We start from the raw sequence: 113,426 nt of genomic DNA, 5'->3' as shown, positions 1-113,426 counted from the left end.
GCTGCGCGGCGGCTGCCGGCGCCGGGGCGGCTTCGGCCGGGGCCGGGGCTGCCGCGACCACCGGTTCGACGGCGGCGGCTTCCTCGGGCGCGGCGGGCGCCGCGGGCGCGGACACCACGCTGGCGGGCTGCACCGTCACCGGTTGCGTGGTCTGGACCGGTTCCTCGGCTTGCGGGGCGGTCTCGGCGGGCGCGGGGGCGGCGACTTCGGCGGCGACTTCCGTGGTCGCTTCGGCGGTCACTTCCGTGGTCGCTTCAGCGGTCACCTCGGTGCTTACCTCGGCAGCGGCTTCGGCGGCCGGGGCTTGCGCCTGAACCTGCGCCGGAGCCGGCTGGGCGGCCGGTTCGGACTCGGCGGCGGATTCGACGGCGGCGGCTTGCGGCTGTTCGCCGGCTTCCTCGTCGGCGCCTTCTTCGAGCTGCTCGTCGCCGGCGCTCACGCCTGCTTCTTCCTGGCTGCGGCGGCCGCGGCGGCTGCGGCGGCGGCGGCGCTTGCGCTCCGGATCGGCCGCGCCTTCGGCGCCTTCGGCGGCCGGCGCCGCGTCAGCGGCCTGCTCGGCCGTGGCGTCGGCGGCGGCTTCCTCGGCGGCCTGGACGGCCTGGGCCGCGGGCTGGCGGGTGTCGGGCAGGGCAGTGGCGACCGTCTGGGCCAGCGCGGCGACCATGCTTTCCTGTTCGCTCATCGGGGCGTCGGACTGGCCTTCCTCGCGGCGGTTGCGGCCGCGGCCGCGACGGCGGTTGCGGCCGGCGCCGGCGTCTTCACCGGCGGCCTGGTCGGCCTGCTCGGGGCGGCTGGAGGCCAGGGCCGCCTGCGTGGCCTGGGTGTCGCGCTCGGCGCGGGCTTCGTTGCGCTGGTGGCGCTCGCCGCGTTCCTGGCGCTCGCCTTCGGCGCGGCGGCCGCCGCGCACGTGGTGACGGCCGCCTTCGCCGCCCTCGGCGCCTTCGCCGCGCGCTTCATTGCGGCGGTTGCGGTTGCGGTCCGAACCGTGGCGCTCGCCGCGGCGTTCCTGGCCGTCATGGGCCGAGCGGCCCTTGCCGCGGCCGGAGGCGGCGCGCTTGGCGCTGTCTTCCTGGACGGCGGGGGCGGGCTTGGCGGTTTCGGCGTTGCCGGTCAGCCAGCCGACCAGGCGCTTGAACAGGCCGCCCAGGCCGCCGCCGGCGGGAGCGGGCGCGGCAGCGGCGGGCGCCGGAGCCGGGGTCGAAACGGGAGCGGGCTGCGAGGGCGTGATGCCCTTGACCAGCGCTTCCGGACGCGACTTGACTTCGTGCTCGCGCGGCTGCCAGGGGGCGTCCGTGGCCGGGGCCTCGACCAGCTCGAAGCTGGTCTTGAGCTCTTCCAGGCGCGGATCGTCGTGGCGCAGGCGCTCGATGTGGTGGTGCGGGGTCTCCAGGTGCTTGTTGGGGATCAGCAACAGGTTGACCTTGAGGCGGGCTTCCATCTTGGTGATGTCGGCGCGCTTTTCGTTCAGCAGGTAGGTGGCCACGTCCACCGGCACTTGCGCGTGCACGGCGGCGGTGTTTTCCTTCATGGCCTCTTCCTGCAGCAGGCGCAGCACGTGCAGGGCGCTGGATTCCGCGTCGCGGATCACGCCGGTGCCGTTGCAGCGCGGGCAGGTGATGTGCGAGCCTTCGTTCAGGGCCGGGCGCAGGCGCTGGCGCGACAGTTCCATCAGGCCGAAGCGCGAAATCTTGCCCATCTGGACGCGGGCGCGGTCGAAATGGAGCGCGTCGCGCAGGCGCTGTTCGACGGCGCGCTGGTTCTTGCTGTCCTCCATGTCGATGAAGTCGATGACGATCAGGCCGCCCAGGTCGCGCAGGCGCAGCTGGCGGGCCACTTCGTCGGCCGCTTCCGAGTTGGTGCGCAGCGCGGTTTCCTCGATGTCGGCGCCGCGGGTGGAGCGGGCCGAGTTGACGTCCACCGACACCAGCGCCTCGGTGTGGTCGATGACGATGGCGCCGCCCGAGGGCAGCTGCACCGTGCGCGAGTACGCCGTCTCGATCTGGTGTTCGATCTGGAAGCGGGAGAACAGCGGGATGTCGTCGCGGTAGCGTTTGACGCGCTGGACGTTGTCAGGCATCACCACGCTCATGAAGGCGGTGGCCTGGTCGGCGATCTCGTCGGTATCGATGAGGATTTCGCCGATTTCGGGGGAGAAGTAGTCGCGGATGGCCCGGATGACCAGGCTGGACTCGAGGTAGATCAGGATGGGCGCGGAGTTGTCGCGCGCGGCGCCGTCGATGGCGGTCCAGAGCTGCAATAGGTAGGACAAGTCCCACTGGAGTTCTTCGACGCTGCGGCCGATGCCGGCGGTGCGGGCGATGATGCTCATGCCCTGGGGCAGTTCGAGCTGCTCCATGGTGTCGCGCAGTTCCTGGCGGTCCTCGCCCTCGACGCGGCGCGAAACGCCGCCGCCGCGGGGGTTGTTGGGCATCAGGACCAGGTAGCGGCCGGCCAGCGAGATGAACGTGGTCAGGGCCGCGCCCTTGTTGCCGCGCTCTTCCTTCTCGACCTGGACGATCAGTTCCTGGCCTTCGCGCAGGGCGTCCTGGATGCGGGCGCTGCGCACGTCCACGCCTTCCTTGAAGTAGCTGCGGGCCACTTCCTTGAAGGGCAGGAAACCGTGACGGTCTTCACCGTAGTTGACGAAGCAGGCTTCGAGGCCGGGTTCGATCCGGGTAATGACACCTTTGTAGATATTGCCTTTGCGTTGTTCGCGGCCGGCAGTCTCGATGTCGAGGTCGATGAGTTTCTGCCCATCGACGATAGCGACGCGTAATTCTTCCTGGTGCGTCGCATTGAACAGCATGCGCTTCATGAGAGGGGTTCTCCGTTGTCATGACGCGCCGATATCGGCGCGTGACCTCGGGTCACTCGGGCTGCGGACTGAAGCGGGCAAGAAAGAATGCGGACCGTACCTGGGCGGCGCCCAGGCGTATCCGCCGCGGGTCAGGCGGGCACGTCGTGCCGTGGGGCACGGGGTTCTGTCAGCAGGAGGGTCAGCTTCACTGAATGTGGTTTGACGGAAAGATTGCTGTGAACGGCAGTTGCGGCAGGAGTGGTTGCCGGCACGCAACTGGTGCTTTAAATATGCGACGATTCTTGCAGTGCTTCAGAGCCGCTTGCGGCATGCAACGGACCTGCTGGGACAGCGGGCAAAATGAATGCCACACCACTGTTCCGCAGGGCGCGGTTGCGCCGGCGACCAAGAGACCCAGAGGCTGAAATGAGCAGGCAGTACAATGGCGGCCCACGCGCTCGACGGAGTTGCGCACTTTGCATCTCTACGTCAGGCGGCTAGTTCAGCCCCTTCAGGCTGTCCCGATTATATGTCGCTTTCCGCAATGCGCAAAGAAACTTCCTCCCCTGTCTCCCCCTCTAAAGCCGCTCCCGCCGTCCGCATGGTCGAGGTGGGCGCCGAGCATGCCGGCCAGCGCCTGGACAACTACCTGGTGCGGCTGTGCAAGGGCGTGCCCAAGACGCATATCTATAAAGCCATCCGGGGCGGCGAGGTGCGGGTAAACAAGGGACGTATCTCGGCCGATTACCGCGTGGCCGAAGGCGACATGGTCCGCATCCCGCCGCTGCGCCTGCCCGACCCGGGCGCGCCGCGTCCGGTGCCCGGCGCCGAGTTCCCGGTGGTGTTCGAGGACGACTCCCTGCTGGTGGTGGACAAGCCCGCCGGCGTGGCGGTCCACGGCGGCAGTGGCGTGTCCTTCGGCGTGATCGAGCAGCTGCGCGCCGCGCGGCCCGACGCCAAGTTCCTGGAACTGGTGCACCGGCTGGACCGCGAGACCTCCGGGCTGCTCATGGTGGCCAAGAAGCGCGGCGCGCTGCTGGCGCTGCACGCCATGCTGCGCGAAGGAAAAGGGGACAAGCACTACCTGGCCCTGGTCGAGGGCGATTGGGTCAACGACCGCCAGCACATCAAGCTGGGCCTGTCCAAGTGGACCACGCAGTCGGGCGAACGCCGCGTCAAGGTGGACCCGGACGGCCAGTCGGCCCACACCATCGTCACCCTCAAGCGCCGTTTCGGCGATTACAGCCTGGTCGACGCCGAATTGCGCACCGGGCGCACCCACCAGATCCGGGTGCACCTGGCGGCCAGCGGCTTTCCCATCGTGGGCGACGACAAATACGGCCACGACGAAGTGCGGGCGCACTTCGCGCGCCTGGGCTTCGGCCGGATGTTCCTGCATGCCCACCAGCTGACCCTGAACCACCCCGTCACGGGCGAGCCGCTGACGCTGACGGCCGAACTGCCCCCGGCCTGCCTGAAAATACTGAAACAACTGGAGTCTGCCTGATATGTCGTATTCGCTGGTCGTGTTTGACTGGGATGGCACCCTGATGGATTCCACGCACAGCATCGTGGCCGCCATCCAGGGCGCCTGCCGCGACCTGGAACTGGCGGTGCCGTCGGCTTCCGACGCCAGCTGGGTGATCGGCCTGTCCCTGGAAAGCGCGCTGCGGCGGGCGGTGCCCGAACTGACCCAGGCCATGCTGCCGCGCTTCCTGGAGCGCTACCGCACCCATTACCTGCTGCGCGACCCGGAGCTGCGCCTGTTCGACGGCGTGCGCGAGCTGCTGACCGAACTGGCCGGGCACAACGTGCGCCTGGCGGTGGCCACCGGCAAGAGCCGCGTCGGCCTGACCCGCGCCCTGGCCGCCACCGGCCTGGGCCCGCTGTTCGACGCCACCCGCACCGCCGACGAAACCTTCAGCAAGCCGCACCCGGCGATGCTGCACGAATTGATGCAGGAGCTGGACGTGGCGCCCGAGCGCGTGGTGATGATCGGCGACACCTCGCACGACCTGCAGATGGCGGCCAACGCCGGCGTGCATGGGCTGGGCGTCACTTATGGCGCGCACACCCTGAAGGAGCTTGAGGGTTGCGGCCCCCAGGCGGTGCTCGACAGCGTGCCCGGCGTGCGCGAGTGGCTGCTGGCCCGTACGGCGGCCGCGCAGTAACGCAGCAATACCGGACGCGGAACGTCCGGGCGGCGCGCGGGTCTATAACCAAATACCGCCAGCGCCGCGGAATATCATGGGGTCCTGTGCCGTCCATGGGTTATGCGAGGCGCCGCCATACGGAGACCATGATGCTGATACGCAAGCCCGACGATATTCTTTCCTCCGAGATCACCCCCGAGGCCGTCTGGCGCTCGCGCCGCGAGCTGATGCTGCGGGCCGGGCTGGTGGCCGCCGCGGCAGGGCTGCCGGGCTGGGCGGCGCGCAGCGCGTTCGCGCAGGATGCCGGCGCGTTGCCGGGCAAGCCCAACCCGGCCTTCAGCGTGATGGACAAGCAGACCCCCTTGTCCGACATCACGTCCTACAACAACTTCTACGAATTCGGCCTGGACAAGAGCGATCCCGCCGCCAACGCCGGCAAACTCCAGACGCGCCCCTGGACCGTCAGCGTCGAGGGCGAGGCCGGCAAGCCGCGCACCTTCTCCATCGAGGAACTGCTCAAGCTGGCGCCCATGGAAGAGCGGGTCTACCGGTTGCGCTGCGTCGAGGGCTGGTCCATGGTCATCCCGTGGATGGGCTATTCGCTGGCCGAGCTGCTCAAGCAGGTCGAGCCCACCGGCAACGCCAAGTACGTGGAGTTCGTGACCGTGGTCCAGCGCGAGAACATGCGCGGCGTGCGCAGCGGGGTGCTGGACTGGCCCTATGTCGAGGGGCTGCGCATCGACGAGGCGATGAATCCGCTGTCCATGCTGGTCTTCGGCGTCTACGGCAAGCTGCTGCCGGGCCAGAACGGCGCGCCGGTCAGGCTGGCGGTGCCGTGGAAATACGGCTTCAAGTCGGCCAAGTCCCTGGTCAAGATCCGCCTGGTCGAAAAACCGCCCGTCTCCTCGTGGATGAAGGCCGCGCCGCAGGAATACGGCTTCTACGCCAACGTGAATCCCAACGTCCCGCACCCGCGCTGGAGCCAGGCGACCGAGCGCCGCATCGGCGAGGACGGCCTGTTCTCGCCCAAGCGCAAGACCCTGATGTTCAACGGCTACGGCGAGCAGGTCGCCTCGCTCTACCAGGGCATGGACCTGAAGGCCAATTACTGAGGCGCGCATGGAAGCAGGCATTTCGCAGGCGCCGCCGCGCAGGACGCAGCTTTCCGCCAAGACCGTCGGGCGCTTCAAGCCCGTGCTGTTCCTGCTGGGGCTGGCGCCGTTCCTGCGCTGGTTCTGGCTGGGCGCCAACGACGGCCTGACCGCCAATCCGGTCGAATTCCTGACCCGCTCTTCCGGCACCTGGACGCTGGTGTGCCTGCTGGTCACGCTGGCCATCACGCCGCTGCGCCGGCTGACCGGCCAGCCGGCCCTGGTGCGGCTGCGGCGCATGTGCGGGCTGTTCGCGTTCTTCTATGGCGCCATGCATTTCATGGCCTGGGTCTGGTGGGACCGCGGCTTCGACCCCGCGGCCATGCTGCGCGACATCGGCGAACGGCCCTTCATCACGGTGGGATTCGCGGCCTTCGTGCTGATGACCGCGCTGGCGGCCACGTCCACCCAATGGGCCATGCGCCGGCTGGGCAAGCGCTGGCAAAGCCTGCATCGCGCCGTCTATGCCATCGGGCTGCTGGCCATCCTGCACTACTGGTGGCACAAGGCGGGCAAGAACGACTTCGAAGCGCCGCTGATCTATGCGGCCGTGCTGGCGCTGCTGCTGGGATGGCGGGTGGTGGAGCGGTGGCGGCGGAATGCCTGATGGGTTTCGCGCGTTCGATGCTCGTGTTCTTGCCTGGAGAATCTCGCGCTGCACCCATCCTACGACGGTCGGAAACCGTACGGCGAGGAATCGTACGGCAATCCGGAATCGTAGGATGGGTGCAGCGCGAGACCCCCTGAACAAAAACTCAAATATCGAACGCGCGAAACCCATCGGGCGGCGAAAGCCGCCTCACAACATCGCCAGCATGATGGCCGCCGTCTCGGCGTCCGGCTGCCCGTCGTAAAGCGCCGGCCGGTAATGCATCTGGAACGCCGCCAGCGTGTTGATGGTGGCCTTGTCCAGCACGCCGTCCTGCGGGCAGGCGTAGCCCAGGCGCTGCAGCTGCTGCTGGAACCACGCCACGTCGGGAACGCCCTGCGCCTGCAGCCGGGCCAGGTGCGCCGCCGCCCCGGCCTCGTCGTACCAGCGCCCGATGCCGGCCCCGGCCAGCGCCTTCCATGGAAAGAGCGGTCCCGGATCGACCTTGCGCTGCGGCGCGATGTCGCTATGGCCCACCACGTTCTCGGGCGCGATGCCGTGGCGCTGGATGACGTCGCGCAGCAGCACGGTCAGCGCGCGCAGCTGGCGTTCGCCGTAGGGATGCCATAGCGGCTTGCCGTCCGGGCCGTCGGTCCAGCCGGGATTCACGATCTCGATGCCGATCGAGGTGCTGTTCATGGCGATGTTGCCGTACCAGGCGCTGGCGCCGGCGTGCCAGGCCGCCCGGTTTTCATCGACCAGGCGGTAGGTGCGGCCGGACTCGGTCACGAGGTAGTGGGCGCTGACCTTGCCGCGCGACAGCAGCTGCAGCGAGCGGGCGTCGTCGACCGAGGTGTAGTGCAGCACCACGGCGCGCACCCGGCTGGCCTGGCCGACCGCCGTGACGGAGGTGTCCAGTTCCAGGCCGGCGGGGCCGCGCGCGGCGCATCCGGCCAGGGCCGCGGCGGCCAGCAGCGCAAGAGCGGGGCGCAGCATGGCTCAGCGGGCCAGGTAGAGGAACAGGGTGGGCAGCTTGTCCAGCTGCGGCGCCGGCTGCTGTTTCCAGTCGGCCACGCTGCGGGTCTGGATCCATTCGTCGGCGGTGGTGACCGAGCGGGCCACGCACAGCCGGGTATCGCCCTTTAGGCTGGCCAGCAGCGTGGCGAACATGGCGGCGTTGCGGTAGGGCGTCTCGATCAGCAGCTGGGTCTGGTTGTGCCGGGCCGAATGCTGCTCCCAGGCGCGCAGCTGCCTGGCGCGCTCGGCGGGGTCGACCGGCGCGTAGCCGTGGAACGCGAAGCGCTGGCCGTCCAGTCCGCTGGCCATCAGGGCCAGCAGGATGGAGGACGGACCGACCCAGGGCCTGACGGTCAGGCCCTGCCGGTGGGCGGCCTCCACCACCTTGGCGCCCGGGTCCGCCACGGCGGGGCAGCCGGCCTCGGAGACCAGGCCGATCTCGGCGCCGCCGGCGATGGGCGCCAGCCAGGCCTTGATCTGGGCGGCGTCCACCCGGTCGTTCAGCGTGTGGACGGTGATTTCCTGCAGCGGCCGGACCGTGCCGATCAGCTTGAGGAAGGCGCGCGCGGTCTTGGCGTTCTCGGCGATGTAGGTGTCGAGCCGCCCGGCCAGGGCGCGCACTTCGGCGGGCAGCCAGCGCTCGGGCGGGGCCTCGCCCAGGCCCACGGGAATCAGGTGCAGCGCGCCGCTCATACGGGCGCTCCGGGCACTCCGGGCGCGTCCAGCGGATTTAGCCCGAAGCGCATCAGCATGCTAGTCAGCGCGATCAGCGGCAGGCCGATGATGGCGGTGGGGTCGTCGCTCTGGATGCTTTCCATCAGTGCGATACCCAGGCTTTCCGCCTTGGCGCTGCCTGCGGTATCGTAGGGTTCTTCGACGAGCAGATAGGCCACGATCGCCACGTCGCTCAGCTGGCGGAAGCGGCAGCGCGTGACGACGTCGGCCTTTTCCACCCGGCGGCCGTCGGTGACGGCCAGCGCGCTGTGGAATTCCACCTCCCGGCCCGACAGCGCCTGCAATTGCGCCATCGCGCGCGGGAGGTCGCCCGGCTTGCCGATGGGCTGCCCGTCCACGGTGGCCACCTGGTCGGAACCGATGACGATGCAGCCGGGGTGCTTCGCCGCCACCGCCATGGCCTTGGCCACGGACAGGCGCAGGGCCAGCGCTTCGGGCGTTTCGCCGGCGTGTGGCGTTTCGTCCACATCGGGCGAAATGGTGGTGAACGGCATGCACAGGCGGGACAACAATTCTTTGCGGTAGCGCGAGCTGGAGGCGAGGATGAGGTCAGGCTTCAAGGGCATACGATATTTGACGCTGATACGTAAGTCACAGTATTATCTAACGTTTTGCGGCATTTTTGCAGGAACACCGAAGTGACTGGTACTGGCGTGAATGCAAAGAGCATCGACGCGTTTGCTTTTGCCCGTCTGGGCAAGGAAACGCAAGGCAGCGTGCCGCTGGCGAGGCTTACGCGATTGGTCGACGGGCTGCCCGAGCAGCCCGCGGGCGAGGCGGGCCTGGCGCACTGGTCCGTGCGCGGAGAAGTGAGCAAGTCCGGCCTTCTTGCCGGGCAGCCGCTCTTGCATCTTCATGTGCGGGCGAATCCGCTGGTCGTGTGCCAGCGGTGCAACGCGCCGTTCGCCTACCCGGTCGACAGCGAAGTCGTGCTGCAGCTGGTCAAGTCCGAAGACGAACTCGATGACGGTTTTGGCTCTGGAGAACACTCCGGAGGCTACGCCGGCGAGGACGAGGACGACGAGGACGAAGAAGGAAAAGGTTTTGTGTCCAACCTGCCTGAAAGGGTGGTGGGTTCACATCATTTCGATCTGCTGGCCCAGATCGAAGATGAGCTCATTCTGAGCGTTCCGTATGTGCCCAAGCATGATGTATGCCCGGGCGCGCAGGCCAATGCCGGCGAGGCTGCTCCCGAGGAGCCCGCCGTCAAGCGTCCGTCGCCGTTTGCGGTGCTGGAACAACTGAAGCACAAAGATTGAGATCAACATCGGGCCGCATCGCGTACAATGCGCCCCGTTTCTAGGAGTCATCATGGCCGTTCAACAAAACAAGAAGTCCCCGTCCAAGCGCGGTATGCACCGCTCGCACGATTTTCTGGTGAACCCGCCGACCGCGATCGAGCCCACCACGGGCGAAGCGCATCTGCGTCACCACATCAGCCCCAACGGCTTCTACCGCGGCCGCAAGGTCCTGAAGACCAAGGCCGACGAATAAGGCCCCCGGGCCGAACTCGTACTCGGACCATTTCGGCTGAGCGCTGATACCTGGCACCCGTGATACGCATCGCCATAGACTGTATGGGCGGAGACTTCGGTCTGCCCGTCACGATTCCGGCTGCGATCGAGTTCGCCCGGCAATTTCCGGATACCCGGCTGTTGCTGGTCGGGCTTCCCGACGCTATCGAAGCGGCGCTCTCCGAGCACCGCGGCGTGGCGCGCGATCGTCTTGAGATCGTGGCGGCTTCCGAAGTCGTCACCATGGACGACCCGGTCGAGGTCGCCCTGCGCCGCAAAAAAGACTCCTCCATGCGCCTGGCCGCCCAGTCCGTCAAGGACGGGCGCGCCGACGCCTGCGTCTCCGCAGGCAATACCGGCGCGTGGATGGCCATTTCACGCTACGTGCTCAAAACGCTGGACGGCATAGACCGCCCGGCCATCGCCACGTCCATTCCGAACCAGACGGGCCGCGCCACCACGGTGCTGGACCTGGGCGCGAACGTGGACTGTACGGCCGAGCACCTTCTGCAATTCGCCATCATGGGCGCCGCGCTGTCGCAGGCGGTCGACCATCGCGAGCGGCCTTCGGTGGGCCTGCTCAACATCGGCGAAGAAGTCATCAAGGGCAACGAAGTCGTCAAGGAAGCCGCCGAACTGCTGCGCGGCAGCCCGCTGAACTTCTACGGCAACGTGGAAGGCAACGACATCTTCAAGGGCACGGTCGACGTGGTCGTCTGCGACGGCTTCGTCGGCAACGTCGTGCTCAAGTCCGTCGAAGGCCTGGCCAAGATGCTCTCCAGCGTCATACGCGAAGAGTTCAAACGCAACCTGATCACGCTGCTGGCCGGCGCGGTGGCCAAGCCGGTGCTCAACCGCCTGCGCACCCGCGTCGACAACCGGCGCTACAACGGCGCCGCGCTGCTGGGCCTGCGCGGCGTGGTCATCAAGAGCCACGGCTCCGCCGACGTCTACGCCTACGGATTCGCCTTGCAGCGAGCCCGCGAAGCCGTAGTGAGTAAACTGCTGGAGCGCACCGCCGAGACGGTCGCTCAGATTACCAAGCGCGTTCAATCCGGCGATGCCGCTACGGCGCCGCCGCAAGACGTGGCTGGGGACACCGCTTGATGGATACCGCAATGAAATATTCCGTGATCGCGGGCACCGGCAGCTTCCTGCCGGAACGCGTGGTTTCGAATGACGAGCTGGCTGCGGAACTGGCGACGCGCAACATCGCCACCTCCGACGAATGGATCGTCGAGCGCACTGGCATTCGGCAGCGCCATCTGGCCGAGCGCGGCGTCACCACCAGCCAGCTGGCGACCGAGGCCTCGCGCCGCGCGCTGGCCGACGCGGGCGTGGACGCCTCCGACATCGACCTCATCATCCTGGCCACTTCGACGCCCGACTTCGTGTTCCCGAGCACCGCCTGCATCGTGCAGGCCAACCTCGGCTCCAAAGGCTCGGCGGCGTTCGACGTGCAGGCCGTGTGCAGCGGCTTCGTCTACGCGCTGACCACCGCCGACAGCTTCATCCGCGCCGGCCGCGCGCGCTGCGCGCTGGTCATCGGCGCCGAAGTGTTCTCGCGCATCCTGGACTGGAACGACCGCAGCACCTGTGTGCTTTTCGGCGACGGCGCCGGCGCCGTGGTGCTGAAGGCTTCCGACAAGCCCGGCATCATGGCCGCGCAGCTGCATGCCGACGGCAGCCAGAGCAAGATCCTGAACGCGGCGGGCAACGTGGCCTATGGCGACGTGACCGGCGATCCGTTCCTGCGCATGGACGGCCAGGCCGTGTTCAAGCAGGCCGTCACCGTGCTGGACCGCTCCGCGCGCGACACCTGCGCCGAAGCCGGCGTGGACGTCGCCGACGTGGACTGGATGATCCCGCACCAGGCCAACGTGCGCATCCTGAATTTCCTGGCGCGCAAGCTGTCCGTGCCGGTCGAGAAGGTCGTCATCACCGTCGACAGCCACGCCAACACTTCCGCAGCCAGCGTGCCGCTGGCCCTGGACGCCGCGCGCCGCGACGGCCGCGTCAAGCCGGGCCAGCTGGTCCTGATGCAGGGCGTGGGCGGCGGGTTCACCTGGGGCTCGGTACTGGCCCGCATGTAGGGGCGGGCCGGGCGGCAGGCGGCGCGCGCCGCGGCCGCCGGGCAGGCGCACCCGACATTCCTCACAGACACTGAATCTCATCCTAACGGTCAACCATGAAAATCGCTTTTGTCTTTCCTGGTCAGGGTTCTCAAGCTGTCGGCATGCTGGACGCCTGGTCGGGCGTTTCCGCGGTCGCCGATACGGTGGCGCGCGCGTCGCAGGCCCTGGGCCAGGACCTGGGCGCGCTGATCGCGCAAGGCCCGGCCGAGCAGCTCAACCTCACCACCAACACCCAGCCCGCGATGCTGACCGCCGGCGCCGCGCTGTACGCGGCCTGGTGCGCCGCGGGCGGCCGCAAGCCGGACGTGGTCGCCGGCCATAGCCTGGGCGAGTACGCCGCGCTGACCGCGGCCGGTTCGCTCGCGCTCGAAGACGCCGTGCGCCTGGTGCGCGTGCGCGCCGACGCCATGCAGGCCGCCGTGCCGGTCGGCACCGGCGCCATGGCCGCCATCCTGGGCCTGGACGACGACGCCGTGCGCGCCGCCTGCGCCGCCGCCGCGCAGGGCGAAGTGGTCGAGGCCGTGAACTTCAACGCGCCCGCCCAGGTCGTGATCGCCGGCCACAAGGCCGCCGTCGAACGCGCCTGCGAGCAGGCCAAGGCCGCGGGCGCCAAGCGCGCGCTGCTGCTGCCGGTGTCCGCGCCGTTCCACTCCAGCCTGCTCAAGCCCGCCGCCGAGGTGCTGGCCGGCGCGCTGGCCGGCGTGACGGTGTCGGCCCCGCAGATTCAGGTCATCAACAACGTCGACGTGGCTTCCCCGGCCGATCCTGGGGCTATCCGCGATGCGCTGGTGCGCCAGGCATGGCATCCTGTGCGCTGGGTCGAAACCCTGCGCGCGATGAAGGCGCAAGGCGTCACGCACGTGATCGAATGCGGCCCCGGCAAGGTGCTCGCCGGCCTGACCAAGCGCATCGATCCCGAACTCACGGGCATGGCCATCACCGATCCGGCTTCCCTCGAAGCCGCGCTGGCCGCCGTCAACGGAAACCAATGAACATGGACAACCCCTCGATCGAACTGCAAGGCAAGATCGCGCTGGTGACCGGTGCCACGCGCGGCATCGGCCGCGCCATCGCGCTGGAACTGGCCGCGCGCGGCGCCACCGTCGTCGGCACCGCCACCTCCGAATCGGGCGCGGCCGCCATCACCGAAGCGCTGGCCCCCTCGGGCGGACGCGGCGTGGTGCTGGACGTGACCGACGCGGCGGCCTGCGACGCGCTCATCGACGCGCTGGGCAAGGAAGGCGGCGGCCCACACATCCTCGTCAATAACGCCGGCATCACGCGTGATACGCTGGCGATGCGCATGAAGGACGAAGACTGGTCGGCCGTCATCGACACCAACCTGGCGTCGGTGTTCCGCCTGTCGCGCGCGGTGCTGCGCAGCATGATGAAGGCCCGCTGGGGACGCATCATCAACGTGACCTCGGTGGTCGGCTCCAGCGGCAACCCCGGCCAGGCCAACTACGCGGCCGCCAAGGCCGGGGTGGCCGGCATGTCGCGCGCCCTGGCGCGCGAGCTGGGCAGCCGCAACATCACGGTCAACTGCGTGGCCCCCGGCTTCATCGATACCGACATGACGCGCGCCCTCGGCGAAAATCAGACTGCGGCTTTGCTGCAGCAGATTCCGCTGGGCCGCCTGGGAGCGCCCGAGGACATCGCGCACGCGGTGGCATTTTTGTCCGGGCCGCAGGCGGGTTACATTACCGGCACCACCCTGCACGTCAACGGCGGGATGTACATGCAATAAATCACGAACCGCGCGCAGGCCGCTCCGCACGGGGCGATGCGCGGTTCAACCGGAAACGCCGCACACGGGTTTCCTGCGCCATTCCCGGCGACAGATCAAGTGCGCGGTGTTATTTTTGTCACGGCCAGGCGTCGCAAAACTCCGCGCTTGGCTATAATTCGCGGGATTTTTCCCAATTGGAGATCTGCATGGAAAGCATCGAACAGCGCGTCAAGAAGATCGTCGCTGAACAACTTGGCGTCAACGAAGCCGAGATCAAGAACGAATCCTCCTTCCTTGACGACCTCGGTGCCGATTCGCTCGACATGGTCGAACTGGTCATGGCGCTCGAAGACGAATTCGAGACCGAGATCCCCGACGAAGAGGCCGAAAAGATCACGACCGTGCAACAAGCGATTGACTACATCAATTCGCACGGCAAGCAGTAAGCTGGGCTTACTCCCTTCCGGCGGTCCGAGGACGGACTTCGGGGCCAGCCGGAAAATCGGGGCGGTTTCAGGAGTTGCCTTTGCGGTGCGCATGCGGGAAGGGCGTGAAAACGCCCGACCCGCTTTTGTGTGTACCGCAAGCGCAGCGCATCCCGAAAACCGCCTTTCTTTTGTCTGTTTGAGGAGTCATCCGTGAAGCGACGTGTCGTCATCACCGGCCTGGGTATCGTTTCCCCCGTGGGGAACGACGTGACCACGGCTTGGGACAATATCGTCAACGGACGTTCTGGCATCAGCCGCATCACCCGTTTCGATCCCTCGGCCATCACCACCCATATCGCCGGCGAAGTCAAAGACTTCGACATCAGCGCCTATATCTCGGCCAAGGAAGCCCGCCAGATGGATACCTTCATCCATTACGGCCTGGCTGCCGGGATGCAGGCCTGGCGCGACAGCGGCCTGGAAGTCACCGAAGCCAACGCCGAACGCATCGGCGTGATCGTCGGCTCGGGTATCGGCGGCCTGCCGCGCATCGAAGAAACCCAGGTCGAATACCTGTCCAAGGGCCCGCGCCGCATTTCGCCGTTCTTCGTGCCGGGTTCGCTGATCAACCTGATCTCCGGCCACCTGTCCATCGCCTACGGCATGAAGGGCCCGAGCTACGCCGTCGTGTCGGCCTGCACCACCGGCCTGCACTGCATCGGCGATGCCGCCCGCCTGATCGAGTACGGCGATGCCGACGTCATGCTGGCCGGCGGCGCCGAGTCGACCGTGTCGCCGCTGGGCATCGGCGGTTTCGCCGCCATGCGCGCCCTGTCGACCCGCAACGACGATCCTCAGACGGCTTCGCGTCCCTGGGATCGCGACCGCGACGGATTCGTGCTGGGCGAGGGCGCCGGCGTGCTGGTGCTGGAAGAATACGAACACGCCAAGAAGCGCGGCGCGCGCATCTACGGCGAATTCGTGGGCTACGGCATGAGCTCCGACGCGCACCACATCACGGCGCCGGACAAGGACGGCCCGCGCCGCGGCATCGTCAACGCGCTGCGCAACGGCGGCGTCAACCTCGAAGACGTCCAGTACGTCAACGCGCACGGCACCTCCACGCCGCTGGGCGACAAGAACGAGACCGACGCGCTGAAGCTGGCCTTCGGCGACCACGCCAAGAAGCTGGTGGTCAACTCGACCAAGTCCATGACCGGGCACCTGCTCGGCGCGGCCGGCGGCATCGAGGCGGTGTTCACCACGCTGGCCGTCTACAACCAGGTCTCGCCCCCGACGATCAACATCTTCAATCAGGATCCGGAATGCGATCTGGATTACTGCGCCAACGAAGCGCGGCAGATGAAGATCGACGTGGGCCTGTCCAACTCGTTCGGCTTCGGCGGCACCAACGGCTCGATGGCCGTTCGCCGGGTCTGATTTGGCAGGCCCGGTCGGGGAGCGCTGGTCGTTTCGCGTGCCCGTCGTGCGTCCGGGCAGCGTCCAGGCGGTTTACGGCCTGGCGCTGGCCCTGGCCGCGGGCAGCGCGCTGACGGCCGCCTCCTGGCATGGCCCGGCCGCGCTCGCGGGGGCGGCGCTTGCGCTGCTGCTCGGGCTCGGCGGGCTGTTACACTCGGCACGGAGCGGCCCGTCCCCGGTATCCGCGTTACGTACGGCGGCCGGGGCAGGGCATTGGCAGCTGCGGCTGCCGCAGGGCTGGCGCGACGCAAGTCTGCTGGACCGGCGGCGCGGCCCGCGCTGGCTCACGCTCACCTTGCAGCCTTTGCCCACCGGGAGTACCGCCTTTACCCCTAGCACCATCACCCTCACCGTCTGGCAGCGGACGCTGCGACCCGAGTCCTGGCGGCGCCTGTGCCTGCTGACGGGCACGGCGCGGCGCACGCCGCCGGCGGCCGGCCCCCAGGAGGCGTCATGAGCGAGCGCGAAGTCGACGCCGAGCTTGTCGCGCGCGTCCAGCGGGGTGACAAGAAAGCCTTCGACCTGCTGGTGCTCAAGTACCAGCGCAAGATCCTCCGCCTGCTGGCCCGGATGATCCGCGACCCCGCGGAAATCGAAGACGTGGCCCAGGAAGCCTTCATCAAGGCCTACCGCGCCCTGCCCCAGTTCCGGGGGGAGAGCGCCTTCTACACCTGGCTGTATCGCATCGCGATCAACACCGCGCGCAACTGGCTGGCCTCCCAGGGCCGGCGTCCGAGCGCGCCCAATGCGATAGAAACGGAAGACGGTGAAACTTTTAACGAAACCGACAACCTAACCGATATAAGCACGCCGGAATCCATGGTCGCCAGCCGCGAAATCGCCGAAACGGTGAACGCGGCCATCGAGGAATTGCCTGAAGAGTTGCGCACCGCAATCGTCCTGCGTGAAATCGAAGGTATGAGTTACGAAGACATCGCCCAGAGCATGGACTGCCCGATCGGTACGGTGCGCTCCCGCATTTTTCGTGCGCGTGAAGCCATCGCCACCAAGTTGCGCCCATTGCTAGGCACCGATGACGAGCGTCGCTGGTAAGGAGTGGCAGTCATGCAAACAGCAGCCAAATCCGTCGAGATATCCGAGTCCTCCTGGGAGGAGTCGCTCTCCGCCTGGATGGACGGAGAGGAATCCGACGATATTTTTCCCGGCTTGTTGTCCCGCGAGGGACGCCAGACCTGGGACACCTATCACTTGATCGGTGATTCCCTGCGCAACGCCGACCTGGCGCTGACCCCCAGTTCGGCCTTCCAGGCCCGGCTGGCGCGCGCCCTGGACGCGGAATTGCCCATTGTCGCGGCGCCTCGGCGCCGCTCGCCTTTGCGCGTGGGCCTGTCCGGCCTGGCGGTGGTGGCGGCCGTGGCGACCGTCGCCTGGGTGGCCCAGCCCTACCTGACCGGCGAATCCGGCGGGGAAGTGCGGGTGCTGGCCGACGCCAGCGCGCCGTCGTCGGCCTCGGCCGCGGACGATTCCGGCCTGCGCGACTACCTCGAGGCGCATCGCCAGATGGCCGGCCCCAGCGCCGTGCGGCAGGTGTCGTTCGAGATGGGAGCGGGGCGCTGATGGCGTTGGTGATTCCATCGCGCTGGCCGGTGCTGGGTCTGGGACGAACCGCTACCTTGCAGGCCCATCGCGCCGCCTGGCTTGCCGTAACGCTGTTCACCGTTTTCCTGGCGGCGCAGGAGCCGGCCCGCGCCGCCGACGCCGCGCCGCCCGCCGAGGACGTGGTGCAGCTGCTCACCAGCATCCAGCAGGCGGCCCGCAAGCAGGACTACGCCGGCGTGTTCATGTATCAGCAGGGCGAGACCATGCAGTCCTCGCGCCTGGTGCACGTCCTGGACGGCACCGGCGAGCGCGAGCGCCTCGAGATCCTCGACGGCCAGCCGCGCGAATACCTGCGCCACAACGACGACGTGCAGTGCCTGATCCCCGAGCGCAAGACGGTGCTGCTGGAGCGCCGCCGCGGCGACCGCTTCCCCGGCCTGCTGCTGGGCGAGGCCGCCGGCCTGTCCGAGAACTACACGATCCGCACCGAGCCCAAGCTCTATCGCGTCGCCGGCCGCGAGTGCCGCCTGATCACCATAGAGCCGCTGGACAAGCTGCGCTACGGCTACCGGCTGTGCGCCGACGTCGAGACCAATCTGCTGCTCAAGGCCCAGACCCTGAACGCCGCGCGCGGCGTGGTCGAACAGGTGGCCTTCACCTCGCTGCGCCTGGGCGCCGAGGTCGATCCCCAGCTGCTGACTTCCCGCTGGAGCACGCGCGACTGGAAGGTGATGGAAGCCGCCATGAAGCCGGTGGACCTGGCCGCCCAGGGCTGGCGCATTCCGGCCCCCAAGGGCTTCAAAACCGTCATGCAGGTGACCCGGGCCATGGGCCGCGGCGCCACGGTCAGCCAGATGGTATTGTCTGACGGGTTGGCGGCCATTTCCGTGTTCATCGAGCCCTACGACAGCCAGCGCGGACACCGTCCGCCCCATGGCGCGGCGCAGCGCGGTTCGATTACCGTATATGGCACGCGCATCGCCGATTTCTGGCTGACGGCCGTGGGCGAGGTGCCCGTGGCCACGCTGGAACAGCTGGCCGAGTCCACAGAATACGTGCCCGCCGCCGGGTCCCGCTGATCCGGGGCGGCAAGCAGCAATTTCGGAGAAGTCTATGAATGCAATGACAGTGTCGAACGGGTATTTCCGACGCTTTCTGGCGGCCGCCGCGCTGGGCGTGGTGATGTCCGTCGGCCAGGCGCCGGCGGCGCTGGCCCAGGCGCCGACGGTCGCTTTGCCTGATTTCACCAGCATCGTCGAAAAGGCCGACCCCGCGGTCGTGAACATCCGCACCACGGCCACCGTGCCGGTGCGCGGCATGGGACCGGGCGGCGGCAACGACCCCTACGAGCTGTTCCGCTGGTTCTTCGGCCCCGAATTCCAGCCGCCGGGCGCGCCGCCGTCGCCGCGCCAGCGTCCCCAGCCCCAGCCCGAAGAGCGCACCGTGCCGCGCGGCGTGGGCTCGGGCTTCTTCATTTCCGAAGACGGCTACATCCTGACCAACAACCACGTGGTCGTGGACGCCACCGACATCTACGTCACCCTGACCGACGGCCGCGAATTCAAGGCCAAGGTCATCGGCACCGACGAGCGCACCGACGTGGCCCTGATCAAGATCGAGGCCAAGGACATGACGCCGCTGGTCATCGGCGATCCCAAGAAGCTCAAGAAGGGCCAGTGGGTGCTGGCGATCGGCTCGCCGTTCGGCCTGGATTCCACCGTGACCTCGGGCATCGTCAGCGCCATCGGCCGCGACACCGGCGAATACCTGCCCTTCATCCAGACGGACGTGGCGGTCAACCCCGGCAACTCGGGCGGCCCGCTGATCAACCTGGAAGGCGAGGTGGTGGGCATCAATTCCCAGATCATTTCGCGCAGCGGCGGCTTCATGGGCATTTCGCTGGCCATCCCCATCGACGAGGCCATGCGCGTCGTCGACCAGCTGCGCACCACCGGCAAGGTCACGCGCGGACGCGTCGGCGTGCAGATCGGCGAAGTCGGCAAGGACGTGGCCGAGGCCATCGGCCTGCCCAAGGCCGAAGGCGCGCTGGTCAGCAGCGTCGAGCCCGAAGGCCCGGCCGAGCAGGCCGGCGTGCAGCCGGGCGACGTGATCCTGAAGTTCAACAACGAACCCATCAAGCGCTGGTCCGACCTGCCGCGCATCGTCGGCGAAACCAAGCCGGGCACCCGTGCCGACATGCAGGTGTGGCGCAAGGGCAAGACCGTGACGCTGACCGTCAAGGTGGGCGAGATCCCGACCGAGAAGAGCCCGGCCGCCGGCAAGCAGGGCGCGGCGCCCGTGCCCGAGGCCACCAACGCGCTGGGCCTGGGCGTGGCCGACGTGCCGGCCGACGTGCAGAAGAAGCTGCGCATCAAGGGCGGCGTCCAGGTCAAGATCGCCGAGGGCGCGGCCGCCAAGGCCGGCCTGCAGGAAGGCGACATCGTGCTGGCCCTGAACGACACCGACGTCACCAGCGCCAAGCAGTTCGGCGAACTGGTCGCCAAGCTCGACAAGGGCAGGGCAGCCGGCCTGCTGGTGCGCCGCGGCGACCAGACCCAATGGGTGGCGGTTCCCGCCAGCAAGTGATGCTTTACGGCGACGCCCCTGAAAAGGGGCGTTTTTTGCCGTCGCGGGCCTGGCGGCAAAAAAATGGTTCAAGACCGGCTAAAATGGCTGGTTGCCGCAAGAGGGGGCGCATGGCGCCCCCTCGTTTTGCCCGGGCTATGCCCACAGGCACCCCTCTCGTCAGCCGTGCGTACTCCGGCGGCGGTGTCTTCCGGCCTTGTGCCGAGTGTTCCGTCCCCTTATAACTTCAAGCATGCAGCATATCCGCAACTTCTCCATCATTGCCCACATCGATCATGGCAAATCGACCCTGGCCGATCGCCTGATCCAGCGCTGCGGCGGATTGGCGGACCGCGAAATGTCGGCGCAGGTGCTCGACTCGATGGAAATCGAGCGCGAGCGCGGCATCACCATCAAGGCGCAGACGGCCGCCCTGCACTACAAGGCGCAGGACGGCAAGGTCTACAACCTGAACCTGATCGATACCCCGGGGCACGTGGACTTCTCCTACGAAGTCAGCCGCTCGCTGTCGGCCTGCGAAGGCGCGCTGCTGGTGGTCGACGCCTCGCAGGGCGTCGAGGCCCAGACCGTGGCCAACTGCTACACCGCCATCGAGCTGGGCGTGGAAGTCGTGCCGGTGCTCAACAAGATGGACCTGCCCCAGGCCGATCCCGAAGGCGCGCGCCAGGAAGTCGAAGACGTGATCGGCATCGACGCCTCGCAGGCCGTGCTGGCCAGCGCCAAGACCGGCATGGGCATCGACGAAATCCTCGAGGCCATCGTCGCCCGTGTGCCGGCGCCCCAGGGCGATCCCGACGCGCCGCTGCAGGCGCTCATCATCGACTCGTGGTTCGACAACTACGTGGGCGTGGTGATGCTGGTGCGCATCATCAACGGCGTGCTCAAGCCCAAGGACAAGATCCTGCTGATGGCCTCCGGCGCCACCCACCTGTGCGAGCAGACCGGCGTGTTCACGCCCAAGTCGCAGCAGCGCCCGCACCTGTCGGCCGGCGAAGTGGGTTTCGTCATCGCCGGCATCAAGCAGCTTGCCGACGCCAAGGTCGGCGACACCATCACGCTGGCCGGCAAGCCGGCCGCCGCGCCGCTGCCGGGCTTCAAGGAAGTCAAGCCGCAGGTGTTCGCCGGCCTGTACCCGGTGGAAAGCTCCGAGTACGACCAGCTGCGCGACTCGCTGGAAAAGCTCAAGCTCAACGACGCGGCGCTCATGTTCGAGCCGGAAGTCTCGCAGGCGCTGGGCTTCGGTTTCCGCTGCGGCTTCCTGGGCCTGCTGCACATGGAAATCGTGCAGGAGCGCCTGGAGCGCGAGTTCGACATGGACATCATCACCACGGCGCCGTCCGTGGTGTACGAGGTCGAGCAGCGCGACGGCTCCATCATCACGGTCGAAAGCCCGTCGCGCATGCCGGAGATCGGCAAGATCGCCGACATCCGCGAGCCCATCGTCAAGGTCACGCTGTTCATGCCGCAGGACTACGTCGGTCCGGTCATGACGCTGTGCAATAACAAGCGCGGCGTGCAGATCAACATGAGCTACCACGGCCGCCAGGTGCACCTGGTCTACGAGATCCCGCTGGCCGAGATCGTGCTGGACTTCTTCGACAAGCTGAAGTCGGTCTCGCGCGGCTACGCCTCGATGGACTACGAGTTCCAGGAATACCGCTCGGCCGACGTGGTGCGCGTGGACCTGCTGATCAACAACGACCGCGTCGACGCGCTGGCCATGATCGTCCACCGCAGCAACGCGCGCCACCGCGGCCGCGACGTGGTGACCCGGATGCGCGGGCTGATCCCGCGCCAGATGTTCGACATCGTGATCCAGGCCGCCATCGGCGCCGAAATCATCGCGCGCGAAAACGTGAAGGCCCTGCGCAAGAACGTGCTGGCCAAGTGCTACGGCGGCGACATTTCGCGCAAGAAGAAACTGCTGGAAAAGCAGAAGGCCGGCAAGAAGCGCATGAAGCAGGTGGGTAGCGTGGAAATCCCGCAGGAGGCGTTCCTCGCCATCCTGCAGGTGGAAGACAAATAGAACCAAAAGAAGGCGGTTAGCTGATGAGTTGGAACTTTGCCCTGATCCTGTTTGTATTGCTGGTGGTGACCGGCATTATCTGGGTGCTCGATCTGGCGGTGCTGCGGCGGGGCCGGGAACGCCGGGCCCAGGCGGCGATGGCGCAATACGACGCGGCCCTGGTCGGAGACGCCCAGGAAGCCGAGCGCCTGCGCCGCGAGGCCGGCGACGCGGCGCGCCGCGTGCCGTGGTGGGTGGAGTACGCGGTCAGCTTCTTCCCCGTGATTCTGTTCGTGTTCCTGCTGCGCTCGTTCGTGGTCGAGCCGTTTCGCATCCCGTCGGGCTCCATGCTGCCCACGCTGCAATCGGGCGACCTGATCCTGGTGAACAAGTTCAGCTATGGCCTGCGGCTGCCGGTCATCGACAAGAAGGTGATCGAGGTGGGCGAGCCCAAGCGCGGCGACGTGTTCGTGTTCCGCTATCCTGTGGACCCGGACGTCGATTACATCAAGCGCGTGGTCGGCCTGCCGGGCGACGAGATCGCCTACCTGGACAAAAAACTGTATATCAACGGCGAACTGGTGCCGCACGTGCGCGACGGGGATTATTTCGAACCCGACCGTGTCTCGTATATTGCGCAATATAAAGAGAAGTTGGGCGAAGTTGAGCACCAGATCCTGCTGGATGAGGGCAAACCCCAGGAATACGGGCCGATGTGGCAATTTCCCAACCGTCAGAACTGCCAATACAGCCGCAATGGGGTACGCTGCAAAGTACCCGAAGGCCAATTTTTCGCTATGGGCGATAATCGGGACAACAGCGCGGACAGCCGGTACTGGGGCTTCGTACCCGAATCCAATATCGTCGGACGCGCGTTCTTCATCTGGATGAATTTCAGCGACCTCAGCCGCATCGGCCGGTTCAACTGATTATGTCGCTAGCCACGCTAGAAAACCGCCTGGAGCACCACTTCGGTGATCCGGCATTGCTCGAACAGGCGCTGACGCATCGCAGTCACGGTTCGCGCCATAACGAGCGCCTGGAATTCCTCGGGGATTCCGTGCTGAACTTCGTCGTCGCCGCGATGCTGTTCGAGCGCTATTCCAAGATCGACGAGGGCGACCTCTCGCGCCTGCGGGCCAACCTGGTCAAGCAGGCCTCGCTGGCCGACATCGCCCAGCGGCTGGAGCTGTCGCAATACCTGCGCCTGGGCGAGGGCGAACTCAAGAGCGGCGGTTTCCGCCGCCCCTCGATCCTGGCCGACACGGTCGAGGCGCTGTTCGGCGCCGTGTTCCTGGACGCCGGCTTCGACGCCGCGCGCCGCGTGATCGTGCGCCAGTACCAGCCGGTGCTGGCCTCGGTCGATCCCAAGACCCTGGGCAAGGACGCCAAGACGCTGCTGCAGGAATTCCTGCAGGGCCGCAAGCTGGCGCTGCCGCAGTACACGGTGGTGGCCACGCACGGCGCGGCCCACAGCCAGCAGTTCGAGGTCGAATGCGCCATCCCGGCGCTGGAGATCAAGGTCATGGCCGCGGGCGCCAGCCGCCGCGCGGCCGAGCAGTCGGCGGCCAAAGTGGCGCTGGAGGCCGCGTTGGCCGTCAGCCCGGCTTCCAAGGCTGCCCGCAAGTCGGGCAAGGCGCGCAAGACCGCGCAATTGTCGCTGCCGGTGGCAGTGGCTCAAGAGACTAAATGAGCGATACCCCTTTCCGTACCGGCTTCGTTGCCATCGTCGGCCGTCCCAACGTCGGCAAATCCACGCTGACCAACGCCCTGATCGGCTCGAAGATTTCGATCGTCTCGCGCAAGGCGCAGACCACGCGCCACCGCATCCACGGGGTGCTGACGCGCGAGCACGAACAGTTCGTGTTCGTCGACACGCCGGGCTTCCAGACGCGCCACGGCGGCGCCATGAACCGCATGATGAACCGCGTGGTCACGCAGGCGCTGGCCGACGTGGACGTGGTGGTGCACGTGGTCGAGGCGGGCAAGTGGTCCGAGGGCGACGCCAAGCTGCTGCCGCTCTTGCCCGCGCCGGAGCGCACCATCCTGGCCATCTCCAAGATCGACGCGCTCAAGAACCGCGACGATCTGTTCGCCTTCGTCTCCAAGATCATGGCGCTGCATCCGTTCGGCGCGGTCGTGCCGGTCAGCGCCACCAGGAACCAGCAGCTCGACCAGCTGCTGCAGGAAATCGCCGCGCGCCTGCCCGAAGGCGAGCCGATGTTCGAAGAGGACACGCTGACCGACCGGCCCATGCGCTTCATCGCCGCCGAGCTGGTGCGCGAGAAGATCTTCCGCCTGGTGGGCGACGAACTGCCCTACGGCTGTACGGTCGTGATCGAGCAATGGGAAGAGAACGACAAGGGCGCGCGCATCGCCGCCTGTGTGGTGGTCGAGCGCGACAGCCACAAGCCTATCCTGCTGGGCGCGGGCGGCATGCACATGAAGCGCATCGCTACGGAGGCGCGGCAGGACATCGCCAAGCTGCTGGACAAGCCGGTGCACCTGGAGGTCTACATCAAGGTGCGCAAGGGCTGGTCCGACCGCGAGGGTGCGCTGCGCGACCTGGGCTATGAGTAGAAGGGCGCCTCGCGTCCAGGACCGACCCGGCTATATGCTGCACGCCACCGCGTGGCGTGAGACGTCCCTCATCGTTCAGACTTTCTCGCGCGACCACGGCTGTGTGGCCATGGTCGCCAAGGGCGCCAAGCGCCCGTATTCCGTGCTGCGGCCCGTGCTGTCCGCGTTCCAGCCGCTGCTGCTGTCCTGGACCGGCAACGGCGAGGTCAAGACGCTCACGCGCGCCGAGATCGCCGGCATCTGGCCGCTGACCGGCACCGCGCTGATGTCGGCCTGGTACATGAACGAGCTGCTGCTGCGGCTGCTGCCGCGCGAAGACGCCCACCCCCTGCTGTTCGACGCCTACGATTTCGCCCTGCAGCAGCTTTCGGGCGGCACGCGCGCGGCCGGCGCGCTGCGCCGCTTCGAATGGACGCTGCTGCGCGAGACCGGCTATGGCGTGGACGAGGCGCCGCCCGATTTCGACGATCCGGCGATCGAGCCGGCCCTGCGCCGCGACCTGCGCGAGCGCCTGGCCGAAATCCTCGCCGGCCGGCCTTTGTCCACGCGCCGCGTGCTGCTGGACCTGCAGCGCATCTGAGCGCCATGACCTTCACGCTCAAACAGGTCGAGACCTTCCGCACCGTCTACGAGACGGAAAGCGTGACCGCCGCCGCCCGGCGGCTGGACGTGTCGCCGGCCACCGTCAGCGCGACCCTGGCCGCGCTGGAAGCCAGCATCGAGCTGCGCCTGTTCGAGCGCGTGCGCCAGCGCATGCAGCGCACCCCCGAGGCGACGCTGCTGTACGAGGAAATCCGGCGCCTGAACGTCGGCCTGGAGAGCCTGGGCCGCAAGATCCGCGCGATCCGCGGCGCCGCGCAGCCGCGGCTGCGCGTGGGCTGCATCCACGCTTACAGCGGCGCCATCATCAGCGACACCATCGCGCGCTTTCGCGCCCGCTATCCCGACACCGCGCTGTACCTGCAGATCCGGGATTCCAACACCTTGCGCGACATGGTGGTGTCGGGCGAGCTGGACCTGGCCGCCGTGGCCGACGAGTCCGAACTGGAAGGCCTGCGCGGCCACCGGCTCGCCAGCCTGCGGGCCGTGGCGGTCTTTCCGCGCAACCATCCGCTGGCGCGCCTGGAGTGCGTGGAGTTCTCGCACCTGGCCGGCGCCGACGTGATCGCGCTCAACGCCGAGGACGGTTCGCGCAAGCGCCTGGACGCCTTGCTGGCGCAGGCCGGGCAGCATCTGAAGGTGGCGATCGAAACGCCGTATTCCAGCACCGTGTGCCAGCTGGCGCTGGCCGGCCACGGCGTGGGCATCGCCAATCCGGCGACCGCGCTCGGCATGGAAGCGGCCGGCCTGGGGCACCGGCCGCTGGCCGCGTCCGTGCATTTCGAATGCCACATGATCCTGCACGGCAGCCGCCCCTTGTCCGAGGCGGGAAAGTTCTGGGCGACCTGTTTGCGCGCGGCCTTGGCGCCGCTGGTGGAGCGGTATGGGGTTTAGGTTTCGGGCGGGGTGATGGGTTTCGCGCTGCACCCATCCTACATTCCAAACGTAGGATGGGTGCAGCGCGAAGAACCCCTGAGCAAGAACACGAACATCAAACGCGCGAAACCCATCACCCCCGCCGCCCATCCGAAGTCAACACCAGCACGACCGACGATTCCGCGTCCAGCAGCCCCGACCGCCGCAGCCGCGACACCGCCGCCAGCGCCGCGGCCGACGACAGTTCGGTGGCCAGCCCGGCGCGCTCCAGGCGCTGCTGCGCCTGCGCCGCGGCGGCGTCGGACACTTCCACGGGCGAGCCGCCCGAGCGCGCCAGCGCTTCCAGCGACTGCAGCGTGCTGGTGCTGCCGGCGATCGAGTACTGGTCCGTCACGCCCTCCCAGTTGCCGCGCGCATCGCCCGTGGCGCGCGCCCGCGACAGCCGGGCATAGGGCTCGACCGCGTGCATGCGGGGCAGGCGGTCGATGCGGCCGCTTTCCCGCAGATGCTGCCAGCCCAGGTAAATGCCCCACAGCAGGTCGCCGCGCGCGGTGGGAACCACGATATCGGTGGGCACGCCGCAGGCTTCGAAGATCTCCAGCGCGATGGGCTTGTAGCCTTCCACGCCATAGGCATGGGTGCCCACCGGCGGATTCAGATAGTTGGTGCCGGCGAACGCGCCGTGGTCGCGGCACAGGTCCGCGACATAGGGCCAGCGGCTCAGGCTGTCGTCGAAGGCGCGCAGGCGCGCGCCGAAGCGCTGCATGGCGTCGCGCTGCAGCGGCGGGCAGTCGCGCGTGATGGCGATGTCGGCCTCCAGGCGCGCCGCGGCGCAATAGGCGGCCAGCGATACGCCGGCGTTGCCGCTGGAGGCCGCCGCGACGCGGGTGGCGCCGGCCAGGCGCGCGCGCGAGACCAGCTGGGCCGCCATGCGGTCCTTGTGGCTGCCGGTGGGATTGGCGCTTTCGCACTTGAGCCACATCCGGCCAACGCCCTCGGCCTGCGCCAGCGCCGGCGCGGCCAGGCAGGGCGTGGCGCCTTCGCCCAGCGTCACCGGGTCCAGCACCGGCAGCGGCATGGCCGCATCCCCGCCGGGCTCGTAGCGGCATTCCAGCGAGGCGGGGTGGCCGGCCTCCAGGCAGCCGGGGCAGCCTTCGGGATAGTCGGCGACGGGCCACAGGCGTTCGCAGCGGATGCAACGCAGGCCGGACAATCTGGGGTTCATCTGCATGGTTCTTCAGTACCTCGAAGGAAGCGTATCCAGGGGAAGGGCGGGCGCGATCTGGAACAGGCAGTCGCCCTCGCCGCTGCGGGCGATGGCGCGCAGGCACACCACGGTGCCGCTTTGCGGGCTGACCAGCGCGCGCGGCGCAAGCTCGGGGCGGGCGGGTTCTATCAGCTGGCCGATGCGCTGGCGCGCCGTGACCGCCTGCCCCAGCTCCACGCCGGGGACGAACACGCCCGCTTCGCGCGCGCGCAGCGTGGCGGCCGGCGCGTCCAGGTCGTAGAGCCGGACCTCGGGGTTGCGCGGCAGCGGGCGGCCGGGCAGCAGGCCCAGCTCGGTCAGGCAGCCCAGCAGCCCGTCGCGGCAGCGTTCGACCAGGGCGGCGCTGGTTTCGCGGCCGCCGCCGATCTCCGCGCTCAGGCGCAGCACGCCGTGGCGGCTGGCGGCGGCCGGCATGGACCCGGCTTCGACGCCGCGGAAGAACACGCATTGCGGCAGCCCGAAGGCGCGCGCCAGGTCCGCCAGGCGCGGATCGTAGGCGTCCTCGCCGTACCGGGTGATCACCGACGAAGGCAGGTAGCGCAGCGAGGCGCCGCCGCTGTGCACGTCCACCAGCGCCTGGATGCGCGGCAGCAGCCGGGCCTCCAGCGCGGCGGCCACGCTTTCGGTGTAGCCGCGCGCCGGCGCGCCCAGGAAAGCACGGTTCAGGTTGCCGCCGTCGGAAGGCGAGAGCCGGGTGCCGGCCAGCGAGGCCTCGACATTGGCCGCCGGCAGCAGGTAGACCGTGCCGCGCTGGAGCATGCCGGGCAGGCTGTGCCACAGGTCCAGGATGGCCGCCTGGCCTTCCCATTCGTCGCCGTGCACGCCGGCCATCAGCGCGACGGCCGGCCCGGGGCCGGCGTCGATCCTGAGCACCGGCACCGTGACCCGGCGGTAGGCCGATTCGTTGGTGGCGGCGGCGCAGGAAAAATCCTCGCGGCTTACCGTGGCCATGCGCGCGCTCCTGCCTGGCTCAATCCAGCGTGGTGCCGGCGGCCTTGATGATGCCTTCCCATTTGGGCAGCTCCTTGCGAATCTGGGTCTGTACGTCCTGCGGCGTGCCGCCCAGCGGTTCCTGGGAGCGGCTGCGCAATTCCTTGCTGACATTGTCCGAGCGCAGCGCCTGGTTCATGGCCTCGTTGAGCCGGGCGATGACGGCGGGCGGCGTGCCGGCCGGCGCGACCAGCGCGCTCCAGGCCGACTGCTCGTAGTCGGGGTAGCCCTGCTCGGCCACGGTGGGCACGTCGGGGTTGGAGGCGGCGCGTCCGCGCGTGGTGACGGCCAGCGCGCGCAGGCGGCCGTCCTTCAGGTTGCCGATCAGCGGCGGCAGGTTTTCCATCATCGAATCCACGTGGCCGCCCAGCAGGTCGGACAGCTGCGCGGCCGTGGCCTTGTACGGAATCTGGCGCACCTCGGCGCCGGTCTGGGCGATGAACAGCTTGACGCCGACCTCGCTGGTGGTGCCGGGGTCGGCCGAGGTCATGGTCAGGCGCTGCGGCTGGGCGCGGCTGGCTTCGATGAAACCCTTCAGGTCGCGATAGGGCGAGGCCGCGTTCACCACGATGACGTTGGGCGTTTCGGCCACCAGGCCGATGGGCGCGATGTCGCGGTCCAGGTCGTACAGCTGCTGCTTGAACAGGTAGCGGTGCAGCACCAGCGTGCCCACGTGGGCGTAGCCGATGGTGTAGCCGTCGGGCGCGGCGCGCACCACGGCCTGGGTGCCGATGCGCCCGCCCGCGCCGACGCGGTTTTCCACCACCACCGGCTGGCCCAGCTGGCGGCTCATTTCCTGCCCGATGAGGCGGGCGGTGATGTCAGCGTTGCCGCCGGCGGCGGCCGGCACGATCAGCGTGATCGCGCGCTCCGGGTAGTCGGCCAGCGCGGCAGGCGCGGCCAGGCAAAGCGACAGGGCGGCAAGACAGGCGATGGCGTTGCGGTTCATGGCGGTTCCCGAGGCATTGAAAGCGCTGCCATTGTGCGGCGGCGGCCCCCGGAATCCGTTTGGGCCAATGATATGCATGTTCAGTAAAACCTAATCGCCGTCGGCGCGCCTCCCCAGCGCGTAACCCACGGCCGCCGCGCCCAGCGCGAAGGCGGCGCCCAGCAGCGCGACCAGGGCCGCGCCGTGGCCCAGCATGTCCACGCCCGCCTTGACCCAGCCGCTGGCCGCGTCGCCGGCGCGGTAGACCACCGTGTCGATCACGTTCTTGGTCTTGTACTTGTCCTCGGGCGGGACCGTGGTGAACAGCATTTCGCGCCCGGGCCGGATGAGCGCGTATTCGCCCACGCGGCGCGCGATCATGACCGCCGCCAGCACGCCGAAGACCGGATACGCCGCCAGGACCAGGAACCCGGCCGCCATCGCCAGCGGCACCGCGGCCAGCAGGAAGCGCAGCCCCAGCCGCGCGGCCACGCGCCCGGTGACGAACACCTGCGACAGCAGCGAAAGCGACTGGACCGTGAAATCCAGCACGCTGAAGACCCGGATGCGCTGCGCCGTGTCGGGAAAGGCGTCGGCCACCAGCCGCGCCTGCTCCATGTAGAGAAAGGTGTTGAGCGTGGCCAGCAGGATCACCAGCAGCGAGATTCCCATCAGGTAGCGCGAGCGGAACACGCCCGACAGGCCGGCCAGGATCGAGCCTTCGATGGGACGCCGCATGTCGTCATTGGCCGTCTCCTGGCGGTCGGCGGCGCGCCAGCGCAGCAGCCGGGCCTTGAGCGGCAGCGTCGCCGCCAGCAGCAGCGCCGACAGCAGCAACAGGCCGGCCGGGCCCAGCGCGCCGGCCAGCAGCCCGCCCAGCAGCGGGCCGCACAGCCCGCCCAGCAGCGGGCCGCACAGCCCGCCCGCGCTGGCGCCGGCGGCGATCAGGGCGAACAGGCGCTTGGCCGATTCCATGCGGAACACGTCGGCCATCAGGCTCCAGGCGATGGAGACCACGAACAGGTTGAACACCGACAGCCACACGTAGAACACGCGCGCGGCCCAGGCGCTGCCGGGCAGCAGGTGCAGCACCGCGCCGAAGCCCGCCATGGCCAGGGCGAACACGGCGTAGACCCAGCTCACCAATGTGGCGCGCGGCACGCGCGCCGACAGCCAGCCGAACAGCGGCGCCACCGCCAGCATGGCCACGAAGGTGGCGGTGAACAGCCATTGCAGCTGGTCCACGCCGGCCTGTATGCCCATGGTTTCGCGGATCGGGCGCAGCATGAAATAGCCGCAGAACAGGAAGAAGAAAAAGGCGAAGCCGCAGGCCGCCGGGCCCAGTTCGTCCTCGCGTATGCCCAGCGCCAGCGCCGCTCGGCCCCGCAGGGTGGCTGGGGGCGCCATGCCGTCAGGCCAGCAGGGCGGCGATGCGTTCGCGCAGCGCGGCGTCGGGCTGCTGGCCGAACCCCGCGCGGGCGTTGTCCGCCATGTTGGCCGGCTTGGAGGTGGCGGGGATCACCGCCGTCACGGCGGGATGGCCGATGATGAATTTCAGGAACAGCTGCGCCCAGGAGGTGCAGCCCAGCTCCGTGGCCAGCGGCGGCAGCGCCATGCCGCGCACCTGGCGAAACAGCGCCCCGTCCTGGAACGGCCGGTTCACCAGCACCGCCACGCCCCGCGCCTGGCAGGCCGGCAGCAGGCGCTTTTCGGCGTTGCGCGCGCCCACCGACAGGTTGACCTGCACGAAGTCCGGCCGCTCGCGCTCGACCAGCGCGGTCAGTTCGTCATGCGCATGGTCGGCGTAATGCGTGATGCCGACGTAGCGGATCACGCCCTGGCGTTTGAGGTCGCGCAGCAGCGCCAGCTGGTTGGCGGTGTCTATCAGGTTGTGCACCTGGACCAGGTCCAGCTTGTCGCTGCCCAGCGCCTTTTGCGACTGGCGCAGCTGGCGCATGGCCGACTCGTGCCCCTGCGTGCTGATCTTGGTGGCCAGGAAGGCCTGCGACCACAGGCCGCCGTTGCGGGCCAGCAGCGCGCCGGTCACGGCTTCGGCGTGGCCGTAGCTCGGGGCCGTGTCGATCAGCGAGCCGCCCGCCTGCAACAGCGTGTCCAGCACCTGGGCCAGCGGCGCCAGGGCGGCGGCGTCGCCGGGCGGAACGTTGAAGGTGTCGGCCGTGCCCAGCCCTATCACCGGCAGCGCCTCGCCGGTGGCGGGGATGGCGCGCGTCAGCATGGGCGCCTGCCGGCTGAGCGCGCGGGCGGTCCAGGACGGGCCGAGCAGGGCGGCGCCGGCGGCGGTCTGGATGAAGCGGCGGCGGTTCGGCATGGCGCGGGCTTCCCGAATGAAAAAAGGGCCTACATGGAAATGTAGGCCCTTTGGACTGGCAGGCGGACGGCGATTACTCGCGGTTACCGCCGAAGATGCCCAGCAGCATCAGCAGGTTGGAGAAGACGTTGTACACGTCCAGGTAGATCGCCAGCGTGGCGGACACGTAGTTGGTTTCGCCGCCGTTGACCACGCGCTGCAGGTCCACCAGCATGAAGGCCGAGAAGATCACGATGGCCAGGACCGAGATGGTCAGCATCAGCGCCGGCAGCTGCAGGAAGATGTTGGCCAGGGCCGCCACCAGGATCACCACCGCGCCGATGAACAGGAACTTCTGCAGCCCCGAGAGATCGCGCTTGATGGTGGTGGCCAGCGTGGCCATGGTGCCGAACACGACGGCCGTGCCGCCGAAGGCCGTCATGACCAGCTGGGCGCCGTTGCCCATGCCCAGCACGAAGCCGAGCAGGCGCGACAGCATGATGCCCATGAAGAAGGTGAAGGCCAGCAGCAGGGCCACGCCCAGCGAGTTGTTCTTGTTTTTCTCGATGGCGAACATCATCCCGAACGCGCCCACCAGGAACACGATCGCGGACAGGCCGGGGCTGGCGCCCATGACGGTGTTGATGCCGGTGTACAGGCCCACGGCGGCGCCCAGCACGGTGGGGATGAGCGACAGCGCCAGGAGCCAATAGGTGTTGCGCAGGACCTTGTTGCGCGCGACCTCGCCCGGCGCGCCGGCCAGCGCGCCGGAACGGTTAAAAGGGGACGGACGATATTCGTTCATGGAGAACTCCTGTGTGCGGCGAAATGACGATTGCCTAGAATTAGATGCGAAGGATACCTTACAGTTCCCTGAAGAATCCAGTTTCGTCAGGAATTAGACCAGACGCCGGGCGAAGGTTCCAGGCGGATCAACCTGGGCGCACGTCGCGCAGCACGCGGGCCACGATGACGGGCAGTTCGGCGTCCATGCGGGCCTGGATCTGTTCGACGGCGTCGGCCAGCGCCTGCTGCATGAGCTGTTCCACCTCGGCCTGCAAGCGGGCGCTGAGCACCGCCGGGTCGGGCAGGGGGACGGATCTGGCCGGCGCGGGCTGCGCCACTTCGGTCAGCACCGGAAACGCCTCGTCGGCGTCGTCCGCGCCCGGGGGTAGCGCGGGTTCGGCCCGCTGGGTCAGGGTGGGGATGCCGGGGTCGTAGCGGCGAGAGGGCATGTTGGCTCCCGAAAATCGATGGGGCGGCGGCGCGCGGAGCGCCGGCTGCCGGTTCAGCCGCCGGCGGACTGGCGGCTGAGGTCGTGGCTGTGCGGCGTATGGCCGGCGCCCTGGTAGGCGCGCCAGCGCTGGCGCGCGGCCTGCTTGTCCTCGGGGTCGTCGGAGACGATTTCGAGCAGCCTTTCGAAGGCCTCGAAGCCGGGCGGGCAGTCGTTGTCCAGGTTCAGCAGCCAGGCGGGGGGCGGCTGTTCGCCCTGGCCCGCGGCCGCCGCGGCCTGCTGCGGATCGCCCGCCGTCAGCACCACCGGGGTGTCGGCCGCCAGCGGGTCGTTGGCCAGCACGTGCGGCACGAAAGACGTGTCGTCGAACGCCCACAGCATGCGGTCGAACGCGGCCAAGCGGCTGCCGTCTTTACAGTACACCACCAGCCGCTGGCCTGCCAGGTAGCGCTTGCGCACGACCTGGCAGGCCATGCGCAGGCGGTCCGGCGCGCCGAAGGCGAAATCGATGCGCGTCATGCCGGATACCGTCGCAGGCGCTTCAAGCCTGGTCCAGCAGGTACTGCATCAGCAGCGGCACGGGGCGGCCGGTGGCGCCCTTGTCCTTGCCGCCGCGCCAGGCGGTGCCGGCGATGTCCAGGTGCGCCCACGGATAGGCCGTGGCGAAGCGCGACAGGAAGCAGGCCGCCGTGACCGCGCCGGCCGGGGGGCCGCCGATGTTGGCCAGGTCGGCGAAGTTGGACTTCAGCTGTTCCTGGTAGGCCTCGTCCATGGGCATGCGCCAGGCCGTGTCCAGCGAGGCGCGGCCGGCGGCGGCCAGCGCCTCGGCCAGCGCGTCGTCCTTCGAGAACAGGCCGCTGTTGACGTTGCCCAGGGCGACCACGCAGGCGCCGGTGAGGGTGGCGATGTCGATGACGGCCGAGGGCTTGAAGCGCTCGGCGTAGGTCAGCGCGTCGCACAGCACCAGGCGGCCTTCGGCGTCGGTGTTGAGGATTTCGATGGTCAGGCCGGACATGCTGGTGACCACGTCGCCCGGCTTGTTGGCCTTGCCGCTGGGCAGGTTTTCGCAGGCCGGGATCAGGCCGACCACGTCCAGCGGCAGCTCCAGCTCGGCCAGGGCGCGGAACGAGCCCAGCACGCTGGCGGCGCCGCACATGTCGTACTTCATTTCGTCCATGGTGGCGGCGGGCTTGAGCGAGATGCCGCCGGCGTCGAAGGTGATGCCCTTGCCGACCAGCACGATGGGGCCGGGGGCGTTCTTCGCGGTCTTCTTGGCGGTCTTGCTGCCGGCGTGGCGCAGCACGATGAAGCGCAGCGCCTCGTCGGAGCCGCGCGCCACCGACAGGAACGAGCCCATGCCCAGCGCCTCGACCTGCTTCTTGTCCAGCACTTCGACCTTGAGCGACTTGAATTCGCGCGCCAGGCGCTTGGCGGTTTCGCCCAGGTAGGTGGGGGTGCAGATATTGCCGGGCAGGTTGCCCAGCGTGCGCGTCAGTTCCATGCCGTTGGCGATGGCGGCGCCTTCGCGCAGGCCTTTCTGGGCCTGGGCGGCGTCGGCGCGCTCGACGACCTGCACGATCTTCTTGAGCTTGGGACGGGCGTCGCGGTCGGGCTTGCCGAAGCTCGCGTCGTAATGATAGGTGGCGTTGCCGGCGGCGATGGCGGCGCTGCGCGCGCGGGCCGCGACGGCCACGTCGGCGATGGGGTTGGCGACGAGCGTGGACACGCCTTCGGCGAGCTGGGCGGCCACGCAGGCCGCGGCGAAGGCCTGCTCGGCCGAGGCGTGGGCGCGGGCCGAGTATTCCTCCTGCTTGCCCAGGCCCACCAGCACCACGCGCTGCGCGGTCACGCCGGGCAGGTTGCGCAGCGTCAGCGTCGAGCCGGCGCGGCCGCGGAACTCGGCCTTGACCACCGCGCGCACGGCGCCGTTGGAGGCGCGGTCGATGAGGTCGGCGGCCGGGCTCAGCACGCCTTCCGCATAGACGCCGACGGCCAGGGCGGCGGTTTTCACCTGGTGCAGGGAAGCAGTGGTCTGTGTGCTAAATTCCATGAGGGTTTCCCGTGTACGTCTGTGTATGATGCGGTCGATTATCCCGCATATTCTCCCATGTCTCTATTCAAACGATCGGTCGTCAGCGAGATCACCAGTCACGCTGTCGTTGTCTTCTCCACTCTGCTCGTCGTGTGGCTCAGCGTGTTGCTCGTGCGCCTGCTCGGCGAAGCCGCGGGAGGCAACATCGGGGCCGACGTGGTGCTGGTGCTGGCCGCGCTGTCGACCATCACGGCCCTGCCGACCGTGCTCGCGGTCTCCGTCTTCATCGCGGTCCTGACCACGGTCACGCGCAATTACCGCGAATCCGAAATGGTGGTGTGGTTCGCCAGCGGCCTGTCGCTGGCCGACTGGCTCAAGCCCGTGCTGCGCGTGGCCATTCCGGTGGCGCTGGCGGTGGCCGGGCTGACGCTGGTGGCCGCGCCGTGGGCCTATCGCCAGATCGGCGAATACCACGAACGCTTCGAGCAGCGCTCCGACCTGGCCAAGGTCACGGCCGGCCAGTTCGCCGAATCCTCCGGCGGCAGCCGCGTGTTCTTCGCCGAAGATCCGCTCGACGCCAGCGACGAGCTCGGCACCGTGTTCGCGCGCGAAACCGGTCCCGAATGGCTGAGCGTCCTGACCGCCAGCAGCGCGCACAGCGAAACGCAGCCCAACGGCGACCGCTTCCTGGTGCTGGGCGAAGGCCACCGCTACGATCTCAAGCCGGGCACGCCGGAACTGCGCCTGGTGCACTTCGAGAAATACGGGCTGCGCCTGGAAAGCAAGGCGGGCGCCGATCCGGTGGCCGAGGCCCGCGCCGCCGCCGAGCGCTCGTCCAAGGCGCGCACCACCATGCAGCTCATGGAAGACAACACCGACAGCAGCTGGTCGCAGGTCATGTGGCGCATCTCGCTGCCGCTGGCGGCGCTGAACCTGGCGCTGCTGGCGATTCCCCTCGGGGCGGTCAACCCGCGCCTGGGCCGCTCGGGCGACCTGCTCATCGCGGGCCTGGTGGGCCTGCTCTATATGAACCTGATCAACCTGTCGCGCGCCTGGATCTCGGGCGGCAAGCTCAGCTTCGGCGTGGGCGTGTGGGCCATCCACGGCGTGGTGGCCCTGTTGACGGTGTTCCTGCTGATGCGCCGCCTGCGCGTGAAGGCGCCGCGCAACAACGCCTGAGCCCGGCCGTCACGGCAGGTATTTCATGGTGCCGCGGCGGCCGGCCAGCAGGTCGGCGTTCTTCAATATCGACCTGCGGATGAACTCCCACAAGACCGTCACGCGCTTGAGCTTGCGCAGGTCTTCGTGGCAGTACATCCAGAACGAGCGGGTGATGGCCACCTCGTCCTCCAGCACCGGCTTGAGCCGCGGGTCCTGCGCGGCGATGAAGCAGGGCAGGATCGCCAGCGACTGGCCCTGCAGCGTGGCGTGGTATTGCGCCACCACGCTGGTGCTGCGCAGCACCACCTTGCTGGCCGGCAGCAGGTCTTCCAGATAACGCAGGCGTTCGCTGAACAGCAGCTCGTCCACATAGCCGATGAAGGAATGGCCGGCCAGGTCCGCGCGCGACGTGATCGGCGGGTGCCGGGCCAGGTAGCCCGGCGTGCCATACAGGCGCAGCGTGTAGTCGCACAGCTTGCTGCATACGTAGGGGCCGCGCTGCGGGCGTTCGATGGTGATGGCCAGGTCGGCCTCGCGCTTGGACAGGCTGACGAAGCGCGGCACCGGCAGGATGTCCAGCGTGATGTGCGGATAGCGCCGCTGGAAGTCGGCGGCCAGCGGCGTCAGCACATAGCTGCCGAAGCCCTCGGTGGCGCCGATGCGCAGATGCCCGGACAGCGCCTGGCCGATGCCCGACAGGTTCTCGCGCGCGGAGTGCACCGCGCTTTCCATCTGTTCGGCGTGGACGAAGAGGCGCTGGCCGTCGTCGGTCAGCATGAAGCCGGCGCTGCGCGATTTCTCGAACAGCAGCGTGTCCAGCTCCGCCTCCAGCGCGCGGATGCGCCGCGACACCGTGGTGTGTTCGACCCCGAGCTTGCGCGCGGCCGCGCTGACCCGCTGCGTGCGGGCCACTTCCAGGAAATACCGCAGACTGTCCCAATCAAGCACGATCCGGCGCTCCGCGCCCGCGCCGCCATGGCGGCGCGGGCATCCATCCTATTGTTCATTCATGCACAAGGAATGTGCATTTCTGGCCTTGCTTGTTGATTTTCACACATCTACACTGGGTTGGCAGGTCCAGGGGGAACCCCCGGGGCCGCAGGCCGCAAAGACGGCGCAACAACGCATAAAACTCAGGAGACAAATCCATGAAATTGCACGCACGCGGGCTGGCCGCAGGGCTGTGTCTGGGCGCCGCCCTGGTCGCCCAGGCCCATGCGGCGGATAAGCCGCCGGTGAAGATCGGGATTCTGACCGATATGTCGGGCACCTACGCCGCCATGGGGGGCGCGGGATCGGTGGCTGCGGCCCAGTTGGCGATCGACGATTGCCTGGCCGCGGAGTGCAAGGGCATGAAGATCGAGCTGGTGTCCGCGGACAACCAGAACAAGGCGGACGTGGGCGCGGCCAAGGCGCGCGAATGGTTCGACCGCGACGGCGTCACCGCCATCGCCGACCTGACCAACTCCGCCGTGGCGCTGGCGGTGCAGGGCATCGCGCGCGAAAAGAACAAGGTCGTGATGTTCTCCGGCCCGGCCACCACGGCCCTGACCAACAAGGAATGCTCGCCGGTCGGCTTCCACTGGATGTTCGACACCTATTCGCAATCGGCCGGCGGCGCCAAGGCCACGGTGCGCGCGGGCGGCAAGTCCTGGTTCTTCATCACCGTGGACTACGCCTTCGGCCACTCGCTGGAAGCCGACACCGCCAAGGCCGTGCAGGCCCTGGGCGGCACGGTCGCCGGCAGCGTGCGGCATCCGCTGAACGCGCCCGACTTCGCTTCCTACCTGCTGCAGGCGCAAAGCTCCAAGGCGCAGGTGGTGGCGCTGGCCAACGGCGGCCAGGACACCGTCAACGCCGTCAAGCAGGCGCGCGAATTCGGCATCGTGGCGGGCGGCCAGCGCCTGGTGTCGCTGCTGATCTTCCTGTCCGACCTGCGGGCGCTGGGCCTGGAGAACGCCCAGGGGCTGTCGTACGTCGACGGCTTCTACTGGGACTACGACGACAACACCCGCCAATGGTCCGGACGCTTCGAAAAGGCCTTCCGCGGCCTCAAGCCCACCATGACCCAGGCCGGCGTGTATTCCAGCGTGCTGCACTACCTGCGCGCGGTGGCGGCTACCGGCAGCACCGACGGCAAGGTGGTGGCCGACAAGATGCGCGAGCTGCCCATCAAGGACCCGATCATGCGCAATGCCTCGATCCGTCCCGATGGCCGCGTGATCCACGATATGTACCTGTACGAAGTGAAGAAGCCCGCGGAATCCAAGGGCGGCTGGGACTATTCCAAGCTGGTGGCCACCATCCCGGCCGCCGAGGCCTTCCAGCCCCTGTCCGATTCCACGTGCCCGCTGGTGAAGAAATAAGGCAATGCGGGCGCCGCCCCCGCGGCGTCCGCTGAATCCATGAACGCGGAGTCCGCTCCGCATCGACTAGGCAGTGTGAGGAGCATCAAATGAGTGAAGTCCCGCGCGTTCCGCTATTGATCGGCGGCAAGCTAGTGCAGTCCAAAACCACCGAATGGCGAGACGTGATCAATCCCGCTACCCAGGAGGTCGTCGCCAAGGTTCCCTTCGCCACCCGCGAGGAACTGGACCTGGCCGTCTCCAACGCCAAGGAGGCCTTCAAGACCTGGCGCAACAGCGGGCAGGGCTTGCGCATGCGCGTCATGCTGAAGTTCCAGGAGCTGCTGCGCGCCAACACCGGCAAGCTGGCCGAGATGATCACCCGCGAGCACGGCAAGACCCTGCCGGACGCCGAGGGCGAAGTCGGCCGCGGCCTGGAAGTGGTCGAACATGCTTGTTCCATCGCCAACCTGCAATTGGGCGAATACGCCGAGAACGCCGCCACCGGCATCGACGTCTACACCCTGATCCAGCCGCTGGGCGTGTGCGCGGGCATCACCGCGTTCAACTTCCCGGTGATGCTGCCGTGCTTCATGTTCCCGATCGCCGTGGCTTGCGGCAACACCTTCGTGCTCAAGCCCTCCGAGCAGGACCCGACGTCCTCGCTGTTCCTGGCCCAGCTGGCGCTGGAAGCCGGCCTGCCGCCGGGCGTGCTCAACGTCGTGCATGGCGGCCCCGACATCGCCAACGGCCTGTGCGAGCATCCCGACATCAAGGCGGTCTCGTTCATCGGCTCGACCCGCGTGGGCACCGAGATCTACAACCGCGCCTCGGCCGCCGGCAAGCGCTGCCAGTCCATGATGGGCGCCAAGAACCACTGCGTGGTGCTGCCCGACGCCGATCCCGAAGTCGCGCTGAACCAGCTGCTGGGCGCCGCCTTCGGCGCGGCCGGCCAGCGCTGCATGGCCTCGTCCGTGGCCGTGCTGGTCGGAGAAGCGCGCAACTGGCTGCCCGACTTCGTCGAGCGCGCCAAGAAGCTCAAGGTCAACGCCGGCACCGACCGCGCCGCCGACCTCGGCCCGCTGGTCTCGCCCAACGCCAAGAAGCGCGTCGAAAGCCTGATCCAGAAGGGCGTGGACGAAGGCGCCAAGCTGCTGCTCGACGGCCGCGAACTGAAGGTGGCCGGCTTCGAGCAGGGCAACTTCGTGGGCCCGACCATCTTCGAAGGCGTCACCGAGAACATGACCATCTACACCGAAGAAATCTTCGGCCCGGTCCTGTGCGTGGTGGGCGTCGAAACCCTCGAAGAAGCGGTGGAGTTCATCAACCGCAACCCCAACGGCAACGGCGTGGCGCTGTTCACCCAGGACGGCGGCGCGGCCCGCTACTTCCAGAACAACATCGACGTTGGCCAGGTCGGCATCAACGTGCCGATCCCGGTGCCGGTGGCCTGGTTCAGCTTCACCGGCTCGCGCGCCTCCAAGCTGGGCGACCTGGGTCCCAATGGCAAGCAGGCGGTGCAGTTCTGGACGCAGACCAAGACCGTCACCGCGCGCTGGTCGGCCCATGCCAAGAGCGTGAACACCACGATCACGATGCGCTGAAAGCGGGACGCCTTGCGCCTAAGCATATACAAATAAGTCATATAGCAAGGCGTCCTTATTACTTATAATTGGCCCGTCTAACAGGGGCCAATTCATGAACCTGCAGCAATTTCGTTTCGTGCGGGAAACCATCCGGCGCGACTTCAACCTCACCGAAGCCGCCCGGATGCTCTATACCTCCCAGCCGGGGGTATCCAAGGCGATCATCGAGTTCGAGGACGAACTCGGCATCAAGATCTTCGAACGCCACGGAAAACGCATCAAGGGGCTGACCAAGCCCGGCCTGGCGGTGTCGCAGGTCATCGACCGCATCATGCGGGAAGTGGACAACCTCAAGAAGGTCAGCGACGAGTTCGCGCGCCGCGACGAGGGCGGCCTGGTCATCGCCTGCACCCACACCCAGGCGCGCTACCTGCTGCCCAGGGTCATCCCGGCGTTTCGCAAGCAATTCCCCAAGGTCCACCTGTCGCTGGCCGAAGGCAGCCCCGCCCAGCTGGCGGAAATGGTGCTGCACGAGCAGGCCGACCTGGCGCTGGCCACCGAATCGCTGGCCCTGACGCCCGGCCTGGCCACGCTGCCGGTCTACGCCTGGGAGCACACGGTGGTGGTGCGCCCGGACCATCCCCTGGCCGAACTGACCTCCAGCGCCGCCAAGCGGCTGACGCTGGCGCAGCTGGCCGAATATCCCATCGTCACCTATGACCGCGCCTTCACCGGCCGCACCACCATAGACGAGATCTTCGCCAACCAGGGCATACACCCGGACATCGTCCTGGAAGCCATCGACGCCGACGTGATCAAGACGTACGTCGACGTAGGATTGGGCATAGGCATCATCGCCGGCGTGGCCTACGACCCGCGGCGCGATTCCAACCTGGTCGGGCTGGCCGTGGGCCACCTGTTCGGCACGCATACCACCCGTGTGGGCGTCAAAGCGGGCGTGTTCCTGCGGGACTACGTCTACACGTTCCTGGAAATGCTGGCGCCGTCCCTGACCCGCGCGGTGGTGACCGAAGCCGTGCAGGGAAGCCCCAAGTAGGCTTGGCATGCCTTCGCGGGCCACCCGCACGGCGCCTTCGGGCGCCATTTTTTTTTGTCGATCCGGGGATCTCGCTATCCCCGTTCAGGGGCTCATAAAAATAATTAAATAAGAACCGATCTCATTTGGGTTGACTAAAAAATGGGAATCATTATCATTACTACCAGTCTCAACGACCCAGCGAGGTTCATCATGACCGCAGGACTCAGTGCAGTGATAGTGGGCGCCGACCGCCTCGGCAACATTCCCGACCTACTCAAGGGGCACAACATTTCGATCACGCACCACATCAGCGGGCGCGATCCTTCGCACCAGAAAAAAACCTTGCAGCTGCCCTCGGGCACCCAGCTCGTCATCCTGCTGACCGACTTCCTCGGCCACAACGTCATGAAGACCTTCCGCAACGCGGCGCAACGCGGCGGCATCCGGGTCGTCGCTTGTCGCCGCTCGGTATGCAGCATGCAGCAGGCGCTGCAGCAATGCGGCCTGTGCGCGCACGCGGGCACGGTGCACTAGGCAGGTCCTGCCGCCGGGGCAAGCTGGGTAGACCCGCTGCCGGCAGGCCGCAAGATCAAGGCAAAACGCCGCCGGACTTCGCAGTCCGGCGGCGTTTTGCTTGTGCGTTATCCGGGGGGGGGGCGGGCGGATCAGTTGGCCGCGCGGGCCGAGGCGATCAGGCTGTTGTCCAGGCGGCGGGCGCCGTTATAGCGCTTGGCCCAGTAGGTCATGGTCATGTTCTCGACGCGGACCACGCCGCCGGAACTGGGCGAGTGCACGAAACGGTCGTCGCCAAGATAGATGCCGACGTGCGAATAGCGGCGGCCCAGCGTGTTGAAGAAGACCAGGTCGCCGGCCTTCAGTTCGCTCTTGTCGATGACGGTGCCCTGGCGCGCCATTTCGGCGGCGTTGCGCGGCAGTTTCAGGCCCAGCGAGCGTTCGGCCGTGTAGGTGACCAGGCCGCTGCAATCGAAACCGGTGTCGGGAGAACTGCCGCCGAAGCGGTAGCGGATGCCGAGGTAGTTCAGCGCTTCGCTGACCATGGCGTTGTCGCTGTCGACGCCGGTGTGGGGCTTCTGGCGCTCGCGCTTGAATTTCTGCGCCACCAGCATGCCGATGGGGTCGTAGCTGGCGGTCAGCGCGCCGGATTCGTAGGGATCGATTTCCGACGTATAGGCGGTAGACTTTTGACTTGTGCCGGCACAGCCGGCCAGAACCACGCACGCCGCCAGCGCCAGCAATTGCAGACTGCGAGGCAGACCGCGGCTTGCTTGGCCCGGGGATGAATTCAGTCGCGCGCGTGTGGAGTGTCGATGCATTCGCCTGGGGAAGATCCGCTGATGACGGCAGAAAACACGGCGATCACCGTGAATCTGGCCAAGATGTCAGCAAAATCAACATTTTTGTACAACTTCGCGGGGATTCTACCAAACTTTCAAGTCCGGTTTGTGACGTTTGTGTCACTTTAAGGACTTTAATGTCCATGCAGCGTGGACGTCGGGCAGAATGTTTTGACTTGCGGCAAGCCTCGTGCAAGGTTCGCCTACCAAAATGTGGCTGAAAGATTCCAGAAAAAAGCAATCAGCCCAAAGGCGGAAGAAAGATAACAGGAGACATAAATGCAAAAAACCCGGGATTTCCATTACCGCTCGGTACATGACCGCGACGCATTCTGGCGCGAACAGGCCGACCGCGTGCATTGGGAGACGCCGTTCGAGTCCGTGCTGGACTTTTCGCGCCCGCCGTTCGCCAAGTGGTTCACGGGCGGGCGCACCAATCTCTGCTACAACGCGGTCGACCGCTGGCTGCCGACCCAGGCCGACAAGCCGGCCCTGATCTGGGTCTCCACGGAAGTGGACCGCGAGCGCGTCTATACCCGCCAGGAGGTCTACGACGAGGTCAACGCGGCCGCCGCCATGCTCAAGGAACTGGGCGTGGGGCGGGGCGACCGGGTGCTGCTTTACATGCCGATGGTGCCGGAAGCCGTGTTCACCATGCTGGCCTGTGCCCGTATCGGCGCGGTGCATTCGGTGGTGTTCGGCGGTTTCGCCTCGGTCAACCTGGCGCAGCGCATCGACGATGCGGCGCCCAAGGTGGTGGTCTGCACCGACGGCGGTTCGCGCGCCGGCAAGGTGGTGCCGTACAAGCCGCTGCTGGACCGCGCGCTGGCCCTGGCCAAGTCGCCGCCGGCCTCGGTCGTGGTGTTCGACCGCGGCCTGGCGCCGTTCGAGCCGGTGGCCGGGCGCGACCTGGACTACGCCACGCTGCGCCAGCGCCACCAGGGCGCGCGGGTGCCGGTCGAATGGCTGGAGTCGTCCGAGCCCAGCTATATCCTCTACACCTCCGGCACGACCGGCAGGCCCAAGGGCGTGCAGCGCGACACCGGCGGCTACGCCGTGGCGCTGGCCTCGTCCATGGAATACCTGTTCAACGGCAAGGCCGGCGACACCTTCTTCTGCACCAGCGACATCGGCTGGGTGGTGGGCCATTCCTATATCGTCTACGGCCCGCTGATCGGCGGGCAGGCCACGGTGCTGTACGAAGGCACGCCGGTGCGTCCGGACGGCGCGATCCTGTGGAAGCTGGTCGAGCAGTTCGGCGTCAACACGCTGTTCTCGGCCCCGACCGCGGTGCGCGTGCTCAAGCGCCAGGACCCCGAACTGCTCAAGCGCCACGACCTGTCTTCGCTGCGCGCGGTCTACCTGGCGGGCGAACCGCTGGACGAGCCCACGGCGCAATGGATCTCCAGCGGCCTGGGCAAGCCCATCATCGACAATTACTGGCAGACGGAGTCGGGCTGGCCCATTCTGTCGGCGCAGCCGGGCGTGGAAAAGGTGCCCACCCGCTATGGCAGCCCGTCGTTCCCGGTGTACGGTTTCGACGCGCGCATCGTCAGCGAATCGACCGGCGAGGACCTCGGGCCCGACCAGAAGGGCGTGGTGGCCATCGTGCCGCCGCTGCCGCCCGGCGCCATGTCCACCATCTGGGGCGACGACGAACGCTTCGTGCAGACCTACTTCACGTCCATCCCGGGTCGCCAGGTGTATTCGACCTTCGACTGGGGCCTGGTCGACGCCGACGGCTACTGGTTCATCCTGGGCCGCACCGACGACGTGATCAACGTGGCCGGCCACCGGCTGGGTACGCGCGAGATCGAGGAATCGGTCAACAGCCACAGCGCCATCGCCGAATGCGCGGTGGTGGGCGTGGCCGACTCGCTCAAGGGGCAGGTGGCGATGGCCTTCGCCGTGCTCAAGAATCCCGCCGGCGCCGAGACGCCGGAGGCGGCAAAGCAGCTGGAAGGCGATATCATGCGGCTGGTGGAAGATCAGCTGGGAGCGGTGGCCCGACCCGCCAGGATCAGGTTCGTGGGCGCATTGCCCAAGACCCGCTCCGGCAAGGTCCTGCGCCGCGCGATCGTCGCGGTATGCGAAGGACGCGATCCCGGAGATCTGACCACCATAGAAGATCCAACCGCCCTGGAACAGATAAAGGAGTCGCTGCAATGAATACCAAGCCCGTGCTGAGCGCCGAAGACGTCAAGAAGATCCTGGCCGCGGCCGAAGCACACGCCCTGCAGAACAAGTGGGCCGTCACGATCTCCGTGGTCGATGACGGCGGCCACCTGCTGGGCATGCTGCGCCTGGACGGCGCGGCTCCGATCTCGGCGCACATCGCTCCGGCCAAGGCCAAGACCGCGGCGCTCGGCCGCCGCGAGTCGCGCGTCTACGAAGAGATGATCAACAACGGCCGCTACTCGTTCCTGTCGGCCCCCTCGCTCGACGGCCTGCTCGAAGGCGGCGTGCCGGTCGTGGCCGATGGCCACGTGGTCGGCGCGGTCGGCGTGTCCGGCGTGAAATCGAGCGAGGACGTGCTGATCGCTCAGGCAGGCATCGCCGCGCTGGACCTATGAGCGATGGCATGCCGCCGCAGGCGCCGTCCGGCGCTTGCGCGAAAAACGCCGGGGCAGGCGACGACAGTCCCCTGAACCCCGGCGTGGCCAGGCGCGAAGTCTGGGCCTGGGCCATGTACGACTTCGCCAATTCCGGCTACACCACCGTGATCCTCACGGCGGTGTTCAGCACTTATTTCGTCGGCGTGGTGGGCGGGCGCGCCCCGTGGGCCACGCTGGCATGGACCGCGGCGCTGTCGCTGTCCTATCTGCTCATCATGCTGACCATGCCCAGCCTGGGCGCCCGCGCCGACGCGCGCGCCGGCAAGCGCCGCCTGCTCTACGCGAGCACGGTGGGCTGCGTCGCGGCCACGCTGATGCTGACCCAGGCGGGTCCGGGCGATGTCTGGCTGGCGCTGGCCGCCATCGTCGTCTCCAACTACTGCTATTGCGTGGGCGAGTCGGTGGTCGCGGCCTTCCTGCCCGAACTCGCCAGGCCCTCGGCGCTGGGGCGGGTCTCGGGCTGGGGCTGGAGCTTCGGCTATTTCGGCGGCATGCTGACGCTGGGCCTGTCGCTGCTGGTCGTGACGCAGGCCGAGGCGCGCGGCGCGGGCGCCGAGCAATTCGTGCCCTGGGTCGTCGTCGTCACCTGTACGGTGTTCGCGCTGGCGGCGCTGCCGTCTTTTTTCATGCTGCGCGAGCGCGCCCGGCCGCAGCCCGGCCAGACGCAGGCGCTGCACATGCTCAAGCGCCTGGCCTACGCCTGGCGCGAGACCGGACAGCACTTTCCCGAGTTCCGCCGGCTGTTGATGTGCATCGCCTGCTACCAGGCCGGCATCTCGGTGGTGATCACGCTGGCGGCCGTCTACGCCTCGGAAGTCATGGGCTTCACCACGCCCCAGATCATGCTGCTGGTGTTCGCCGTGAACATCGGCGCGGCGGCGGGCGCGTTCTCGTTCGGCTACGTGCAGGACCGCATCGGCCACAAGCCGGCGCTGGCCATCACGCTGGCCGGCTGGATCGCGATGGTGCTGGTGGCCTACGCCGCCGTGACCGCGCCGGTGTTCTGGGTGGCCGCCACGCTGGCCGGGCTGTGCATGGGCACGACCCAGAGCGCGGGCCGGGCCATGACGGGCGCGCTCGCGCCCGCGGGCCGGCTGGCAGAGTTCTATTCGCTGTGGACCTTCGCGGTGCAGCTCGCCGCCGTGATCGGTCCGCTGACCTATGGCCTGGTGACCTGGGCCACGCACGGCAACCATCGCCTGGCGATCCTGGTGACCGGCCTGTTCTTCGTCGGCGGCCTCATCCTGCTGGCGCGCGTGGACGTGCGCAGCGGCCTGGCGCGGCGGGGCGCCTGACTCGCGAAAGCGCCGCCGCGGCTGCTATCCTTATGGTCTGCCCAGCGGCGCCGCCACCATGCGGCGCCGATGCGCCAATGGCTTGTGCGGGCCGCGAGGCCTATGCCCTGCGATCCCGGCGCTCCAGGCGCCTGCGCACGCGGACTCCGGCCCGCATTTTGCGTAAGGTGCCCGTAAGAGCGTGGCGATACGGTTGCAGGTAGGTCTGAAAAAGCGGCACAAACAACAGAATCACCGATTGGAGACAAAAATCATGTCGAACGCTATTGAGTCCGTCCTGGTGGAAACCCGCGTATTCCCGCCGCCCGAGCGCGCGGCGCAGGGCGCCGCGATTCCCAGCATGGACGCCTACAACGCGCTGTGCGCCCAGGTCGAGAACGATTTCGACGGCTTCTGGGCCGGCCAGGCGCGCGACAACCTGCAATGGACCAAGCCCTTCACGCAGGTCCTCGACGAATCCGACGCGCCGTTCTACCGCTGGTTCGGCGACGGCGAACTCAACGTTTCGGCCAACTGCCTGGACGTGCACCTCACCAACGGCAACGCCGACAAGACCGCCATCATCTTCGAATCCGACGACGGCAAGGTCGACAAGATCACGTACCGCGAACTGCTGGCGCGCGTGTGCCGCTTCGCCAACGGCATCGCCGCGCTGGGCTACAAGAAGGGCGACCGCGCCATCATCTACATGCCGATGTCGATCGAAGCCGTGGTCGCCATGCAGGCCTGCGCGCGCCTGGGCGTGACGCACTCGGTGGTGTTCGGCGGCTTCTCGGCCAAGAGCCTGCAGGAGCGCATCGTGGACGTGGGCGCCACGCTGGTCATCACGGCCGACGAGCAGGTGCGCGGCGGCAAGACCATCCCGCTCAAGCCGGCGGTCGAGGAAGCTTTCGCCATGGGCGGCTGCGAAGCCGTCTCCAAGGTCATCGTGTACCGCCGCACCGGCGGCAAGGTGCAGTGGAACGAAGGCCGCGACCTCTGGATGCATGACGTGGAAGCCGGCCAGGCCGACACCTGCGAACCGGTGCCGGTCAACGCCGAGCACCCGCTGTTCATCCTCTACACCTCCGGCTCCACCGGCAAGCCCAAGGGCGTGCAGCACTCGTCGGCGGGCTACCTGCTGTGGGCGCTGCTGACCGTGAAGTGGACCTTCGACGCGCGCAAGGACGACGTCTACTGGTGCACGGCCGACGTGGGCTGGGTCACCGGCCACACCTACATCACCTACGGTCCGCTGGCCGCCGGCCTGACGCAGGTGGTGTTCGAGGGCGTGCCCACCTACCCGAACGCCGGCCGCTTCTGGGACATGATCGCGCGCCACAAGGTCAACACCTTCTACACCGCGCCCACGGCGATCCGCTCGCTGATCAAGGCGGCCGAGGCCACGCCCGAAGCGCATCCCGGCAACTACGATCTCGACAGCCTGCGCATCATCGGCACGGTGGGCGAGCCCATCAACCCCGAAGCCTGGATGTGGTACCACAAGAACGTGGGCCGCGAGCGTTGTCCCATCGTGGACACCTGGTGGCAGACCGAGACCGGCGGGCACATGATCACCCCGCTGCCCGGCGCCACGCCGACCAAGCCGGGTTCCTGCACCTTGCCTCTGCCTGGCATCGCGGCGGCCATCGTCGACGAGACCGGCGCCGACGTCGAGCAGGGCAACGGCGGCTTCCTGGTGGTCAAGCGTCCGTGGCCGGCCATGATCCGCAACATCTGGGGCGACCCGGAGCGCTTCAAGAAAAGCTATTTCCCGTCCGAGCTTCGCGGCTACTACCTGGCCGGCGACGGCGCGCAGCGCGACGCCGACGGCTATTTCTGGATCATGGGCCGCATCGACGACGTGCTGAACGTCTCCGGCCACCGCCTGGGCACGATGGAAGTCGAATCGGCCCTGGTGGCCCACGAAATGGTGGCCGAGGCCGCGGTGGTGGGCCGTCCGGACGATACGACGGGCGAGGCCGTGGTGGCCTTCGTGGTGCTCAAGCGCGCCCGCCCCGAAGGCGACGAGGCGCAGGCCATCGCCAAGACGCTGCGCGACTGGGTGGCCAGGGAAATCGGCCCCATCGCCAAGCCCAAGGACATCCGCTTCGGCGACAACCTGCCCAAGACGCGTTCGGGCAAGATCATGCGCCGCCTGCTGCGCGTGGTCGCCAAGGGCGAGGAAGTCACGCAGGACGTCTCCACGCTGGAGAACCCCGCCATCCTGGAACAGCTGTCCAAGCCGCTGTGAGCGGGCCCGGCCGGCGCCGTCCGGCCGCGCGCTGCGCGACAGGCGCATAATGTGAGGCGCCCGTGCTCTTTCCGGCACGGGCGCCTTCTTTTTTTCTCGAACAACACGGAGTCGAAGACGTGAGCCGCAGCAGTTTCGATCGCGCAGGGCTGGCCCTGATGCTCAGCACCATCCTGGTCTGGGCGGGTAGCTGGATCGCGATGAAGCTGATCGTGCCCTACATCGGCCCGTTCGATTTCGTCGCGCTGCGCTACGTATCGGGCAGTCTGGTGCTGTTCGCGCTGGCCATCGCGACCCGCCGGCCGCTGGCCATGCCGCCGTGGAAGCTGACACTGCTGATCGGCCTGACCCAGACCGCGGGCTTCCAGGGCTTCGTGCAGACCGCGCTGGTGACGGGCGGGGTCGGCAAGGTCTCGCTCATGGCCTACACCATGCCGTTCTGGGTGATCCTGTTCGCATGGTGGCTGCTGCGCGAACGGCCCACCGCCACGCACGCGCTGGGCATCGGCCTGGCCGCCGTCGGCCTGGTGTGCTTCGTCGAGCCCTGGAACGGCCTGGGCGACATCCGGCCGGTGCTGCTGGGGCTGGGCAGCGGCCTGAGCTGGGGCGTGGGCACCGTGCTGTCCAAGCGCATGTTCGAGCGTCACGCGCCGGACGTGATGACGTTCACCGCGTGGCAGATGCTGTTCGGCGGCCTGGTGATGGTGCCGGTGGCCTGGCTCATGCCGCAGATGCCGGCGCAATGGGGCTGGCAGCTCTGGGCCGGCATGGTCTATATCGTGCTGATCGCCACCGCCGCGGGCTGGCTGCTGTGGCTGCAGGTCGTGCGCCGGGTGCCGGCCTCCATCGCCGGCCTGTCCAGCCTGGGCGTGCCGGTGGTGGCCATGCTGCTGGCCTGGCTGCTGCTGTCCGAGCGGCCCACTGCCGTGGAACTGGGCGGCATGGCGCTGATCCTGGCCGGCATCTGGGTGGTGAGCCGCGCCGCGCCGGCCCAGCGCGCCGACTGACCGGACTCCCCATCCCATTTATCGAGGACTAATCATGATCGATCTGCGCAGCGACACCGTCACCCGACCCTCGGCGGCCATGCTGCAGGCCATGGTCGCCGCGCCGCTGGGCGATGACGTGATGGGCGACGATCCCACCGTGATCCGGCTGCAGGAAGCGGTGGCCGCGCGCGCCGGCAAGGAGGCGGGCCTGTTCTTCCCGTCCGGCACGCAGAGCAACCTGGGCGCGCTGATGGCGCATTGCGGGCGCGGCGACGAATACCTGGTGGGCCAGCTGGCCCATACCTACAAGTACGAAGGGGGCGGGGCGGCCGTGCTGGGCAGCATCCAGCCGCAGCCGATCGAGCACGCCGAAGACGGCACGCTGCCGCTGGAAAAACTGGCGGCGGCGCTCAAGCCGGCCGACGACGCGCACTTCGCGCGCACCCGTTTGCTGGCGCTGGAGAACACCTTCCACGGCAAGCTGATCCCGGCCGCCTACGTGCAGGCCGCCACCGACTGGGCGCGCCGCCACGGCCTGGCCACGCATCTGGACGGCGCGCGCGTGTTCAACGCGTCCGTGGCCAGCGGCCTGCCGTTGGCGCAGCTGTGCCAACCCTTCGATACGGTGTCGATCTGTTTTTCCAAGGGCCTGGGCGCGCCGGTGGGCTCGGTCCTGGCGGGCAGCGCCGAACTGATCGCGCGCGCCCACCGCTGGCGCAAGATGCTGGGCGGCGGCCTGCGCCAGGCCGGCGTGCTGGCCGCGGCCTGCCTGTACGCGCTGGAACACAACGTCGAGCGCCTGGCCGAAGACCATTCCAATGCGCGCCTGCTGGCCGAGGGCTTGCGCGGCATCGCCGGCGTCAGGGTGCTGAGCCAGGACACCAACATGGTGTTCGCCGAATTCGAGCCCGCGCGCTGCGAGGCGCTGACCGCCGCGCTGGCGGCCGAGGGCATCCTGATGCGCGCCGTCTATGGCGGCCCGACGCGCCTGGTCACGCACCTGGACGTGTCCGCCGACGACGTGCGCCGGGTGGTCCAGGCCGTGGCGCGGCACCTGGCCTGAGGCTGCGGGCGCAACCTCAGCCGTGCCGTTCGCGGCTGTCGGCCGGGGCCTGTTCGCGCTCGTGCATGCCGTAGTCGCGCAGCACCTGCGCGACCCGCAGCCGGTAGCCGGCGAACACGCCGCCGCGCCCGGCTTCCTGCGCGCGGCGGTGCGATTCCAGCGAGCGCCAGCGCCGCACGGCGTCTTCATCGCGCCAGAACGATAGCGACAGCAGCTTGCCCGGCTGGCTCAGGCTCTGGAAGCGTTCGACGGAAATAAAGCCGTCGACGGCCCGCAGTTCCTCGACCAGTCCCGCGGCGATGGCCAGATAGGGCTCGGGGTTGCCGTCGGCCGGCTCGACTTCGAATATCACGGCGATCATGGAGTGTGGTCCTTGGCAGTGTCGGGATGGCGCCAGTATCCGGCGCGTGCGCGGCCCACGCTTCGGCGCGCGGCGAACTATGTCTGCGGCGGCCGGGCCTCGGCCAGCAGCGCGGCGTAGCCCAGGCGCGAGTCGGGCCACTGCAGCGTGAAGCCGCTGGCGCGCAGGCGGGCGTTGCTGAGTTTCTTGCTGCCGACGTTGGCCGGGGCGGGCGCGGTGCGCGGCGCGGGCGCGCCGGCCAGCCTGGCCAACTCGGCGTACAGCGTATGCAGGGGCAGCGGCGTGTCGTCGCAGCCGATGTACACCGGCGCGGCCTCGGGCAGCAGCGCCAGATGCGCCACGGCCGCGGCGGCGTCGTCGATATGGATGCGGTTGGCCCAGTGTTCGGGCTGGCGCGGCGCGCCGGCCGCGCCGCTGCGCAGGCGTTCGATCAGCTGCAGCCGGCCCGGGCCGTACAGGCCCGCCAGCCGCAGCGCCGCGGCGGGCAGGCCGCGCGCCGCCAGCGCGGCCTCGGCCTGCAGCAATATGCGGCCGTTCTCGCCCAGGGGAGCAGGGGGCGTGTCTTCGGTGACCCAGTCGCCGTCGTGCTCGCCATAGACGGCGCTGGAGGACACGAATACGATCCGCGCCAGCCGCGAGGCGTCCAGCGCGTCCAGCACCCGCGCCAGGCCGTCGATGAATACGCCGCGATAGGCCGCGGCGTCGCGCGCGCCGGGCGCAGGCAGGTGGATCAGGCGCGTGACGCCTTGCGGCAGCGCGCCGATTCCGCCGGGCGCGGCGATGTCGCCGCGCAGCCAGCGGATGCCCGAAGGGCCGTCGGCCGGCGGATGGCGGCGCAGGGCATGGACCTCGTCGCCGCGCGCCAGGAAGCGCCGGGCGACCCGCAGGCCCAGGTCGCCGCAGCCGATGAGCAGCACGCGTTCGGTCATGGGATTCGCGCCATTGCGCGCCGCCCCGCGGGGCGGCGCCGGTTACATGCCGCTGTAGACCGGACCTTCGCCGCCTTGCGGCGCCACCCAGACGATGTTCTGGGTCGGGTCCTTGATGTCGCAGGTCTTGCAGTGCACACAGTTCTGCGCGTTGATCTGCAAGCGGTCCTCGCCGTGGTCGTCCTTGACGAACTCATAGACGCCCGCGGGACAGTAGCGCGCTTCGGGCCCGCCGTACTTGGCCAGGTTGATCCGCACCGGAACGGTGGGGTCCTTCAGCGTCAGGTGGATGGGCTCGTTCTCTTCGTGGTTGGTGTTCGAGATGAACACCGAACTGAGCTTGTCGAAGGTGAGCTTGCCGTCCGGCTTGGGATAGTCGATGCGCGCGCATTGCGAGGCCGGTTGCAGGCAGGCGTGATCGGGCTTGTTGTGGCGCAGGGTCCAGGGCATCTTGCCCTTGAACACCAGCTGCTCGATGCCGGTCATCAGCGTGGCGATCGTGCGGCCCTTCTTGAACCACTGCTTGAAGTTGCGCGCCTTGTTCAGCTCGGCGTGCAGCCACGAGGCTTCGAAGGCCTGCGGATAGGCGGACAGCTCGTCCTGGCGGCGATCCGCGGCCAGGGCGTCGAAGGCCGCTTCGGCGGCCAGCTTGCCGGACTTGATGGCGGCGTGGCTGCCCTTGATGCGCGAGGCGTTGAGGAAGCCCGCTTCGCAGCCGACCAGCACGCCGCCCGGGAAGGTCAGCTTGGGCAGCGCCAGCAGGCCGCCGGCCGTGATGGCGCGCGCGCCGTAGGCGATGCGCTTGCCGCCTTCGAAGGTGCCGCGGATGGCCGGGTGCGTCTTGTAGCGCTGGAATTCGTCGAACGGCGACAGCCACGGGTTGGCGTAGTCCAGGCCCACGATCATGCCGACGGCCACCAGGTTGTTGTCCAGGTGGTAGAGGAACGAGCCGCCGTAGGTGTCGGAATCCAGCGGCCAGCCGGCCGTGTGGATGACCAGGCCCGGCTTGGACTGGGCCGGATCGACTTCCCACATTTCCTTGATGCCGATGCCGTAGGACTGCGGGTTGCGGCCTTCGTCGAGCTTGTAGCGTTCGATCAGCTGGCGGCCGAGCTGGCCGCGCGCGCCTTCGGCGAACACTGTGTAGCGGGCATGCAGTTCCATGCCGGGCTGGTAGTGGTCGGTGTGGCTGCCGTCGCGCGCCACGCCCATGTCGCCCGTGGCCACGCCGCGCACCGCGCCCTTGTCGTCATACAGGACTTCCACCGCGGCGAAGCCGGGGAAGATGTCCACGCCCAGCGCCTCGGCCTGTTCGCCCAGCCATTTCACCACGTCGCCGAGGCGCACGATGTAATTGCCTTCGTTGTGGAAACAGGGCGGCAGCAGCCAGTTGGGGGTCGCGCGCGCGCCGTTCTCCGACAGGAACAGGAACTTGTCCTGCGTGACGGGCACGTTCAGCGGCGCGCCTTTTTCTTTCCAGTCGGGGATCAGCTCGGTCAGCGCCAGCGGGTCCATGACGGCGCCGGACAGGATGTGCGCGCCGAGTTCAGCGCCTTTTTCAAGTACGCAGACGCCGATCTCCTGGTTCTTTTCAGCGGCCAACTGCTTCAGACGGATAGCAGTGGCCAGGCCGGCGGGTCCACCGCCGACCACGACCACGTCATATTCCATCGACTCGCGTTCAGACATTTGCAAAGCTCCCCGTATGTATTCCATATTTGGCTGGAAGTATTATCGGCGATTGTATTGCAGGCGGAGCCATGCCTGCCTTCGTATTTCATTCAGCCATCAGGAGTTATTGGTGAACCCGGACAATCTGTCTGCACGGATTCTTGCGGTGGGCGATACCCACCAGACGGAATTGCCTTTGCGTTGGGGCGATTCCGACGCTTTGAACCATCTCAACAACACGCTGTATTTTCGGCTCATGGAAGAGGCGCGGATGCAGATCCTCTATGGCGCCGGCTTCAAGCTGCCCTCGGAGACGGGCCTGATCCTGGCTCACGCATCCTGCGATTTCCTGCGTTCCTTCACCTATCCCGCGGACGTGCTCGTCAAGCACACGGTCACGCGCATCGGCCGTTCCAGCGCCGAATTCGAGCTGACCCTGGAGAAGGCCGGCGACCCGAGCGGCCCCTATGCGCGCGGGCGCAACGTGCTAGTCTGGATGGACTACGTGGCCAACGTGTCCGCCCCGTGGCCGCAGCAGGTGCTGGCGCAACTGGGCGCCATGTTCACGCCGGCCGCCTGAGGGACGCGCCGCGACTGCGGCAAAATGGCGATGGCGCCGGCCGGTCATGCCGGTAAAATCGAACGCAAAGCACAATAGCAACAGGAAAAACAGGGTCCGTTGCGGCGCGGGACGGGCTCTCTACGGTTTTACCTTAACTAGGAGTTGGAGCGATGGACAAGGTTTATGCAAGCGCGCAGGAGGCGCTGGCAGGCATCGTCAAGGACGGCCAGATGATTGCCGTCGGCGGTTTCGGCCTTTGCGGCATTCCGGAGGCGCTGATCGCCGCGTTGCGCGATTCGGGCGTCAAGGATCTCACCTGCGTGAGCAATAACGCGGGCGTCGACGGCTTCGGCCTCGGCCAGCTGCTCAACACGCGGCAGGTGCGCAAGATGATCGCCTCGTACGTGGGCGAGAACAAGGAATTCGAACGCCAGTACCTGTCGGGCGAGCTCGAACTCGAATTCACGCCGCAGGGCACGCTGGCCGAGAAGCTGCGCGCCGGCGGCGCCGGCATCCCGGCCTTCTTCACCCGCACCGGCGTGGGCACCATCGTCGCCGACGGCAAGGAAATCCGCGAATTCGACGGCCACCAGTACGTGATGGAGCGTTCGCTGGTGCCGGACGTGTCGCTGGTCAAGGCCTACATCGCCGACCGCAGCGGCAACCTGGTGTTCCGCAAGACCGCGCGCAACTTCAACCCCAACGTCGCCATGGCCGGCAAGCTGACCGTGGTCGAGGTCGAGAAAATCGTTGACACCGGCAGCCTGGACCCCGACCAGATCCATCTGCCCGGCATCTATGTGCAACGGATCGTGCTCAACGCCACGCCCGAAAAGCGCATCGAACAACGCACCACTCGCCCGGCCTAAGGAGAACAGACATGGCATGGTCCCGCGATGAAATGGCGGCTCGCGCCGCGCGCGAACTGCAAGACGGTTTTTACGTGAACCTGGGCATCGGCTTGCCGACCCTGGTGGCCAACCACGTGCCCAAGGGCGTGGAAGTGTGGCTGCAATCCGAGAACGGCCTGCTGGGCATCGGCCCGTTCCCCACCGACGACGAGGTCGACGCCGACCTCATCAACGCCGGCAAGCAGACGGTGACGACGCTGCCGGGCTCTTCGATCTTCTCCTCGGCCGATTCGTTCGCGATGATCCGCGGCGGCAAGATCAACCTGGCCATCCTCGGCGCCATGCAGGTCTCCGAAAAGGGCGACCTGGCGAACTGGATGATCCCGGGCAAGATGGTCAAGGGCATGGGCGGCGCCATGGACCTGGTGGCCGGCGTGGGCCGCGTCGTGGTCCTGATGGAGCACGTGGCCAAGAAGAAGGACGGCACCGAGGACATCAAGCTGCTGCCCGAATGCACGCTGCCCCTGACGGGCGTGGGCGTGGTCGACCTGATCATCACCGACCTGGGCGTGATGGAAGTCACCGAAAACGGCCTGAAGCTGCTGGAACTGGCTCCGGGCGTGACGGCCGACGAAATCCAGTCCAAGACCCAGGCCAAGCTCGACGTGTCCGGCGTGTGATGCCGCGCCGTTGACCGCCCGAGTCTTTCGACGCCCCGCGAGGGGCGTTTTTGTTTTTTGCGGAAAGGACGGGCGGCTGGAGCCGTCCTTCGATCAAGCCCCGCCCGCTTCCAACAACATCCCCACATGCGGGATGCCATCCTCCATATATTCCTCGGTGACCACCACGAACCCGTGTCCGCCGTAGTACCCGCGCAGCCGCGCCTGCGCGCCCAGGTACACCGGCTGGCCGGGCCACAGGCGTTCGACCTCGGCCTTGGCGCGGCGCATCAGTTCGTGGCCCAGGCCGGCGCCGCGCGCGGCCGGCGCGGTGATCACGCGGCCGATGACGGCGCGGCCGTCGTTCAGGGCCGGTTCCAGCAGGCGGCAATAGGCCAGCAGCGCGCCGTCCTGCCAGGCCATCAGGTGTTCGGTCGCGCCGTTCAGGTCCTTGCCGTCCATGTCGAGGAAGACGCAGTTCTGTTCCACCACGAAGACTTCGGAGCGCAGGCGCAGGATGGCGTAGAGCTCGGCGGTGGTCAGGGCGGCGTGCGGTTTGCAGGTCCAGACGGGCATGGGGGCGTGCGGCAGGAGAGGGAGGGGCGGATAGGGTACCGCATGCCGGCGCCGCTTTTCAGGCCGCTCCGTTACATTTTTACGCGGGTATACCCCTAGTATGAAAATCTATTTTCTTATCTAAAATTTGCATGTAAACAGATTTACATAGATCTCCGCTACACATTCCCCCGCTTTCCCGATGACCAAGGCCGCACTCACGATCGCTGATCGGATCGCCCGGGCCCAGCCCGCGTTGAGCCGCACCCAGCACAAGATGGCCGACTACGTGCTGGCGCACCAGTTCCGGGTCGCCACCATGACCATCGACGAATTCGCCGCGGCGGTCGGGGTGTCCGTGGCCACGGCGAACCGTTTCGCGCGCGCCCTGGACCTGCCGGGCTATCCGCAATTCCGCGCCGAACTGGCGCGCGGCTTCGAGGCCGCGCTGGAGCCGGTCGAAAAGCTCCGCACCGAGCTGGCCCATTCGGCCAGCGCCGTGCAGATCTTCGCCGCCACGCTGGAAGAGGACGTGCGCAACGCGCAGCGCAACCTGCAGTCGCTGGACGCGGCCGCCTGCGAGCAGGCGGTGCAGGCCATCCTGGCGGCCGAACGCGTGTTCATCATCGGTTTCGGCGCCAGCGGTTTCCTGGCGGGGCTGCTGCAGCGCGGCCTGTGCATGCATCTGCATTCGGTCGAATCGCTGGCCGGACCCGGCGGCGTTTCGCACGCGGCGCGCCAGATGTCGCGCATGACTTCCCAGGACCTGGTGATCGCCATCGGCTTTCCGCGCTACCTGGCCGACACCGTGACCCTGGCCGGCGCGGCCCGCCAGGCCGGCGTGCCGGTGCTGGTGCTGACCGACAAGCCCACTTCGCCGCTGGCGCCCACGGCCTCCGTGGTGTTGTACGCGTATTCCGCGCGCCAGCTCAGTCCCAATTCCGAAACCGCCGCGCTCGGGCTGATCGAAGCCCTGTCGGCGGCGGTGGCCTATCGGGCCAAGAATTCCGTCGCGGCCGCCGCTGGGGTGACCCAGTCCGTCATGCCGTGGCTCATCCATGGAGTAGGTAAACGATGATTCAACCCGTGATCGCGATCCACGGCGGCGCCGGCGCGATGTCCCGCGCGGCCATGTCGCCGGAGAAAGAACAGGAATACCTCGACGCGCTGGAATCCATCCTGGCCGCCGGCCAGGCGGTGCTGGCCCAGGGCGGCAGCGCGCTGGACGCCGTGACCGAAGCGGTCCGCCTGCTGGAAGACTGCCCGCTGTTCAACGCCGGCCACGGCGCCGTGTTCACCAGCGCCGGCACCCATGAGCTGGACGCCGCCATCATGGACGGCGCGACGCTGCGCTCGGGCGCCATCGCCGGCGTGCACCGCGTGCGCAACCCGGTGTTCGCCGCGCGCAAGGTCATGGAAAACAGCAAGCACGTGTTCTTCGTGGGCGAGGGCGCCGAAGCCTACGCCAAGGAAGAGGGCCTGGAGCTGGTCGATCCGTCGTACTTCTCCACCGAAGCCCGCCGCGAGCAGCTGCTGCGCGTGCAGCGCGAGACGCCGGAAGCGGCGGTGCTGGACCACGACGGCCAGGCCCTGGTCGCGCGCGGCCAGCCCGCGCCGGCCGATCCGCTGGACGCCGACAAGAAATTCGGCACGGTGGGCGCGGTGGCGGTGGACGCCCAGGGCAACCTGGCGGCGGCCACGTCCACCGGCGGCATCACCAACAAGCAGGTCGGCCGCGTCGGCGACGCGCCGCTGATCGGCGCCGGCACCTACGCCAGCAACAAGACCTGCGCGGTGTCCACCACGGGCACCGGCGAGATGTTCATCCGCATGGTCGCCGCCTATGACGTGGCGGCGCAGATGGAGTACTGCGGCGCCACGCTGGAAGCGGCGGCGGACCGCGTCGTGCATGAAAAGCTGCCCACCATCGGCGGCAAGGGCGGCCTGGTGGCCGTGGACGCGCAGGGCAACGTGGCCCTGCCGTTCAACACGGAAGGCATGTACCGGGGCTACGCCCGGGTCGGCGAAAAGCCGGTCACCGCGATCTATCGATAAGCGGCGGCAGGTTCATTTTTTCAGTATTTGGGGAATCAAAAAAGATGGTTGATCGCGCAAACAGCCTGGCGCTGCCGGATAACCGCGTGGTCCAGGTCGACGACCTGACGGTGCGCTTCGTGGGTTCCGAGCGCACGGTCGAAGCCGTGCGCAATCTGTCGTTCCACGTGGACCGGGGCGAAACCCTGGCCATCGTGGGCGAATCGGGTTCGGGCAAGTCGGTGACGTCGCTGGCGCTCATGCGGCTGGTCGAGCACGGCGGCGGACGCATCGCCCAGGGCAGCATGGCGCTGCGCCGGCGCAACGGCTCCGTGATCGACCTGGCCGGCTCCAGCCAGCGCGTCATGCGCAATGTGCGCGGCGCGGACATGGCCATGATTTTCCAGGAGCCGATGACCTCGCTGAACCCGGTGTTCACGGCCGGCGACCAGATCGCCGAATCGATCCGCCAGCACCAGGGCAAGGACGCGGCCTCGGCCCGCGCCGAAGCCCTGCGCATGCTGGAGCAGGTGCGCATCCCGGAAGCCAAGTCGGTGCTGGACCGCTACCCGCACCAGCTCTCGGGCGGCATGCGCCAGCGCGTCATGATCGCGATGGCGCTGGCCTGCAAGCCGGCGCTGCTGATCGCCGACGAACCCACCACCGCGCTGGACGTCACCATCCAGGCGCAGATCCTGCAGCTGATCCGCCAGCTCCAGGAAGAAATGCACATGGGCGTGGTGTTCATCACCCACGACATGGGCGTGGTCGCCGAAGTGGCCGACCGCGTGCTGGTCATGTACCGCGGCGACAAGGTCGAGGAAGGCCCGTCCGACCGGGTGTTCGCCGCGCCCCAGCACCGCTATACCAAGGCGCTGCTGTCGGCCGTGCCGAAGCTGGGCGCCATGCAGGGCACCGACCTGCCGGCGCGTTTCCCGCTGCTGCAGGTCGACGGCCAGGCCCAGCCCGAGGAAGCGCCCGCCGTCAGCGCGCCGCAGGCCGGCGAGGCCAAGCGCGAGCCCATCCTGAGCGTGCGCGACCTGGTCACCCGCTTCGACCTGCGCGGCGGCATCCTGAGCCGCGTGCAGCGCCGCGTGCACGCCGTGGAGCGCGTCAGCTTCGACCTGTACCCCGGCGAAACCCTGTCGCTGGTGGGCGAGTCGGGCTGCGGCAAGTCCACCACCGGCCGTTCGCTGCTGCGCCTGGTCGACAGCCAGGGCGGCGAGATCCGCTTCGGCGGGCGCGACATCGTGCGCCTGAAGAACAACGAGCTGCAGTCCCTGCGCCGCGACATCCAGTTCGTGTTCCAGGACCCGTTCGCCTCGCTCGACCCGCGCGTGACCGTGGGCTTCTCCATCATGGAGCCGCTGCTGGTGCATGGCGTGGCAAAGGGCCGCGACGCCGAACGCCGCGTGGCCGAGCTGCTGGAGCGCGTCGGCCTGCCGGCCGAGATGGCGCAGCGCTATCCGCACGAATTCTCCGGCGGCCAGCGCCAGCGCATCTGCATCGCGCGCGCCCTGGCCCTGAACCCCAAGGTGGTGATCGCCGACGAATCCGTGTCGGCGCTGGACGTCTCGATCCAGGCGCAGATCGTGAACCTGCTGATCGACCTGCAGCGCGACATGGGCATTTCGTTCCTGTTCATCTCGCACGACATGGCCGTGGTCGAACGCGTCAGCCACCGCGTGGCGGTGATGTACCTGGGCCAGATCGTCGAGATCGGCCCGCGCCGCGCCATTTTCGAGAACCCGCAGCACCCGTACACCAAGAAGCTGATGTCGGCCGTGCCGATCGCCGATCCGGCGCGCCGCCACCTCAAGCGCGCGTTGCTGTCCGATGAAATCCCAAGCCCGATCCGCAAACTGGGCGACGAGCCGGTGGTGCAGCCGCTGGTGCAGGTCGGAACGGATCACTTCGTCGCCCGCCATGCGGTCGGCGGAGCGTATTGAGTCTTTGCCGTACTTGTTTTTCTTCCACCAAACCCCCTAATTCCTCACGGAACCAGGAGTTGCAATGATGAAAGTTCTGCGCCCCACCAAGCTGATGGCCGCCGCCGCCGTGGCCTTCGGCATGCTCAGCGCGCCGCTGGCGCACGCCTCGAAGGACGTGACGTTCGCCGTCCAGATTGCGCTGGAAACGCTCGATCCGTACAACACCAACAGCACGCTGAACCAGGCTGCCGGCAAGGCCTATTACGAGGGCCTGTTCGAGTTCGACAAGGACCTGAAGATCCAGAAAGTGCTGGCCACCGACTACTCGGTCAGCGAAGACGGCCTGGTCTACACCTTCAAGCTGCGTCCCGGCGTGAAGTTCCATGACGGCACCGATTTCAACGCCGAAGCCGTCAAGGTCAACTTCGACCGTCCGTCCAACCCGGACAACCGCCTGTCGCGCTACATCCAGTTCAGCGTCATCGAGAAGACCGAAGTGGTCGATCCGATGACCGTCAAGATCACGCTGAAGAAGCCGTTCTCGGCCTTCATCAACGCGCTGGCCCACCCGGCCGCCATGATGATCTCGCCGGCCGCCCTGGCCAAGTACGGCAAGGAAATCGGCTTCCACCCGGTGGGCACCGGCCCGTTCGAATTCGTCGAATGGAAACCGGCCGAATACCTGAAGGTCAAGAAGTTCGACGGCTACTGGAAGAAGGGCTATCCCAAGATCGACACCCTGACGTTCCGCACCGTCACCGACAACAACACCCGCGCCGCCGTGGTGCAGACGGGCGAGGCGCAGTTCGCCTTCCCGGTGCCCTACGAGCAGGCCGCCGTGCTGAAGAAGAACGACAAGCTGGACGTGGTCGACAACAAGAACTCGATCATGGCCCGCTACATCGCCATGAACACGCAGCAAAAGCCGTTCGACAACGTCAAGGTGCGTGAAGCCATCAACTACGCCATCAACAAGGAAGCCCTGGCCAAGGTCGCTTTCTCGGGCTACGCCAGCGTGGTCGACGGCGTGGTGCCGGCCGGCGTGGACTTCGCCCACAAGACGGGTCCGTGGCCGTACGACATCAAGAAGGCCAAGGCCCTGCTGGCCGAAGCCGGCTACCCCAACGGCTTCGAAAGCACGCTGTGGTCCGCCTATAACGACGGCACCTCGGTGAAGGTCGTGCAGTTCCTGCAGCAGCAGCTGGCCCAGGTCGGCATCAAGGTCTCGGTCGAGGTGCTGGAGTCCGGCCAGCGCGTGCAGCGCGTGCAGCAGGTGCAGAAGCCCGAGGACGCCAAGGTCCGCATGTACTACGCCGGCTGGTCGTCCTCGACCGGCGAGGCCGACTGGGGCCTGCGTCCGCTGCTGACCACCGCCGCGTTCCCGCCGGTGCTCAACAACGTGTCGTACTACTCGAACAAGTCGGTCGACGAAGGCATCCAGCTGGCCCTGGCCACGACGGATCGCGCCAAGAAGGCGGAAATCTACAAGAACGTCCAGGAAACCATCTGGAAGGACGCTCCGTGGGCCTTCCTGGTGACCGCCAGCAACCTGTACGTCAAGTCCAAGAACCTGTCGGGCGTGTACGTGGAGCCGGACACCTCGTTCTGGTTCGGCGACATCGACCTGAAGCAGTAACCCTAGCAGCAACCCCCGGGGCCGTCAGGCCCCACAGTAAGGCCGCATACGGCGGGGACGCGGTGTCCCCGCCGATGTCGCAGGAATTTCAATGCTGACCTACATCGTCAAACGTCTTTTGGGCATGATCCCCACGCTGCTACTGGTGGCCGTGGTCGTGTTCCTGTTCGTGCACATGCTTCCGGGCGATCCGGCTCGACTGGCCGCCGGCCAGGACGCCGACCAGGCGACCGTCGAACTCGTGCGCCAGGAGCTCGGGCTGGACCTGCCCCTGCCGCAGCAGTTCGTGCGCTACTTCAGCCACATGCTGCAAGGCGACCTCGGCACCTCGCTGCGCACCAAGCGCCCGGTGTCGACGGAAATCGCGGACCGCTTCATGCCCACACTGTGGCTCACCATCGCCAGCATGGTCTGGTCGGTGGCGTTCGGCATGGTCATCGGGATCGTGTCCGCCGTGTGGCGCAACCGCTGGCCCGACCGCCTCGGCATGACGCTGGCGGTGTCGGGCATCTCGTTCCCCGCGTTCGCGCTGGGCATGATGCTGATGGAGATCTTCTCGGTCAAGCTCGGCTGGCTGCCGACCGTGGGCGCCTCCACCTGGCAACACTACATACTGCCGTCCATCACGCTGGGCGCCGCCGTCGCCGCGGTGATGGCCCGCTTCACCCGCGCCTCCTTCGTGGAAGTCATCCAGGAAGACTTCGTGCGCACCGCCCGCGCCAAGGGCCTGACCGAGAAACGCGTGGTCATCAAGCATGCGCTGCGCAACGCGCTGATCCCGGTGGTCACCATGATGGGCCTGCAGTTCGGCTTCCTGCTGGGCGGCTCCATCGTGGTCGAGACCGTGTTCAACTGGCCCGGCCTCGGCCGCCTGCTGGTGGACGCCGTGACCCAGCGCGACTATCCGGTGATCCAGGGCCTGGTGCTGCTGTTTTCGCTGGAATTCATCCTGATCAACCTGATTGTCGACGTGCTCTACGGCGTCATCAATCCCAGCATCCGTTACAAGTGAGGCGGCCATGAGCAATACCACCCCCGCCGCGACCCTCGCCGCCGCGCCCAAGAACGACGTGCGCACCCCCGCCACCGAGTTCTGGCGCAAGTTCAAGAAGCAGAAGCTCGCCGTCGGCGCCGGCATCTTCGTCCTGCTGCTGGTCGCCGTCGCGGTCTTCGCGCCGTGGATCGTGCCGTTCGACGCGGAAAACTACTTCGACTACGACGCGCTCAACGCCGGGCCCTCGGCCGCGCACTGGATGGGCGTGGACTCGCTGGGCCGCGACATCTTCAGCCGCATCATCATGGGCGCGCGCATTTCGCTGGCCGCCGGCTTCCTGTCGGTCGCCATGGGCGCCGTCGTCGGCACCTTCATGGGCCTGATGGCCGGCTACTACCAGGGCTGGTGGGAGCGCATCACTATGCGCATCTCCGACGTGCTGCTGGCGTTCCCCGGCATGCTGCTGGCCATCGGCGTGGTCGCCATCCTGGGCTCCAGCATGGTCAACGTGATCGTCGCCGTGGCGGTGTTCAGCGTGCCGGCCTTCGCCCGCCTGGTGCGCGGCAACACGCTGTCGATCAAGCAGATGACCTACGTCGAAGCCGTCAAGAGCGTGGGCGCGTCCGACTGGACCATCATCATGCGCCACATCCTGCCCGGCACGATCTCGCCGATCGTGGTGTACGGCACGATGCGCATCGGCACCTCGATCATCACCGCCGCCAGCCTGTCCTTCCTGGGCATGGGCGCGCAGCCGCCCACGCCCGAGTGGGGCGCGATGCTCAACGAGGCCCGCGCCGACATGGTGATCGCGCCGCACGTGGCGATCTTCCCGGCCCTGGCGATCTTCCTGACCGTGCTGGCGTTCAACCTGCTGGGCGACGGCCTGCGCGACGCGCTCGATCCCAAGATCGACCGCAAGTAATCCTTCGCCGCCGTTCTTCGTCGCGCAACGCGCGCGCTGGCGCGCGCCGGCGGCGAAGACCGGCGGTGTTTTGCATTCTGGAGCGTGGCGACACGCAGCAAGCATGGAAAAACAAGTGCTGGAAATTCCCCGCATCGGGCGCCTGCCCGCGGGTCCGCTGGATTCGATCTGCGACGTGGGCGACGTGACCGTCGGCCACTGCACGCTGTCGGAAGGCGCGCTGCAGACCGGCGTGACCGTGGTGCGTGCGCACGGCGGCGATCCCTATCTGGACAAGACGCCCGCGGCCGCGACCGTGCTGAACGGTTTCGGCAAGAGCACGGGCCTGGTCCAGGTGCAGGAACTGGGCGTGCTGGAAACCCCGATCGGCCTGACCAACACCTTCGGCGTGGGCACCGTGGCCAATGCCCAGATCCGCGCCGCCGTGGCCGCCAACCCCGAGATCGGGCGCGGCATGGCCACCGTCAATCCGCTGGTCTTCGAGTGCAACGACGGCTACCTGAACGACATCCAGGCGCTGGCGGTGCAGGAAGCGCACTACGCGCAGGCGCTGGCCGCGGCCGGCAAGTGCTTCGAGCAGGGCGCGGTGGGCGCCGGCCGGGGCATGTCCTGTTTTTCCTTCAAGGGCGGCATCGGTTCGGCGTCGCGAGTGGCCGCCATCGAAGGCGAGCGGGCCTATACGGTGGGCGCGCTGGTGCTGGCGAACTTCGGCCGGCTGCCCAACCTGACCGTGGCCGGCCGGCCGTTCGGCCGCCGCCTGGTCCAGCAAGTCGCCGGCGGGCAGGCGGGTGTGGCGGAGAACGCCGCCATCGCGCCGGAGAAAGGCTCCATCATCCTGCTGCTGGCCACCGACGCGCCGCTGGATTCGCGCCAGTTGCGCCGCCTGTCGCTGCGCGCGGGCGCGGGCCTGGCGCGCACCGGCTCGGTGTTCGGCCACGGCAGCGGCGACATCGCGCTGGCGTTTTCCACCGCCTACACCGTGCCGCAACAGCCCGACCGGCCCATGCCCGCGCTCGCCATGCTGCACGAGGCGCGCATCGATCCGCTGTTCGAGGCGGCCGCCGAGGCCTGCGAGCAGGCCATCATCGCCGCGCTGTGGCGCGCCGAGGCCGTGACCGGCCGCGACGGCCATCGGCGCGCGGCCATCCGCGAGGCCGCGCCGCACTGGCGCCAGTGGCTGGCCGACACGGAATTCTGAACCTCCACCCAAGGCACTCCCCATGAAGATCCTCATCTCCACCGATATCGAAGGCGTCGCCGGCGTCTTCCATTCCGAGCAGGTCCGCGCCGGCAACGGCGAATACGAGCGCGCCCGCGCCTGGATGACCGCCGAGGCCAACGCGGCCGTGCTGGGGGCGATCGCCGGAGGCGCGGAAGAAATCCTGGTCAACGATTCGCATGGCGGGTTCCGCAACCTGCTGCCCGACGGCCTGGACGAGCGCGCCCGCCTGGTGCTGGGCAAGCCGCGCTACCTGGGCATGATGGGCGGGCTGGAAGAGGGCTGCGACGCCGTCGTCATGATCGGCTACCACTCGCGCTCGCAGGGCCGCGGCATCCTGGCCCACACCATCAACAGCTTCGCCTTCGCGCGCGTGTTCATCAACGGCATGGAGCTGGGGGAGGCCGGCCTGTACGGCGCGCTGGCCGGGGAGATGGGCGTGCCGGTGATCCTGGGTTCGGGCGACGACGTGTTCATCGAAGAAACCCGCGATCTCTTCCCCGGCGCCGAATGGGTGCAGACCAAGACGGCGCATGGCCAGGGCAGCGGCGTGACCCTGTCGCCGGCCGCCTCGCGCCGCGCGATCGCCGCGGCCGCCGAGACCGCGGTGCGCAAACTGAAGGCGGGCGGCGCCGGCAAGGCCGTTCCTTTCCGCATTCCCGCCCCTATAGAATGCCGGTTGCAGACGCAAAGCGCCGCCCTGGCCGACCTGTTCTGCATGTGGCCCAGCCTGGAGCGGGTCGATGGCGCGACCCTGCGGTTCACTACCGACAGCATGCAGTCCGCCATCCGCACGCTCAACAGCCTGGCGGCCATGTCCTTCATGTTGCGCTAGGGCCCACAGCCTTCGAGGATTCCATGCCAAGCACCGACGCCCGTATCGCCCAATTGCGGCAGGCCATGAGCCGCCGCGGCCTGTCCGCCTATATCGTCCCGTCTTCGGACCCGCATCTGTCCGAATATCTTCCGGAGCGCTGGCAGGGGCGGCGCTGGTTGTCCGGTTTCACCGGGTCCGTCGGCACGCTGGTGGTCACCGCCGATTTCGCCGGCCTGTGGGTCGACAGCCGCTACTGGGTGCAGGCCGAGGCGCAGCTGGCCGGGACCTGCGTGCAGCTGATGAAGATCGCGCTGGCGTCCACGCCCGGCCACGTCGACTGGCTGGCCGCCAACACCGGCCCGGGCGACGTGATCGGGGTGGACGGCCAGGTACTGGGGCTGAGCGCGTTCCGCGCGCTGTCGGCGGCCGCGGCGTCTTGCGGCGCCGCGCTGGAGATCCGGCTGGACCTGCTCGACGAGATCTGGCCCGGCCGCGCCGGCCTGCCGACCGCGCCGATCTACGACCACGTGGCGCCCGAGGCCTGCGTCACGCGCGCCGACAAGCTCGCGCAGGTGCGCGAAGCCATGCGCGCACACGGTGCGGACGTGCATTTCCTGTGCACGCTGGACGACATCGCCTGGCTCTTCAACCTGCGCGGCGCGGACGTGGACTACAACCCGGTGTTCGTCGGCCATGCGCTGGTCGGCCTGGACCACGCCACGCTGTTCGTGGCCGACGGCAAGATCGACGCCGCCCTGCGCGCGCTGCTGGCGCGCGACGGCGTGGAGGTGGCCGACTACGCCCAGGCGGCCGATGCGCTGGCCTCGCTGGAACGGGACCAGAAACTCCTGATCGATCCGGCGCGCGTGACCTGCGGCGTGTTCCATGCGATGGACCCGGCCGTGCCGCGGGTCGAGGCCATCAATCCGTCGACGCTGCTGAAATCGCGCAAGACCGACGCCGAACTGGCCCAGGTGCGCCAGGCCATGGCGCAGGACGGCGCGGCGCTGTGCGAATTCTTCGCCTGGTTCGAAGGCGCGCAGGGCCGGCAGACCATCACCGAACTGACCATAGACGAGCAGATCACCGCGGCCCGCGCGCGCCGGCCCGGCTACGTCTGCCCGAGCTTCGCCACCATCGCCGGATTCAACGCCAACGGCGCGATGCCGCATTACCGCGCCACGCCCGAGTCGCACGCCGTGATCGAAGGCGACGGGCTCTTGCTGATCGATTCGGGCGGCCAGTACCTGGGCGGCACCACCGACATCACCCGCGTGGTCGCGGTGGGCGAGCCCAGCGCCGACCAGAAGGTCGATTTCACGCTGGTGCTCAAGGGCATGATCGCGCTGTCGCGCGCTTCGTTTCCGCGCGGCACGCCGTCGCCCATGCTCGACGCCATCGCGCGCGCGCCGATCTGGGAAGGCGGAGCCGAGTACGGCCACGGCACGGGACATGGCGTGGGCTATTTCCTGAACGTGCACGAAGGGCCGCAGGTCATTTCGTACCGCGCCGCGCCGGGTCCGCACACGGCGATGGAGCCGGGCATGATCACCTCCAACGAACCGGGCATCTACCGCCCGGGGCGCTGGGGCGTGCGCATCGAGAACCTGGTGGCCAACCGCGCCTGGCTGACTTCCGAGCTGGGCGAGTTCCTGTGCTTCGAGACGTTGACGCTGTGCCCGATCGACACGCGCTGCATCGAGCCCTCGCTGATGCGCCCCGACGAGATCGCCTGGCTCAACGACTATCACCGCACGGTGTACGACCGCCTGTCGCCGCTGGTCCAGGGCGAGGCGCTGGCCTGGCTGGAACGCCGCACGGCGGCGATCTGAACGGCCGCGGCCCGGCGGCGCGCCGGGCCGCGATAAAACAGGGACGCAGCACACGCGCGACAGCGTGGGAGTGCTGCCAAATGTTACGCCTGTTCGCTAAGGGAAAACCCAAACAAGTTCCGCCTCCCGGCTATAATCCAAATTTCCCGCACGCGCCCGTTCGTCCCGGGTGCTCATTACGATGACCAAATACGTATTTGTCACCGGCGGTGTGGTGTCTTCCCTGGGCAAGGGCATCGCCGCCGCGTCGCTTGCCGCCATCCTCGAGTCGCGTGGCCTGCAAGTCACCATGCTGAAGCTCGATCCGTACATCAACGTCGACCCGGGCACCATGAGCCCGTTCCAGCATGGCGAGGTTTTCGTCACCGAAGACGGCGCCGAGACCGACCTGGACCTGGGCCACTACGAGCGCTTCATTTCCGCTCGCATGCACAAGGTGAACAACTTCACCACCGGCCAGATCTATGAATCCGTGCTGCGCAAAGAGCGCCGCGGCGACTATCTGGGCAAGACCGTGCAGGTCATTCCCCACATCACCAACGAAATCCAGGACTTCATCGCCCGCGGCGCCGAAGCCGCCTGGAACGGCAACACCGACGTCGCCATCGTCGAGATCGGCGGCACCGTGGGCGACATCGAGTCCCTGCCGTTCCTGGAAGCCGCGCGCCAGATGAGCCTGCGCATGGGCCGCAACAACGCGGCCTTCGTGCACCTGACGCTGGTGCCGTTCATCGCCTCGGCCGGCGAACTCAAGACCAAGCCCACCCAGCATTCGGTGCAGAAGCTGCGCGAAATCGGCATCTACCCGAACGCGCTGCTGTGCCGCGCCGACCGCCGCATCCCGGACGACGAGCGCGCCAAGATCTCGATGTTCTCCAACGTGCCGCTGGACGCGGTGGTGTCGGTGTGGGACGCCGATTCGATCTACAAGATTCCGGCCATGCTGCACAAGCAGGGCGTGGACAACATCGTCTGCGAAGCGCTGGGCCTGACCCCGCCGCCGGCCGACCTGTCCATGTGGGACAACCTGGTCGAAGCGCTGGAAAACCCCCAGCACGAGCTCACCATCGGCATGGTCGGCAAGTACGTCGACCTGACCGAATCGTACAAGTCGCTGACCGAGGCCCTGGTCCACGCCGGCATCCACACGCGCTCGAAGATCAACATCGAGTACATCGATTCCGAAGACATCGAGACCCGCGGCACCGACCAGCTCAAGCACCTGGACGCCATCCTGGTGCCGGGCGGCTTCGGCAAGCGCGGCACCGAGGGCAAGATCGCCGCCATCCGCTACGCCCGTGAAAACGGCGTTCCCTACCTGGGCATCTGCCTGGGCATGCAGCTGGCCGTCATCGAGTTCGCCCGCCACGTCGCCGGCCTGGGCGGCGCCAACAGCACCGAGTTCGATCCGTCCGCCCCGCATCCGGTGGTGGCCCTGATCACCGAATGGATGGACCGCGAAGGCAAGGTCGAAAAGCGCGACCACTCGTCCGACCTGGGCGGCACCATGCGCAAGGGCGCGCAGCGCGTGCCGATCAAGCCGGGCACCCGCGCGCAGGCCATCTACGGCGACGAAGTCAACGAGCGCCACCGCCACCGCTACGAAGTCAACAACGTCTACGTGCCCCGCCTCGAAGAGGCCGGCATGGTGATCAGCGCGCGCACGCCCACCGAGAACCTGCCCGAAATGATGGAACTGCCCAACCACCCGTGGTTCGTGGGCGTGCAGTTCCACCCGGAGTTCACGTCCACGCCGCGCGACGGCCACCCCTTGTTCTCCAGCTATATCCGCGCCGCCATCGAGCAGAAGGCTCGCCGCGGCCAGGAAGCGTAATGCGCGGCTGCGGTCTCGAGTTCCGCGTGCGGATCTCCGGGACCGCGGCCCCGCGTAGCGGCGCCGCCCTGTACGGCGGCGCTGCTTTCGGATACAACCAATTAGCATCGGATATGCGTCGCCAGGCCGCCTTGCGCGACACTGGCGGCGTCGCCGCATCCGGCGTCACACCGAAACCAACGCAACTGTCCTGAAGGAACCCCATGAGTGCTTACCTCATCGCCGACGTCACAGTGACCAAGCCCGCGCAATACGAGGACTACAAGCGTCTGTCCACGCTCGCCATGCGCGCGTACGATGCAAAGGTCCTGGTGCGCGGCGGCGAGTCCAAGCACCTCGAGGGCCGTAAGCCTGGCCGCACCGTCGTCATGGAGTTTCCCTCCCTGGCCGCGGCCCAGGCCTTCTACGACTCCTGGCAGTACCGCCGCGCCCGCAATGCCCGCGAAGGCGCGGCCGTCATGAATATGTTTATCGTTCAGGGAATGTAAAGTCATGAGTGCAATCGTCGACATCATCGGCCGCGAGATTCTGGATTCGCGCGGCAACCCCACCGTGGAATGCGATGTGCTGCTGGAATCCGGCGCCATGGGCCGCGCGGCCGTGCCGTCGGGCGCCTCCACCGGCGCGCGCGAAGCCATCGAACTGCGCGACGGCGACAAGAGCCGCTACCTGGGCAAGGGCGTGCTGCGCGCCGTCGAGAACCTGAATACGGAAATCTCGGAAGCCCTGATGGGCCTGGACGCCCAGGAACAGACCTTCGTCGATCGCACCCTGATCGAACTGGACGGCACCGAATCCAAGGAACGCCTGGGCGCCAACGCCATCCTGGCCGCTTCCATGGCCGTGGCCCGCGCGGCGGCCGACGAATCCGGCCTGTCGCTGTACCGCTATTTCGGCGGCAGCGGCCCCATGAGCATGCCCGTGCCGATGATGAACGTCATCAACGGCGGCGCGCACGCCAACAACACCCTCGACCTGCAGGAACTGATGATCCTGCCGGTGGGCGCCGGCAGCTTCCGTGAAGCCCTGCGCTGGGGCGCCGAAGTCTTCCACATGCTCAAGAAGCTGATCCACGGCCAGGGCATGTCCACGGCGGTGGGCGACGAGGGCGGTTTCGCGCCCAACGTGGCCAGCCACGAAGCCGCGATCCAGCTGATCCTGAAGGCCATCACCGAAGCCGGCTACGAGCCGGGTTCGCAGATCGCCCTGGGCCTGGACTGCGCCAGCTCCGAGTTCTACCGCGACGGCAAGTACACGCTGGCCGGCGAAGGCGGCATTTCGCTGTCCTCGCAGGAATTCGCCAACCTGCTGGCGACCTGGTGCGACAAATACCCGATCATCTCGATCGAAGACGGCATGGCCGAAAACGACTGGGAAGGCTGGAAGCTGCTGACCGACCAGCTCGGCAAGAAGGTGCAGCTGGTGGGCGACGACCTGTTCGTCACCAACACCAAGATCCTGCGCGAAGGCATCCAGAAGGGCGTGGCCAACTCGATCCTCATCAAGATCAACCAGATCGGCACGCTGACCGAAACCTTCGCCGCCATCGAAATGGCCAAGCGCGCCGGCTATACCGCCGTCGTGTCGCACCGTTCGGGCGAAACCGAGGATTCCACCATCGCCGACATCGCCGTGGCCACCAACGCCATGCAGATCAAGACCGGCTCGCTGTCGCGTTCGGACCGCATGGCCAAGTACAACCAGCTGCTGCGCATCGAGGAAGAACTGGCCGAAGTGGCGTCGTATCCCGGCCTGGAAGCCTTCTACAACCTGCGTTGATGAAAAACGCGGCCCGCAACCCGGGCCGCGCAAACGCCGCGACTGCTGAGGGTTCTCGCGTATGCGCCTGTTGTTCCTGGTGCTGTTCGTGCTGCTAGGCCTGATCCAATACCCGCTGTGGCTGGGCAAGGGAGGCTGGTTCAAGGTCTGGGATCTGCAACGCCAGGTGGCGGAGCAGCGCGAGACCAACGAAGGCCTGCGCGCGCGTAATGCCGCGCTCGAAGCCGAAGTGCGCGACCTGGAGGGCGGCTCCGGCGCCATCGAGGAGCGCGCCCGCGGCGAGCTGGGCATGATGCGCGAGGGCGAGGTCTTCGTGCACATCCTGCCCCAGAACACCCAGCCGCCGGCAGGCGGCGCCTCGCTGGCGGCCGAACCGGCCGCGGCGCCGGCCAAGCCGGCCAAACCCGCCGCCGGCACGCCCGCGCGCGCCAGCGCCCAGGCGCCCAAGCCCGCCAATCCGGCGCCCGCCCGCCACTGAGGGGCCGCCGCAGGCGCGGCGCTCCATTCCCCATTCCCCATTCGCGTTTCCGTTCAGCCGCAGCGCAGCCTGCGGCATTCGCCGTACACGATGCCGGCGGGCGGTGGCGCGCCGCGCGCCCAGTCCGCCGGGTGCGAGTGCATTTCCGTTTCCAGTTCGACCCGGATGGGCAGCAGGCCTGCGCGCAGCGCATTGCCGGCATAGCCGGCGCGGCCGCGGCCCAGCAGCGCCAGCAGGCCGCGCACGGGCGGCAGCAGCGGCCGGTGCAGATAGGTCAGGCGCAGTCGCAGCGTATTGGCCTGGAAGATGCTCTGGCCGCCCGGGCGCGGCGGGCGGCGCGCGTGCTGCAGGTCCTGGTAGTCGTTGTCGATGGCGCGCAGCCCGGGGCCGGCGCGCAGGCCGGGCCGGGCATGTTCGCGAAACGATTGCGCGTCGGGCAGCAGCACTTCGATGCGCCACGGATGCGCGCCGGCGATGGCCGCGAGGTCGGCCCGGCCCGGGCGCGGCGGCAGGGCCTGCAGGAAGGCCGCGCGCATGCGCGCCGGATCGCCGTGCGCGGTGGCGCCGGCGCGCGCGGCTTCCATCAGCGCCAGGTGGGCCAGCTGGCGCGCGCCCTGCCAGTGGGCGGCCTCGATGGCCAGCAGGCCCAGCAGCAGCACGATGGCCGCCGCCACGGCGAACTCGACGGCGGCGGCGCCGCGCTGCGGGCAGCGGGGCGGGACAATGAAAAAGGCGGTCATGGCAGCGCAGTCTGGCGCCGGCATGACCGCCTGTCGATGCGGACTATCCGAGGGGGGCTCAGTGCACGGTGGGGGGCGTGTCGCCCGCGGCCGGCTGGTGGGGCGAGAACAGGGCGGCACAATCGACCGCGTCGAACTTGTAAGGCTTGCCGCAGAAATCGCAGGACACGTCCACCTCGCCGCGTTCGGCCAGGATGTCCTGGATCTCGGCCTCGCCCAGCGAGCGCAGCATGTTGGCCACGCGTTCCCGGGTGCAGGGGCAGTGCCAGCGCACCTCCAGCGGGTCGAAGCCCACCAGGGTCTCTTCCCAGAACAGGCGATGCACCAGGGTATCGATTTCGGCGGCCAGCAGTTCGTCGCGCTTGAGGGTGCCGGCCAGGGCGCAGATGCGGTCCCAGGTTTCGGCGGCGTCCTGGTCGGTCAGGACCGGCGCGTCCGTGCCGCCGTTGTGCGGCAGGCGCTGGATGAGCATGCCCGCGGCGTGTTCGGCGTCGGCCGCCAGCCACAGCCGGGTGTCCAGCTGTTCGGAGGCTTTCATGTAGTGCTGCAGCGCTTCGGCCACGGTCTCGCCTTCCAGCGGCACGACGCCCTGGTAGGCCTGCTGGCCGGGCAGCTTGCGCTGCGGGTCCAGCACCACGATGAAACGGCCGTTGCCGCCGGGATTCAGCAGGCTTTGCATATCGCCTTCGGCGGGGACCTCGTGGCCTTCGCGTATCTTTACGGTGGCGCGCAGGCTCAGGTCGTGGCGGCATTCCACCACCAGCAGGGCGATGGGGCCATCGCCCTGGATCTGCAGCACCAGGGAGCCGTCGAACTTGATGTTGGCGGCCAGCAGCGTGGACGCGGCCACCAGCTCGCCGAGCAGGTTGGTGATGGCGGGCGGGTAGTCGTGGTTGGCCTGCACGGCCTTCCAGGTCGCTTCCAGGCGCACGGCCTGGATGCGGCCGCTACGGTCTTCGGTAAGGTATTTTTTAAGCTGATCGGTCATGGGGGAATGTTAGCCGATCGGACCGGCCAAATTCCCCTGTTGCCGGCAGGGGCAGGGGCGCCGCGGGCGGGCCTCAGCCGATCCGCTTCAAGGCGGTCTTGTAGTGTTGGCCCCGCGCCACGTAGTGGGCGGTGTTCTTGTGCAGATTGGCGATTTCCTCGTCGGAGAGCTCGCGCACGATCTTGCCGATGCCGATGACCAGGGAGTTGTCGGGGATGACGCGGTCCTCGGGAATGATGGCGCCGGCGCCGATCAGGCAGTTGCGGCCGATGACCGCGTTGTTCAGCACGATGGCCTGCATGCCGACCAGCGCGCCTTCGTGGATGGTGCAGCCGTGCAGCATGGCCTGGTGGCCCACGGTGACGTTGGGGCCGATGGTCATGGGGCAGCCGGCGTCCACGTGCAGCACGCTGCCTTCCTGGATATTGGTGCCCTGGCGGATCAGGATGGCGTCGTTGTCGCCGCGGATCGAGACGTTCGACCAGATGCTGACGCCGGCCTCCAGGGTCACATTGCCGATGATGTCGGCGCTGTCGGCCACGTAGGCGGCCGCGTCGATGCGCGGAATCAGGTCGTCGAGCTGGTAGATGGGCATGCCTGGGGTCTCCTGTGCGGCCTCAGGCCTTGGAGGCCGGCGGCGCGTCTGTCGTGGCTGCGGCCAGGCGCGCGAGGTCTTCTTCGCGCTGGCGCAGGATGCGACGTTGGATTTTACCGGTGGTGGTCATGGGCAGCTCGTCGACGAACTCGATCTCCTTCGGATATTCGTAGGGGGCCAGGCGCTCGCGCACGTGTTCCTGCAGGCTTTCGACGAGTTCGCCGCGCTCGCGCTGGGCGAATTCCGGGGTCAGGACCACATAGGCCTTCACCAGCGCGCCGCGCTCGGGGTCGGGCTTGGGCACCACCGCCGCGTTGGCCACGGCCGGATGCCCGACCAGGCAGCTTTCGATTTCCCCGGGACCGATGCGGTAGCCGGCGGACTTGAAGACGTCGTCGGCGCGGCCGGCATACCAGAGGTAGCCGTCGGCATCCACGGTGGCCAGGTCGCCGGTCAGGCACCAGTCGCCCTTGAACTTGGCCTGGGTGGCGGCTTCGTTGCGCCAGTAGCCCAGGAACATCACCGGGTCGGGGTAGCCGTGGATGTCGAGCCGGTTGACGGCGATCTCGCCGGTGCCGCCGGGGGCCACCGGCTTGCCTTCGTCGTCCAGTACGGCGACGTTGTGGCCGGGATAGGGGCGGCCCATGCTGCCGGGCTTGGCGGGCCAGCGCTTGTGGCTGTTGCCCACCACGTAGTTCATTTCGGTCTGGCCGAACATCTCGTTGGGCGTCACGCCCAGCGCCGAGCGGCACCATTCGAACACGCTTTCGCCCACGCTTTCGCCGGCGCTCATGACCGAGCGCAGCGCCAGCTGGTAGCGGTTGCGCGGCTCGGGCACGGCCTTCATCATCATCTTGAGGGCGGTGGGGAAGAGAAAGGTGTTGGTGACCTGGTAGCGCTCCATCAGCTCGAACGCGCGCTCGACGGAAAAGCGCCCGCGCGTGCCGACGATGGCGTGGCCGAAGTAGAGCGTGGGCAGCAGCGCGTCCATCATGCCGCCGGTCCAGGCCCAGTCGGCGGGCGACCAGAAGACGTCGCCGGGCTTGGGGAACCAGTCCTGCGAGGCCACGAAGCCCGGCAGGTTGCCGATCAGCACGCTGTGCGGCAATAGCGCGCCCTTGGGCGCGCCGGTGGTGCCGGAGGTATAGAGCAGGATGGCCGGGTCGGAGGAGCGGGTCGGGACGGCCTTGAATTCGCTGGGCTGGCGGGCCAGCAGGCTGCGCCAGGGCAGCACGCGTTCGTCGGCGAAGCCGATGCCGATGATCTGCTGCAGCGCGGGACAGTCGTCGCTGATGGACAGCAGGTTGGCGCTGGAGGCGTAGTCCACGATCGCGACGCGGGCCTCGGCGTCGCGCAGGCGGCTCTCCAGGGCTTCCGGGCCGAACAGGGCGGATAAGGGCAGGACCACGGCGCCGACGCTGTAGATGGCCATGTGCGCCACCACGGTCTCGGGACGTTGCCCCAAAACCACACCGACCCGGTCGCCGCGGCCCACGCCCATCTTGATCAGGCCGTTGGCCAGCTGGTTGGCGGCTTCCGCCAGGCGCGCATAGGTCCAGACCTCGCGGTTGCCGGATTCGTCTTCGTAGTAGATGGCGATGCGCCGCGCATCCGGACTGCTGGATGCCCAGCGGTGGCAGCACGCTTCCGCGATGTTGAACTGGGTGGGTACCAGCCAGCGGAATGTTTGGTAGAGCGCCTGATATTGGTCGTTCATGGCCCTATGTTGTGAGCATGTTGCAGCGTGAACGGGTCAGATCGCCCGTCGCCCCAGGTGCAAGCATGACCTAGAGGGCCGTGAACTGCAACATCCCCGTTGCGTAACGGGGACGCATAAGGGTTATCACGGGTGTTTGCTTTGGCGGCGCAGCGCCGAAGGCAGGGCGGGCAGGGTCAGCGAGCGCTGGCGGGGGCCGGGCTGGGTGCGCCGTTCGGCCTGCATGGCGGCCCAGTCCAGCAGCTGGAGCTGGCCTTCGTGGGTTTCGCCCAGGGCCGACAGGCTTTCGACCCAGTCTCCATCGTTGCAATAGAGTATGCCGTTCACGTCGCGCAGCTCGGCCTTGTGGATGTGGCCGCAGACCACGCCGTCCAGGCCGCGGCGGCGGGCCTCGCCCGCCAGCGCTTCCTCGAAGTCGGTGATGAACGACACGGCGTTCTTGACCTTGTGCTTGAGGTATTGGGACAGTGACCAGTAATGCAGCCCCAGCCGGTGGCGCAGCCGGTTGAAGTGATGGTTGACCCACAGCGCCAGCTGGTAGAGGCCGTCGCCCAGGTGGGCCAGCCAGCGGCTGTGCTGGACCACCCCGTCGAACTGGTCGCCATGCAGCACCAGCAGCTGCAGGCCCTTGGCGGTGACGTGCACGTCCTCGTCGAGGATTTCGATGTCGCCGAAGGCGTAGCCGGCGAATTCGCGCGCGAACTCGTCATGGTTGCCGGGAATGAACACCACCCGGGTGCCGTTGCGCGCCTTGCGCAGGATGCGCTGGATCACGTCGTTGTGGGCGCGCGGCCAGTGCCAGTGCTTGCGCAGCTGCCAGCCGTCGACGATGTCGCCCACAAGGTACAGCGTGTCGGAATCGTTGTGGTCCAGGAAGTCCAGCAGGAACTCCGCCTTGCACCCGGCGGTGCCCAAGTGAATATCGGAGATCCAGAGGGTGCGCCAGTGTGCAGGCTGGATGTCGTTCACGGTCGCGTCCCCAAGGGCTGTGGTTGTTCATGGCAATGAAACCACCCCGCGATGACGGGACCGTGAAACCTTTATGACGCTGTTGTGACGTTAGTGTGCTGTCCCGTAGATACGCCCGCACGAAATTCCCCCCTTGACGCCAGGGCGTCGTTGCAAATCCTCGCGATACCTACGGGTATCGCTGCGGTTTGCGCCTAGCCCTGACGTCAAGAGGAGAAATTTCGTCAAGCGGACGCATCTACGGGACAGCACACTAGCGCGCTTTTTTATGCGGCGGCGCGTTGCGCAGCCGCGTGCCCAGGATGCGGTCATGCAGGAACTGGCCGTCGGGATCGAACCACGACCAGATGAAGATGGTGAAGGGCGCGGCCACGATGAACATGTCCATCGACGGCCAGCCGGTGGCCTGGGCGGCCGCCCAGACCAGGCCGGCGCCGGCCAGCACCAGCGGCCAGGCCAGGACGTAGCGCAGGATCAGGCGGGGGGTGGACGGAATGCTGCCGTCCTGCTCGACCAGGCGGATGTTCCAGGTCTTCATGGGCAGCGTCTGGCCGCGGCGGCGCCAGCACAGCACGAAATAGGCGCCGATCGCGACGAACAGCCAGGCCTGGCGGGCGCTGCGCAGGTCCAGCGCGTTCCGGCTCTGGGTCAGCGTGTCCATCAGGTAGCCGGCCAGGAACACCACGCCGAACAGCAGCACGGCTTCGTACATCATGCAGGCGAATCGGCGCAGCCGATTGGGGGTCTGGTCGAGATGGGCGTCGGTCATGGACGCGTATTATGCCCGGAATGCCGGCGCCGGCATTCCGGCCTGTGCGTGGATCCTTTTAGTGTGAACAGGCCCTAGGCGTCGACCGAATCTTCCAGCGTCGACAGCGGCAGGTCGCGGCCGTCCTCGCGCACCCGGGTCTCCAGGCCCATGGCGGCCAGCAGCGACAGGAAGGGGCGGGGCGGCAACTGCTCGATGTTGGCCATGCGGCGCACGTCCCAGGTGCCGTCGGCGATCAGCAGGGCGGCCGCCGCCGCGGGCACGCCCGCCGTATAGGAGATGGCCTGGCTGCCGATCTCGCGATAGCTTTCCTCGTGGTCGCAGACGTTGTAGATGAAGATCTCGTGCGCCTTGCCGTCCTTTTCGCCGCGCACCAGGTTGCCGATGCAGGTCTTGCCGGTATAGGTGGGCGCGAGCGAGGCCGGGTCGGGCAGCACGGCCTTGAGCACCTTCAAGGGCACCACTTCCAGGCCCTCGGCCGTGCGCACCGGCTTCTCGGACAGCATGCCCAGGTTCTTCAGCACGGTGAACACGTTGATGTAGTGCTCGCCGAAGCCCATCCAGAAGCGGATGTCGGGCACGTCCAGGTGCTGCGAGAGCGAATGCAGCTCGTCGTGGCCCGTCAGGTAGGCGGTCTGGCGGCCCACCACCGGCAGGTCCCATTCCTTGCGGTACTGGAACATCTGGGCGGAGGTCCACTGGCCGCCCTGCCAGGACCAGACCGTGCCGGTGAATTCGCGGAAGTTCACCTCGGGATCGAAGTTGGTGGCGAAGTAGCGGCCGTGCCTGCCCGCGTTGATGTCCACGATGTCGATCGACTCGACGCGGTCGAAGTAGTCGTCGCAGGCCAGGCGCGCATAGGCGTTGACCACACCGGGGTCGAAGCCCGCGCCCAGGATGGCGGTGACGCCGGCGGCCTGGCAGGCCTCGCGCCGCTTCCATTCGTGGTTGGCGTACCAGGGAGGCGCTTCGCAGACCTGGTCGGGCTGCTCGTGGATGGCCGTGTCGAGGTAGGCGGCGCCGGTGCGCAGGCAGGCCTCCAGTACCGACATGTTGAGAAAGGCCGAGCCCACGTTGATGACGATGCGGGCGGCGGTCTTCCTGATCAGCGCTTCGGTGGCGCCGATGTCCATCGCGTCCAGGCGGTGCGCGCGCAGCAGGCCGGGCTGGCGCAGGCTGCCCTTGGCGTGCACGGACTCCAGGATGGCCTGGCATTTTTCCAGGGTGCGCGAGGCGATGTGGATTTCGCCCAGGCGGTCGTTGTGCTGGGCGCACTTGTGCGCGACCACGTGCGCCACGCCGCCGGCGCCGATGATGAGGATATTGGGCTTCATCTGGACAACTCCTTGTTGTGGATGGCCTGGCCGGACGCTCAGGACAGACTGTCGACGTAATCGCGGTAGCCGAACTGGCGCACCACGCGTTCGGTGCCATCCAGGTCGCGCACGACGATGGCGGGCATGGTCAGGCCGTTGAACCAGTTTTTCTTGACCATGGTGTAGCCGGCGGCGTCGCGGATCGACAGCCGCTGTCCCACGGCCAGCGGCTGCGGGAAATCGAATTCGCCGAAGATGTCGCCGGCCAGGCAGGACTTGCCGTAGACCAGGCAGCGGTGCGGCCCGGCATCGGGCTCCACGCGCGCCTGCAGGCGGTAGATCAGCAGGTCCAGCATGTGGGCCTCGATGGAGGCGTCCACCACGGCCAGCTGCTTGCCGTTGTACGAAGTGTCCAGCACCGTCACTTCCAGGCTGGCGCTGTCGGTGATGGCGGCCTCGCCGGGCTCCAGGTAGACCTGCACGCCGTACTTCTCGGAGAAGGCGCGCAGGCGCGCGCAGAAATCGTCCAGCGCATAGCCTTCGCCGGTGAAATGGATGCCGCCGCCCAGGCTCACCCATTGCACCCGCGCCAGCAGCTCGCCGTAGCGCGCCTCGACCTCGCCCAGCAAGGCGTCGAAGCGCGCGAAATCGCGGTTCTCGCAGTTGTTGTGGATCATGAAGCCGCTGACGCGGTCCAGCACGGCCGCGATGCGCGCCGGATCGCTTTCGCCCAGGCGGCTGAACGGGCGCGCCGGGTCGGCCAGGTCGAAGCCCGAACTGCTCACGCCCGGGTTCAGGCGCAGGCCCACCGGCAGCCCGGCCGCGCGCGCGCCGTAGCGTTCCAGCTGGCCCAGGCTGTTGAAAATGATCTTGTCGGCGTACGAGACCACTTCGTCGATTTCATGGTCGGCGTAGGCCACGCTGTAGGCATGGGTCTCGCCGCCGAACTTCTCGCGGCCCAGCCGCACTTCGTACAGCGACGAGGACGTGGTGCCGTCCATGTATTCGCGCATCAGGTCGAATACCGACCAGGTGGCGAAGCATTTGAGGGCGAGCAGCACCTTGGCGCCGGAATGCCGGCGCACGTGGTCGATGCGCCGCATGTTCTCCATGAGGCGCGAGCTGTCGATGAGGTAGTAGGGCGTCTGGATCACGATGTCCCTTGTACGTAAGCGCAGGCCCGGCGGGGCGCGCGCAATGACGGAACCTGTCCGGCTTGCGGCCGGGCGGGCGCGGGGGCGGGCAGCAAAAGCGGCCCTCGGTATCCGGGCTAGATGCTCGGGAAGTGCTCGGGATGAGGCCGGCCACGGCCGACGGCCAGGCGAGCGCGGGAATATTCCCGGCTATCTGGGGTTTCCGGGGTTTCCGGGGTTTCCGGGGTTTCCGTTAGGGAGGTGTTCAGACGGACTGAGACGATCCCCAATTGGAACAGGGCGTCTGGCGACATGGCGTCCTCTCCAACCAGCAGATGTGGTTCCGGCGCAAGGCCGGGCGTAACCGATTATTCTAATTCAGTACGCGCGCAAGCACAAAAGCGGCGCGGCGCGATTGGCCGCATTTCGGACCAGATGACCGCATCATGGCCGCAATTCGCGCCATGCGATCGATGCGCAGGCCGTCTTGGCCGCCGCCGGCCAGCGAGTACATGCTGCCGAGCGCGACTGGCTGCGCCGCGGCGAAAAAAAACCCGCCGGTAAGGGCGGGTCTTAAAAGGGGCTGTGCAGCCCCCAAGGGGAAAATCGTCGGGGCCTTGCGGCCCGGGCCATGCTCAGGCGGCGGAGTGCGCGTCTTTGGCGCTCGTCTTGCCGGCCAGGGCACGGACGCCGTGGGCCAGCTTACGCAGGCCGGCGGCCAGCGCCCGCATCGGGTGCGGACGGAATTGTTCTTCAATAGCCTGGAGCATCAGTTGGCGCTCGAGTTCGTCGGTCAGGCGGATGGTGTTGTTCGGGTTGATCACGTTAGCCTCCACGGGCTTGCACAGTTGTTTCGCTACTAGGGATAACCCGAATTATAGGGGTTAACCCTGAACTTGTGCAAGAGGCTGGTGCATATCGGCAACACCACCGTCCGATGATGCACCAAAACGGCACGGCGCAGCACCATAAGCAAAGATAGATGCACTATGTTGCTGCGCGTTGACAGGCAGGCGAGGGGATTCAGGCGTCGCGATAGCCGGCCGCGACCAGTTCGAAGCCGAACAGTCGGCAGTCCAGCGAGCCGTTGTGCAGGGGCACCCGACGCTTGGGCTTGAGGCGCATCTGGTTGGGCAGGGTCAGGTCGCTGGTGATGGCGTGCAGCTGCCAGCCGGCGAAGTTGCGCTTCAGGCAGGCCGCCCAGTCGCGCCACAGGTCCGGGTCCTGTTCCGTCCCCATGCGTTCGCCGTAGGGCGGGTTAGTGACGATCCAGCCGTGGTCGGCGGGTGCCGTGATGTGGCGGGCGTCGCCGACTTCGAAGCGGATCGAATCCGCCGTCAGCCAGGCGCGCTCGGCGTTGTTGCGGGCGAACTCGATGGCTTGCGGGTCCAGGTCGTAGCCGACCAGCGGCGCTTCCAGTTGCGGCAGGATGCGCGAGCGGGCGTCTTCCTTGAGGTCGCGCCAGCGGTAGGGATCGTGGCCGCGCAGGCGCTCGAAGCCGAAGGGGCGCGAGATGCCCGGCGGCACGCCCAGGGCGATCCAGGCGCCCTCGATGAGAATGGTGCCGGAGCCGCAGAACGGGTCGAGCAGCGGCGCGGCCGGGTCCCAGCCCGCCAGCGCCAGCATGCCGGCGGCCAGGTTCTCGCGCAGCGGCGCCTCGCCCTTGTCCAGGCGCCAGCCGCGCTTGAACAGGGATTCGCCGGACGTGTCCAGGTACAGCGTGGCGGTGTGGCCGGTCAGGAACAGGTGCACGCGCGCGTCTGGGCGCACCGTGTCGATGCTCGGACGTTCGCCTTCGCGTTCGCGCAGGCGGTCGCAGATGCCGTCCTTGGCGCGCAGGTTGCAGTATTGCAGGCTTTGCACCGGGCTCTTGATGGCCGAGGTGTCCACGCGCAGCGTCTGCTCCGCGCCGAACCAGCGTTCCCAGGGCGTATCGCGCGCCAGGTCCAGGATGTCGTCCTCGTGCGAGATCTCGGCGTGCGCGACCTGCACCAGGATGCGGGTCGCCAGGCGCGAATACAGGTTGGCGCGCTGCACGCCCGACCAGTCCGCGCTGAACGAGCAGCCGGCCCGGCCGATGCGGGCGTCGTCGAAGCCCAGCGCCTGCATTTCCGCCGTCAGCGCTTCTTCCAGCCCCTGGGGGCAGGGCGCGAAGACCGGGAACACCTCGGCCTGGCGCGGTTCGCGCGGGCGGCGGGGGCGGACTTCGACGGCGGGTTCGTGGCGCTGCGGCGCGTCGTCGGGCTCGGATTGCTCCAGGTAGCCGGGCGGCGGGGCGTCGTCCTCGAACGGGTCGTAGAAGCGTCCGGCCGGCGTGGCCGGGGCGATGTACTGGTCGTCGCGTTCGCGCGGGGCGCGGCGCGGGCCGCCGGCGCGCTTGCGTGCCGGGCCGCCGGCCTCGTCCTGCCTGGACCGTGGCGCGGGCGCCGGATTCTTCTGCCGCTCGGCGGCTTCGCGGGCGCGTTCGTTCTGCGCCACCAGCCGGGCGCGGGCGCCGCTGCGGGTGCGCTTGCGGCTGTCTTCGGCGTGCGCGTCGCGCGCGGTTTTCTTGATGGTCAGCGTCTTGCGCGGACGGTCCTGGTCATCTGAGGACATACGAATCCTGGCGAATGCAGAGGTAGGGGGAATCAGAAGGGTTTGACGACGACCAGCGCCACCACCACCAAGAGCAGCAAGACGGGAACTTCGTTGAACCAGCGATAGAACTTGTGCGTACGGGTGTTTTCGCCCCGTTCGAATTTGCGCAGCATCGAGCCACAGGCGTGATGGTAGCCGATCACGAGCAGGACGAAAAAGAGCTTGGCGTGCATCCAGCCGTTGCCGGGCCCCATGCCGATGCCGTAGCCGATGTACAGCCACAGGCCGAGCAGCACGGCGACCACGGCGAGGATGCTGGTGAAGCGGTACAGGCGGCGGGCCATGCCCAGCAGCGTGGCCTGGACGGTGGGGTCCGATTGTTGCGCCAGGTTCACGTAGATGCGCGGCAGGTAGAACAAGCCGGCGAACCAGGAGGCGATGAAGACTATGTGAAAGGTCTTGACCCAAAGCATGGCCATGGCGCGATCCGTCCGAGGAAAGCCGCATTGTAAGCTGCGCGGCCACGGCAGGCCCGCGTTCGCGCGGGCCCGCGGCCAGCCTTCGGATCAAGGTTCAGATCACATACAGATCCACGTACTCGTGCACCGGCATGGCCTCCAGCGCGCCCTGGTCCAGCGAGGCCTGCAGGATGCGCGCCTGCTGGCGCGGCGGGAACATGCGCGCCAGGTTGGTGCGGAATTTTTCCTCCAGCAGCGGGATGCCCTCGGCGCGGCGGCGCTTGTGGCCGATGGGATATTCGCAGACCACTTCGTCCAGGCGGGCGCCGTCATTGAATTCCACCGTCAGCGCGTTGGCGATGGAGCGCTTGTCGGGATCGTGGTAGTCGCGGGTGTAGGCCGGGTCCTCGACGCAGACGATGCGGTCGCGCAGCGCGTCGATGCGCGGATCGCGGGCCACCGAGTCCTCGTAGTCGGCCGCGGTCAGGCGCCCGAACAGGATGGGCACGGCCACCATGTACTGGATGCAGTGGTCGCGGTCGGCCGGATTGGCGAGCGGGCCTTTCTTGTCGATGATGCGGATGCACGCCTCGTGCGTGCGGATCGTGATCTTCGCGATGTCCTCGGGACGCTTGCCCGCCGCGGCGAGCCGGCGGTGGATGTCCATGGCGCATTCGACGGCGGTCTGCGCATGGAATTCGGCCGGGAACGAGATCTTGAACAGCACGTTTTCCATGACGTAGCTGCCGTAGGGGCGCTGGAAGCGCAGCGGCTGGCCCTTGAACAGCACGTCGTAGAAGCCCCAGGTGGGAGCCGTCAGCACCGAGGGATAGCCCATTTCGCCGGTGCGGGCGATCAGGGCCAGGCGCACCGCGCGGCTGGTGGCGTCGCCGGCGGCCCAGCTCTTGCGGCTGCCGGTGTTGGGCGCGTGCCGGTAGGTGCGCAGGCTTTGTCCGTCGACCCAGGCCAGCGAGACGGCGTTGATCACTTCGTCGCGGCTCAGGCCCAGCATCTGCGCCACCACGGCGGTGGAAGCGACCTTCACCAGCACCACGTGGTCCAGGCCGACCTTGTTGAAGGAATTCTCCAGCGCGATGCAGCCCTGGATTTCATGCGCCTTGATCATGCCGGTCAGCACGTCGCGCATGGACAGCGGCGGCTTGCCGGCGGCCACGGCGGTGCGCGAGAGCCAGTCGGCGGTGGCCAGGATGCCGCCCAGGTTGTCGGACGGGTGGCCCCATTCGGCGGCCAGCCAGGTGTCGTTGAAGTCCAGCCAGCGGATCATCGCGCCGATGTTGAACGCGGCCTGGACCGGGTCGAGCTGGAACTGGGTGCCGGGAACCTTGGCGCCGTGGGGAACGGCGGTGCCGGGCACGATCGGACCCAGCAGCTTTCTGCACGCCGGATATTCCAGCGCTTCCAGGCCGCAGCCCAGGGTGTCGATGAGGCAGTTGCGGGCGGTCTCGTAGGCCAGGCCGCTGTTGATTTCGTAGTTCAGTACGTAGTCGGCGATGTCGACCAGGACCTGGTCGGGATCGGGACGCACGTTGGATATCGGGGCAGACATGTCGGAACCTCTCCTGAGTGAGTACAGGAGGCCCGGGGCCCGCGCGGCGCTGCCGGTTTCATGCGCGGGCCCATGGGTCGCCTTACTTGCGCTTTTCGATCGGCACGAACTTCTGATCTTCCGGACCCACGTAGTTGGCGGTGGGGCGGATGATCTTGTTGTCGATGCGCTGTTCGATGATGTGGGCCGACCAGCCCGCGGTGCGCGCGATGACGAACAGCGGGGTGAACATGGCGGTGGGCACGCCCATCATGTGGTAGCTGACGGCCGAGAACCAGTCCAGGTTGGGGAACATCTTCTTGATGTCCCACATCACGGTTTCCAGGCGCTCGGCGATGTCGAACATCTTGGTGCTGCCGGCCTTCTTGGACAGCTTCTTGGCCACGTCCTTGATGACCTTGTTGCGCGGGTCGGACACGGTGTAGACCGGGTGGCCGAAGCCGATCACGACTTCCTTGGCTTCGACGCGGCGGCGGATGTCGGCCTCGGCCTCGTCCGGGGTCTCGTAGCGCTTCTGCACTTCGAAGGCGACTTCGTTGGCGCCGCCGTGCTTGGGACCGCGCAGCGCGCCGATGGCGCCGGTGATGGCCGAGTACATGTCCGAGCCGGTGCCGGCGATGACGCGCGAGGTGAACGTGGACGCGTTGAACTCATGCTCGGCGTACAGGTTCAGCGAGATGTGCATGGCCTTGACCCAGTCCTCGCTGGGCTTCTCGCCGTGCAGCAGGTGCAGGAAGTGGCCGCCGATGCTGTCGTCGTCGGTCTGCACGTCGATGATGCGGCCGTTGTGGCTGTAGTGGTACCAGTACAGCAGCGCCGAGCCCAGGTTGGCCATCAGGCGGTCGGCGATGTCGCGCGCGCCGGGGATGTTGTGGTCGTCCTTCTCGGGCAGCACGCAGCCCAGCACCGACACGGCGGTGCGCATCACGTCCATGGGGTGGCTGGCGGCGGGCAGGGCTTCCAGCGCGGCTTGCAGCTGGGCGGGCAGGCCGCGCAGGCTGCGCAGCTTTTCCTTGTAGGCCTTCAGTTCGGCCTTGTTGGGCAGCTTGCCGTGCACGAGCAGGTGGGCGACTTCCTCGAACTCGCTGGCGTCGGCCAGGTCCAGGATGTCATAGCCACGGTAGTGCAGGTCGTTGCCGCTTCGGCCGACCGTACACAGCGCGGTGTTGCCGGCGACCACGCCGGACAGCGCCACCGACTTCTTGGGTTTGAAGCCGGCCTTTTCTTCCGGCTTGGCGTCGGTCTTCGCTTCCTGCTTCTTGGGAGCCATGCTCATGTCTCTACTCCTTTCCTTTCGCGGGGGTCGATGCAATGGGTGGGTTTGCATGGCGCCGGGCCGTGGCCGCGGCGCCGGTTATCGTCAGGCCTTGCCCTTCTGGAACAGCGCGTCCAGTTTCGATTCGAATTCGTGGTAGCCGATGCGGTCGTACAGTTCCTCGCGCGTCTGCATCAGGTCGATCACGTTCTTCTGGTGGCCGTCGCGGCGGATGGCGGTGTAGACGGCTTCGGCGGCCTTGTTCATGGCGCGGAAGGCCGACAGCGGGTAGAGCACCATGCCCACGCCCACGCTCTTGAGCTCTTCAACCGAGAACAGCGGGGTCTTGCCGAATTCGGTGATGTTGGCCAGCACCGGCACCTTGACGGCCTTGACGAAGCGGTCGTAGGTGGGCAGGTCGTAGGCGGCCTCGGCGAAGATGGCGTCGGCGCCGGCTTCCACGCAGGCCAGCGCGCGCTCGATCGCGGCGTCCACGCCGTGCGAGGCGATCGCGTCGGTGCGGGCGATGAGGTAGAAGTCGCTGTCGGTGCGGGCGTCGGCCGCGGCCTTGACGCGGTCGGCCATTTCCTCGGTCGAGACGATTTCCTTGCCCGGACGGTGGCCGCAGCGCTTGGCGCCGACCTGGTCCTCGATGTGGCAGGCGGCGGCGCCGAACTTGATCAGGCTCTTGACGGTGCGGGCGATGTTGAACGCCGACGGGCCGAAGCCGGTGTCGATGTCCACCAGCAGCGGCACGTCGCAGACGTCGGTGATGCGGCGCACGTCGGTCAGCACGTCGTCCATCGTGTTGATGCCCAGGTCGGGCAGGCCCAGCGAGCCGGCCGCCACGCCGCCGCCCGACAGGTAGATGGCGCGGTAGCCGGCGCGCTTGGCCAGCAGCGCGTGGTTGGCGTTGATGGCGCCGATGATCTGCAGCGGGCTTTCTTCGGCGAGCGCGCGGCGGAAGAGGGCGCCGGCGGATTCGGGTTTGGACATGGGTGGTCTCCGTATGTATGTGAGGCCCGGGTGTTCTTGGAAGCCCCGGATGGCACGATGGGGAAGCGGGCTGCGGGCCCGGAACATAAAGCTGTCCCCTTCGCGCGGGCAAAGGGACAGGTTTATGCCGCGCATGCGCGGGCAGCTAGGAATTGGGCCCGAAAACGGGCCCAATCCTTTCATCCTGCGCTGCTTACTTCAGCAGGTCCTTGACGCCGTCGCGCTCTTCGAGGAGCTCTTTCAGCGTGAAGTCCAGGCGCTCGCGCGAGAAGGCGTCGATTTCCAGGCCTTCGACGCGCTTGTATTCGCCGTTTTCGGTCGTGACCGGCACGCCGTAGATGATGCCTTCGGGGATGCCGTAGGAGCCGTCCGACGGGATGCCCATCGTGACCCACTTGCCATTGCTGCCCAGGACCCAGTCACGGACGTGGTCGATGGCGGCGTTGGCGGCCGAGGCGGCCGAGGACAGGCCGCGGGCTTCGATGATGGCGGCGCCGCGCTTGCCCACGGTGGGGATGAACGTGTCGCGGTTCCAGGCGTCGTCGTTGATCAGCTTGGCCAGCGATTCGCCGCCGACGGTGGCGAAGCGGTAGTCGGGGTACATGGTGGGCGAGTGGTTGCCCCACACGACCAGCTTCTCGATGTCGGCCACGGCCTTGCCGGACTTGGCGGCCAGTTGCGACAGGGCGCGGTTGTGGTCCAGGCGCAGCATGGCGGTGAAGTTCTTGGCGGGCAGGTCCGGCGCCGACTTCATGGCGATGTAGGCGTTGGTGTTGGCGGGGTTGCCCACGACCAGCACCTTGACATTGCGGCTGGCCACGTCGTTCAGGGCCTTGCCCTGCGCCGTGAAGATCTGGGCGTTGACCGACAGCAGGTCCTTGCGCTCCATGCCGGGGCCGCGCGGGCGGGCGCCGACCAGCAGGGCCACGTCGGCGTCCTTGAAGGCGGTGCGCGGGTCGCTGTGGGCGGTGACTTCCTGCAGCAGCGGGAAGGCGCAGTCATCCAGTTCCATGATGACGCCCTTCAGGGCCTTTTGCGCCTTCTCGTCGGGGATTTCCAGCAGTTGCAGGATGACGGGTTGATCTTTACCCAGCATTTCGCCCGAGGCGATGCGGAATAGCAGTGCGTAACCGATTTGGCCGGCGGCGCCGGTGACGGCGACACGCAAGGCAGGCTTGGACATGGACGTTCTCCGTAATGGTTTGGCGAGAAAAAAATCTCACCAATCAGTGTAATCGCTGGGCCGTTGAAACCGGCGCGCGCGCAGCGCGCGACCTGGCGCCCGGATAGCGCTGAATCCTAGATTGATTTTACGTATGCGTCAATTGCTCTTCTATCTTATATAAGACATAAGACGTTGGACAGCGTCAGCCGCGATATGCCACAATAGAGCGTTTATTCGAATGCGCCGCAGCCTCGACGGGCCACGCGCCTGTATCGAGCCGGCACGCTGCACCGACAGCGCGCGGCGGCAGCGCATTGCGGATGGGTTCGCGTCCCTTGCGCCGCCTTCCCATTCTCCGGATAAACATGACACAACCAAAAAGATCCATGGCAGAGTCCCGGCCCGAAACCTCCCTACGCAATCGCGCCGCCCGTCCGGCGGGCGAGGGGGCCGCTTTCAGTCCGCTGTACCGCCAGATCAAGGACCTGCTGGTCCAGAGCCTCGAACGCGGCGAATGGAAGCCGGGCGAGCTCATCCCCAGCGAGATCGACCTCGCCGCCCGTTTCCAGGTGAGCCAGGGCACGGTGCGCAAGGCGGTCGACGAACTGGCCGCCGAGCACATGCTGCTGCGCCGCCAGGGCAAGGGCACCTTCGTCGCCACCCACCACGAAGCGCGCGTGCGCTACCGCTTCCTGCGCCTGGCCCCCGACGACGAGACCGAGGCCGGCCGCGCCGAAAGCCGCATCCTCGAATGCCGCCGCCTGCGGGCGCCGGCCGAGATCGCGCGCGCCCTGGACCTGCGCGCCGGCGAAACCGTCGTGATGATCCGCCGCCTGTTGTCCCTGGGGCATGCGCCCACCGTGGTCGACGACATCTGGCTGCCGGGTTCCATTTTCCGCGGACTGACCCTGGAACTGCTGACCGCCAACAAGGCGCCGCTCTATGGTCTGTTCGAATCCGAATTCGGCGTGAGCATGGTGCGCGCGGACGAGAAGCTGCGCGCGGTCGTCGCGCCGGCCGAGGTCTGTGCGCTGCTTAATGTCCCCGCCGGGACGCCGTTGTTGCAGGTGGATCGGGTGTCCTACACCTACGGTGACCGCCCCATGGAAATACGTCGGGGCTTGTACTTGACCGATCGATACCATTACCGCAATAGTTTGAATTGATGAGCTTTTTGACTACGATTTGATACCAACCCTGTCTCTGGGCGAAAATACCGTGATTTCCCGCCAGGGTCCCCGCAAGGGGCTCGAAATGGGCACGGCGTTCTTGCCGTAACGATTCCCTAGTTCCGAAACACCGAGGCCGTCATGTCCGACACCGCTGCCAAGCCACGTCCGCAGTTTCGCAATATTGGCATTGCGCAACTCGCCAGCTATCGCCTGCCCCTGGCCGGCAAACTGTCCATCCTGCACCGCGTCAGCGGCGCGCTGCTGTTCCTCTGTCTTCCCTTGGTCATCCTGCCGCTGTTCGCGGCCAGCGTGGCCGCGCCGCAGACGTTCGCCGCCGTGGCCGTGTACGCCGGCAACCCGATAGTCAAGCTCGTGTTCCTGGTCCTCGTCTGGGGTTATCTGCACCACTTCTGCGCCGGTATCCGCTACCTGCTGCTGGATCTGCATCTCGGCATCGACAAGCTGTCGGCCAAGAAGAGCGCCGGCGTGGTTTTCGGGGTGAGCCTCGCGCTGACCCTCGTGTTCGCCCTCAAACTGTTCGGAGTGCTGTAATGGCCGACGTCAAAAACTACGGACCCAAGCGTCTGGTCGTGGGCGCCCATTACGGCGTCATGGATTTCATCATTCAGCGCGTCACCGCGGTCATCATGGCCGTGTACACGCTGGTGCTGCTCATCGGCATCCTGATGATGCCGGCCTTCACGTACGAACACTGGACCGCGCTGTTCAATTTCTACGTGGGCGTTCTTCCGGTCGGCCAGATCCTGGCCACCCTGGCATTCGTTGCGCTGGCCTGGCACGCCTGGATTGGCGTGCGCGACATCTGGATGGACTACGTCAAGTCGGCGGGCCTGCGCCTGCTGCTGCAAGTGCTGACGATCCTCTGGCTGGTCGGTTCGGTCGTTTACTTTGCGCAAATCCTCTGGAGCATTTAAGCCGTGGTCTCTGTCCTGAAATCCCTGCCGCGCCGCCAGTTTGATGTGGTGGTCGTCGGTGCCGGTGGAGCCGGCATGCGTTGTTCGCTGCAACTGTCCCAAGCGGGCCTGTCCGTTGCGGTGCTGTCCAAAGTGTTCCCCACGCGTTCGCACACGGTTGCCGCCCAGGGCGGCGTGAGCGCCTCGCTGGGCAACATGAGCGAAGACAACTGGTACTGGCACATGTACGACACCGTCAAGGGGTCGGACTGGCTGGGCGACCAGGATGCCATCGAATTCATGTGCCGCGAAGCCCCGAACGCCGTGTACGAGCTCGAGCACTTCGGCATGCCCTTCGACCGCAACCCCGACGGCACGATCTACCAGCGCCCGTTCGGCGGCCACACCGCCAACTTCGGCGAGAAGCCGGTCCAGCGCGCCTGTGCCGCGGCCGACCGCACCGGCCACGCGCTGCTGCACACCCTCTACCAGCGCAACGTCGCCGCGCGCACCCAGTTCTTCGTCGAATGGATGGCGCTGGACCTGCTGCGCAACGAGGCCGGCGACGTCGTGGGCGTGACCGCCCTCGAAATGGAAACGGGCGAAATCTACATCCTGGAAGCCAAGACCACGGTGCTGGCCACCGGCGGCGCCGGCCGCATCTGGGCCGCTTCCACCAACGCCTTCATCAATACCGGTGACGGCCTGGGCATGGCCGCCCGCGCGGGCATCCCGCTGCAGGACATGGAATTCTGGCAATTCCACCCGACCGGCGTGGCCGGCGCCGGCGTGCTGATCACCGAAGGCGTGCGCGGCGAAGGCGGCATCCTGCTGAACAAGGATGGCGAGCGCTTCATGGAGCGCTATGCGCCCACGCTGAAGGACCTGGCCCCGCGCGACTTCGTCTCGCGCTCGATGGACCAGGAAATCAAGGAAGGCCGCGGCTGCGGTCCGGACGGCAGCTACGTGGTCCTGAAGCTCGACCACCTGGGCGCCGACGTGATCAACAAGCGCCTGCCCTCGATCCGCGAAATCGCCATCAAGTTCGGCAACGTCGACCCGATCAAGGAACCGATCCCCGTCGTCCCGACCATCCACTACCAGATGGGCGGCATCCCGGCCAACTACCACGGCCAGGTGCTGACGCGCGAAAACGGCGAGAACAAGATCGTCAACGGCCTGTACGCCATCGGCGAATGCGCCGCGGTGTCGGTGCACGGCGCCAACCGCCTGGGCACCAACTCGCTGCTCGACCTGATCGTGTTCGGCCGCGCCACCGGCAACCACATCGTGAATTCGCACCCCGAGCGCCAGCACTCGCACCAGCCGGTGCCGCAGCAGGCCGTCGAGTTCTCGCTGGACCGCGTCAACCGCCTCGAATCGCGCACCTCGGGCGAGAAGCCCCAGGACATCGGCAACGCCATCCGCTTCTCGATGCAGCGCCACTGCGGCGTGTTCCGCACGCTGGATCTGCTCAACGAAGGCGTCGAGCAGATCGAAGACCTGGCCAAGCAGGCCCAGGACATCTACTTCAAGGACAAGTCCAAGGTGTTCAACACCGCGCGCGTCGAAGCGCTGGAAATCGCCAACATGACCGAAGTGGCCCGCGCCACGATCAAGTCGGCGGCCAACCGCACCGAAAGCCGCGGCGCCCACGCGCTGGATGACCACCCGAACCGCGACGACGAGAACTGGCTCAAGCACACGCTGTGGTACTCCGAAGGCAGCCGCCTGGAGTACAAGCCCGTGCAGATGAAGCCGCTGACGGTCGAGTCCTTCCCGCCCAAGGCACGTACCTTCTAAGTCCGGATAGAGCCTATTATGAGCACCAAGAGAATCGTCAAGTTCGAAATCTACCGCTACGATCCGGACAAGGACGAGCGCCCTTACATGCAGAAGCTGGAAGTCGAACTCCAGCCCACCGACAAGATGCTGCTCGATGCGCTGGTGCGCATCAAGAACGACGTGGATGACAGCCTGGCCCTGCGCCGCTCGTGCCGTGAAGGCGTGTGCGGTTCGGACGCCATGAACATCAACGGCAAGAACGGCCTGGCCTGCATCACCAACCTGCGCGAACTGAAGGAACCCATCGTCCTGCGTCCGCTGCCGGGCCTGCCCGTGATCCGCGACCTGATCGTGGACATGACGCACTTCTTCAATCAGTACCACTCGATCCGCCCGTACCTCATCAACGACACGCCGCCGCCCGAAAAAGAGCGCCTGCAGTCGCCCGAGGCCCGCGAAGAGCTCGACGGCCTGTACGAGTGCATCCTGTGCGCGTGCTGTTCCACTTCCTGCCCGTCGTTCTGGTGGAATCCGGACAAGTTCGTCGGCCCGGCCGGCCTGCTGCAAGCCTACCGCTTCATCGCCGACAGCCGCGACGAAGCCACCGGCTCGCGCCTGGACAACCTGGACGATCCGTACCGCCTGTTCCGCTGCCACACCATCATGAACTGTGTCGACGTCTGCCCCAAGGGCCTGAACCCGACCAAGGCGATCGGCAAGATCAAGGAACTGCTGGTCCGTCGCACGGTCTAGTGTTTACGGTCTGTATGTAATGCCGGGCCATGTCCCCTGTAAAACGGGGACGGCCAGCCTGCCTGACGGGCCCGGCGCAGGACTTTTTATTAAGGTGTAATGATGAGCAGGCTTACTGAACTACAGCGGGCGCGTCTGCGTTGGCGGGCACGCCGTGGTCTGCTCGAAAACGACTTGATCATCACCCGGTATCTCGATGCCCACGAGGCCGAGCTGACCGATGATGACGTAGCCGCATTGACGCAGTTGTTCGAGCTGGGAGACAACGATCTGCTCGACCTGCTGCTGGCCCGCAAAGAGCTGGAAGGCGAGCTGGACACGCCCAGGCTGCGGAGCATTATTGGCCAGATGCGCGCGCTCTGATTAATTGAGAGGAAAAAAGCATGAACCTGTCTGACAAAAAAGCCACGCTATCCTTTTCGGATGGCAGCGCCCCCATCGAGTTCCCTGTGTACAAGGGCACGGTCGGTCCGGATGTGATCGACATCCGCAAGCTTTACGGCCAGACGGGCATGTTCACGTTTGACCCGGGCTTCATGTCCACCGCCGCCTGCGAATCGGGCATCACGTACATCGACGGCGACAAGGGCGAACTGCTGTACCGCGGCTACCCCATCGAACAGCTGGCCGTGAACTGCGACTTCATGGACATCTGCTACCTGATCCTGAACGGCGAACTGCCCAACAAGGACCAGAAGGCCGATTTCGACTCGCAGGTGACCCATCACACGATGGTCAACGAGCAGCTGCATTTCTTCCTGCGCGGCTTCCGCCGCGACGCGCACCCGATGGCCGTCCTGACGGGCCTGGTCGGCGCGCTGTCGGCGTTCTACCACGACTCCACCGACATCACGAACCCGCAGCACCGCCACATCTCGGCCATCCGCCTGATCGCCAAGATGCCGACGCTGGTCGCGATGGCCTACAAGTACTCGCAAGGCCAGCCCTTCATCTACCCGCAGAACGACCTGTCCTACACGGGCAACTTCCTGCGCATGATGTTCGCCACCCCGTGCGAAGAGTACAAGGTCAATGAAGTGGTCGAGCGCGCGCTGGACCGCATCTTCATCCTGCACGCCGACCACGAACAGAACGCCTCCACCTCGACCGTGCGCCTGTGCGGTTCGTCGGGCACCAACCCGTTCGCCGCCATCTCGGCCGGCGTGGCCTGCCTGTGGGGTCCGGCCCACGGCGGCGCCAACGAAGCCTGCCTGCAGATGCTGGAAGACCTGCAAGCCAACGGCGGCATCGCCAAGGTCGGCGAGTTCATGGAGAAGGTCAAGGACAAGAACTCGGGCGTGCGCCTGATGGGCTTTGGCCACCGCGTCTACAAGAACTACGACCCGCGCGCCAAGCTGATGCAGGAAACCTGCAAGGAAGTGCTCTCGGCCCTGGGCCTGGAAAACGACCCGCTGTTCAAGCTGGCCATGGAACTGGAACGCATCGCCCTGGAAGATCCGTACTTCGTGCAGCGCAAGCTGTACCCGAACGTCGACTTCTACTCGGGCATCGTGCAGCGCGCCATCGGCATCCCGACCTCGCTGTTCACGGCCATCTTCGCGCTGGCCCGCACGGTGGGCTGGATCGCCCAGTGGAACGAAATGCTGTCCGATCCCGACTACAAGATCGGCCGTCCGCGCCAGCTGTTCACCGGTTCGGTCACGCGCGACGTGCCCCCGATGGACAAGCGTTGATACGCTTTCCGGCTTGAACAATAAACCGCCTTCGGGCGGTTTTTTGTTGCCGGGCCGGCCCGCGCGGCGGGCAGGCGCCCGTAGGCGTATATCATCCTGCCCATGATTCCGATCGCACTGCCTTCCGCCGGCTTCTATATCTTTGTTTCCCTCGGTTTTCTTGCCGGCCTGGTGCTGCTCGGCTGGGCGCTGGTCCTGGTCGCCAGCGCGGGCGCGCGCCGCACGGTGCGCAGGTACTGGAAGACCTCTACCCTGATATTCGCGGTGCTGGCCGTGCCTTTCGCTTTCTATGCCTGGGTCCAGATGGCGATCTGGCAGGTGGAGAAGGAAAGCGCGCGCGCCCAGGCCGCGCGCAAGGTGACCTTGCAGCAGGAGACCACGGTGGGCGGCGTCGCCATGCCGGCCGGCACGCGCCTGGAGCTGCAGGACGAAGCGCAGCTGGAAACCTATCTCGAAGCGCAGTTCCCGCGGCCGGTGGCCATGTATGGCGTTCAGGCCACGAGCGCGCGCCGCTACCTGGATTCCGACTACGACCGCGAGACCTACGCCTTGCTGGGCCGCCATCCGCGCAACGTCATCCTGCGCGGCGAGGGCAGCCAGACGGTGCTGGGCTGGCGATGCGACGCCACCCAGGATATCGAGTTCGACGTGGCGCCCGACGGCGCCATGAAGGCGCTGGATAAGTGCGTGCTGGGTCCGGGCAACCGGGCCGGGGACCTGGCGCTTGCGCCGGGTTCGGTGGTCTATGGCTCGGACGGTTCGGTCTACACCGATGGCTCGCGCGATCCCGACCGCTGGCGCATCGAGGTCAAGAATCCGGTGGCGCTGCGCATTTACGGACTGCCCCTGAGCGAGCCCACGCTATATCTGGACGAAGCGCGGCGCCTGCTGCGGGTCGACGACGCGGAACTGGCCTGCGCGGCGCGGCTGGGCGGGATGAGCTATGCCGCCGGCACCCGGGTCAAGACGACGCGGCGCGGCCGCGGCGACCGGCGCGAGCCGTTTCCGGGCGTGCTGGTGTTGAGCCCCTGGAACGGCCAGGCCGCGCAGCGCGATGGCGCGGCCGACGTACCCGAGGGCATGTCGGTGATGCAGACGCTGGCCGGCGAGGTCGTGGAGGTGGTGAAGAACGACGCGGTGGGCGTTTTCCATTTCGCCACCATCACTGTCGGCGACCAGGAGCCGCAGCAGACCAGGGCGTCCTGCCCCTGAGCGGCGGCGGGCGTCCTACGCGCCGATGCCGCGCGCCATCAGCACGGCGAACAGCGGCAGGAAGATAAACAGGTGCGATTCGATCATGACCCAGCGGCGGGCGCGCTTGATGTCGGCCGCCGCCGGCAGGAATTCCGGCTGCTGGCGCGACTGCCTGGCCCAGCGCAGGAAGGTCATGGTGGGCGGGATCGAACACAGCGCGATGATGACGAACAGCGTGATCTTGGCGTGGAACCAGGGATTGGCCATGTAAAAGGCGGCGCCCTTGATGCCCAGCGTCAGGCGCAGCACGCCGGTGATGAGCACGACCACGGCGCTGGCCAGATAGAGGCGGTCGTAGATGACCAGGCGCTTGAGGCCATTGACGGTGAGCTCGGGACGCAGCAGCACCGCTTCGGCCGTCAGGACCACCACGAGCAGGAAAATCGCCAGGTAGTGAAACCAGGCATACAGGGCATCGGCCAGCATGTTGACTCCATAAGCAAGGGCAACACCGGTTTTACCATCAGCACAGGCAGGCGGGCCAGCGCGATGGCCTGGTCGCCTGCAAAGAAAAAGGGCGCCGCCGCGAACGGCGGGCGCCCCTTGCCTTAGCGGCCGTCGGGAATCAACGGCGCTTCTTGGCGGCCTCGGCGGCTTCCTGCTGCGCGTCCACCACGGCCAGCGCCGTCATGTTGACGATGCGGCGCACGGTGGCGCTGGTGGTCAGGATGTGCACCGGGCGCGCCGCGCCCAGCAGGATCGGACCCATGGCGATGCCGTTGCTGCCGGTCATCTTCAGCATGTTGTACGTGATGTTGCCGGTGTCCAGGTTGGGCATGACCAGCAGGTTGGCGCGGCCCTTCAACGTGCTGTCCGGGTAGGCCAGCATGCGGATCTTCTCCGACAGGGCGGCGTCGGCGTGCATTTCGCCGTCGACTTCCAGGTCGGGGGCGCGGTCGCGCACCAGCTGGTTGGCCTGCGCCATCTTGCGCGAGGAGTCGGTCGCGCGGCTGCCGAAGTTGGAGTGCGACAGCAGCGCGATCTTGGGCACCACGCCGAAGCGCACCATCTCGTCGGCGGCCTGGATCGTGATGTTCGCCACTTCTTCGGCCGTCGGGTTTTCGTTGACGTGCGTGTCGGTGACGAACAGCGTCTGGTCGGGCAGCATCAGCACGTTCAGGGCGGCGTAGGTCTGGCCTTCCTTCCGGCCGATGATCTCGTCCACGTACTTGAGCTGGTTGTCGTACTTGCTGGCCACGCCGCACAGCAGCGCGTCGGCGTCGCCGCGGCGCAGCAGCATCGCGCCGATCAGCGTGTTGTGCTTGCGGATCATCGCCTTGGCGATGGCCGGGGTCACGCCTTCGCGGCCCTTGAGCTGGTAGTACGCGTTCCAGGTTTCGTTGAAGCGGCTGTCGTCTTCGGGATCGACGATCTCGAAATCCTTGCCGGCGAGCAGGCGCAGGCCGAACTTCTTGATGCGCATCTCGATGACGGAGGGGCGGCCGACCAGGATCGGGAAGGCCAGCTTCTCGTCGCTGACGGTCTGCACCGCGCGCAGCACGCGCTCGTCTTCGCCGTCGGCGTAGATGACGCGCTTGGGCGCCTTCTTGGCCTGGGCGAACAGCGGACGCATCAGCTGGCCGGAGTGGTAGACGAAGCCCATCAGCTTCTGGCGGTAGGCCTCGATGTCCTCGATGGGACGGGCGGCCACGCCCGAGTCGGCGGCGGCCTGGGCCACGGCCGGCGCGATCTGGACGATCAGGCGCGGGTCGAAGGGCTTGGGAATGATGTAGTCGGGGCCGAACGACAGCTCCTGGCCGGCGTAGGCGCGGGCCACTTCGTCGTTCTGCTCGGCCTGGGCCAGTTCGGCGATGGCCTTGACGCAGGCCAGCTTCATTTCTTCCGTGATGCGCGAGGCGCCGGCGTCCATGGCGCCGCGGAAGATGAAGGGGAAGCACAGCACGTTGTTGACCTGGTTCGGGTAGTCCGAACGGCCGGTGGCGATGATGCAGTCGGGGCGCGCGGCCTTGGCGACTTCCGGCCGGATTTCCGGTTCCGGGTTGGCCAGCGCCAGGATCAGCGGGCTGGCGGCCATGGTCTTGACCATGTCGGCGGTCAGCACGCCGGCGGTCGAGCAGCCCAGGAACACGTCGGCGCCGTTGACCACGTCGGCCAGCGTGCGCGCGTCGGTCTTCTGCGCGTAGCGCTTTTTGTTGGCCTCCATGTTCTCGTCGCGGCCTTCCCAGATCACGCCGCGGGAGTCCACCACGTAGATGTTCTCGCGCTTGACGCCCAGGTTGACCAGCAGGTCCAGGCAGGCGATGGCGGCGGCGCCGGCGCCCGAGCAGGCGAGCTTGACCGAGCCGAGATCCTTGCCCACGACCTTCAGGCCGTTGAGGATGGCGGCCGACGAGATGATGGCGGTGCCGTGCTGGTCGTCGTGGAAGACGGGGATCTTCATGCGCTCGCGCAGCTTCTTCTCGATGTAGAAGCACTCGGGCGCCTTGATGTCCTCGAGGTTGACGCCGCCCAGCGTGGGTTCGAGCGCCGCGATGATGTCGACCAGCTTGTCGGGGTCGTTTTCGGCCAGTTCGATGTCGAACACGTCGATGCCGGCGAACTTCTTGAACAGGCAGCCCTTGCCTTCCATGACCGGCTTGGCGGCCAGCGGGCCGATATTGCCCAGGCCCAGCACGGCCGTGCCGTTGGTGATCACGCCCACCAGGTTGCCGCGCGAGGTGTACTTGGACGCGGCGTCGTCGCCCTGGTCGAAGATGGCCATGCACGCGGCCGCCACGCCGGGGGAATAGGCCAGGGACAGGTCGTCCTGGTTGGCCAGCGTCTTGGTCGGGGTGACCGAGATTTTGCCGGGGGTGGGGTAGGCGTGGTAGTCCAGCGCCAGTTTGGTGAGAGTTTCGTCCATGGGTACAAGCCTTAGAGGCGTAAAACGGAAGAGAAAACGGACTGCAAAAAGCGGGCTCGCGGCCCGCCGTATTGGTTTGGCAATGCTTGGGAACACCCGTATTTCAACAGAAAGCGGGGCGACTTGGTTGTTGCGGTGCAGCGAACGTTGACGGCTGGGCGCCTCGTCCGCCCGTCTTGCGGCCGTTACAGCTCCCAGGGCGGGGTCTGGCGGCCCGCCGCGTTCAGCCGGGCGCGCACGGCCTGGGCGTCGTCCTGCCGGCCCAGGCTGTCGAGGGCGTAGAGCACGATCCAGTCGGCGCTGACTTCGAAGAAATCGCGCAGCTGGGCGCGGGTGTCGCTGCGGCCGAAGCCGTCGGTGCCCAGCGTGCGATAGGGCGCGGGCACCCAGGCGCGGATCTGTTCGGGCACGGCGCGCACGTAGTCGGTGGCGGCGACGACCGGCGCGTCGCTGCCGCCCAGGCAGGCTTGCACCCAGTCGGCGGCCGCGCCGGATTCCAGGCCCAGCACGCGGGCGCGCTCGGCCTGGCGGCCGGCGCGGGCCAGTTCGGAAAAGCTGGTCACGCTCCAGACTTCGGCGTCCACTCCGTGGTCGGCCAGCAGCCGCTCGGCGGCCATTTCGGCCTCGCGCAGCATGGGGCCGGCGCCCAGCAGGCGCACCTGGGCCTGGCCGCAGGCCGGACGCAGGCGGTACATGCCGCGCAGAATGCCCTCGCGCGCCTGCGGGTCCGAGGGCATGTCGGGCTGCGCCAGGTTCTCGTTGGTGACGGTCAGGTAGTAGAACTCGTCGTGCTGCTCGTCGAGCATGCGGCGCATGCCGTGCTCGACGATCACGGCGACCTCGTAGGCATAGGCCGGATCGTAGGCGCGGCAGTTGGGCACCGCCGCCGCCATGATGTGGCTGGAGCCGTCCTGGTGCTGCAGGCCTTCGCCGCCCAGCGTGGTGCGCCCCGACGTGGCGCCGACCAGGAAGCCGCGCGTGCGCTGGTCGGCGGCCGCCCAGATCAGGTCGCCGATGCGCTGGAAGCCGAACATCGAGTAGTAGATATAGAACGGCAGCATCGGCAGGCCGTTGACCGAGTAGCTGGTGCCGGCGGCGGTCCAGGAGGAAATCGCGCCGGCCTCGGTAATGCCTTCTTCCAGGATCTGGCCGTCGCGGGCCTCGCGGTAGTACAGCACCGAGCCGATGTCTTCGGGCTCGTACAGCTGGCCCTGCGCCGAATAGATGCCGATCTGCCGGAACAGGTTGGCCATGCCGAAGGTGCGGGCCTCGTCGGCGACGATGGGCACGATGCGCGGGCCCACGGTGGCGTCCTTGAGCAGCGCGGTCAGCATGCGCACGATGGCCATGGTGGAAGACATTTCCTTGCCGTCGGCGGCCAGCGCGAAGCGCGCCCATTGCTCGGCGGCCGGCGGCGCCAGGCGCGGCGCCTGCGTGCCGCGCCGCGGCAGGTGCCCGCCCAGCGCCTCGCGGCGCGCCTGCAGGTGGCGCAGTTCGGCGCTGTCCTCGGCGGGGCGGTAGAACTTCAGCGCCAGGCAGTCGGCGTCGGAGATCGGCAGCGCGAAGCGGTCGCGGAAGGCCAGCAGGGCCTCGTCGTCCAGCTTCTTCTGCTGGTGGGTGGTCATCTTGCCCTGGCCGGCCGCGCCCATGCCGAAGCCCTTCTTGGTCTGCGCCAGGATGACGGTGGGCTGGCCGCGGTGGTTCGCCGCGCGGTGATAGGCGGCGTAGATCTTCACCATGTCGTGGCCGCCGCGGTGCAGGCGGTCGATGGCTTCGTCGGTCCAGTCGGCCACCAGCGCGGCCAGCTCGGGATTCTGGTTGAAGAAATGGGCGCGGTTGAAGGCGCCGTCGTTGGCGGCGAAGGTCTGGAACTGACCGTCCACGGTATTGGAGAACGCGCGCGCCAGCGCGCCGCCGGTGTCGCGGCGCAGCAGCGCGTCCCAGTCGCTGCCCCAGACCAGCTTGATGACGTTCCAGCCGGCGCCGGCGTACAGCGTTTCCAGCTCGTCGATGATGCGGCCGTTGCCGCGCACCGGGCCGTCGAGGCGCTGCAGGTTGCAATTGACCACGAACACCAGGTTGTCGAGCTTTTCGCGCGCGGCCAGGGTCAGCGCGGCGATGGATTCGGGCTCGTCCATTTCGCCGTCGCCGAAAATGCCCCAGACCTTGCGGTCGCCGCCGGGCATCAGCGAGCGGTGTTCGAGATAGCGCATGAAGCGCGCCTGGTAGATCGCGTTGATCGGGCCGATCCCCATCGAGCCGGTGGGAAACTGCCAGAAATCCGGCATCAGCCACGGGTGCGGGTAGGAAGACAGGCCGCGCAGGCCGCGTCCGGTGGCGGTGATTTCCTGGCGGAAATGCGCCAGGTCGTCCTCGCTCAGAAAACCTTCCAGGTAGGCGCGGGCGTACACGCCGGGCGCCGAGTGCGGCTGCATGTAGACCAGGTCGCCCGGTCCCTGCGGCGTGCGCGCGCGGAAGAAATGATTGAAGCCCACCTCGAACAGGTCGGCGGCCGAGGCGTAGCTGGCGATGTGCCCGCCCAGCTCGCCGTGCGCCTGGTTGGCGCGCACCACCATCGCCAGCGCGTTCCAGCGGTTGATGCGGGCGATGCGCTCTTCGACGGCCAGATTGCCCGGAAACGCCGGTTCCTGGTCGGCGGGGATGGTGTTCAGGTAGGCCGTGCGCGTCTGGCGCCGGGCGCGCAGGCCCAGCGTGGCGGCATGGCCCAGCAGATTGTCCAGCACGTAGGCCGCGCGCACGGGGCCTTCGGCCTGCGCCAGCGACTGCAGGGCGTCGCGCCATTCGGCGGTTTCGTCGGGGTCGATATCGTGGTCCGGGTCCTGCCCCGAACGCAGGGAACTGGCGTCGCGCATGGTGGTGTTGTCTCCTGGTTTAATGTTCATGCTAGACCCCAACCCCTGGCATGGGTGATTGAAATTCCGACGCAATTCCCGCGGTTTCAGCATAATCTTTTGCAGGGTGGGCTGCCTGCAGCAGCTTATGCCGCCGATTCGCCCGATCGCCACCTTCCCGGACCGATGCCTGCGAGGCGCTAGAATTCGCGGCTAGAAATTAAGGAAGATTTCCATGACCCAACCCAACAGCGTCCCCGCAGAGGTCACGCTGCCGGAGCTGACGTTCCGCGGCATCCTGCTGGGCGCCCTGATCACCATCATTTTTACCGCCTCCAACGTGTTTCTGGGGCTGAAGGTGGGCCTGACGTTCTCGTCGGCCATCCCGGCGGCGGTGATTTCGATGTCCGTGCTGCGCCTGTTCAAGGACGCCAATATCCTCGAGAACAACATGGTGCAGACCCAGGCCTCGGCGGCCGGCACCCTGTCCTCGATCATCTTCATCCTGCCGGCGCTCGTCATGATGGGCCACTGGCAGGGCTTTCCGTTCTGGCAGACGCTGGGCATCTGCGCCGCCGGCGGGATGCTGGGCGTCATGTTCACGATTCCGCTGCGCCACGTGATGGTGGTGCAGAGCGACCTGCCGTACCCCGAAGGCGTGGCGGCGGCCGAGATCCTGCGCGTGGGCAGCGCCGAGCGCAGCCAGGACGAGGCGGCCGACGCCGGGCAGGCGCCGGCCAGGACCGCCACCGGCATGGGCGACATCGTGGCCGGCGGCCTGGCCGCCGCCGCGGTCAGCTTCGCGGCCAGCGGCCTGCGGGTGCTGGGCGACAGCGTCAGCGGCTGGTTCTCGCTGGGCGGGGCGGTGTTCCGCCTGCCCATGGGCTTTTCGCTGGCGCTGCTGGGCGCCGGCTACCTCATCGGCATCGTCGCGGGCCTGGCCATGCTGACCGGGCTGGTCATTTCGTGGGGCATCGCGGTGCCGATCCTGAGCGCGATGGGCGACATGCCCGCCGGCCAGACGATCGCGCAATACGCCAACGGCCTGTGGGCCACGCAGGTGCGCTTCATCGGCGCCGGCGTGATCGGCGTGGGCGCCATCTGGACGCTGGCCACGCTGTTCATGCCGATGGCGCGCGGCGTGAAAGCCTCGTTCGCTGCCCTGACCAAGGCCGGCGCCGCCCGCGCCGGCCGCGCCCCGCGCACCGAGCGCGACCTGTCGGCGGGCTGGATCTCGGTGGTGACGCTGGCGCTGGTGGTGGTGCTGGTCGTGACCTTCCAGGTGTTCCTGTCGGGCGCGCCGCTGTCGGCCGGCGCGATCTGGAAGCTGGTGGCCTACGCCGTGCTGTTCGCCTTCGTGTTCGGCTTCCTGGTGGCGGCCGCCTGCGGCTACATGGCCGGCCTGGTGGGGTCGTCGACCAGCCCGATCTCGGGCGTGGGCATCGTGGCCATCGTGCTGGTGTCGCTGCTGATGCTGACCTTGGGCGGCGAGCTGCTGGGCGCCGAGAACGGCGTGCAGATGGCGATCGCGCTGTCGATCTTCAGCACCTCGGCGGTGGTGGCCGTGGCCTCGATCTCCAACGACAACCTGCAGGACCTGAAGACCGGCTGGCTGGTGGGCGCGACCCCGTGGCGCCAGCAGGTGGCCCTGCTGATCGGCTGCGTGGCCGGCGCGGCGGTGATTTCGCCGGTGCTGGAGCTGCTGTACAACGCCTACGGTTTCGCCGATTCCATGCCGCGCGAAGGCATGGACCCGGCGCAGGCCCTGTCGGCGCCCCAGGCCACGCTGATGCTGGCCATCGCCCGCGGCATCTTCACGCACCAGCTCAACTGGACCATGATCGTCATCGGCATGCTGGTCGGCCTGGGCCTGATCCTGGTGGACCAGGTGCTCAAGCGCACCTGCCGCGTGGCCCGCATGCCGGTGCTGGCGGTCGGCATCGGCATCTACCTGCCGCCGACCGTGGCCGCGCCCATCGTGGCCGGCGCGGTCCTCGCCTGGCTGCTCGAGCGCGCGCTGCGCCGCCGCGCCGCCGCGGCCGGCCAGCCCTACGAGCAGTTCGCCGACGCGGCCAACCGCCGTGGCGTGCTGATCGCCTCCGGCCTGATCGTGGGCGAAAGCCTGGTCGGCGTGCTGATGGCCGCCGTCATCGGCGCGGCCGGCACCGAGGCCCCGCTGGCGATTGCCGGCGCGGGTTTCGAGCACATCGCGTCCTACCTGGGACTGGCGGTGTTCGTGCTGGTGGCGGTGTTGTTCTGGCGCAGGGTGCTGAGGTTGGCGTAGGCGTTGGCCGATGGGTTCCGCGCGCTGGATATTCGCTTTCTTGTTTTAAGGAATCTCGCGCTGCACCCATCCTACGACCCCATGCCGTAGGATGGGTGCAGCGCGGCAAACCCCCGGCAAAAACGCCGCCGCCGACCGCGCGGAACCCATCACTCTCCCAGCAAATCGCACAGCGTGCGCGCGATCACCTTGGTGGCGCGCCGCAGATCCTCCAGCGCGACGCGCTCGTCGTTGCGCTTGGCGTGCGATTCCAGCACGGTTCTCGGCCCCGCGCCGTAGATCACGCCGGGGACGCCGGCTTCGGCATACAGGCGCACGTCGGTGTAGAGCGGCGTGCCCATGGCCGGTATCGGTTCGCCGAACAGTTCCTGCCCGTGTTTCTGGATGGCCTGCACCAGCGGCTGATTGCCGGGCAGGGGGCGCATGGCGTTGGCCAGCAGCAGGCGCCGGATCTCCACCGTGATGCCGGGCTGGGCGGCGGCGGCCTCGGCGATGATGCGGCGGATGTCGGCCTCGACTTCGGCGGCGTTTTCCTCGGGGATCATGCGCCGGTCCAGCTTGAACACCACCTTGCCGGGCACCACGTTGGTGTTGGTGCCGCCTTCGATGCGGCCGATGTTCAGGTAGGGGTGGGTGATGCCGGGCACCTGCGAGCGGATCTCGCGGTAGCGCGCATTCTGCGCGTACAGCGCGCCCAGTATCGCGACGGCGGCCTGCAGCGCGTCCACGCCGGTGGCGGGAACGGCGGCGTGGGCCATCTTGCCGTGCACGGTCACTTCCATCTGCAAACAGCCGTTGTGCGCGGTCACGACCTCGTAGCTGAAGCCCGCCGCGATCAGCAGGTCGGGCCGGGTCAGCCCCTGCGACAGCAGCCAGCCGGGTCCCAGCAGGCCGCCGAATTCCTCGTCGTAGGTGAAGTGCAGTTCGGCCGCGCCGCGGCCGGGACGGGCCACGGCCTCGAGCGCGCGCAGCGCGAAGGTGTAGCTGGCGAAGTCGCTCTTGCTGACGGCGGCGGCGCGGCCGTAGAGGCAGCCGTCCTCGATTTCGCCGCCGTAGGGATCGTGCCGCCAGCCCTCGCCGGGCGGCACCACGTCGCCGTGGGCGTTGAGCGCGATGCGCGGCCCGCCGGCGCCGTATTCGCGGCGCACGATCAGGTTGGTGATGGATTGCAGGCCGTAGTCGCGGACCTGCGCGGCCGGCACCGGATGGGCCTCGGCCTGCAGGCCGAAGCCTTGCAGCAGCTCGGCGGTGCGCTCGGCGTGCGGGGCGTTGTTGCCGGGCGGCGTGTCGGTGGGCACGCGCACCAGCTCCTGCAGGAAGCGGACCTCTTCGTCGAAGTGGGCGTCGATCCAGGCGTCGAGTCGGGCGTAGTCGGTCATGGCGGTCATGGTGTTTCGTGGGCGAGGTTGTCGAGCAGGTTGAGCATGGCCTGCGCGGCGAGCTGGATGTCGTCGCTGGTGGTGGATTCGCGCGGGTTGTGGCTGATGCCGGCATTCTGGCCGCGCACGAACAGCATGGCCTGCGGCATGATTTCGTGCAGCTTCATGGCGTCGTGGCCGGCGCCGCTGGGCATGCGGTGCACCGGCAGCCCGAGCGCGTCCACGGCCCGCTCCCAGCGCTGCTGCCAGGCGGGATCGCTGGGGGCGGCGGCGGCGCGCATGGTTTCCTCCAGCGCGTAGCGCAGGCCGCGGCGGCGGCACACGGCTTCCAGCTCGGCCAGTACGTCGCGGGCCAGCGCATCGCGCTGCGCGTCGCTGGGCGCGCGCAGGTCGAGGCTGAAGCGGCACTCGCCGGGCACCACGTTGATCGAGCCGCCGGGCACTTCCAGCATGCCTACTGTGCCGACCGAATCGCCGTCGAGCGCGGCGCGCCGCTCCACGTACAGCACCAACTCGGCGGCCGCGGCGGCGGCGTCGCGGCGCCGGTCCATCGGCGTGGTGCCGGCGTGGCAGGCCAGGCCCGAAACCTGGACCTGGTAGCGCAGGCAGCCGTTGATGGACGTGACCACGGCCAGCGGCAGTCCCATCTCGTAGAGCACGGGACCCTGTTCGATATGGATTTCGACAAAGCCCAGGTAGCGCGCCGGATCGCGGCGCAGCGCCGGGATGTCCTCGGGGCGCAGGCCGGCGCGCGCCATGGCCTCGCGCATGCTGACGCCGTCGGCGTCCTGCTGCGCCAGCCATTCCTCGCGAAAACCGCCGATCAGCGCGCCCGAGCCCAGGAAGGTGGCGCGGTAGCGCTGGCCTTCCTCTTCGGCGAAACCGATCACTTCCAGGTGATAGGGCAGGCGCCGGCCGGCGCGGCTCAGTTCGCGCACGCAGGCCATGGGCACGAAGATGCCCAGGCGGCCGTCGTACTTGCCGGCGTTGCGCACCGTGTCGTAGTGGCTGCCGGTCATCAGCGTGGGCGCGTCGGCGCGGTCGGCCAGGTAGCGGCCCACCACGTTGCCGACGGCGTCGATGCCGATCTTGTCGAAGCCGCAGTCGCGCATCCATTGCGACAGCAGCCCGGCGCAGGCGCGGTGCGCGTCGGTCAGGTAGGTGACGGTCAGCTGGCCTTTTTCCGCATAGCCCGGATCGCTGTGCGCGGCGAGCCGTTCGCCCCAGTCCCAGATGTCGTTGCCGATGGCCGGCGCCTCGGCGAAGCGGTCCTGCAGGCGGATCTCGGCGACGCGGTGCAACTGGTGCAGCGCCTCCTGCAGCTCGACCTCGGGCGGGTTGCCCTCGCGGCGCGCGAATTCGTCGGCGATTTCCTGGCGCGTCAGATCCGTGCCGCGCGGGCCCTGCGGGGCCAGCACGAAGGGAAAGCCGAAGCGCTCGCGGTAGGCGGCGCCGGGTTCGGGCAGGTGCGCAGGCTCGGGATGGGCGCGCACCAGCGCCAGGCGCGTTTCGGCGTCGGCCTCGTCGACCGCCTGTCGCATGCGCTGGCGCAGCTCGGCCAGCGAGCGGAACGGACGCGAGCGCAGCGCGCTTTCGGCGATCCAGGGGGCTTGTTCGTAGAGGCCCTCGAGCATCGCGGCGGCGGCCGCGGGCGGGGCTGAATTGAGTTGGGCTAGGGTGTGGGCCATGGCCGTCCTGTTCAGGGCTGAGGGGTGTAGGGATGCGCCGCTCTCCAGTGGCGCGCGATGTCGATCCGGCGGCAGACCCAGACGCGGTCGTGGCGGGCGATGTGGTCCAGGAAGCGCTGCAGCGCGACGATGCGTCCGGGGCGGCCCAGCAGCCGGCAGTGCATGCCTATGCTCATCATCCTGGGCGTCTCGTCGCCTTCGGCGTAGAGCGCGTCGAAACTGTCTTTCAGGTATTGCAGGAACGGGTCGGCGTGCGAAAAGCCCTGCGGCAGCGCGAAGCGCATGTCGTTGCAGTCCAGCGTATAGGGCACGATGAGCTGCGGCGCGCTGCCGCCGTCGGTCTTGCGCACCAGCATCCAGAAGGGCAGGTCGTCGCCGTAGTAGTCGCTGTCGTACTCGAAGCCGCCGTAGTCGGCCATCAGCCTGCGGGTGCGCGGGCTGTCGCGGCCGGTGTACCAGCCCAGCGGGCGCGTGCCGGTCAGCTGCGTGATGGCCTGCATGCCCAGGCGCATGTGTTCGCGCTCGGTGGCTTCGTCCACGTCCTGGTAATGGATCCAGCGCCAGCCGTGGCAGGCGATCTCATGGCCCAGCTCGACGCAGGCGCTGGCCACCTCGGGGTGGCGCTGCAAGGCCATGCCGACGCCGAACACGGTCAGCGGCAACTGCCGCTTTTCGAATTCGCGCAGGATGCGCCACACCCCGACCCGCGAGCCGTACTCGTAGATGCTTTCCATGCTGAGGTGGCGCTCGGGATAGCTCGCGGGATTGAACATCTCGGACAGGAACTGTTCCGAACCGGCGTCGCCGTGCAGCACGCTGTTCTCGCCGCCTTCCTCGTAATTCAGCACGAACTGCACGGCGATACGCGCCTGTCCCGGCCAGCCGGCATGCGGCGGGTTGCGGCCGTAGCCGATCAGGTCGCGTGGGTAGGGGCGGGTGGCGTCGTAAGTCATGGCGGGCGAAGAGTGGGAATGCGAACCGGCGATGACCGGCACCATAGCCGGAAATCGCAGTTTTGTATACAAATTATGTACATCATCTGGACGGTCAAGCCGGCGCCGGATACAGAACGCCCCGCTCGGGGACACTCCCGGCGGGGCGCGGGCCCATGGCCATCATGGGCGCGGAAGGGGCGGGCTGGCAAGTCCGGGCGGGCCCGGCGTTCAGCGCAGGTCGCCGCAAGGCCAGCCCAGCGGGCCGTAGGCGCTCTTATCCGTTGCGGTACAGAAAGCTGTAGGCGTTGATCGCCGGCACCCCTCCCAGGTGCGCATACAGTACGCGGGAACCGGCGGGGATGTCGCCGCGGCGCACCAGGTCCATCATGCCCTGCATCGATTTGCCCTCGTACACCGGGTCGGTCATCATGCCTTCGAGCCGGGCGCACAGGCGGATGGCCTCGTTGGTCTCGGCCGAGGGCAGGCCGTAGGCGGGGTAGGCGTAGCGCGTGTCCAGCACCACGTCGCGGTCTTCGATGGCCCGGCCCAGCCCCACCATGTCGGCGGTGCGCCGCGCGATGCGCAGGATCTGCGCGCGGGTCTGGTCCGGCGTGGCCGAGGCGTCGATGCCGATGACGCGGTCCGCGCGCCCGTCGGCGGCGAAGCCCACGACCATGCCGGCCTGCGTGCTGCCGGTGACGGCGCAGACCACGATGTAGTCGAACTTGAAGCCCAGCTCGGCCTCCTGGCGCCGCACTTCCTCGGCAAAGCCCACATAACCCAGGCCGCCCAGTTCGTGATCGGAGGCGCCGGCCGGAATGGCGTAGGGCTTGCCGCCGCGCCGCCGCACCTCTTCCAGCGCTTCCTCCCAGCTCGGGCGCAGGCCGATGTCGAAGCCCTGGTCCACCAGACGCACGTCGGCGCCCATCAGGCGGCTCATCATGATGTTGCCGACGCGGTCATACACCGCATCCGAATAATCCACCCAGTTCTCCTGCACCAGCACGCAGCCCAGTCCCAGCTTGGCCGCGACCGCGGCGACCATGCGGGTGTGGTTGGACTGGATGCCGCCTATCGTGACCAGCGTGTCGCAGCCCTGTTCCAGGGCCTGCGGAATGAGGTACTCCAGCTTGCGCAGCTTGTTGCCGCCGAAGGCCAGGCCGCTGTTGCAGTCCTCGCGCTTGGCGTAGATCTCGACCTTGCCGCCCAGGTGCGCGGACAGGCGGTCGAGCTTTTCGATCGGGGTATCGCCGAAGGTCAGGCGATGACGGGGAAAGCGTTGCAGATCCATGCGGGCTCCTGTGGGGTCTGGACGTGTCGGCCGGGATGGCTCGCACGGAAAAATCATAGGAATCGCACGAATATTTGGTCAATTGCGTATTTTTTTTATTTATCGTTTTTTAAAACAGGTAATTATCCAGATATGGATTTATTATTTGGTATATAAAAATCCTGGCGAAATTTAATTTTTAGGGACGTATTAATGCCAGCCATTTCCGGCCTGGACCGCATCGACCGCCAGATCCTGCGCGTGCTGCAGGACGACGCCCAGATCACCAACCTGGAACTGAGCGCGCGCGTGCACCTCAGCCCGGCCGCCTGTCTGCGCCGGGTCGAAAAGCTCAAGGCCGAGGGCATCATCCGCAAGACCGTCGCGCTGCTCGAACCGGCCGAGGTCGACATGGCCACGCTGGTCATCGTGGGGGTGGTGCTGGACCGCTCCACGCCCGAATCCTTTACCGACTTCGAAGCCGCCGCGCGCGGCATCAGCGGCTGCCTGGAATGCCACCTGGTGGCTGGCGAGTTCGACTACTTCCTGATGCTGCGCATCCGCGACCTGGAACGGTTCAACAAACTGCACGCCGGCGAGATCATCAAACTGCCCGGCGTGCGCCAGATCCGCACGTTTTTCGTGCTCAAAGAGATCCTGTCCACCACCGAGTTGCCGGTCTGATCGCGGCGAACACGCAACACTCGCCTTGCGTCCGATCAAAAATGACGCGCCGCCGCATTTTGGAATGACGGTTTTTGAAGGCGCGTAGACGGCTCGATAAAAGGGGTTCGCCGGACATTCCAATACCGCATGCAGCCATTCCCCATGCGCTTTTGCGGCACGCAATCGCAGGCAGACGCCCGTAAACTCAAAGGGTTATACTTCCGGGCATACGGCTTTCAAGGCTTGTACGCGCCTTCTGCCCCTGCTATCCGCTAACCGGGAAGCCCGTGTCGCGGAAGGTTTTCCTGCATCGTGTCGAGTGAAGCACTCGTAAAGGTGAAGCGATATGTCTTCGGAATTGGAATCTCTATCCACGTCTTATCTATTCGGGGGTAATGCCCCGTATGTCGAGGAGCTTTACGAAGCCTACCTCGATAACCCCGGTTCGGTGCCCGACAACTGGCGCGAATATTTCGACCAGCTGCAGCACGCTCCCGCCACCGACGGCCAGGAGTCCACCCGCGATCAGGCCCACGCGCCCATCGTCGAATCGTTCGCTCAACGCGCCCGCGCCAACGCCTTCGTGCAGCGCTCGGCCGAGCCCGACCTCAGCGTCGCCAGCAAGCAGGTTTCCGTTCAGTCGCTGATCGCCGCCTACCGCTCCCTGGGTTCGCGCTGGGCCGACCTGGACCCGCTCAAGCGCCAGGAACGTCCGCCCATCCCCGAGCTCGATCCCGCCTTCTACGGCCTGACCGAAGCCGACCTCGACCAGACCTACTCGGCCACCAACACCTACTTCACGACCGCCAGCACCATGACGCTGCGCGACATCCTGAAGGCGCTGCGCGACACCTACTGCCGCAGCATCGGTGCCGAATTCACGCACATCTCCGACCCCGCCGCCAAGCGCTGGATCCAGGAACGCCTGGAAGCCACGCTGGGCGCGCCCACCTACACGGCCGAAGAAAAGCGCCACATCCTGCAGCAGCTGACCGAGTCCGAAGGCCTCGAGCGCTTCCTGCACACCAAGTACGTCGGCCAGAAGCGCTTCTCGCTGGAAGGCGGCGAAAGCTTCATCGCCTCGATGGACGAAGTGGTGAACCACGCCGGTGAAAACGGCGTCCAGGAAATCGTGGTCGGCATGGCCCACCGCGGCCGCCTGAACCTGCTCGTGAACATCATGGGCAAGATGCCCGGCGACCTGTTCGCCGAATTCGAGGGCAAGCACGCCGAAGGCCTGACCGACGGCGACGTGAAGTACCACAACGGTTTCTCGAGCGACCTGTCCACCCGCGGCGGCCCGGTCCACCTGTCGCTGGCCTTCAACCCCTCCCACCTGGAAATCGTCAACCCGGTGGTCGAGGGCAGCGCCCGCGCCCGCCAGGAACGCCGCGGCGACGCCGAAGGCAAGCAAGTGCTGCCGGTGCTGGTGCACGGCGACGCGGCCTTCGCCGGCCAGGGCGTGGTCATGGAAACGCTGAACCTGGCGCAGACCCGCGGCTACGGCACGGGCGGCACGCTGCACATCGTCATCAACAACCAGATCGGCTTCACCACCTCCGACCCGCGCGACTCGCGTTCGACGCTGTATTGCACGGACGTGGTCAAGATGATCGAAGCCCCGGTCTTCCACGTCAACGGCGACGATCCCGAAGCCGTGGTGTTCGTCACCAAGCTGGCGCTGGACTACCGCCTGCAGTTCCGCCACGACGTGGTCGTGGACATCGTCTGCTTCCGCAAGCTGGGCCACAACGAGCAGGACACCCCCTCGCTGACGCAGCCCCTGATGTACAAGCGCATCGGCCATCACCCCGGCACGCGCAAGCTGTACGCCGACAAGCTGACCACGCAGGGCGTGCTGGCCGAAGGCGAAGCCGACCAGCTGGTTAAGGACTACCGCCAGCTGATGGAAGACGGCCAGCGCACCATCGAGCCGGTGCTGACCGACTACAAGAGCAAGTACGCCATCGACTGGTCGCCGTTCCTGGGCGCCAAGTGGACCGACCAGGCCGACACCGCCGTGCCGCTGGCCGAGCTCAAGCGCATCGGCGAACGCATCACCACGGTGCCGGAAGGCTTCACCGTGCACCCGCTGGTCGCCAAGCTGCTGAACGACCGCCGCACCATGGCCAAGGGCGAAATGAACCTGGACTGGGGCATGGGCGAGCACCTGGCCTTCGCCACGCTGGTGGCTTCGGGCTACGCCATCCGCATCACCGGCCAGGACTCGGGCCGCGGCACGTTCACGCACCGCCACGCCGTGCTGCACGACCAGAACCGCGAACGCTGGAACGACGGCACCTACATTCCGCTGCAGAACGTCTCGGAAGGCCAGGCTCCGTTCACCGTGATCGACTCGGTGCTGTCCGAAGAGGCGGTGCTGGGCTTTGAATACGGCTACTCCAGCGCCGAGCCCAACACGCTGACCATCTGGGAAGGCCAGTTCGGCGACTTCGTCAACGGCGCCCAGGTCGTGATCGACCAGTTCATCAGCTCCGGCGAAGCCAAGTGGGGCCGCCAGTCGGGCCTGACCCTGATGCTGCCGCACGGCTACGAAGGCCAGGGCCCCGAGCACTCGTCGGGCCGCATCGAGCGCTTCCTGCAGCTTTGCGCCGACAACAACATGCAGGTGATCCAGCCGACCTCCGCGTCGCAGATCTTCCACGTGCTGCGTCGTCAGATGATCCGCCCGTTCCGCAAGCCGCTGGTGCTGTTCACGCCCAAGTCGCTGCTGCGCAACAAGGACGCCGGCTCGCCCCTGACCGAACTGGCCGGCGGCAGCTTCCGCCCGGTCATCGGCGAGGTCGACGAGGCCATCGACGCCGCCAAGGTCAAGCGTGTGCTGGCCTGCTCGGGCAAGGTCTACTACGACCTGGTCAACGCCCGCCGCGAGCGTGGCGCCGACAACGTCGCCATCATCCGCGTCGAGCAGCTGTACCCCTTCGCGCACAAGTCCTTCGAGGCCGAACTGCGCAAGTACCCGAAGGCCACCGAAGTCATCTGGGTCCAGGACGAGCCCCAGAATCAGGGCCCGTGGTTCTACATCCAACATCACGTGTACGAGAATATGGCCGAAGGCCAGAAGCTGGGTTACGCGGGCCGCGCCGCGTCGGCATCGCCGGCCGTGGGCTACCTGGCCAAGCACCAGGAGCAGCAGAAGGCGCTGATCGAAGCGGCTTTCGCTCCCAAGTTCAAGGTCATGTTGACGAAGTAACCATCGCTAGCTGCGCGCGTGGCGCGCGGCAGGTTTGCTGAAAGCCTGCCGCGCCTCGCGGTCAGAACTCAAACCTCTACGGAATAAACAAAATGGCTATCACCGACGTCGTCGTCCCCCAACTTTCCGAATCCGTCTCCGAAGCGACGCTGCTGACCTGGAAGAAGCAGCCGGGCGCTGCCGTCGAAGCGGACGAAATCCTGATCGAAGTCGAAACCGACAAGGTCGTCCTGGAAGTGCCGGCTCCCGCCTCGGGCGTGCTGGCTGAAATCGTCAAGGGCGACGGCAGCACCGTCACCTCCGGCGAAGTGCTGGCCCGCATCGACACCGCCGGCAAGGCCGCCGCCGCCGCGACCGCCCCGGCCGAAGCGCCCAAGGCCGCCGAGCAGGCCGCTGCCGCCGCCGCGCCGGCCGCCGCCCCGGCCTCGACTTCGGCCGCCGGCGTGGCTTCGCCCGCCGCCTCCAAGATCCTCGCCGAGAAGGGCGTGGACGCCGCCAGCGTCGCCGGCACCGGCCGCGACGGTCGCGTGACCAAGGGCGACGCCCTGGCCGCCAGCGCGCCCGCCAAGGCCGCGCCCGCCGCCGCCCCGGCCCCGACCACGCTGTCGCTGGACGGCCGTCCGGAACAGCGCGTGCCCATGAGCCGCCTGCGCGCCCGCATCGCCGAGCGCCTGCTGCAGTCGCAGCAGGAAAACGCGATCCTGACCACCTTCAACGAAGTGAACATGCAGGCCGTCATCGACCTGCGCGCCAAGTACAAGGACAAGTTCGAGAAAGAGCACGGCATCAAGCTGGGCTTCATGTCGTTCTTCGTCAAGGCCGCCGTCGCCGCGCTGAAGAAGTTCCCGCTGATCAACGCCTCGATCGACGGCAAGGACATCATCTACCACGGCTACTTCGACATCGGCATCGCCGTGGGCAGCCCGCGCGGCCTGGTCGTGCCGATCCTGCGCAACGCCGACCAGCTGTCGATCGCCGACATCGAAAAGGCCATCGCCGACTTCGGCCGCCGCGCCG

At 67.5% G+C, this 113,426-nt stretch carries 103 protein-coding genes (2 of these 103 only partly in view); 62 read left to right on the top strand and 41 right to left on the bottom strand.

Annotation, left to right across the window (positions count from 1 at the left end; genetic code table 11):
* Nucleotides 1-2,815, bottom strand: the 5' portion of a protein-coding gene (locus AC1M14_RS20495) for an Rne/Rng family ribonuclease (protein ID WP_479730344.1). Its footprint begins 224 nt before the window's first position; only the first 2,815 of its 3,039 coding nucleotides appear in the window; its start codon is at nt 2,813-2,815; the stop codon falls past the left edge of the window.
* 511 nt (nt 2,816-3,326) lie between these two features.
* Between AC1M14_RS20495 and AC1M14_RS20490 the strand changes: the two genes are divergently transcribed.
* The 4 genes from AC1M14_RS20490 (at nt 3,327) to msrQ (ending at nt 6,708) form a co-directional block, all read left to right on the top strand.
* The gene (locus AC1M14_RS20490; protein ID WP_479730343.1) at nt 3,327-4,304 is read left to right on the top strand and encodes an RluA family pseudouridine synthase; all 978 of its coding nucleotides are present in this window, start codon (nt 3,327-3,329) and stop codon (nt 4,302-4,304) included.
* Between the two features lies 1 nt (nt 4,305).
* Nucleotides 4,306-4,968, top strand: a complete 663-nt coding sequence (locus tag AC1M14_RS20485) for an HAD family hydrolase (RefSeq protein WP_102774410.1) — start codon at nt 4,306-4,308, stop codon at nt 4,966-4,968.
* A 131-nt stretch (nt 4,969-5,099) separates the two neighbouring features.
* Complete coding sequence (gene msrP / locus AC1M14_RS20480; RefSeq protein WP_111826586.1) at nt 5,100-6,062, top strand: protein-methionine-sulfoxide reductase catalytic subunit MsrP; 963 nt, start codon at nt 5,100-5,102, stop codon at nt 6,060-6,062.
* 7 nt (nt 6,063-6,069) lie between these two features.
* On the top strand, nt 6,070-6,708 hold the full coding sequence (msrQ, locus tag AC1M14_RS20475; protein ID WP_102774412.1) for a protein-methionine-sulfoxide reductase heme-binding subunit MsrQ: 639 nt from the start codon (nt 6,070-6,072) through the stop codon (nt 6,706-6,708).
* A 192-nt stretch (nt 6,709-6,900) separates the two neighbouring features.
* Here msrQ and AC1M14_RS20470 read toward each other — a convergent pair whose 3' ends face one another.
* From AC1M14_RS20470 to AC1M14_RS20460, 3 genes are read right to left on the bottom strand one after another with little or no spacing between them, the layout of a single operon-like run.
* Complete coding sequence (locus tag AC1M14_RS20470; RefSeq protein WP_102774413.1) at nt 6,901-7,686, bottom strand: N-acetylmuramoyl-L-alanine amidase; 786 nt, start codon at nt 7,684-7,686, stop codon at nt 6,901-6,903.
* 3 nt (nt 7,687-7,689) lie between these two features.
* Entirely contained in the window at nt 7,690-8,400 is a 711-nt protein-coding gene (locus AC1M14_RS20465) for an SAM-dependent methyltransferase (RefSeq protein ID WP_102774414.1), read from the bottom strand.
* A complete protein-coding gene (locus AC1M14_RS20460) occupies nt 8,397-9,008 on the bottom strand; it encodes a Maf family nucleotide pyrophosphatase (RefSeq protein ID WP_479730342.1) in 612 nt (203 codons plus the stop codon). Before AC1M14_RS20460 ends, AC1M14_RS20465 begins: the two co-directional genes overlap by 4 nt.
* Nucleotides 9,009-9,080: 72 nt before the next feature.
* Here AC1M14_RS20460 and AC1M14_RS20455 point away from each other — a divergent pair, with 72 nt between their 5' ends.
* From AC1M14_RS20455 to AC1M14_RS20365, 19 genes are all read left to right on the top strand, one after another.
* A complete protein-coding gene (locus tag AC1M14_RS20455; RefSeq protein WP_479730341.1) occupies nt 9,081-9,701 on the top strand; it encodes a YceD family protein in 621 nt (206 codons plus the stop codon).
* A 52-nt stretch (nt 9,702-9,753) separates the two neighbouring features.
* The gene (gene rpmF / locus AC1M14_RS20450) at nt 9,754-9,936 is read left to right on the top strand and encodes a 50S ribosomal protein L32 (RefSeq protein WP_043543314.1); all 183 of its coding nucleotides are present in this window, start codon (nt 9,754-9,756) and stop codon (nt 9,934-9,936) included.
* Nucleotides 9,937-9,995: 59 nt separating this feature from the next.
* Nucleotides 9,996-11,063, top strand: a complete 1,068-nt coding sequence (gene plsX, locus AC1M14_RS20445) for a phosphate acyltransferase PlsX (protein ID WP_102774417.1) — start codon at nt 9,996-9,998, stop codon at nt 11,061-11,063.
* On the top strand, nt 11,063-12,049 hold the full coding sequence (locus tag AC1M14_RS20440) for a beta-ketoacyl-ACP synthase III (RefSeq protein ID WP_111826591.1): 987 nt from the start codon (nt 11,063-11,065) through the stop codon (nt 12,047-12,049). Before plsX ends, AC1M14_RS20440 begins: the two co-directional genes overlap by 1 nt.
* 95 nt (nt 12,050-12,144) lie before the next feature.
* Nucleotides 12,145-13,083, top strand: a complete 939-nt coding sequence (gene fabD / locus AC1M14_RS20435; RefSeq protein WP_111826592.1) for an ACP S-malonyltransferase — start codon at nt 12,145-12,147, stop codon at nt 13,081-13,083.
* A 2-nt stretch (nt 13,084-13,085) separates the two neighbouring features.
* Nucleotides 13,086-13,838, top strand: a complete 753-nt coding sequence (gene fabG / locus AC1M14_RS20430) for a 3-oxoacyl-ACP reductase FabG (RefSeq protein WP_102774556.1) — start codon at nt 13,086-13,088, stop codon at nt 13,836-13,838.
* 188 nt (nt 13,839-14,026) lie between these two features.
* Complete coding sequence (acpP, locus tag AC1M14_RS20425) at nt 14,027-14,266, top strand: acyl carrier protein (RefSeq protein ID WP_003813816.1); 240 nt, start codon at nt 14,027-14,029, stop codon at nt 14,264-14,266.
* Between the two features lie 192 nt (nt 14,267-14,458).
* Entirely contained in the window at nt 14,459-15,688 is a 1,230-nt protein-coding gene (gene fabF, locus AC1M14_RS20420; protein ID WP_102774420.1) for a beta-ketoacyl-ACP synthase II, read from the top strand.
* A gap of 37 nt (nt 15,689-15,725) precedes the next feature.
* Entirely contained in the window at nt 15,726-16,184 is a 459-nt protein-coding gene (locus tag AC1M14_RS20415) for a hypothetical protein (protein ID WP_102774557.1), read from the top strand.
* Nucleotides 16,181-16,780 (top strand): RNA polymerase sigma factor RpoE, encoded by a 600-nt coding sequence (gene rpoE / locus AC1M14_RS20410; protein ID WP_043543305.1) that lies wholly within the window; start codon nt 16,181-16,183, stop codon nt 16,778-16,780. Before AC1M14_RS20415 ends, rpoE begins: the two co-directional genes overlap by 4 nt.
* 12 nt (nt 16,781-16,792) lie before the next feature.
* Entirely contained in the window at nt 16,793-17,305 is a 513-nt protein-coding gene (locus AC1M14_RS20405) for a sigma-E factor negative regulatory protein (RefSeq protein WP_102774421.1), read from the top strand.
* Nucleotides 17,305-18,366, top strand: coding sequence for a MucB/RseB C-terminal domain-containing protein (locus tag AC1M14_RS20400; RefSeq protein WP_209164985.1), 1,062 nt, complete (start codon nt 17,305-17,307; stop codon nt 18,364-18,366). Before AC1M14_RS20405 ends, AC1M14_RS20400 begins: the two co-directional genes overlap by 1 nt.
* 34 nt (nt 18,367-18,400) lie before the next feature.
* Entirely contained in the window at nt 18,401-19,873 is a 1,473-nt protein-coding gene (locus tag AC1M14_RS20395; protein ID WP_111826595.1) for a DegQ family serine endoprotease, read from the top strand.
* 232 nt (nt 19,874-20,105) lie between these two features.
* Nucleotides 20,106-21,899 carry a translation elongation factor 4 gene (lepA, locus tag AC1M14_RS20390; RefSeq protein ID WP_102774424.1) on the top strand — a complete coding sequence of 598 codons (1,794 nt, stop codon included), beginning with the start codon at nt 20,106-20,108 and terminating at the stop codon, nt 21,897-21,899.
* A gap of 23 nt (nt 21,900-21,922) precedes the next feature.
* Complete coding sequence (lepB, locus tag AC1M14_RS20385; RefSeq protein WP_102774425.1) at nt 21,923-22,807, top strand: signal peptidase I; 885 nt, start codon at nt 21,923-21,925, stop codon at nt 22,805-22,807.
* 2 nt (nt 22,808-22,809) lie between these two features.
* Nucleotides 22,810-23,571: a ribonuclease III gene (gene rnc / locus AC1M14_RS20380; RefSeq protein ID WP_111826596.1), complete on the top strand. Its 762-nt coding sequence runs from the start codon at nt 22,810-22,812 to the stop codon at nt 23,569-23,571.
* Entirely contained in the window at nt 23,568-24,458 is an 891-nt protein-coding gene (gene era, locus AC1M14_RS20375; protein WP_102774427.1) for a GTPase Era, read from the top strand. Before rnc ends, era begins: the two co-directional genes overlap by 4 nt.
* A complete protein-coding gene (gene recO / locus AC1M14_RS20370; protein WP_479730340.1) occupies nt 24,451-25,038 on the top strand; it encodes a DNA repair protein RecO in 588 nt (195 codons plus the stop codon). The genes era and recO overlap by 8 nt, the downstream gene beginning before the upstream one ends.
* Before the next feature lie 5 nt (nt 25,039-25,043).
* On the top strand, nt 25,044-25,952 hold the full coding sequence (locus AC1M14_RS20365; RefSeq protein WP_111826598.1) for a LysR substrate-binding domain-containing protein: 909 nt from the start codon (nt 25,044-25,046) through the stop codon (nt 25,950-25,952).
* Nucleotides 25,953-26,067: 115 nt separating this feature from the next.
* Here the strand turns inward: AC1M14_RS20365 and AC1M14_RS20360 are convergent, their stop codons facing one another.
* The 9 genes from AC1M14_RS20360 to AC1M14_RS20320 form a co-directional block, all read right to left on the bottom strand.
* Nucleotides 26,068-27,165 (bottom strand): pyridoxal-phosphate dependent enzyme, encoded by a 1,098-nt coding sequence (locus AC1M14_RS20360; RefSeq protein ID WP_111826599.1) that lies wholly within the window; start codon nt 27,163-27,165, stop codon nt 26,068-26,070.
* Nucleotides 27,166-27,171: 6 nt separating this feature from the next.
* On the bottom strand, nt 27,172-28,152 hold the full coding sequence (locus tag AC1M14_RS20355; protein ID WP_479730339.1) for a M14 family metallopeptidase: 981 nt from the start codon (nt 28,150-28,152) through the stop codon (nt 27,172-27,174).
* 19 nt (nt 28,153-28,171) lie between these two features.
* Nucleotides 28,172-29,140 carry a Bug family tripartite tricarboxylate transporter substrate binding protein gene (locus AC1M14_RS20350; protein ID WP_102774432.1) on the bottom strand — a complete coding sequence of 323 codons (969 nt, stop codon included), beginning with the start codon at nt 29,138-29,140 and terminating at the stop codon, nt 28,172-28,174.
* A 90-nt stretch (nt 29,141-29,230) separates the two neighbouring features.
* On the bottom strand, nt 29,231-30,526 hold the full coding sequence (locus tag AC1M14_RS20345) for an NTP/NDP exchange transporter (protein ID WP_479730338.1): 1,296 nt from the start codon (nt 30,524-30,526) through the stop codon (nt 29,231-29,233).
* A gap of 4 nt (nt 30,527-30,530) precedes the next feature.
* Nucleotides 30,531-31,448 carry an aldo/keto reductase gene (locus AC1M14_RS20340; protein ID WP_479730337.1) on the bottom strand — a complete coding sequence of 306 codons (918 nt, stop codon included), beginning with the start codon at nt 31,446-31,448 and terminating at the stop codon, nt 30,531-30,533.
* A gap of 73 nt (nt 31,449-31,521) precedes the next feature.
* Nucleotides 31,522-32,232, bottom strand: a complete 711-nt coding sequence (locus AC1M14_RS20335; protein ID WP_111826603.1) for a Bax inhibitor-1/YccA family protein — start codon at nt 32,230-32,232, stop codon at nt 31,522-31,524.
* Between the two features lie 127 nt (nt 32,233-32,359).
* Complete coding sequence (locus AC1M14_RS20330; RefSeq protein WP_111826604.1) at nt 32,360-32,662, bottom strand: hypothetical protein; 303 nt, start codon at nt 32,660-32,662, stop codon at nt 32,360-32,362.
* A 53-nt stretch (nt 32,663-32,715) separates the two neighbouring features.
* Nucleotides 32,716-33,180, bottom strand: a complete 465-nt coding sequence (locus AC1M14_RS20325; protein WP_102774436.1) for a DNA polymerase III subunit chi — start codon at nt 33,178-33,180, stop codon at nt 32,716-32,718.
* A 22-nt stretch (nt 33,181-33,202) separates the two neighbouring features.
* Complete coding sequence (locus AC1M14_RS20320) at nt 33,203-34,711, bottom strand: leucyl aminopeptidase (RefSeq protein ID WP_209164979.1); 1,509 nt, start codon at nt 34,709-34,711, stop codon at nt 33,203-33,205.
* Between the two features lie 57 nt (nt 34,712-34,768).
* On the opposite strand from AC1M14_RS20320, the gene lptF reads away from it, so the two are divergent.
* On the top strand, nt 34,769-35,872 hold the full coding sequence (gene lptF / locus AC1M14_RS20315; RefSeq protein ID WP_102774438.1) for an LPS export ABC transporter permease LptF: 1,104 nt from the start codon (nt 34,769-34,771) through the stop codon (nt 35,870-35,872).
* Nucleotides 35,873-35,881: 9 nt separating this feature from the next.
* Here the strand turns inward: lptF and AC1M14_RS20310 are convergent, their stop codons facing one another.
* Complete coding sequence (locus tag AC1M14_RS20310; protein WP_102774559.1) at nt 35,882-36,802, bottom strand: LysR family transcriptional regulator; 921 nt, start codon at nt 36,800-36,802, stop codon at nt 35,882-35,884.
* Nucleotides 36,803-37,002: 200 nt separating this feature from the next.
* On the opposite strand from AC1M14_RS20310, the gene AC1M14_RS20305 reads away from it, so the two are divergent.
* The 4 genes from AC1M14_RS20305 (at nt 37,003) to AC1M14_RS20290 (ending at nt 41,358) form a co-directional block, all read left to right on the top strand.
* The gene (locus tag AC1M14_RS20305) at nt 37,003-38,220 is read left to right on the top strand and encodes an ABC transporter substrate-binding protein (RefSeq protein WP_102774439.1); all 1,218 of its coding nucleotides are present in this window, start codon (nt 37,003-37,005) and stop codon (nt 38,218-38,220) included.
* Nucleotides 38,221-38,309: 89 nt separating this feature from the next.
* Complete coding sequence (locus AC1M14_RS20300; protein WP_102774440.1) at nt 38,310-39,803, top strand: CoA-acylating methylmalonate-semialdehyde dehydrogenase; 1,494 nt, start codon at nt 38,310-38,312, stop codon at nt 39,801-39,803.
* Nucleotides 39,804-39,897: 94 nt separating this feature from the next.
* Nucleotides 39,898-40,842 (top strand): CysB family HTH-type transcriptional regulator, encoded by a 945-nt coding sequence (locus AC1M14_RS20295; protein ID WP_102774441.1) that lies wholly within the window; start codon nt 39,898-39,900, stop codon nt 40,840-40,842.
* A 192-nt stretch (nt 40,843-41,034) separates the two neighbouring features.
* Nucleotides 41,035-41,358, top strand: coding sequence for a DUF2325 domain-containing protein (locus AC1M14_RS20290; protein ID WP_102774560.1), 324 nt, complete (start codon nt 41,035-41,037; stop codon nt 41,356-41,358).
* Nucleotides 41,359-41,489: 131 nt separating this feature from the next.
* Here AC1M14_RS20290 and AC1M14_RS20285 read toward each other — a convergent pair whose 3' ends face one another.
* Nucleotides 41,490-42,158: a C40 family peptidase gene (locus AC1M14_RS20285; RefSeq protein ID WP_168202247.1), complete on the bottom strand. Its 669-nt coding sequence runs from the start codon at nt 42,156-42,158 to the stop codon at nt 41,490-41,492.
* A gap of 300 nt (nt 42,159-42,458) precedes the next feature.
* Between AC1M14_RS20285 and AC1M14_RS20280 the strand changes: the two genes are divergently transcribed.
* From AC1M14_RS20280 to ltaE, 6 genes are all read left to right on the top strand, one after another.
* Entirely contained in the window at nt 42,459-44,348 is a 1,890-nt protein-coding gene (locus tag AC1M14_RS20280; protein ID WP_102774443.1) for a propionate--CoA ligase, read from the top strand.
* Nucleotides 44,345-44,752 (top strand): GlcG/HbpS family heme-binding protein, encoded by a 408-nt coding sequence (locus AC1M14_RS20275; protein WP_479730336.1) that lies wholly within the window; start codon nt 44,345-44,347, stop codon nt 44,750-44,752. The genes AC1M14_RS20280 and AC1M14_RS20275 overlap by 4 nt, the downstream gene beginning before the upstream one ends.
* Nucleotides 44,753-44,760: 8 nt before the next feature.
* A complete protein-coding gene (locus AC1M14_RS20270) occupies nt 44,761-46,089 on the top strand; it encodes an MFS transporter (RefSeq protein WP_479731826.1) in 1,329 nt (442 codons plus the stop codon).
* A gap of 253 nt (nt 46,090-46,342) precedes the next feature.
* Nucleotides 46,343-48,322, top strand: coding sequence for an acetate--CoA ligase (acs, locus tag AC1M14_RS20265; RefSeq protein ID WP_168202248.1), 1,980 nt, complete (start codon nt 46,343-46,345; stop codon nt 48,320-48,322).
* Nucleotides 48,323-48,441: 119 nt separating this feature from the next.
* Nucleotides 48,442-49,329 carry a DMT family transporter gene (locus AC1M14_RS20260; protein WP_102774447.1) on the top strand — a complete coding sequence of 296 codons (888 nt, stop codon included), beginning with the start codon at nt 48,442-48,444 and terminating at the stop codon, nt 49,327-49,329.
* 34 nt (nt 49,330-49,363) lie between these two features.
* Complete coding sequence (gene ltaE, locus AC1M14_RS20255; RefSeq protein ID WP_102774448.1) at nt 49,364-50,374, top strand: low-specificity L-threonine aldolase; 1,011 nt, start codon at nt 49,364-49,366, stop codon at nt 50,372-50,374.
* A 16-nt stretch (nt 50,375-50,390) separates the two neighbouring features.
* On the opposite strand, the gene AC1M14_RS20250 is transcribed toward ltaE, so the two are convergent.
* From AC1M14_RS20250 to AC1M14_RS20240, 3 genes are all read right to left on the bottom strand, one after another.
* On the bottom strand, nt 50,391-50,735 hold the full coding sequence (locus AC1M14_RS20250; protein ID WP_102774449.1) for an antibiotic biosynthesis monooxygenase family protein: 345 nt from the start codon (nt 50,733-50,735) through the stop codon (nt 50,391-50,393).
* 77 nt (nt 50,736-50,812) lie between these two features.
* Nucleotides 50,813-51,664 (bottom strand): NAD-dependent epimerase/dehydratase family protein, encoded by an 852-nt coding sequence (locus tag AC1M14_RS20245; protein ID WP_479730335.1) that lies wholly within the window; start codon nt 51,662-51,664, stop codon nt 50,813-50,815.
* A gap of 42 nt (nt 51,665-51,706) precedes the next feature.
* The gene (locus AC1M14_RS20240; RefSeq protein ID WP_479730334.1) at nt 51,707-53,353 is read right to left on the bottom strand and encodes an electron transfer flavoprotein-ubiquinone oxidoreductase; all 1,647 of its coding nucleotides are present in this window, start codon (nt 53,351-53,353) and stop codon (nt 51,707-51,709) included.
* A 112-nt stretch (nt 53,354-53,465) separates the two neighbouring features.
* Between AC1M14_RS20240 and AC1M14_RS20235 the strand changes: the two genes are divergently transcribed.
* The 3 genes from AC1M14_RS20235 to AC1M14_RS20225 all read left to right on the top strand — a co-directional run bounded on the left by AC1M14_RS20235 (nt 53,466) and on the right by AC1M14_RS20225 (nt 55,428).
* Nucleotides 53,466-53,915, top strand: a complete 450-nt coding sequence (locus AC1M14_RS20235; RefSeq protein WP_181391011.1) for an acyl-CoA thioesterase — start codon at nt 53,466-53,468, stop codon at nt 53,913-53,915.
* A gap of 152 nt (nt 53,916-54,067) precedes the next feature.
* Nucleotides 54,068-54,766 (top strand): CoA transferase subunit A, encoded by a 699-nt coding sequence (locus tag AC1M14_RS20230; protein WP_102774452.1) that lies wholly within the window; start codon nt 54,068-54,070, stop codon nt 54,764-54,766.
* Nucleotides 54,767-54,777: 11 nt separating this feature from the next.
* Entirely contained in the window at nt 54,778-55,428 is a 651-nt protein-coding gene (locus AC1M14_RS20225) for a CoA transferase subunit B (RefSeq protein WP_111826613.1), read from the top strand.
* Nucleotides 55,429-55,521: 93 nt separating this feature from the next.
* On the opposite strand, the gene AC1M14_RS20220 is transcribed toward AC1M14_RS20225, so the two are convergent.
* On the bottom strand, nt 55,522-55,983 hold the full coding sequence (locus AC1M14_RS20220) for a GNAT family N-acetyltransferase (RefSeq protein WP_209164978.1): 462 nt from the start codon (nt 55,981-55,983) through the stop codon (nt 55,522-55,524).
* A 181-nt stretch (nt 55,984-56,164) separates the two neighbouring features.
* On the opposite strand from AC1M14_RS20220, the gene AC1M14_RS20215 reads away from it, so the two are divergent.
* The 13 genes from AC1M14_RS20215 to ftsB all read left to right on the top strand — a co-directional run bounded on the left by AC1M14_RS20215 (nt 56,165) and on the right by ftsB (nt 71,441).
* Nucleotides 56,165-57,040, top strand: a complete 876-nt coding sequence (locus tag AC1M14_RS20215) for a MurR/RpiR family transcriptional regulator (protein WP_102774455.1) — start codon at nt 56,165-56,167, stop codon at nt 57,038-57,040.
* Entirely contained in the window at nt 57,037-58,017 is a 981-nt protein-coding gene (locus tag AC1M14_RS20210) for an isoaspartyl peptidase/L-asparaginase family protein (protein WP_102774456.1), read from the top strand. The genes AC1M14_RS20215 and AC1M14_RS20210 overlap by 4 nt, the downstream gene beginning before the upstream one ends.
* 44 nt (nt 58,018-58,061) lie before the next feature.
* Nucleotides 58,062-59,945 carry a dipeptide ABC transporter ATP-binding protein gene (locus AC1M14_RS20205; RefSeq protein WP_479730333.1) on the top strand — a complete coding sequence of 628 codons (1,884 nt, stop codon included), beginning with the start codon at nt 58,062-58,064 and terminating at the stop codon, nt 59,943-59,945.
* Nucleotides 59,946-60,009: 64 nt separating this feature from the next.
* Nucleotides 60,010-61,563, top strand: a complete 1,554-nt coding sequence (gsiB, locus tag AC1M14_RS20200; protein WP_209164977.1) for a glutathione ABC transporter substrate-binding protein GsiB — start codon at nt 60,010-60,012, stop codon at nt 61,561-61,563.
* 91 nt (nt 61,564-61,654) lie between these two features.
* Nucleotides 61,655-62,575, top strand: a complete 921-nt coding sequence (gene gsiC / locus AC1M14_RS20195; RefSeq protein ID WP_102774459.1) for a glutathione ABC transporter permease GsiC — start codon at nt 61,655-61,657, stop codon at nt 62,573-62,575.
* 7 nt (nt 62,576-62,582) lie between these two features.
* Complete coding sequence (gene gsiD, locus AC1M14_RS20190) at nt 62,583-63,482, top strand: glutathione ABC transporter permease GsiD (protein WP_102774460.1); 900 nt, start codon at nt 62,583-62,585, stop codon at nt 63,480-63,482.
* 103 nt (nt 63,483-63,585) lie between these two features.
* Entirely contained in the window at nt 63,586-64,680 is a 1,095-nt protein-coding gene (locus tag AC1M14_RS20185; RefSeq protein ID WP_479730332.1) for a DmpA family aminopeptidase, read from the top strand.
* A 22-nt stretch (nt 64,681-64,702) separates the two neighbouring features.
* A complete protein-coding gene (locus AC1M14_RS20180; RefSeq protein ID WP_102774462.1) occupies nt 64,703-65,536 on the top strand; it encodes a M55 family metallopeptidase in 834 nt (277 codons plus the stop codon).
* A 23-nt stretch (nt 65,537-65,559) separates the two neighbouring features.
* The gene (locus AC1M14_RS20175; RefSeq protein ID WP_479730331.1) at nt 65,560-67,350 is read left to right on the top strand and encodes an aminopeptidase P family protein; all 1,791 of its coding nucleotides are present in this window, start codon (nt 65,560-65,562) and stop codon (nt 67,348-67,350) included.
* A gap of 181 nt (nt 67,351-67,531) precedes the next feature.
* Nucleotides 67,532-69,184 (top strand): CTP synthase, encoded by a 1,653-nt coding sequence (locus tag AC1M14_RS20170; RefSeq protein WP_102774464.1) that lies wholly within the window; start codon nt 67,532-67,534, stop codon nt 69,182-69,184.
* 203 nt (nt 69,185-69,387) lie between these two features.
* Nucleotides 69,388-69,672: a DUF1330 domain-containing protein gene (locus AC1M14_RS20165; protein WP_102774466.1), complete on the top strand. Its 285-nt coding sequence runs from the start codon at nt 69,388-69,390 to the stop codon at nt 69,670-69,672.
* Nucleotides 69,673-69,676: 4 nt separating this feature from the next.
* Nucleotides 69,677-70,963 (top strand): phosphopyruvate hydratase, encoded by a 1,287-nt coding sequence (gene eno, locus AC1M14_RS20160; protein WP_102774467.1) that lies wholly within the window; start codon nt 69,677-69,679, stop codon nt 70,961-70,963.
* A gap of 61 nt (nt 70,964-71,024) precedes the next feature.
* Nucleotides 71,025-71,441 carry a cell division protein FtsB gene (gene ftsB / locus AC1M14_RS20155; protein ID WP_111826618.1) on the top strand — a complete coding sequence of 139 codons (417 nt, stop codon included), beginning with the start codon at nt 71,025-71,027 and terminating at the stop codon, nt 71,439-71,441.
* A gap of 53 nt (nt 71,442-71,494) precedes the next feature.
* Here ftsB and AC1M14_RS20150 read toward each other — a convergent pair whose 3' ends face one another.
* The 15 genes from AC1M14_RS20150 to AC1M14_RS20080 form a co-directional block, all read right to left on the bottom strand.
* Nucleotides 71,495-72,181, bottom strand: coding sequence for a TadE/TadG family type IV pilus assembly protein (locus AC1M14_RS20150; RefSeq protein ID WP_479730330.1), 687 nt, complete (start codon nt 72,179-72,181; stop codon nt 71,495-71,497).
* A 58-nt stretch (nt 72,182-72,239) separates the two neighbouring features.
* Entirely contained in the window at nt 72,240-73,169 is a 930-nt protein-coding gene (gene hslO, locus AC1M14_RS20145; protein ID WP_479730329.1) for an Hsp33 family molecular chaperone HslO, read from the bottom strand.
* Nucleotides 73,170-73,242: 73 nt separating this feature from the next.
* A complete protein-coding gene (locus tag AC1M14_RS20140) occupies nt 73,243-73,764 on the bottom strand; it encodes a gamma carbonic anhydrase family protein (RefSeq protein WP_111826620.1) in 522 nt (173 codons plus the stop codon).
* Nucleotides 73,765-73,786: 22 nt separating this feature from the next.
* On the bottom strand, nt 73,787-75,481 hold the full coding sequence (locus tag AC1M14_RS20135; protein ID WP_111826621.1) for an acetate--CoA ligase: 1,695 nt from the start codon (nt 75,479-75,481) through the stop codon (nt 73,787-73,789).
* Between the two features lie 126 nt (nt 75,482-75,607).
* Entirely contained in the window at nt 75,608-76,450 is an 843-nt protein-coding gene (locus AC1M14_RS20130; protein WP_102774473.1) for a UDP-2,3-diacylglucosamine diphosphatase, read from the bottom strand.
* Between the two features lie 253 nt (nt 76,451-76,703).
* On the bottom strand, nt 76,704-77,219 hold the full coding sequence (locus AC1M14_RS20125; protein ID WP_209164971.1) for an RDD family protein: 516 nt from the start codon (nt 77,217-77,219) through the stop codon (nt 76,704-76,706).
* A 74-nt stretch (nt 77,220-77,293) separates the two neighbouring features.
* Nucleotides 77,294-78,553: a saccharopine dehydrogenase family protein gene (locus tag AC1M14_RS20120; RefSeq protein ID WP_102774475.1), complete on the bottom strand. Its 1,260-nt coding sequence runs from the start codon at nt 78,551-78,553 to the stop codon at nt 77,294-77,296.
* 38 nt (nt 78,554-78,591) lie between these two features.
* Nucleotides 78,592-79,689: a carboxynorspermidine decarboxylase gene (locus AC1M14_RS20115; protein ID WP_111826624.1), complete on the bottom strand. Its 1,098-nt coding sequence runs from the start codon at nt 79,687-79,689 to the stop codon at nt 78,592-78,594.
* A 614-nt stretch (nt 79,690-80,303) separates the two neighbouring features.
* Entirely contained in the window at nt 80,304-80,492 is a 189-nt protein-coding gene (locus AC1M14_RS20110) for a hypothetical protein (protein WP_168202251.1), read from the bottom strand.
* A gap of 199 nt (nt 80,493-80,691) precedes the next feature.
* On the bottom strand, nt 80,692-82,263 hold the full coding sequence (locus tag AC1M14_RS20105) for a THUMP domain-containing protein (RefSeq protein ID WP_102774481.1): 1,572 nt from the start codon (nt 82,261-82,263) through the stop codon (nt 80,692-80,694).
* 32 nt (nt 82,264-82,295) lie between these two features.
* The gene (locus AC1M14_RS20100; RefSeq protein ID WP_102774563.1) at nt 82,296-82,718 is read right to left on the bottom strand and encodes a CopD family protein; all 423 of its coding nucleotides are present in this window, start codon (nt 82,716-82,718) and stop codon (nt 82,296-82,298) included.
* Between the two features lie 100 nt (nt 82,719-82,818).
* Nucleotides 82,819-84,270: a bifunctional 2-methylcitrate dehydratase/aconitate hydratase gene (locus AC1M14_RS20095; RefSeq protein ID WP_111826626.1), complete on the bottom strand. Its 1,452-nt coding sequence runs from the start codon at nt 84,268-84,270 to the stop codon at nt 82,819-82,821.
* A gap of 82 nt (nt 84,271-84,352) precedes the next feature.
* On the bottom strand, nt 84,353-85,546 hold the full coding sequence (gene prpC, locus AC1M14_RS20090) for a bifunctional 2-methylcitrate synthase/citrate synthase (RefSeq protein ID WP_102774483.1): 1,194 nt from the start codon (nt 85,544-85,546) through the stop codon (nt 84,353-84,355).
* A gap of 84 nt (nt 85,547-85,630) precedes the next feature.
* Nucleotides 85,631-86,521: a methylisocitrate lyase gene (gene prpB, locus AC1M14_RS20085; RefSeq protein ID WP_479730328.1), complete on the bottom strand. Its 891-nt coding sequence runs from the start codon at nt 86,519-86,521 to the stop codon at nt 85,631-85,633.
* Nucleotides 86,522-86,714: 193 nt separating this feature from the next.
* Nucleotides 86,715-87,704: a malate dehydrogenase gene (locus AC1M14_RS20080; protein WP_049072248.1), complete on the bottom strand. Its 990-nt coding sequence runs from the start codon at nt 87,702-87,704 to the stop codon at nt 86,715-86,717.
* A gap of 368 nt (nt 87,705-88,072) precedes the next feature.
* On the opposite strand from AC1M14_RS20080, the gene AC1M14_RS20075 reads away from it, so the two are divergent.
* The 8 genes from AC1M14_RS20075 to AC1M14_RS20040 all read left to right on the top strand — a co-directional run bounded on the left by AC1M14_RS20075 (nt 88,073) and on the right by AC1M14_RS20040 (nt 95,216).
* Nucleotides 88,073-88,852 carry a GntR family transcriptional regulator gene (locus AC1M14_RS20075; RefSeq protein WP_102774485.1) on the top strand — a complete coding sequence of 260 codons (780 nt, stop codon included), beginning with the start codon at nt 88,073-88,075 and terminating at the stop codon, nt 88,850-88,852.
* A gap of 144 nt (nt 88,853-88,996) precedes the next feature.
* Nucleotides 88,997-89,410 carry a succinate dehydrogenase, cytochrome b556 subunit gene (gene sdhC / locus AC1M14_RS20070; protein WP_102774486.1) on the top strand — a complete coding sequence of 138 codons (414 nt, stop codon included), beginning with the start codon at nt 88,997-88,999 and terminating at the stop codon, nt 89,408-89,410.
* Nucleotides 89,410-89,793, top strand: a complete 384-nt coding sequence (gene sdhD / locus AC1M14_RS20065) for a succinate dehydrogenase, hydrophobic membrane anchor protein (RefSeq protein ID WP_102774487.1) — start codon at nt 89,410-89,412, stop codon at nt 89,791-89,793. Before sdhC ends, sdhD begins: the two co-directional genes overlap by 1 nt.
* A gap of 3 nt (nt 89,794-89,796) precedes the next feature.
* Entirely contained in the window at nt 89,797-91,575 is a 1,779-nt protein-coding gene (sdhA, locus tag AC1M14_RS20060; protein ID WP_102774488.1) for a succinate dehydrogenase flavoprotein subunit, read from the top strand.
* Nucleotides 91,576-91,593: 18 nt separating this feature from the next.
* Nucleotides 91,594-92,310, top strand: coding sequence for a succinate dehydrogenase iron-sulfur subunit (locus tag AC1M14_RS20055; protein ID WP_102774489.1), 717 nt, complete (start codon nt 91,594-91,596; stop codon nt 92,308-92,310).
* Between the two features lie 102 nt (nt 92,311-92,412).
* Nucleotides 92,413-92,673, top strand: a complete 261-nt coding sequence (locus AC1M14_RS20050) for a succinate dehydrogenase assembly factor 2 (RefSeq protein WP_102774564.1) — start codon at nt 92,413-92,415, stop codon at nt 92,671-92,673.
* A gap of 20 nt (nt 92,674-92,693) precedes the next feature.
* The gene (locus tag AC1M14_RS20045; protein ID WP_102774490.1) at nt 92,694-94,004 is read left to right on the top strand and encodes a citrate synthase; all 1,311 of its coding nucleotides are present in this window, start codon (nt 92,694-92,696) and stop codon (nt 94,002-94,004) included.
* A gap of 102 nt (nt 94,005-94,106) precedes the next feature.
* Nucleotides 94,107-95,216, top strand: a complete 1,110-nt coding sequence (locus AC1M14_RS20040; RefSeq protein ID WP_479730327.1) for a hypothetical protein — start codon at nt 94,107-94,109, stop codon at nt 95,214-95,216.
* Between the two features lie 15 nt (nt 95,217-95,231).
* Here the strand turns inward: AC1M14_RS20040 and AC1M14_RS20035 are convergent, their stop codons facing one another.
* From AC1M14_RS20035 to mdeB, 3 genes are all read right to left on the bottom strand, one after another.
* Nucleotides 95,232-95,684, bottom strand: a complete 453-nt coding sequence (locus AC1M14_RS20035) for a DUF2214 family protein (RefSeq protein ID WP_102774492.1) — start codon at nt 95,682-95,684, stop codon at nt 95,232-95,234.
* Between the two features lie 139 nt (nt 95,685-95,823).
* Complete coding sequence (locus AC1M14_RS20030) at nt 95,824-98,121, bottom strand: NADP-dependent malic enzyme (protein ID WP_102774493.1); 2,298 nt, start codon at nt 98,119-98,121, stop codon at nt 95,824-95,826.
* A 185-nt stretch (nt 98,122-98,306) separates the two neighbouring features.
* Nucleotides 98,307-100,994: an alpha-ketoglutarate dehydrogenase gene (gene mdeB, locus AC1M14_RS20025; RefSeq protein WP_479731825.1), complete on the bottom strand. Its 2,688-nt coding sequence runs from the start codon at nt 100,992-100,994 to the stop codon at nt 98,307-98,309.
* Between the two features lie 214 nt (nt 100,995-101,208).
* Here mdeB and AC1M14_RS20020 point away from each other — a divergent pair, with 214 nt between their 5' ends.
* A complete protein-coding gene (locus tag AC1M14_RS20020; protein ID WP_479730326.1) occupies nt 101,209-103,257 on the top strand; it encodes an OPT family oligopeptide transporter in 2,049 nt (682 codons plus the stop codon).
* Between the two features lie 149 nt (nt 103,258-103,406).
* Here the strand turns inward: AC1M14_RS20020 and AC1M14_RS20015 are convergent, their stop codons facing one another.
* The 4 genes from AC1M14_RS20015 to AC1M14_RS20000 all read right to left on the bottom strand — a co-directional run bounded on the left by AC1M14_RS20015 (nt 103,407) and on the right by AC1M14_RS20000 (nt 108,550).
* Nucleotides 103,407-104,636, bottom strand: coding sequence for a M20 family metallopeptidase (locus tag AC1M14_RS20015; protein ID WP_479731824.1), 1,230 nt, complete (start codon nt 104,634-104,636; stop codon nt 103,407-103,409).
* 5 nt (nt 104,637-104,641) lie between these two features.
* A complete protein-coding gene (locus AC1M14_RS20010; RefSeq protein WP_479730325.1) occupies nt 104,642-106,324 on the bottom strand; it encodes a hydantoinase/carbamoylase family amidase in 1,683 nt (560 codons plus the stop codon).
* An 11-nt stretch (nt 106,325-106,335) separates the two neighbouring features.
* Nucleotides 106,336-107,277, bottom strand: a complete 942-nt coding sequence (gene puuE / locus AC1M14_RS20005; protein ID WP_479730324.1) for an allantoinase PuuE — start codon at nt 107,275-107,277, stop codon at nt 106,336-106,338.
* 256 nt (nt 107,278-107,533) lie between these two features.
* Nucleotides 107,534-108,550, bottom strand: coding sequence for a 1-aminocyclopropane-1-carboxylate deaminase (locus tag AC1M14_RS20000; protein ID WP_102774497.1), 1,017 nt, complete (start codon nt 108,548-108,550; stop codon nt 107,534-107,536).
* A 192-nt stretch (nt 108,551-108,742) separates the two neighbouring features.
* Here AC1M14_RS20000 and AC1M14_RS19995 point away from each other — a divergent pair, with 192 nt between their 5' ends.
* The 3 genes from AC1M14_RS19995 to odhB form a co-directional block, all read left to right on the top strand.
* Entirely contained in the window at nt 108,743-109,213 is a 471-nt protein-coding gene (locus tag AC1M14_RS19995; protein ID WP_479730323.1) for an Lrp/AsnC family transcriptional regulator, read from the top strand.
* Between the two features lie 328 nt (nt 109,214-109,541).
* Entirely contained in the window at nt 109,542-112,409 is a 2,868-nt protein-coding gene (locus AC1M14_RS19990) for a 2-oxoglutarate dehydrogenase E1 component (RefSeq protein ID WP_102774499.1), read from the top strand.
* A 92-nt stretch (nt 112,410-112,501) separates the two neighbouring features.
* Nucleotides 112,502-113,426, top strand: the 5' portion of a protein-coding gene (odhB, locus tag AC1M14_RS19985; RefSeq protein WP_479730322.1) for a 2-oxoglutarate dehydrogenase complex dihydrolipoyllysine-residue succinyltransferase. Its footprint extends 299 nt past the window's final position; 925 of the gene's 1,224 nt are visible here — the first part of the coding sequence; its start codon is at nt 112,502-112,504; its stop codon lies beyond the right edge, outside the window.

The organism is Achromobacter sp. SX5 (assembly GCF_056711425.1).
Note: the sequence above shows the minus strand (reverse complement) of the source record. Positions and strands in the feature narration are given on the sequence as shown.

Excerpts from the sequence above, each read along its gene's own strand:
- AC1M14_RS20490 (WP_479730343.1), top strand. The coding sequence starts at position 3,327 with ATGTCGCTTTCCGCAATGCGCAAAGAAACTTCCTCCCCTGTCTCCCCC.
- AC1M14_RS20485 (WP_102774410.1), top strand. The coding sequence starts at position 4,306 with ATGTCGTATTCGCTGGTCGTGTTTGACTGGGATGGCACCCTGATGGAT.
- msrP (WP_111826586.1), top strand. The coding sequence starts at position 5,100 with ATGCTGATACGCAAGCCCGACGATATTCTTTCCTCCGAGATCACCCCC.
- msrQ (WP_102774412.1), top strand. The coding sequence starts at position 6,070 with ATGGAAGCAGGCATTTCGCAGGCGCCGCCGCGCAGGACGCAGCTTTCC.
- AC1M14_RS20470 (WP_102774413.1), bottom strand. The coding sequence starts at position 7,686 with ATGCTGCGCCCCGCTCTTGCGCTGCTGGCCGCCGCGGCCCTGGCCGGA.
- AC1M14_RS20465 (WP_102774414.1), bottom strand. The coding sequence starts at position 8,400 with ATGAGCGGCGCGCTGCACCTGATTCCCGTGGGCCTGGGCGAGGCCCCG.
- AC1M14_RS20460 (WP_479730342.1), bottom strand. The coding sequence starts at position 9,008 with ATGCCCTTGAAGCCTGACCTCATCCTCGCCTCCAGCTCGCGCTACCGC.
- rpmF (WP_043543314.1), top strand. The coding sequence starts at position 9,754 with ATGGCCGTTCAACAAAACAAGAAGTCCCCGTCCAAGCGCGGTATGCAC.
- AC1M14_RS20440 (WP_111826591.1), top strand. The coding sequence starts at position 11,063 with ATGGATACCGCAATGAAATATTCCGTGATCGCGGGCACCGGCAGCTTC.
- fabD (WP_111826592.1), top strand. The coding sequence starts at position 12,145 with ATGAAAATCGCTTTTGTCTTTCCTGGTCAGGGTTCTCAAGCTGTCGGC.
- fabG (WP_102774556.1), top strand. The coding sequence starts at position 13,086 with ATGGACAACCCCTCGATCGAACTGCAAGGCAAGATCGCGCTGGTGACC.
- acpP (WP_003813816.1), top strand. The coding sequence starts at position 14,027 with ATGGAAAGCATCGAACAGCGCGTCAAGAAGATCGTCGCTGAACAACTT.
- rpoE (WP_043543305.1), top strand. The coding sequence starts at position 16,181 with ATGAGCGAGCGCGAAGTCGACGCCGAGCTTGTCGCGCGCGTCCAGCGG.
- AC1M14_RS20405 (WP_102774421.1), top strand. The coding sequence starts at position 16,793 with ATGCAAACAGCAGCCAAATCCGTCGAGATATCCGAGTCCTCCTGGGAG.
- AC1M14_RS20400 (WP_209164985.1), top strand. The coding sequence starts at position 17,305 with ATGGCGTTGGTGATTCCATCGCGCTGGCCGGTGCTGGGTCTGGGACGA.
- AC1M14_RS20395 (WP_111826595.1), top strand. The coding sequence starts at position 18,401 with ATGAATGCAATGACAGTGTCGAACGGGTATTTCCGACGCTTTCTGGCG.
- lepA (WP_102774424.1), top strand. The coding sequence starts at position 20,106 with ATGCAGCATATCCGCAACTTCTCCATCATTGCCCACATCGATCATGGC.
- lepB (WP_102774425.1), top strand. The coding sequence starts at position 21,923 with ATGAGTTGGAACTTTGCCCTGATCCTGTTTGTATTGCTGGTGGTGACC.
- rnc (WP_111826596.1), top strand. The coding sequence starts at position 22,810 with ATGTCGCTAGCCACGCTAGAAAACCGCCTGGAGCACCACTTCGGTGAT.
- era (WP_102774427.1), top strand. The coding sequence starts at position 23,568 with ATGAGCGATACCCCTTTCCGTACCGGCTTCGTTGCCATCGTCGGCCGT.
- recO (WP_479730340.1), top strand. The coding sequence starts at position 24,451 with ATGAGTAGAAGGGCGCCTCGCGTCCAGGACCGACCCGGCTATATGCTG.
- AC1M14_RS20365 (WP_111826598.1), top strand. The coding sequence starts at position 25,044 with ATGACCTTCACGCTCAAACAGGTCGAGACCTTCCGCACCGTCTACGAG.
- AC1M14_RS20360 (WP_111826599.1), bottom strand. The coding sequence starts at position 27,165 with ATGCAGATGAACCCCAGATTGTCCGGCCTGCGTTGCATCCGCTGCGAA.
- AC1M14_RS20355 (WP_479730339.1), bottom strand. The coding sequence starts at position 28,152 with ATGGCCACGGTAAGCCGCGAGGATTTTTCCTGCGCCGCCGCCACCAAC.
- AC1M14_RS20350 (WP_102774432.1), bottom strand. The coding sequence starts at position 29,140 with ATGAACCGCAACGCCATCGCCTGTCTTGCCGCCCTGTCGCTTTGCCTG.
- AC1M14_RS20345 (WP_479730338.1), bottom strand. The coding sequence starts at position 30,526 with ATGGCGCCCCCAGCCACCCTGCGGGGCCGAGCGGCGCTGGCGCTGGGC.
- AC1M14_RS20340 (WP_479730337.1), bottom strand. The coding sequence starts at position 31,448 with ATGCCGAACCGCCGCCGCTTCATCCAGACCGCCGCCGGCGCCGCCCTG.
- AC1M14_RS20335 (WP_111826603.1), bottom strand. The coding sequence starts at position 32,232 with ATGAACGAATATCGTCCGTCCCCTTTTAACCGTTCCGGCGCGCTGGCC.
- AC1M14_RS20330 (WP_111826604.1), bottom strand. The coding sequence starts at position 32,662 with ATGCCCTCTCGCCGCTACGACCCCGGCATCCCCACCCTGACCCAGCGG.
- AC1M14_RS20325 (WP_102774436.1), bottom strand. The coding sequence starts at position 33,180 with ATGACGCGCATCGATTTCGCCTTCGGCGCGCCGGACCGCCTGCGCATG.
- AC1M14_RS20320 (WP_209164979.1), bottom strand. The coding sequence starts at position 34,711 with ATGGAATTTAGCACACAGACCACTGCTTCCCTGCACCAGGTGAAAACC.
- lptF (WP_102774438.1), top strand. The coding sequence starts at position 34,769 with ATGTCTCTATTCAAACGATCGGTCGTCAGCGAGATCACCAGTCACGCT.
- AC1M14_RS20305 (WP_102774439.1), top strand. The coding sequence starts at position 37,003 with ATGAAATTGCACGCACGCGGGCTGGCCGCAGGGCTGTGTCTGGGCGCC.
- AC1M14_RS20300 (WP_102774440.1), top strand. The coding sequence starts at position 38,310 with ATGAGTGAAGTCCCGCGCGTTCCGCTATTGATCGGCGGCAAGCTAGTG.
- AC1M14_RS20295 (WP_102774441.1), top strand. The coding sequence starts at position 39,898 with ATGAACCTGCAGCAATTTCGTTTCGTGCGGGAAACCATCCGGCGCGAC.
- AC1M14_RS20290 (WP_102774560.1), top strand. The coding sequence starts at position 41,035 with ATGACCGCAGGACTCAGTGCAGTGATAGTGGGCGCCGACCGCCTCGGC.
- AC1M14_RS20285 (WP_168202247.1), bottom strand. The coding sequence starts at position 42,158 with ATGCATCGACACTCCACACGCGCGCGACTGAATTCATCCCCGGGCCAA.
- AC1M14_RS20280 (WP_102774443.1), top strand. The coding sequence starts at position 42,459 with ATGCAAAAAACCCGGGATTTCCATTACCGCTCGGTACATGACCGCGAC.
- AC1M14_RS20275 (WP_479730336.1), top strand. The coding sequence starts at position 44,345 with ATGAATACCAAGCCCGTGCTGAGCGCCGAAGACGTCAAGAAGATCCTG.
- AC1M14_RS20270 (WP_479731826.1), top strand. The coding sequence starts at position 44,761 with ATGCCGCCGCAGGCGCCGTCCGGCGCTTGCGCGAAAAACGCCGGGGCA.
- acs (WP_168202248.1), top strand. The coding sequence starts at position 46,343 with ATGTCGAACGCTATTGAGTCCGTCCTGGTGGAAACCCGCGTATTCCCG.
- ltaE (WP_102774448.1), top strand. The coding sequence starts at position 49,364 with ATGATCGATCTGCGCAGCGACACCGTCACCCGACCCTCGGCGGCCATG.
- AC1M14_RS20250 (WP_102774449.1), bottom strand. The coding sequence starts at position 50,735 with ATGATCGCCGTGATATTCGAAGTCGAGCCGGCCGACGGCAACCCCGAG.
- AC1M14_RS20245 (WP_479730335.1), bottom strand. The coding sequence starts at position 51,664 with ATGACCGAACGCGTGCTGCTCATCGGCTGCGGCGACCTGGGCCTGCGG.
- AC1M14_RS20240 (WP_479730334.1), bottom strand. The coding sequence starts at position 53,353 with ATGTCTGAACGCGAGTCGATGGAATATGACGTGGTCGTGGTCGGCGGT.
- AC1M14_RS20230 (WP_102774452.1), top strand. The coding sequence starts at position 54,068 with ATGGACAAGGTTTATGCAAGCGCGCAGGAGGCGCTGGCAGGCATCGTC.
- AC1M14_RS20225 (WP_111826613.1), top strand. The coding sequence starts at position 54,778 with ATGGCATGGTCCCGCGATGAAATGGCGGCTCGCGCCGCGCGCGAACTG.
- AC1M14_RS20220 (WP_209164978.1), bottom strand. The coding sequence starts at position 55,983 with ATGCCCGTCTGGACCTGCAAACCGCACGCCGCCCTGACCACCGCCGAG.
- AC1M14_RS20215 (WP_102774455.1), top strand. The coding sequence starts at position 56,165 with ATGACCAAGGCCGCACTCACGATCGCTGATCGGATCGCCCGGGCCCAG.
- AC1M14_RS20210 (WP_102774456.1), top strand. The coding sequence starts at position 57,037 with ATGATTCAACCCGTGATCGCGATCCACGGCGGCGCCGGCGCGATGTCC.
- AC1M14_RS20205 (WP_479730333.1), top strand. The coding sequence starts at position 58,062 with ATGGTTGATCGCGCAAACAGCCTGGCGCTGCCGGATAACCGCGTGGTC.
- gsiB (WP_209164977.1), top strand. The coding sequence starts at position 60,010 with ATGATGAAAGTTCTGCGCCCCACCAAGCTGATGGCCGCCGCCGCCGTG.
- gsiC (WP_102774459.1), top strand. The coding sequence starts at position 61,655 with ATGCTGACCTACATCGTCAAACGTCTTTTGGGCATGATCCCCACGCTG.
- gsiD (WP_102774460.1), top strand. The coding sequence starts at position 62,583 with ATGAGCAATACCACCCCCGCCGCGACCCTCGCCGCCGCGCCCAAGAAC.
- AC1M14_RS20185 (WP_479730332.1), top strand. The coding sequence starts at position 63,586 with ATGGAAAAACAAGTGCTGGAAATTCCCCGCATCGGGCGCCTGCCCGCG.
- AC1M14_RS20180 (WP_102774462.1), top strand. The coding sequence starts at position 64,703 with ATGAAGATCCTCATCTCCACCGATATCGAAGGCGTCGCCGGCGTCTTC.
- AC1M14_RS20175 (WP_479730331.1), top strand. The coding sequence starts at position 65,560 with ATGCCAAGCACCGACGCCCGTATCGCCCAATTGCGGCAGGCCATGAGC.
- AC1M14_RS20170 (WP_102774464.1), top strand. The coding sequence starts at position 67,532 with ATGACCAAATACGTATTTGTCACCGGCGGTGTGGTGTCTTCCCTGGGC.
- AC1M14_RS20165 (WP_102774466.1), top strand. The coding sequence starts at position 69,388 with ATGAGTGCTTACCTCATCGCCGACGTCACAGTGACCAAGCCCGCGCAA.
- eno (WP_102774467.1), top strand. The coding sequence starts at position 69,677 with ATGAGTGCAATCGTCGACATCATCGGCCGCGAGATTCTGGATTCGCGC.
- ftsB (WP_111826618.1), top strand. The coding sequence starts at position 71,025 with ATGCGCCTGTTGTTCCTGGTGCTGTTCGTGCTGCTAGGCCTGATCCAA.
- AC1M14_RS20150 (WP_479730330.1), bottom strand. The coding sequence starts at position 72,181 with ATGACCGCCTTTTTCATTGTCCCGCCCCGCTGCCCGCAGCGCGGCGCC.
- hslO (WP_479730329.1), bottom strand. The coding sequence starts at position 73,169 with ATGACCGATCAGCTTAAAAAATACCTTACCGAAGACCGTAGCGGCCGC.
- AC1M14_RS20140 (WP_111826620.1), bottom strand. The coding sequence starts at position 73,764 with ATGCCCATCTACCAGCTCGACGACCTGATTCCGCGCATCGACGCGGCC.
- AC1M14_RS20135 (WP_111826621.1), bottom strand. The coding sequence starts at position 75,481 with ATGAACGACCAATATCAGGCGCTCTACCAAACATTCCGCTGGCTGGTA.
- AC1M14_RS20125 (WP_209164971.1), bottom strand. The coding sequence starts at position 77,219 with ATGACCGACGCCCATCTCGACCAGACCCCCAATCGGCTGCGCCGATTC.
- AC1M14_RS20120 (WP_102774475.1), bottom strand. The coding sequence starts at position 78,553 with ATGAAGCCCAATATCCTCATCATCGGCGCCGGCGGCGTGGCGCACGTG.
- AC1M14_RS20105 (WP_102774481.1), bottom strand. The coding sequence starts at position 82,263 with ATGTCCTCAGATGACCAGGACCGTCCGCGCAAGACGCTGACCATCAAG.
- AC1M14_RS20100 (WP_102774563.1), bottom strand. The coding sequence starts at position 82,718 with ATGCTTTGGGTCAAGACCTTTCACATAGTCTTCATCGCCTCCTGGTTC.
- AC1M14_RS20095 (WP_111826626.1), bottom strand. The coding sequence starts at position 84,270 with ATGTCTGCCCCGATATCCAACGTGCGTCCCGATCCCGACCAGGTCCTG.
- prpC (WP_102774483.1), bottom strand. The coding sequence starts at position 85,546 with ATGAGCATGGCTCCCAAGAAGCAGGAAGCGAAGACCGACGCCAAGCCG.
- prpB (WP_479730328.1), bottom strand. The coding sequence starts at position 86,521 with ATGTCCAAACCCGAATCCGCCGGCGCCCTCTTCCGCCGCGCGCTCGCC.
- AC1M14_RS20080 (WP_049072248.1), bottom strand. The coding sequence starts at position 87,704 with ATGTCCAAGCCTGCCTTGCGTGTCGCCGTCACCGGCGCCGCCGGCCAA.
- AC1M14_RS20075 (WP_102774485.1), top strand. The coding sequence starts at position 88,073 with ATGGCAGAGTCCCGGCCCGAAACCTCCCTACGCAATCGCGCCGCCCGT.
- sdhC (WP_102774486.1), top strand. The coding sequence starts at position 88,997 with ATGTCCGACACCGCTGCCAAGCCACGTCCGCAGTTTCGCAATATTGGC.
- sdhD (WP_102774487.1), top strand. The coding sequence starts at position 89,410 with ATGGCCGACGTCAAAAACTACGGACCCAAGCGTCTGGTCGTGGGCGCC.
- AC1M14_RS20055 (WP_102774489.1), top strand. The coding sequence starts at position 91,594 with ATGAGCACCAAGAGAATCGTCAAGTTCGAAATCTACCGCTACGATCCG.
- AC1M14_RS20050 (WP_102774564.1), top strand. The coding sequence starts at position 92,413 with ATGAGCAGGCTTACTGAACTACAGCGGGCGCGTCTGCGTTGGCGGGCA.
- AC1M14_RS20045 (WP_102774490.1), top strand. The coding sequence starts at position 92,694 with ATGAACCTGTCTGACAAAAAAGCCACGCTATCCTTTTCGGATGGCAGC.
- AC1M14_RS20040 (WP_479730327.1), top strand. The coding sequence starts at position 94,107 with ATGATTCCGATCGCACTGCCTTCCGCCGGCTTCTATATCTTTGTTTCC.
- AC1M14_RS20035 (WP_102774492.1), bottom strand. The coding sequence starts at position 95,684 with ATGCTGGCCGATGCCCTGTATGCCTGGTTTCACTACCTGGCGATTTTC.
- AC1M14_RS20030 (WP_102774493.1), bottom strand. The coding sequence starts at position 98,121 with ATGGACGAAACTCTCACCAAACTGGCGCTGGACTACCACGCCTACCCC.
- mdeB (WP_479731825.1), bottom strand. The coding sequence starts at position 100,994 with ATGCGCGACGCCAGTTCCCTGCGTTCGGGGCAGGACCCGGACCACGAT.
- AC1M14_RS20020 (WP_479730326.1), top strand. The coding sequence starts at position 101,209 with ATGACCCAACCCAACAGCGTCCCCGCAGAGGTCACGCTGCCGGAGCTG.
- AC1M14_RS20015 (WP_479731824.1), bottom strand. The coding sequence starts at position 104,636 with ATGACCGACTACGCCCGACTCGACGCCTGGATCGACGCCCACTTCGAC.
- AC1M14_RS20010 (WP_479730325.1), bottom strand. The coding sequence starts at position 106,324 with ATGGCCCACACCCTAGCCCAACTCAATTCAGCCCCGCCCGCGGCCGCC.
- puuE (WP_479730324.1), bottom strand. The coding sequence starts at position 107,277 with ATGACTTACGACGCCACCCGCCCCTACCCACGCGACCTGATCGGCTAC.
- AC1M14_RS20000 (WP_102774497.1), bottom strand. The coding sequence starts at position 108,550 with ATGGATCTGCAACGCTTTCCCCGTCATCGCCTGACCTTCGGCGATACC.
- AC1M14_RS19995 (WP_479730323.1), top strand. The coding sequence starts at position 108,743 with ATGCCAGCCATTTCCGGCCTGGACCGCATCGACCGCCAGATCCTGCGC.
- AC1M14_RS19990 (WP_102774499.1), top strand. The coding sequence starts at position 109,542 with ATGTCTTCGGAATTGGAATCTCTATCCACGTCTTATCTATTCGGGGGT.